This is a genomic window from Sphaerotilus mobilis, from assembly GCF_004216565.1.
In the GTDB taxonomy this organism is placed as follows: domain Bacteria; phylum Pseudomonadota; class Gammaproteobacteria; order Burkholderiales; family Burkholderiaceae_C; genus Sphaerotilus; species Sphaerotilus mobilis.
In genome coordinates this window covers 737121-850242 of the sequence record NZ_SGWV01000007.1, presented here as the reverse complement: position 1 = coordinate 850242, position 113122 = coordinate 737121, and the positions used below count along the sequence as shown (strand labels likewise).

Sequence of the window (113122 nt, the reverse complement as noted above, 5' to 3'; positions counted from 1 at the left end):
GGCTGCCTGAAGATGGTCCTTGACTGGAGACACGCCTCATGAGCCACCCGACCCTTCCGGCCGAGGCGCCGGTGCGCTTCATGCAGCTGCGTCACGATGACCTGCGTGCCGAAGCCGCGATCGAGCCCGAGCAGCCGTCCGGCGCCCCGGTCACCAAGGCCACACAGATCATCGCGATCTACGGCAAGGGCGGCATCGGCAAGAGCTTCACGCTGGCCAACCTCAGCTACATGATGGCCCAGCAGGGCAAGAAGGTCCTGCTGATCGGCTGCGATCCCAAGAGCGACACCACCAGCCTGCTGTTCGGCGGCAAGGCCTGCCCGACCATCATCGAGACCAGCTCGCGCAAGAAGCTGGCGGGCGAACCGGTCTCGATCGGTGATGTCTGCTTCAAGCGCGACGGCGTCTTCGCGATGGAGCTGGGCGGCCCCGAGGTCGGTCGCGGTTGCGGCGGGCGCGGGATCATCCACGGCTTCGAGACGCTGGAAAAGCTCGGCTTCCACGATTGGGGCTTCGACTACGTGCTGCTGGACTTCCTGGGCGACGTGGTCTGCGGCGGCTTCGGTCTGCCGATCGCCCGCGACATGTGCCAGAAGGTCATCGTCGTCGGCTCCAACGACCTGCAAAGCCTGTACGTCGCCAACAACGTCTGCAGCGCGGTCGAGTACTTCCGCCGGCTTGGCGGCAATGTCGGCGTGGCCGGCATGGTGATCAACAAGGACGACGGCACGGGCGAAGCCGCCGCCTTCGCCGCCAATGCCGGGATTCCCGTGCTGGCCGCGATTCCGGCCAACGACGACATCCGCCGCAAGAGCGCCAGCTACGAGATCGTCGGCCGGCCCGGCACCGCCTGGGCGCCGCTGTTCGAAACGCTCGCCAGCAACGTCGCCAGCGCCCCGCCGATGCGGCCAGTGCCGCAGACCCAGGATCAGCTGCTGAGCCTGTTCTCGGCCGAGGCCACCGGCCGCGACTTCGTGATGGAGCCGGCCACGACCTTCGACATGGTCGGTCGCCACGACGCCATCCGCCCCAGCCTCGAGGTCGTCTACGACGCCGCGTGATGAGCACCGACACAGCACCCCTTGCAGCGCCTGCCCTTGCGGCAGGTCCGCTTGAACCGGTGGACGGCCTCGGCTGCCACGCGGGCGCCGACACGCTGCGCGCCGCCGCGACCGCCGCCGGCAAGGGCGAACTGCTGGCCCAGTACGCAGCCGACTACCCGCGTGCTGCCGCCGGTCCGCATGACCAGCCGCAGAGCATGTGCCCGGCCTTCGGCGCGCTGCGGGTGGGCCTGCGCATGCGGCGCACCGAGACCATCCTGAGCGGCTCGGCCTGCTGCGTCTACGGCCTGACCTTCACCTCGCACTTCTACGGCGCGCGCCGCAGCGTGGGCTACGTGCCCTTCAACAGCGAGAGCCTGGTGACCGGCAAGCTGTTCGAGGACATCCGCGAGGCGGTGCATGCGCAGGCCGATCCGGCCAAGCTTGATGCGTTGGTGGTGATTAACCTGTGCGTGCCCAGCGCCAGCGGCGTGCCGCTGCAGCTGTTGCCCAAGGCGATCAACGGCGTGCGCATCATCGGCATCGATGTGCCGGGGTTTGGCGTGCCCACCCATGCAGAGGCCAAGGACGTGCTGGCCGGCGCGATGCTGCGTTATGCCCGTGCCGAGGCCGAGGCCGGCCCGGTGGCCGCGCCGCAAGGCTGGCGTGAACGCCAGGTGCCCGGACGCCGCAGCGTGACGCTGCTGGGCGAGCTGTTCCCGGCCGACCCGATGGTGATCGGCCAGTTGCTCGAACCGATGGGCCTGTCGGTCGGACCGACCGTGCCGACACGCGAATGGCGCGAGCTCTACACCGCGCTGGACGGCGCGGTGGTGGCCGCCATCCACCCCTTCTACACGGCCAGCGTGCGCGAGTTCCAGGCGGCCGGTCGTCCGGTCGTGGCCTCCGCCCCGGTGGGCCATGACGGCACCGACGCATGGCTGCAGGCCATCGGCGAAGCGGCCGAGGTGCCGCAGGCCCTCATCGATGCGGCCAAGCAGCGCGTGCTGCCGGCGATCCGCGCGGTGCTGGCCAAGTCGCCGATCCGCGGCCGCGTCACGCTCAGTGGCTATGAGGGCTCCGAGCTGCTGGTGGCCCGCCTGCTGATCGAGTCCGGCGCCGAGGTGCCCTATGTCGGCACCGCCTGCCCGCACACGCCCTGGTCCGAGCCGGACCGCGCCTGGCTGGCCGCACGCGGCGTGCAGGTGCAGTACCGCGCCACGCTCGAACAGGACATCGCCGCGATCGAGCGGCATCGGCCGGACCTCGCCATCGGCACCACGCCGGTGGTCCAGTACGCCAAGGAACGGGCACTGCCGGCGCTGTACTTCACCAACCTGATCTCGGCCCGGCCGCTGATGGGGCCGGCCGGTGCGGGCTCGCTCGCACAGGTCATCAACGCCGCCATCGGCAACCGCGCACGCTTCGAGCAGATGCGCGAGTTCTTTGGCGAGACCGGCCAGGGCGACCGCGCCGGGGTCTGGACCGACACGCCGGTGCTGCACCCCGAGTTCCGCGCCGAGACCCGTCGCCAGGTCATCCGCATCCAGAAGCGCCGCAAGGCCGAGGAGATGCTGTGATGGTCATCGACCACGACCGGGCCGGCGGCTACTGGGGCGCCGTCTACGTCTTCACCGCGATCAAGGGCCTGCAGGTCGTCATCGACGGACCGGTGGGTTGCGAGAACCTGCCGGTGACCTCGGTGCTGCACTACACCGACGCGCTGCCGCCGCACGAGCTGCCCATCGTCGTCACCGGACTGGCCGAGGAACAGCTGGGCCGCGAAGGCACCGAAGGCAGCATGAAGCGCGCCCATGCGGTGCTGGACCCGGACCTGCCGGCGGTGGTCGTGACCGGCTCGATCGCCGAGATGATCGGCGGCGGCGTGACGCCCGAGGGCACCACCATCGCCCGCTTCCTGCCGCGCACCATCGATGAGGACCAGTGGCAGTGCGCCAACCGCGCGATGCTGTGGCTGTGGACCGAACACGGCCCCGGCCGGCATGTCCCGAAGCGCCAGCCCTTTGCCGAACGGCCGGCCGGCGAGAAGCCGCGTGTCAACCTGATCGGCCCGAGCTACGGCGTCTTCAACGGCCCGAGCGACGTGCATGAGATCCGCCGTCTGGTCGAGGGCATCGGCGCCGAGGTCAACCTGGTCTTTCCGCTTGGCAGCCACCTGGTCGACGTGCCCAAGCTGGCCGATGCCGACGTCAACATCTGCCTGTACCGCGAGTTCGGCCGGCTGCTGTGCGAGGCGCTGGAGCGGCCCTATCTGCAGGCGCCCATCGGCCTGCACAGCACGACGGCCTTCCTGCGCCAGCTCGGCGAGCTGCTGCACCTGGACCCCGAACCCTTCATCGAGCGCGAGAAGCACACCACCATCAAGCCGGTGTGGGACCTGTGGCGCTCGGTCACGCAGGACTTCTTCGGCACCGCCAGCTTCGCCATCGTCGCCAGCGAGACCTACACCCGCGGCGTGCGGCATTTCCTCGAAGACGAGCTGGGCCTGCCTTGCCGCTTCGCGATCGCCCGCAAGCCCGGCGAGAAGACCGATCACGCCGCCGTGCGCGCGCTGGTCCACGGCAGCACGCCGCTGGTGCTCTACGGCAGTGTCAACGAGCGCATGTACCTGGCCGAGATGACGGGGCAGGGGCCGATGCGGCCGACCTACATCGCCGCCAGCTTCCCCGGCGCGCTGATTCGACGCGCCACCGGCACACCCTTCATGGGCTATGCCGGGGCGACCTATCTGGTGCAGGAGTTCTGCAACGCGCTGTTCGATGCGCTGTTCCACATCCTGCCGCTGGCCACCGACATGGACCGCGCCGCGCCGACGCCCGCGCGGGCCCTGCCGGAGCTGGTTTGGAGCGACGAGGCGAGGGAGCTGCTCGACGAGCTGCTGGAGGCCCAGCCGGTGCTGGTGCGCATCTCGGCGGCCCGGCGGCTGCGGGATCAGGCCGAGGCGAATGCACGGGCCGAAGGTGCCGCTGCCGTCGCGGTCACCCATCTGGAAGGCCGCACCCGCGAGATGGCGGCGGCGGTGCTGGGCACGCTGGCCTGAGGGCCCAACGAACACAAGGTTTGCCGGGGATCAGCCCTGGCGATCCCAGCCGCGCGGGAACTGCGCGGTGTCGGCCGCAAGGCCACTGATCGAGGAGAGATCGCTATGGCTGAGGAAAGGAAAGGCTCGTTGTCCGGGCTGACCGAGAACGAGGCCCGGGAATTCCACGGCATCTTCATGTCCAGCTTCATCGGCTTCACGGCGATTGCCGTCGTGGCCCATGTGCTGGTCTGGATGTGGCGTCCCTGGCTTTGAGTCTTTGAACACGCGCTGAAGGAACCGTCATGACCCAGCAGACCAACACCCTGTCCCCGTCGGGACTCACCTTGCACGACAGCGTCGCCAACGAGGCCTTGTTCCTCCTGAGCTTCGTGGTCGTGTTCTGTGTGGCCTGTGCCGCGCAGCTGTTGTTTGTCCGCTGGCGCAGCTGGTTCCCCGGCGCAGAGAGCGAGAAATCGCTGATCAAGGGTGTCCGGGCGGGTGTCTATACCTTCCTGTCGCACCTCAACTAGGAGAAGAGAGCATGTGGAGAATCTGGCTGCTGTTCGACCCGCGCCGTGCGCTGGTCGCTTTGTTCGCTTTCTTGTTCGTGCTGGCACTGGTGATTCACTTCGTGCTGCTCAGTACCAACAAGTTCAACTGGCTCGATGGACCGCAGACCGCGGTGAGCCAGAACTCGTCGATGCCGGCTGCTGCACCCAAGTAGGCACCGGTTCGGGCCGCACAGGCCCGTTCGCGGCGCGCCGGTCACGGTGGCAGACAGCCTTGGGCTGGATGACCTGTCGACCTGGCGCGCCCCTTTGTCCGAACGACAAGACGACGGACGCACGGAATTGATCCGGGGCGCCTCGCGGGGGTGGCAAGCATGTCCATGCTGAACTTCGAGAGAAAGTACCGCGTGCGCGGGGGCACCCTGCTCGGGGGCGACCTGTTCGACTTCTGGGTCGGACCGTTCTACGTGGGATTCTTTGGCGTCACCAGTGCGTTCTTCGCGCTGGTCGGCACGCTGTTGATCGTCTGGGGCGCGTCCCAAGGCGGAACCTGGAACCTGTGGCAGATCAGCATCGCGCCACCGGATCTGAAATACGGGCTGGGCCTGGCACCGCTGATGGAAGGCGGGCTGTGGCAGCTCATCACCGTCTGCGCCATCGGTGCCTTCGTGTCCTGGGCCCTGCGCGAGGTCGAGATCTGCCGCAAGCTCGGCATCGGCCTGCACGTGCCCTTTGCCTTCTCGGTGGCGATCCTGGCCTATGTCACGCTGGTGGTGATCCGCCCGCTGCTGATGGGCGCCTGGGGTCACGGCTTCCCCTACGGGATCATGAGCCACCTGGACTGGGTCTCGAACACGGGCTACCAGTACCTGCACTTCCACTACAACCCGGCGCACATGCTGGCGGTGAGCTTCTTCTTTGCCACCACCTTCGCGCTGAGCCTGCACGGCTCGCTGATCCTGTCGTCGACCAATCCGGCGCGCGGCGAGGTGGTCAAGACGGCCGAGCACGAGAACACCTTCTTCCGCGACACGATCGGCTATTCGATCGGCACCCTGGGCATCCACCGCCTGGGTCTGTTCCTGGCCCTCTCGGCGGGCTTCTGGAGCGCGGTCTGCATCGTCATCAGCGGGCCCTTCTGGACACGCGGCTGGCCCGAGTGGTGGAGCTGGTGGTTGAACCTTCCGGTCTGGAAGTGAGGCACGGTCATGGCTGAATATCAAAACCTCTTCACGAGCGTGCAGGTCACGGCGCCGTCCTACCCCGGCGTGTCGCTGGGTCGCGACGAACACGAGCGCATCCGCGACACCACGCACATCCATCTGCTGGGTCGCATCGGCGATGCGCAGATCGGCCCGATCTACCTCGGCTGGCTGGGCATCTGCTCGCTGCTGTGCGGCTTCATCGCGCTGGAGATCATCGGCCTGAACATGTGGGCCTCGGTCGGCTGGGACCCGGTGCAGTTCGTGCGTCAGCTGCCCTGGCTGGCGCTGGAGCCGCCGCCGCCTGGCTATGGCCTGAAGCTGCCGCCGCTCAACCAGGGTGGCTGGTGGCTGCTGGCGGGCTTCTTCCTGACCGCTGCCATCTTGCTGTGGTGGGCCCGCATGTACCGGCGTGCCCGCAAGCTCGGCATGGGCACACATGTGGCCTGGGCCTTTGCGGCGGCCATCTGGCTCTACCTGGTGCTGGGCTTCATCCGCCCGGTGCTGATGGGCAGCTGGGGCGAGGCGGTGCCGTTCGGGCTGTTCCCGCACCTGGACTGGACGGCGGCCTTCTCGCTGCGCTACGGCAACCTGTTCTACAACCCCTTCCACATGCTCAGCATCGCCTTCCTGTACGGGTCGACGCTGCTGTTCGCGATGCACGGGGCGACCATCCTGGCGGTCAGCCGCTACGGTGGCGAGCGTGAGATCGAGCAGATCACCGACCGCGGCACGGCCAGCGAGCGGGCGGCCCTGTTCTGGCGCTGGACCATGGGCTTCAACGCCACGATGGAGTCCATCCACCGCTGGGCCTGGTGGTTCGCCGTGTTGTGCCCGCTGTGCGGCGGCATCGGCATCCTGCTGACTGGCACCGTGGTCGACAACTGGTATCTGTGGGCCGTCAAGCATGGCGTCGCACCGGTCTACCCCGCCGTCTTCCCGGCGGTGGCCGACCCGGCGCTGATGGGTGGGGTGACGCCATGAGCGCCGCCATCGCCACGCTCGGCCGGCTGTTGATGCAAGGCCTTGCCGGCCCGGCCTGCCAGCAGGCCATGCTGGCCCACACGCCGCAGCCCGCCGAGGTGCTGCAGGCCTGGATGCTGGCCAGCGTGGCCAGCCTGGATGACCACGAGGGCTGGTCCCGGCACCCCGCCGCAGACCGTCCCGCCCACGCCGTTCACCTTCAGGGAGCGCACGCATGAAGCTGCTCAGCCTTGGCGTGTCCCTGATCGGGCTCACGCTGCTCGCCGGATGCGAGCGTCCGCCGGTCGACACGGTGCAGCGCGGCTACCGCGGCACCGGCATGGAACAGGTCTACAACCCGCGCACGCTGGCCCAGCAGGCCAGCTTGAACGCGGCACCCGAGGCCTTGCCGGCGGCGCCGACCGACGGCCCGAAGGCACGCGACGTGTTCCAGAACGTGAAGGTGCTGGGCGACGTCAGCGTCGCGCAGTTCACCCGCACGATGGCCGCGATGACCGCCTGGGTCGCACCGCAGCAGGGCTGCGTCTACTGCCACGACCCGCAGAACTTCGCCGACGACAAGCTCTACACCAAGGTCGTCGCGCGTCGCATGCTGCAGATGACGCAGACCATCAACGCCGACTGGAACAGCCACGTGGGTGCCACCGGGGTGACCTGCTACACCTGCCACCGTGGCCAGAACGTGCCCCAGGAGGTCTGGTTCAAGCCGCCGCCGCAGCCGCGTGCAAACGCCTTCGCCGGTGACCGCGCCGGGCAGAACGCGCCGGCCACCACGGTCGGTCTGACGTCCCTGCCGGTTGATCCCTACACGCCCTTCCTGCTCGATGCCGAGCCGATCCGGGTGCAGGGTGAGCAGGCCTTGCCGGGCGCCAACCGCCAGTCGACCAAGCAGGCCGAATGGACCTATGGGCTGATGGTGCACATGTCCAGCGCGCTGGGCGTGAACTGCACCCAGTGCCACAACACGCGTGCCTTCGGATCGTGGGAGAACAGCTCGCCGCCGCGCCTCACCGCCTGGCAGGGCATCCGCATGGCGCGCAGCCTCAACCGCGAGTTCATGGTGCCGCTGACCGACACCTTCCCGGCCCACCGCCACGGTCCCACCGGCGACGTCGCCAAGGTCAACTGCGCAACCTGCCACTTGGGTGCCCACAAGCCCCTGTACGGCGCGCCGATGGCCAAGGACTTCCCGGAGCTTCAGAGCAAGGGCGCGGCGACACCGGCGGCGCCGGCCGCATCGGTGTCGGCCACGGCAGTCCCGGTGAAGGCCGACGACACGAAGGTCGCGCTGCGCCAGCCCTGAGACGCGGAGATCAGCGCCAGCGGGCCGGTGAACAGCCGGCCACCTCAACGCCCTGTGCGGCCAGCTCGGCCGGCAGGGCGTTGCCCTTGATGAGCGCCGCAGCCAGCGCCGACGCGCCCGCTGCCGACTGGATGCCGTAGCCGCCCTGGCCGGCCAGCCAGAAGAAATCGGGCGCCGCGGGCTCATGCCCGATCACGAGTTCGCCATCAGGCGCGAAGGTGCGCAGACCGGCCCAGGTGCTGGCCGGGCGGCGGATCGCCAGCGTCGTCGCCTCGGTGATGCGGTGGATGCCGGTGGCGATGTCCAGCTCTTCCGGCCGAACGTCGTGCGGCACGGTGTCATCGGCATTGGCCGGCGAACCCAGCAGCCGGCCGGCATCGGGCTTGATGTACCAGCCCTCGTCGACCGCGACCACGGCCGGCCAGCCGCTGGCGTCGACGCCCTCGGGCGCGGCGAAGGTGAAGGCGCTGCGGCGGCGTGGCTGCAAGCCGATCGGCGCGACGCCGAACAGGCCGGCCACCTCGTCGGCCCAGGCACCGGCAGCGTCGACCACCAGGCCGGCCGAGAGCGTGCGGCCATCGCTGAAGCTGATCTGCCAGCCGTGCCCGTCGTGATGCGCTGACGCGGGCGCCGTGCCGGTGTGCAACTCGCCACCCTGACGCCGGAAGCCGCGCAGAAAGCCCTGGTGCAGCGCGTGCACGTCGATGTCCTCGGCGCCTCGTTCGTGCAGCGCGGCCAGCACCCGGTCACGCCGCAGGCAGGGCACCCGCGCGCAGGCGGCGTCGGCATCCAGCCATTCCAGCGGCGTGCCGCTGGCCAGCAGATCGTGCTGCAGCGCGTCCAGCAGGCCCTGCTGGCCCTGCAACGCCAGGTAGAGCACACCACGCGGGCGCAGCAACGGCGCGGCGTCGTCGGCCAGGAAGCCGGCCGGCGGCTGTTCGTAGAAGGCCCGGCTGGCGCGGGTCAGCGCGCGCACGCCGGGCGGGCCGTAGCTCTCCATGAACATCGCTGCCGACCGGCCGGTGGCGTGGTGGCCGGGCTGGGCTTCGCGTTCGATCAGCCAGACCCGGTGCGTGGCCGCCAGCCGCCAGGCCAGCGAGGCACCGGCGATGCCAGCGCCGATGATGAGCACGTCCACGGTCGTGCTCGGGCGTGACGGGCGTGACGGGTGGGACGGTGACGCGGTCGCTGGCATGGGGCCTCCTGACGGTGGCGGCGGATTCTAGGAAGGCCGCGCCAGCCTGACCTCTGGGTGACAGCCTGTCTCGCGGGGTTCAAGGCAAAGTCGCGGCTTTCAGGTGTCGGTGCCGGGCAGGCCCTTCGGGAGGGTGCGGGCGCCGATGACACGACGACGAGGGCATGACCATGGACATCCTGTTGACCCCGGAACTCGATGCGCTGCGCACGCGCATCCAGCGCTTCATCGCCGACGAGATCATCCCGATGGAGGCCGACCCGCGCAGCGGCCCGCATGGCCCCGAGCCGGCGCTGCGCGACGCGCTGGTCGACAAGGCCCGCCGCGCCGGCCTGCTGTCGCCGCATGCGGCGCATGAATACGGCGGGATGGGCCTGAGCCACGTGGGCCGCGCGGTCGCCTTCGAGGAGGCCGGCTACTCGATGCTGGGCCCGGTCGCGCTCAACGTCTTTGCGCCCGACGAGGGCAACATGCACCTGCTCGAAGCCGTCGCCACGCCGGCCCAGAAGGCGCAATGGCTGCGGCCGATGGCCGAGGGCCACATCCGATCCTGCTTCTGCATGACCGAACCTGCGCCCGGGGCCGGCTCCGACCCGTCGATGCTGCAGACCACCGCCCGGCCGGTGCGCGACGCCCACGGCGAGGGTTACGTCATCGACGGCCTGAAGTGGTTCATCACCGGTGCCGACGGTGCCCGGCTGGCCATCATCATGGCCATGGTTCCGGACGTGGGCGCGACCATGTTCCTGACCGACATGGCCACGCCCGGCATCACGCTCGAACGCAACATGGACACGCTCGACCGCTGCTTCCCCGGCGGCCACGGCGTTGTGCGTTTTGCCGGTCTGCGCCTGCCGGCATCGGCCATCCTGGGCGAGCTGGGTCAGGGCTTCCGCTACGCCCAGGTGCGCCTGTCGCCGGCCCGTCTGACCCACTGCATGCGCTGGCTGGGCGCGGCGCGTCGGGCCCACGACGTCGCGGTCGACTACGCCCGCAGCCGCATGGCCTTCGGCAAGCCGATCGGCCAGCATGAGGGTGTCGGCTTCATGCTGGCCGACAACGAGATGGACCTGCACATCGCCCGCCTGACCATCCACCACTGCGCGGCCGTGCTCGACCGCGGCGAGCTGGCGCTGCGCGAATCGAGCCGGGCCAAGGTCATCGTCTCCGAGGCGGTCTGGCGCGTGGCCGACCGCTGCGTGCAGGTGCTGGGCGGGCAGGGCGTCACCGGCGAGACGGTGGTCGCGCGCATCTTTTCCGACATGCGCGCCTTCCGCATCTACGACGGCCCGAGCGAGGTCCACCGCTGGAGCCTGGCCAAGCACATCGTCAAGGGACATTCCTGAACATCGTGAGCACCGCCATCGCCCCTCCCGATCCAGCCTTGCTGGCCGACTGGCTGCGCGCCCATGTGCGGCCCTTCCACGGCGCGGTCCGCATCGAGCCGCTGACCGGTGGTCAGTCCAACCCGACCTACCGTGTCGACGCCGGCGAGCACCGCTGGGTGCTGCGCCGCAAGCCACCGGGCGTGCTGCTGGCCTCGGCCCATGCGGTCGAACGCGAGCACCGCGTCATGGCCGCGCTGGCTGGCAGCGCCGTGCCGGTGCCGGCGATGCATGTGCTGTGCGAGGACGCCAGCGTGATCGGCTCGCCCTTCTACGTGATGGACTTCGTCGACGGCCGGGTCTTCGGCCGGCCCGACCTGCCCGGCCTGACGCCGGCCGAACGCGGCGCGATCTTCGACGAGATGAACCGCGTCGCCGCCGCGCTGCATGGCGTCGACGTGGTGGCCGCTGGCCTGTCCGACTACGGCAAGCCGCAGAACTACCTGGCCCGCCAGATCGAGCGCTGGATCCGCCAGTACCGCGCCAGCGAGACCGAGCGCCACGAGGCCATGGAGCAGCTGATCGCCTGGCTGCTGGCCCACCGGCCGGACGACGAGGCGACCGCGCTGGTGCATGGCGACTACCGCATCGACAACCTCATCTTTCATCCCACCGAGCCACGTGTGCTGGCCGTGCTGGACTGGGAGCTGTCGACGCTGGGCCATCCGCTGGTTGACTTCGCCTACCACGTGATGACCTGGCGGGTGACGCCCGAGGAGTTCCGCGGCCTGAAGGGCCACGACCTGGCCGCCCTTGGCATCCCCGATGAAGACGCCTACGTCGCGGCCTATGTGCGCCGCACCGGGCGCGATGCGGCTGCCGGCCTGCCGCACTTCGGCTACTACCTGGCCTTCAACATGTTCCGCATGGCGGCGATCCTGCAGGGCATCCTGGCGCGATCGCTGCAAGGCAGTGCGGCCAGCGCCGACGCCGAGCGCACGGGCCGGCAGGCGCGACCCATGGCCGAGGCCGGCTGGCGGCTGGCGCAGCAACTCACCGCAGCCTGAGACACTGCCGGCCCCGCAGAGCCGAGCGCGCCCATCCCGCATGCTGAAGATCCTCGACGTCACCTTCCCCTTCTTCGCGCTGGTCTTCGTGGGTTGGTTCGCCGCCCGCCGTCGCTGGATGCCGCTGGAGGTCATCCCGGGGCTGAACCAGTTCGTCCTCTATTTCGCGCTGCCTTGCCTCTTGCTGCGCTTTGCGGCGGACACGCCGATCGCCCGCCTGGTCGACCCGGGCGTCTTCGGCACCTGGCTGGCCTGTGCGCTGGTGATGGTCTCGCTGGCGATCGCGCTGGCCCGCCGACGTGACCGTGCGGGCGAGCGCCGCATCGGCTGGAACGATGCCGCCTTCGGCGCGCTGGTCGCCGCCTTTCCGAACTCGGGCTTCATGGGCGTGCCGCTGCTGGTCGACCTGCTCGGGCCTCAGGCGGCTGCCCCGGCCATCGTCGCGCTGTCGATGGACATGATCGTCACCTCGTCGCTGTGCATCGCGCTGTCGCGGCTGGACGCGGCCGGCTCGCAAGGCGCGGGCGCGGCTGCGGTGAAGGCGCTCCGGGGCGTGTTGGTCAACCCGCTGCCGTGGGCCATCGGCGCGGGCTGCCTGGTCTCGGCCAGCGGCGAAGCCCTGCCGCACCTGATCATGAAGCCCATCACGATGCTGGCCGACGCGGCCTCGCCGGCCGCGCTGTTCACGCTTGGCGCGGTGCTGGCCCGCTCGCAAGCCCGCGCCGAGGCCGCCGACGCGGTCGAGCACGAGGCGCACCTCGACACCGCCGACCCGAACGCCCACCCGCGCGGCGACGTGCCGCTGGTCGTCGCCCTCAAGCTGCTGGTCCACCCGCTGCTGGTCTGGCTCGCCTGCCAGGCCGTCATCGCCGCCGGCATCCCGCTGGACCCGATCGCCGCCGTGGTCCTGCCCTTGCTGGCCGCCTTGCCGAGCGCCAGCAACGTCCCCATGCTCGCCGAACGCTACGCCGCCGACGCCGGCCGCATTGCCCGCATCGTGATGCTCTCGACGGTGCTGGCTTTTGTGACGTTCACGGGGGTGGTGGTGATGGTGGTGGGGTGAACAGCGTCGCGCCAGGGCGACGCGCAACGACAGGGTGGGTTGGCACGGTGGTGTTTGAAAACACGTGGACGCTGGCCGTGTGTTCGGCGCGTTGACCGCGGTTTTGGATCGGCGCGCGCCGGCATGGGCGGTGTGTGATAACACGAAGGCCTTGGCCAACCGGTAGGTCGGACACCCCGTGTCCGACGGGGTGGTGCCGATGGGCCTCCGGACCGAATCGGCGACCAAGGCACCGGAGACGACCGCGGCCAAGCGCCGGGCGCGTCCAACGCGGTTTTGAATCGGCGCGCACCAACCGGTAGGTTGGACGCCCTGTGTCCGACGGGGTGGTGCCGATGGGCCTCCGGACCGAACCGGCGACCAAGGCACCGAAGACGACCGCGGCCAAGCGCCGGGTACGTTGAACGCGGTTTTGAATCGACGCGCACCAACCGGTAGGTCGGACACCCCGTGTCCGACGGGGTGGTGCCGATGGGCCTCCGGACCGAACCGGCGACCAAGGCACCGAAGACGACCGCGGTCAAGCGCCGGGTACGTTGAACGCGGTTTTGAATCGGCGCGCACCAACCGGTAGGTCGGACACCCCGTGTCCGACGGGGTGGTGCCGATGGGCCGCCGGACCGAATCGGTGACCAAGGCGCGGAAGACGACCGCGGCCAAGCGCCGGGTACGTTGAACGCGGTTTTGAATCGACGCGCACCAACCGGTAGGTCGGAAACCCCGTGTCCGACGGGGTGATGCCGATGGGCCTCCGGACCGAACCGACGACCAAGGCACCGAAGACGACCGCGGCCAAGCGCCGGGTTCGTTGAACGCGGTTTTGAATCGACGCGCACCAACCGGTAGGTCGGACACCCTGTGTCCGACGGGGTGGTGCCGATGGGCCTCCGGACCGAATCGGCGACCAAGGCGCCGGGTGCATCCAACGCGGTTTCGGATCCGCGCGCGCCGGCATCAGCCCGTCACGTCACCCTGAGAGGAATTGCTCAGACGATGCACGGAGCTTGGCCCCCAATCTTCCGGGCACTGGACCCACCCGTGCCGCACGGGGTTCTCGTGGATGTAGGCGCAATGCGCGGCGACATCACGCTCGTCGCGCAGGCGGCGTTCCCAATACCGTGCCTGCCACACCGTGACGTCGGACATGCCGGGCCTCTGGCGCACCGCCCGGGTGACGGCTCGCTTGATCAGCATCCAGCGGGTCGAGAAATCCGGGTCATCGACCGGAAGGCGCCAGATGCAATGCAGGTGTTCCGGCAGCACGCAGATGGCCTTCGTGACGAAGGGCCTGCGCCTGCGAACGTCGCGCATGACCTCACCGAGCAGGCGCACGTTGACCGGATCGACGAACCACGGTCGCCGATGCCACGTCACCAAGGTGAAGAAGAAGGTCGCGCCCTCGACATGCAACCGTCGATACCTCATGGTCCGATCTCCTTGCGAAGGTCACAGGATCGGCATGGACTGCGCACCGGTCCATCACCCGGAAGAGCGACCGAAGGCCGGCGAGCCCTTCACGCCGGTCGACGCTGATGGGGCGATGCGGTCGTTGTTCCGACATCCCGCATCCCCACCCCTCTCATGCGATCCTTCGCGCCCCGCACGACCGCCACGATGGAGCCGATCATGTTCATCCACAGCGCCATGTTCTGGCTGCGACCTGACCTCACGCCTGCCGAGCGGGCGCTGTTCGATGCCGAGGTCCGCCAGCTCGCCCGGCTTCCCTATCTCGAACAGGGCCATGTCGGCACGCCGGCGGCGACGCCGCAGCGGCCGCCGTTGACGGATCACTCGTTCGACTACGCCACCTCGCTGCACTTTCGAACGATGGCCGACCACGATCACTACCAGAATGCCTGCCCCTTGCACGCCCATTTCGTGGCCACCTGCAAGGGCTACTGGACCCGCGTTGTCGTGCACGACATCGCCCCGCTGGATTGAGGAGACCAACATGAGCCCCGCCGAACACAAGCTGTCCGCACCCACCGCCGTCCCCGGCGATTTCCGGCCCCAGGCCGATGCGCTGGTCGCCCAGATGAGCATCGAGGAACAGGCCCTGCTGCTGTCGGGTGACGGTTGGTGGCAGACCCACGGCATCGCGCGACTCGGCCTGGCGCCGATGGTGGTGTCCGACGGCCCGCACGGCCTGCGCAAGGTCGTGGGCGCCGGCCTGGACGGCAGCGTGCCGGCCACCTGCTTCCCGACCGCGCCGGGTCTGGCCGCGACCTGGAACACCGAGCTGGCGCGCGAGGTCGGCGCTGCGCTGGGCCGGGAGGCGCAGGCCAGCGGCGTGCACATCGTGCTCGGCCCGGGCATCAACATGAAGCGCTCGCCGCTGGGTGGGCGCAACTTCGAGTACTTCTCGGAAGACCCGGTGCTGGCCGGCCGCATGGCCGCGGCCTACATCCAGGGCGTGCAGGGCCAGGGCGTGGGCACCTCGCTCAAGCACTTCGCCGTCAACAACCAGGAGTTCGAGCGCATGTCGACCAGCTCGGACGTTGACGAGCGCACGCTGCACGAGATCTACCTGCAGGCCTTCGAGATCGCGATTGCCGATGCCGGCCCCGCCGCCAAGCCGTGGTCGGTCATGAGCGCCTACAACCTCGTCAACGGCGTGCAGGCCAGCGAACACCGCGAGCTGCTGACGACCATCCTGCGCGAGCGCTGGGGCTATGACGGCTTCGTCGTCTCCGACTGGGGCGGCATCCGTGACCGGGTCGCGGGCGTGATCGCCGGCAACAACCTCGAGATGCCCGGCAGCGGCGCGCACAACCGCCAGAAGATCATCGACGCGGTGCGCGACGGCGGGCTCGACCCGGCGGTGCTGCAGCGGGTCTGCGCCGAGCTGGTCGCGGTGATGCTGATGGCGCACGCCCAGCATCGCCCGGGCAGCACCTTCGACGTCGATGCGCACCACGCGCTGTCGCGGCGGGTCGGCGCCGAAGGCATCGTGCTGCTGAAGAACGAGGACCGGCTCTTGCCGCTGGCCGCCGGCACGCGCGTCGCGGTGATCGGCGACTTCGCCAAGGCGCCGCGTTACCAGGGCGCCGGCAGCTCGCAGGTCAACCCGACGCGGGTGGCCTATCCGCACGACGAGCTGGTGGCGCTGCTCGGCCCCGACCAGGTCCGCCATGCCCGTGGCTGCGACGAGGAAGGCGTGACGACCGACGCGCTGCTGGCCGAGGCGCTGGCGGTGGCCGGTGAGGCCGATGTCGTGCTGGTCTTCGCGGGCCTGCCCGACAGCTACGAGTCCGAAGGCTTCGACCGCCGCCACATCGATCTGCCGCCCGGCCAGGACCGTCTGATCGAGGCGCTGGCCGCCGCACATCCGAAGGTGGTGGTCGTGCTGCTCAATGGCTCGGCCGTGGCCATGCCCTGGGTCGACAGCGTCGGCGCCATCGTCGAAGGCTGGCTGGGTGGACAGGCCGGTGGCGGTGCGCTGGCCGATGTGCTGACCGGCCGGGTCAACCCCTCGGGCAAGCTCAGCGAGACCTTCCCGGTCAGCCTGCAGCAGACGCCCGCGTGGCCGTCTTTCCCCGGCCGCGACGGCACGGCCTGGTATGGCGAGGGCCTGTTCATCGGCTACCGCCACTACGACAAGCGCAGCCTGCAGCCGCTGTTCCCCTTCGGCCACGGCCTGAGCTACACCCGCTTCGACTACACCGCGATCCACGCCGAGGCGGGCCGTTTCGACGTCGACGGCGGCGGCGAACTGGTCATCGAGGCCACGCTGGAGAACACTGGCGAGCTCGCCGGCCAGGAGGTCGTGCAGCTCTATGTGCGCGAACGCGCGCCACACGTCGTGCGCCCGGAACGCGAGCTGCGCGCCTTCGCCAAGGTCAGCCTCGATGCGGGCGCGTCGACGACCGTGCGCTTCGCGCTTGGCCGGCGCGACTTCGCCCACTACGACATCGGCCTGCACGACTGGGCGGTGACGCCCGGCACCTTCGACATCCAGATCGGTGGCTCATCGCGCGAGCTTCCGCTGGTGGCCACCGTCGAGATCGTGTCCAGCCGCGCCCGTCGCCAGCCGCTGACTCGCCGCTCGATGGTGCAGGACTTCCTCGGGCGCCCCGGCGGGCAGGCCGCCTACGAGGAGATGCTGCGCGCGCTCGGCCTCGGCGGTCTGGTCGACCCGGTCGACGAGGCGGCGCTCGCCCGGCTCAGCCCCGAACAGCTCGCCGCCAAGCGCAAGGGCGACCGCGGCGCGCTGGCCTTTGGCAACGAGATGCCGCTCTACAAGATCCCGGCGATGTCGGGCGGCGTGTGCAGCGACGCGCGGATCGACGAACTGCTCAGGGCCTTCGCCGACTGAGCGCGTGGTCGTCGAGCTGGCGCTTGCGGCGCCAGCGCCAGCGCACCGCGACGGTCCGCAGCAGCAGCGTCACGCCCCAGATCATCAGGCCGGCAAACAGGATGTCGCTGAGGAAGTGGCCGCCCTGCAGCACCCGGCCGGCGCCGATCAGCAGGCCGGCGAGCAGGCCGGCGCGGGCCCAGGCGCGGCGCCGGTGCGGGGCGGCCAGCAGGCCGGCGACCATCACCGCATAGCCCTGTGCCGCATGGCCGCTGGGGAAGGAGCAGTTGCTGGCGCACAGCGCGCTGGGCTGCGCGATGGCGCGGAAGGCTTGTTCACCGCCCAGCGTGGCGACGGCTGCGGGGCGTGGCCGGCCCCAGTGTTCCTTGAAGCCCTCGTTGACCAGCAGCCAGACCCCCAGCACCAGCATCGCGACGATCCACGGTGCGCGGCCGCGCCAGCGCCGCCAGAAGGTCGAGGCCGGACGTCGACGCCACCACAGCACCAGGCTCGCCAGCAGGGCGAGGCGGCCCAGCGTCGGCACGCTCCAGTAGCTGGCCTGCACCAGCGGATGCTGGCCCCAGCCGTACAGCGGCGCGCCGGTGGACGGATCACCCGCCGCCCGCATCGCGGCGTTGCTGACCGCCAGGTCGATGCCGGGCCAGACCGAGAACACCACGCAGGCCAGCAGGGTCAGCAGCAGCCACTGCAGGGCGGGACGGCGGCGTCGGCGGCCGGAGGCCCTCGCCACGGTCAATGCCGATGCCGATGCCGATGCCGATGCCGATGCCGATGCCGATGCCGACGCGGGCGTCGAGGCGGATGTGAACGCGGTGGTCATCGTGCAGACCTCCAGGCGGGCAGGGATCCGGACGGGGTCGTCCCGAGGTTCGACGCCAGTTCGCCCGGGCCAGGCTCGGCGCGGACCTGGGCGCGCCAGAGCGCCAGCGTGACGGTCGAGTGGCGACCGGCCGGGGCGCTGCGGCGCGCCAGCAGCTCGGGTGTCTCCAGCCGCGCCAGCAGGGCCGCTGGCAGGTCGGCATCGGCCACGATCAGGACCGTGCCGCTGTGGGGCTGCAGGCCGGACCAGCCGACGCTCATCTCGTAGTGGCTGCGAGGCGGACCGCCTTCGGTCCAGGCGCGCCAGCGCAGCGGCAGGTCGCGCCAGGCGTGGCTGCCGATGGCGATGACGCTGCGCGAGGTGCTCAGCAGCGGCAGGTCCGGTTGCGCCTCCAGGGTCTGCACCAGGCTCGGACGCAGCTCGGCAAAGGCCTCCGGCCAACCCCTCATGCGGGCCCAGATGTCGAGCCGGCGTGGCAAGTTGGCCGCGTCCGGGTCAACCCGTTCCTGCCACCACTGGCTCAGCGTTTGAGCCAGTGGAATGGCGGTACCGACCGCTGTGTGCACGCCGATCAGGCCGATGAGCACGCCTTGAGCCAGCCTGTTGACCGGGCGATCCGCCCTTGTCCGTGTCCATGCCTGTGTCTGTGTCTGTGCCAGCGCCAGCGCCAACAGCAGGATCAGGCCCGGCACCAGCGGTGCGACCCAGTTGATCTGCGGCTCGCCCCGCAGCGCCTGCAGCATGCCCAGCACCAGCAGGGGCAGATGCAGGGCGAGCAGGCAACGCACCGGCGCCGGGATCGGCCCCGTCCGCGTGGACCCCAGGCGCCGCAGCGGGCCGGCCAGCAGCACCAGCAAGGGGCCGGCCATCAGCAGGGCGCCGATTGGCACCGACAGGCTGCGCCACAGGCTGGCGACCGTGGCCTGGACCCAGCCGGTGGACAAGCCCTCGCCGGGCTGCACGGCGGTGATCTCGGCGGTGTGATGCAGCGTCGGCCAGCCCATCGCGGCGTTCCAGGCCAGATGCGGCAGCAGCAGGGCCAAGGTCACGCCAGCGGCAGACAGCAGGCCACGGAGGGCGTCGGCGCGCGCTTGCGCCTGCAGTTCGGCAGCGATGTCGCGGTCGCGGTCGCTGAGACTGTCCATGTCACCGTCGCGATCGTGGTCCGCGCCGGTGCGATCCAGCCAGAGCCAGGCCAACGCGCCGAGGATCCAGGCGGCAAAGCTGTATTTGGACAGCAGGCCGATGCCGCAGACCAGGCCGAGCAACAGCCAGCCAACGCGTGCGGCATGGCCGGCCCGGTTGGCCTGCCGGACCTGCCAGAGCAGCCAGGTCGCCAGGGCCCAGCACAGCATCAGCGGCGCATCGGTGGTGGCGGCCAGTCCCAGCAGGGCGGCCAGCGGGCTGGCCATGAACAGCGCGGCCGCCATCACGCCGGCTTGGCGGTCAGGCCGCCCTGTGCCGGTGCCCAGACCGGCGTCACGGGCCATGCGTGCGGCCAGCAGGCCCAGCACCAGCGCGGTCAGTGGGTAGAGGATCAGCGCCAGCGCCTTGACGCCAAGCACGTCGTCGCCGAACACCGCCGTGCTGCCCGCCAGCAAGACCGCGATGACCGGCGGCTTGGAGTAGTAGCCCCAGGCCGGCGCGGTCGACCAGTGCCAGTACTGCGCCTCGTCGACATGCAGGCCGAGCCCGCCGTCGGCCAGGGCCAGCAGCAGGGTTGCCAGGCGCAGCGCGGCAAAGGCCAGCACGACCGCGACGATCGTCAGGCTGGCGGCACGGCCGGCGTGCTCAGGGGGCGGTTTCGGGTGCATCGTGTCCAGGCCGTTCGATCAGCAAGTAGCCCCGCGCACGGGCCAGCACCCGCAGCGCAGCGGCGGGGCTGCCGTCGCCCTCGTGGCGCAGCGAGGCCAGGCGGTCGACCCGGACCAGCGCCAGTTCGCCGGGCTGCGGCGCGCGGCGCGGCGTCGGTCTTTGCAGGTAGAGCGCGAAGCTCGGTTGGTGCAGGCCCCATTGCACGATGGGCCGGTCGGGGTGATGGGTGCGTGCCAGCTGGGCCAGGGTCTTCACCGGCGCCTGCAGCCGCTCGCCCCACCAGGGCAAGAGCTGCAGGGTCAGGCCCGCGGCCAGCACGGCCGTGGTGAGCAGATTCATGGCCGGGCGCAGCGCCGAACGGGCGTGAACCCGCCAGGCCAGCCAGCTTCCGCCGCCCAGCACGGCGCCCAGCAGGGCGGCGATGACCAGGCGCGGGATGCCCGCTTCGCCATCGAGTTGGCCGGGGCCCGCCAGCAACAGGGCATGCAGGGCATCGGCCGGCCGGGTCGATGCCGCGATGCCGGCCTGGGCGACGTCGCTGAGCCAAAGTGCCCCGAGAGGCAGCAGCGCCAGGCAGGCGACCAGCAGCCACTGGCTGAATCGGTCGACCCGGTCGATTCGGTCGATCCGGTCGACCCGTGGCAGTCGGGCGGCGGTGAGGCTGGCCGGCGACGCCAGCCAGCGCCCGCCCAGCATCGCCAGAGGCGTCAGGCCATAGAGCGCGTAGTGCGGCAACTTGGTGCCCGAGGCGCTGAAGAACACCAGCACGAAGCCAGCCCACAGCAGCAGCCAGCGGTCGGCCGGATCGCGCCACAGCGGGCGCAGCCGGGCCAGCAGCGGCAGCAACAGGGCCGACCACGGCAGCAGCAGCAGCGGCAGCAGCAGCAGGTAGTAGAACCAGGCACCGGCATGGCCTTCGAGCGTGCCGCCGTAGCGCTGCAGGTTGTGGCGCCACAAGAAGCCGTCGACAAAGGCCATGCCGTGGCGCTGCAGCGCGTAGCCATACCAGGGCGTGGCGACGGCCAGCAGCACGACCCAGGCCTTGCCGTCGAGCAGGACAGGACGCAGGCGTTGCCAGCAGCGGGCGGCCGCACCTTGGCGGCCGTCCTGCAGCGCCATCGACAGGCTCCACAGCACGGCGACGGCGCCTGGCACCAGCAAGGCCACCGGGCCCTTGGTCAGCAGGCCCAGCGCGATCCACAGGGCGCTCAGACGAAGGGCCCGCAAGCCGGCTGCGCGATGTGCCGGGTCGGCATCGGGCGCGAGGTCGCGCAGGGCATCGCGCAGCGACAGCGTGGCCAGCACCAGCCAGAGGTTGAGCAGCGCATCGGCGGTGGCGGCGCGGCCGATCAGCATCACGCCCAGGCTGGTCGACAGCACGGTGCCGACGGCCAGAGCGGCGATGTGCCCGTGCGACAGGCTCACGCGATGAGCCACAACCACGGCCCACAGCCAGGCGGCGAGCGCCGACGGCAGGCGCAGCGCAAACTCGTCCAGACCGAACAGCATCACGCTGACGGCCTGCAGCCAGTAGCTCAAGATGGGCTTGTCCCAGCGGTCTTCGCCGTTGAGCGTGGTGTGGCCCCAGTCGCCACTGGCCAGCAGCTCGCGCGTGGCCTCGGCGAAGGCGCCCTCGTCGACGTCGAACAGCGGCACGCCGCCCAGGCCGATCAGCTGCAGCACCAGCAGGGCCAGCGCCCAGAGCGTGAACCACAGCGGCATGGGCGACCCGCTGCTCATGCCTGCGGGCCGGCCCAGCCGCTCAGGTCCACCCCGTCATGTCCGTCGCCTGGCGCATCGGCCTTGAGGACATAGGGCGAGCCGTGCCGGGCACCGTAGTAGATGCGGATCAGCAGCTCGGCCAGCACGCCGGTGGTCAGGAACTGCAGCCCGCCGATCAGGCCGGAGAAGCCCAGCGCCAGCAGCGGTCGGGCCCCAACGTCCTGCCCCATCAGCTTGAGCACGGCTAGGTAGCCCAGCACGCCCAGGCTGACCAGGCACATCAGCAGACCGATGACGCCGAAGAAGTGGCCCGGCCGGGCGGCATAGCGCTGGAAGAAGCTCACTGCCAGCAGGTCGACGACCACCCGCAGCGTGCGCGACAGGCCGTACTTGGACGTGCCGACGGTGCGGGCGTGGTGACGCACCGGCTGCTCGCCCATGCGGTCCGGCGAGGTCACGGTCGACAGCCAGGCGGGGATGTAGCGGTGCATCTCGCCGTACAGCCGGACCTCGCGCAGCACCGGCGCGCGGAAGGCCTTGAGGCTGCAGCCCAGGTCGTGGAAGGGCAGCTGGGTGATGCGCCGGATCAGCCGGTTGGCGAGCTGCGAGGGCAGCCGGCGCAGCAAGAAGCCGTCTTGTCGTTCGACCCGCCAGCCGGCCACGATGTCGAGGTCGTCGCGCAGCAGCCGGGCGACCAGCGCGGGGATGTCGCGCGGGTCGTTCTGCAGGTCGCCGTCCATCGTCACGATGACGTCGCCGCGGGCCTGGTCGATGCCGGCCTGCATCGCGGCGGTCTGGCGGAAGTTGCGCGCCAGCCGGATGACATGGATGTGCGCGCCCACCGTGGCGGCGTGGCGCTGCAGCGCCGCGCCGGTGCCGTCGCGGCTGCCGTCGTCGACCACCCGCAGCTCCCAGGGATGTGGGTAGGCGGCCAGCGCCGACTGCACCGCGTCGATCAGCCGGGCGGCATTGCCGATCTCGTTGTACATCGGCACGACCACCGACAGGCGGTGGGGCGGCACCGGGCGCTCATCGGCGACGGGCAGGTCGTTCGCCACGTTCAGGGCAGGCAGGCTCAGGTCGGTCATGGGATCGCTTCGGGCAAGGGGGCTGGCTGGCCGTCCAGCAGCAGGGCCGGCCAGGCGGCCAGCAGGCTGATGGCGAGCCAGTAAAGGTGGACGATCAGCGCGGCGGCCACGCGGGTGTCGAGTGCGGCGAGCCGCCCTTGTGGGTGGCTCTGCAGGCCGGCCCAGACGCCGGCCTCGTAGGTGCCCAGGCCGCCGGGGGCCTGCAGCGGCAGCACAGCGGCCCATTCGCCACCCAGGGCGCCGCGCAACGTGGCGTCGACCGGCAGGTCAGCCAGGACGGCCAGCAAGGCGGCGACGACGGCCAGGCGCAGGCTCCAGTTCGCCCCGGCGCACAGCCAGGCGGTGCGTGTGGCCGGCGCCATCGGCCACAGCAGGATCAGCAGCAGCAGGCCGGCCAGCACCAGCGCCGACAGGCGCAGCGGCAAGGCCAGGCACAGGCCGCTGAGCAGGGCAAGCACGGCCACGTCCTGCAGCCGCATCCACAGCAGGCTGGCCGACGAGGTGCGCCAGGGCACGCCCCAGCGGCGCTGCAGCCACCAGCCATAGCCCAGCTCGCCGCTGCGCAGCGGCATCAGCAGCACGGCCGCGTTGTGCAACAGGCTCAGGCGCAGGCAGGACGACCAGTCGGCGCCGGTGCGTGCGGCCCATTCGGCATGCAGCCGGGTCGCCCGCAGGGCATGGCTGGCGAGGATGCCGGCGGCCGCAGCGATCCAGAGCCAGGCCGGCACCTGCACGACGCGCATCCACAGGTCGGCCCGGTCCAGCCCGCGCAGCGCCAGCGTCAGGCCGCCGAGGCCGACCAGCGTGGCGAGCAGCAGGCCGATCCAACGCCGTGCGCCCGCTGCGGGCACCGACCGCGTGGCCTTCACGCCAGGTCCGCAGCGGCGTCGTCGGCCCGCGTCGACGGCTGGGGCGCCGCACGTCGACCAGGCCCTTGCGCCGGTCGCTGCAGGCCTGACGGCAGCAGGCGGGTCAGCCGCCACAGCGCCACCCCGAGGCCGACGGCGGCCAGCAGCCTTTGACCGGGCATGGCCAGCGGATAGCCGGTCTGCAAGGCCCACAGCACGGCCGAGCTGACGAGCAGACCGAGGGCGATCAGCGTCTGACCCCACAGGCTCATCAACTGAGCCACCCAGCGTCCTTGGCTGGCGCACCACCAGCCGGCATGGCCGACCAGCACGCCCAGGGCCGCGCCGGCGCAGATGTCGGCCGGCCAGTGCGCCCCGACCGCCACGCGCGACAAGGCCACCGCGAAGGCCAGCGCCCAGACCGCCAGCCGCCAGGGGCGCGGCAGCCGAGCCTCCAGACTGATCAGCGTGGCGACCGTGAAGGCGGTGACGGCATGGCCCGAGGGCATGGCCTTGGACAGCAGCGGCGCGCCGACCACGACGATCTGGTCGATGCCCAGCGCAGCGGCCGGCCGGGCCGCCTGAATCAGTTGCTTGAAGCCATGTGTCAACGCGCCCCCGATCGGGAAGCAGGCCAGCAGGGCGGCCAGCCGGCGCGTGGCCGGCGCATGGCCCGGGGGAGTGGTCAGTGCAAACACGATCAGGGCGCACAGGCCCAGGCCCAGCACGCTCAGCGTCGACCAGGACGACGGCGCCCAGCGTCCGCTGGCATTGATGGCATGAAAGATGGACAGGTGCAGGACCTGTGCCGTCGTGCCGCCCAGCACCTGCAACAGCGCGAGGGCCGCCAGCACAGCGGCCAGCGCTTGCCCGACCGGGCGAGGCGCCAGCCAGAGCAAGCGGGGCCATCGATCCTTGGCCAGGGCGGGACGGTGCAAGTCGGTCATGCCGCGATGCTCGACCGCGTCGGTGACACAAGGGTGAAGCGGTCATGACGTGGCGGTGACGTGGTGCGCGCCACAGCGGGGTGGTGGCGTGGGGGCAGCGTCATGAGAGCGACACCGATGCGCCACGGGCTTGTCATCGGCGCTGTCGAGCATCGCGGCCATGAGCTCCATCCTTGTCACCGGCGCGGCCGGCTTCATCGGCGCCCACGTCGCCCGTGCGCTGGCGCTGCGGGGCCACCGGGTGACCGCCTGCGACAACTTCAACGCCTACTACGACCCGGCGCTCAAGCAGGCGCGGGTCCAGCAACTGTTGTGGCCGGCCGGCGTGAACGTGTCCCATGTCGACCTGACCGACCCGGCGCTGACGCAGCGTCTGGTGGATGCGAGCGGTGCCGAGGTCGTGCTGCACCTCGCGGCGCAGGCGGGTGTGCGCATGTCGGTCGATCGGCCGCTGGACTATGTGCAGGCCAACCTGCTGGGCTTTGGCTCGGTGCTGGAGGCCAGTCGGCGTGCCGGCATCGCGCACCTGCTGTATGCGAGTTCGTCGAGTGTCTACGGCCACCGCGAGGGTGAGGGCGAGCACGGCGCGAAGCCGTTTGCAGAGACCGACCGCATCGACCGCCCCGCCTCCTTCTATGCCGCCACCAAGATGGCCAACGAAGCCATGGCCTATGCGACCGCCCGCGTGCACGGGCTGCCGATGACCGCCTTGCGCTTCTTCACGGTCTACGGGCCCTGGGGCCGGCCGGACATGGCTTGCTGGCTGTTTGCCGAGCGCATCCGCGAGGGCCTGCCGATCCGTGTCTTCGGCAAGGGCCAGCTGGTGCGCGACTACACCTACGTGGCCGACACGGTCGAGGCGGTCTGCCGCCTGATCGAACGTGGCGCGCCGCCACCGGACGCACAGGGCGTGCCGGTCGAGACCTTCAACGTCGGCCACAGCGTGCCGACCACGGTCAATGAACTGGTCGCTGGCCTGGAAGCGGCCATCGGTCGGACGGCGCTCATCGAACACGCGCCGATGCAGGCGGGTGACGTGCCGCACACCGAGTCAGACCCGACCCGCCTGCGCGCGGCCATCGGCGTCTGGCCGCGCACGAGCCTGGCTCAGGGCCTGGCCGAATTCGCGTCATGGCTGGCCTGGTGGCAACAGCGCGGTGACGGCGCCGATGCCGCGATGCTGCAGATGCCGCGCCCCTTGCCGCTGGCGCAAGCGGCCTGAGCGGTGGGTGCTCACGACCGCGGCGTGGCCGGCGCTGGCCTGCCGCCAGGTTTCCATCGCCTGATCGCTGCCCAGTTCTGCTCGGCGCTGGCCGACAACGCGCTGCTGATCGTCACCATCGCGCTGCTGGTCGAGCAGGGTGCGCCGGCCTGGTGGGCGCCGATGCTCAAGTTCGGCTTCACCTTGTCCTACGTGCTGCTGGCGCCGGTCGTCGGTCCGCTGGCCGATGCCTGGCCCAAGGCCCGCCTGATGGCCTGGATGAATGCGGTCAAGGTGCTGGGCGTGTTGGCGCTGCTGGCAGGCTGGCCACCCCTGCTGGCGTTTGCCGTTGTCGGCTTCGGCGCAGCAGCCTATGCGCCGGCCAAATACGGTCTGGTCACCGAGATGGTCGGCGCCAACCGGCTGGTCGAGGCCAATGGCTGGATCGAGGTGTCGGTCGTCAGCGCCGCGCTGTTGGGTGCCGTGCTGGGCGGGGCGCTGGTCAGCCCATGGTGGACCGGTCAGGACGCCGCTGCCGCGCTGCAGCAGGTCTTGACCGCCTTGCCATCGGCACCCGCGAGCGCGCTGTCGCTGTCGCTGGTGGCCTTGCTGGCGGTCTATGCGCTGGCCTCGTGGCTGAACGTCGGCATCCCCGACAGCGGTGCGCGTTATCCCGCCAGCGGCATCCATCCGGTCGCACTGGTGCGCACCTTCGTCGCGGCCAACCGCACGCTCTGGCGTGATCCGGACGGCGGCCTGTCGCTGGCGGTCACCACCATCTTCTGGGGATTGGGTGCGACCTTGCAGTTCATCGTGCTGCGCTGGGCGGCGGACGTGCTGGCGTTGCCGCTGGACCGCGCCGCCTACCTGCAGGCTGCCGTCGCGGTCGGCGTGGTGATCGGCGCTTCGGCGGCTGGCCGCTGGGTCGGCCTGCACCAGGCCAAGCGCATGCTGGTTGCCGGGGTCGTGCTGGGCCTGACCATGCCGCTGGTGGCCGAGACCTCCTCGCTGCCGCTGGCCTTGCCGCTGCTCGTGGTCGTCGGTGCGGTCGGCGGGCTGATGGTGGTGCCGTTGAATGCGCTGCTGCAGCACCGCGGCTGTGTGTTGCTGAGCGCCGGCCGATCGATCGCCGTGCAGGGCTTCAACGAGAACGCCAGCGTGCTGGCGATGCTGGCGATCTATGCCGGCCTGCTCGCGCTGGACGTTGCCATCGTGCCGCTGATGTGGGGCTTCGGTCTGGCCATTGCGGTGGCGATCGCCGCCTTGATGCTGCTGGAGCGTCGGCGCGTGGCAAGAGCCTCGCAGGCCGCTGTCGTTCAGGCCACGGCCGAGCGGGCAGTCTGAGGCGCGGTGGCCGTCTCGCGTGCGGCGATGGTGCCGCGCAAGATGGCCTCGAAGCGCGCGACGATGGCATCCCAGCCCAGGCCCTCGGCACGTTGCCGGGCGTGACGGCCCATGGCACGGCAACGCGGCAGATCGCGCGCCAGGCTCAGCGCTTGAGCCACGAAGGCCCGTTCATCGCCGGGTGCGGCCAGCAGTCCTTCAACGCCGGGCTCGACCAGTTGGCCGGCGGCCGCGTGGTCATAGGCCGCGATGGCCAGGCCGCTGGCCATGGCCTCGGTGGTGACGTTGCCAAAGGTCTCGGTCAGGCTGGCGAACACGAACAGGTCGGCACTGGCGTAGTGACGCGCCAGGTCATCGCCACGCTGCTGGCCGGTGAACACGACATCCGGATGGCGGGCCTGCAACTCGCCACGTTGCGGGCCGTCGCCGACCACGACCAGGCGGGCGCCCGGCACCTGGGCGGCGATCGCCTCGAAGGCGGCGCTCAGCACCGCCAGGTTCTTCTCGGCGGCGACCCGGCCGACGTGCAGCACGACCACGTCGTCCGCACCGGCCCCCCATTGCGCGCGCAGCGCATCACTGCGTCGGGCCGGCTGGAAACGTTCGGTGTCGACCCCGCGCGTGACCACGTGCAGTTGCCGGTAGCCCTGGTCCGCCAGCGTGTGGCGCAAGGCCTCGGTCGGGGCCATGGTGGCGTCGCAGCGGTTGTGGAAATGGCGCAGCCAGGCGGTGATGGGACGGCGCAGGAAGCCGATGCCGTAGTGGTCGCTGTAGGCATCGAAGTTGGTGCGGAAGTCCGAGCTGACCGGCAGGCCCAACGAGCGCGCGGCGCGCAGGGCCGACTCGCCCAGCGGCCCTTCGGTGGCGATGTGCACGATGTCCGGCCGTTCGATGCGCCAGAGCCGGCGCAGCCGGCGCGCGGCCGGCAGGCCCATGCGCAGGTCACGGTAGCCGGGGATGGGCAGACCGGGCAGGCGGTGCAGCAGCAGGCCGTCGACGCTGACCGGTCGGTCACCGGTGGCCGTTTCGTCCGCCTGACAGGGGCGCAGCAGGTCCAGCACATGGCCGCGTGCGACCAGTCCCTCGACCACGCGGGCCAGGGTCACGGCCACGCCGTTGACCTCGGGCGGATAGGTCTCGGTGACACAGGCGATGCGCAGCGGTCGGTCGGATGTCATGGCGCGCATGCTGCGCGTGGCACACGACCGTTCGATGACAGGGCGTTCTGTCGCGGAACCGTCACCGGTCCTTCACGGTCGGTCGTCACCATCGTGACACGCGGGCCATCGTGGTGATGGCCTGCCCTTGCCGACCGCTGCGAGCCCCGGGCTCCGAGCGTTGAACCCTCAAGAGGATCACCGTGAACCGCTTCTTCGAAACCCTGGCCGTGCAGCGCTGGGACGACCACCGCTACTACCACCACTGCCGCATCAACCAGAGCCTGCACCTGCTGAGCGCCTGCAGCTTTCTGGTGGCCTACGTGCTCTTGTTCATCGACCCGGCCATGGCCGCGATCGTGGCCTGGTGCGTGTCGATGCTGAGCCGCCAGGCCGGCCACTTCTTCTTCGAGCCGCGCGGCTACGACGAGGTCAACCAGGCCACCGACGAGCACAAGGAAGCGATCAAGGTCGGCTACAACATCCGCCGCAAGATCGTGCTGATGGGCGCCTGGGTCGTGATCCCGGCCGTGCTGTGGTTTGCGCCCTCGGTCGGCGGCCTGATCGAGCCGGCGAGCGACCTCTCGGGCTGGGTCCATGACGTGGGCATCGCCTGGCTGGCGCTGGGTGTCTCGGGCCTGATCTTCCGCGTCGTGCAGCTGTGGCTGACGCAGGGCTTCATGGTCGGCGTGGCCTGGGCCACCAAGATCATCACGGACCCCTTCCACGACATCAAGATGTACCACCGCTCGCCGCTCTACCTGATGCGTGGCGAGCGACTGGACCCGATGACGCATGTGCGTGCCCATGTTGGTGACGAGGCGCACAAGAGCGTGGAAGCCGAGAAGGCCGAAGGCGCCGCTCACTGAGCGACACCTTCCCCGCATCGACGTTCAGCGACCCAGCCGCTGCGCCAGCATCTCGCGCAGCAGGCTGCGCTTGATGGCCTTGTTGCTGAGCGCGGCCGGCACGTCCCACCAGCCGTCGGCCTTCATCGCGCACGCGGCGGCGACGAAGCGGCGCTGCACCTCGTCGAAGTCAGCGTCGCTGTAGTTCAGGCTGAAGATCAGCCGGCCGCTGCCAACCCAGCTCAGTGCCAGGCCCTGCTCGCGCAGGTAGAACTGCAGCATCCAGTTGTAGCGCGCGGGCTGGTCGTAGAGCACCGTCCAGACCGTCGAGAGGTTGGCCACTTGCACCGGCACCCCTGCTTGCGCCAGCGCCGCATTGAGCCGCGATGCGCGGCCATTCCAGCGTTCCTCCAGGCCGTCGTAGAGCGCCCGCACCTCGGGCGTCTCCAGGCGGTCGAGGAAGGCCGCCATCGCGCCCAGCACGTAGGGATGGGCATTGAAGGTGCCGCGCGCGAAGCAGATGTCGGCCGGTCGATCCTCGCGGTAGCGCTTCATCAGCTCATGCTTGCCGCAGACCACACCAACTGGCAGGCCGCCGCCCAGCGTCTTGCCATAGGTGACCATGTCGGCGCGCACGCCGAAGTACTCTTGCGCGCCGCCAGGGGCCAGCCGGAAGCCCATGAAGACCTCGTCGAAGATCAGCACGACGCCGTTGGCGGTGCAGGTCTCGCGCAGGCGCTGGAGCCAGGCGGTGTAGGCGGCACGGTCGTAGCCGGCCTTGCGTGCGCTGTCGACCAGCGACGAGTCGCCCGGCGCGCCGCTGTTGGGATGCAGGGCCTGCAGCGGGTTGATCAGCACGCAGGCGATGTCCTTGCGGCTGCCGATGACCTTCAGCGCCTGCTCGCTCATGTCGGCCAGCGTGTAGGTCTCGCGCGGTGGCAGCGGGTTGCCGGGGCCGGGTTGCACGTCCTCCCACCAGCCGTGGTACGCCCCGGCAAAGCGCACCAGGTTGCGACGCCGCGTGTGGTAACGCGCCAGCCGCACGGCCTGCATGACGGCCTCGGTGCCGGACATGTGGAAGCTGACCTCGTCCTGGCCGGAGATCGCCTTCAGCCGGCGCATGTTGTCGATCAGCACGGGGTGGTAGGCGCCCAGCACCGGGCCCAGGGCCTCGGCCGTGCGCACGCCCTCGGCGATGGTCTGCTTGTAGGTGTCGTAGCCCAGCAGGTTGACGCCGTAGGAGCCGGTCAGGTCATAGAACTCGATGCCGTCGAGGTCGGTCACCTTGACGCCCTCGGAGGCCTGCAGGAAGCCGCCGAGCTTGAGGTTCTGGCGCAGCCAGGGGCTGAACTGGAAGGGCACCCGGTAGCTGCCGGTGAACTGCAGGTCGGCCAGCATCTCGCGCGCCTGCGCGGTGGCCTCGATGCTCTTGGGGTGACGCGTGTTGAGCGTGTCGCACAGGCGCGCAAAGCCGGCCTTGCGGCGTGCCACGACCTCGGCGTTGGCGCCGTCGCGGTCGAACCAGTTTGCCTCGTCATAGGCATAGCCGGGGATCAGCCCGGCGACCCGCTTGGCCATGCGCGAGTGGCCCGTCAGCGAGCGGTGCTTGGCACGCGACAGCGCCAGCCGTCGGTGCGCCTTGGGCACCAGCCAGGCCAGCGTGGCCAGCGCCACGGCGGAGAGCGCGAAGGAATCGTTCATGGGTCTGTTTCCGTGGCCTGTTCAGGCCGTGGGTTGAAGCAAGACCCGATGTCTAACCGTCGGAATTGACAACGTCATGAAAACGTCACTGCTCAAGACAATCCTGGCCCAGGAAGACCTCAACTTCTTGTTGACCAACCGGGTGCCGCGCATCGCGCTGACCCGCTTCATCGGCTGGTACAGCCAGATCCGCAGCCCCTTGCTGGCGCGGTGGTCGATCGCGGTCTGGCGCTGCTTCAGCGACCTCGACCTGAGCGAGTCGCCGCCGCAGCGTTATGGCTCGCTGCATGACTGCTTCACACGCCCGATCCGGCCCGAGACCCGGCCGATCGATGCCGACCCGGACGGCCTGTGCAGCCCGAGCGACGCCATCGTCGGCGCCTGCGGTGACGTGGCAGGCACGCAGGTCTTCCAGGCCAAGGGCTTTCCGTACACGCTGGCTGAGCTGTTCGGCCCGAGCCAGGACACCACGCCCTATCACGACGGCGTGTTCGTCACGCTGCGGCTGACCTCGGCGATGTACCACCGCTTCCATGCGCCGCAGGACCTGACGGTCGAGCATGTGACCTACCTCAGCGGCGACACTTGGAACGTCAACCCGATCGCGCTCCAGCGGGTCGAGAAGCTGTTCTGCCGCAACGAGCGGGCGGTGCTCAACACCCGGCTGGCGCGCACCGGCACGCCGATCGCCATCGTGCCGGTGGCGGCCATCCTGGTGGCCAGCCTGAGGCTGCACTTCCTCGATGTGCTGCTGCACCTGCGCTATCGCGGGCCCAACGAGATCGCGCTGCCAGGCCAGGCTCGCGCCCGCTTCCGCAAGGGCGAGGAGATGGGCTGGTTCCAGCACGGCTCGACCATCATCGTCTTCGCCCCCAAGGGCCATGAGCTGTGCGAGGGCATCGCCAACGGCGTGCGCATCAAGATGGGTCAGCCGCTGCTGAAGGCGTCGACGCCGGCCTGAGGTCACACGATCGACACGGCTTCGTCACGATTCCGACGCAGGCCCTGACCACCATCGCGGCCATGAAGACCGTCGATCTCGTCTACTTCAACTACGGCGGCGGCCACCGGGCTGCCGCGCTGGCGCTGGAGCAGGTGATCGCGCAGCAGCGCCGGCCCTGGGCGGTGCGGCGCGTCGACCTGGTCGAGCTGCTGGACCCGAACGAGCAGTTCCGCAAGCTGACCGGGTTGGCGCCCGAGGACCTCTACAACCAGCGCCTCGCGCGGGGCTGGACCTGGGGCATGACACCCGAGCTGAAGCTGCTGCAGGGCCTGATCCGCGCCAGCCACGAGCTGATCTGCCAGCGCCTGTCGCAGCACTGGCTGCGCAGCGAGCCGGACCTGGTCGTCTCGCTGGTGCCCAACTTCAACCGTGCCTTGTGCCTGTCCTTGCAGGCGAGCCTGCCCGGCGTGCCTTACCTGACGGTGATGACCGACATCGCCGACCTGCCGCCGCATTTCTGGATCGAGCCCGAACTGGCGCAGCAGCAGATCGTCTGCGGCAGCGAGCGCGCACTGGCCCAGGCCCGCGCGGCCGGCGTGGCCGATGAACGCCTGTCGCTGACCACCGGCATGATCCTGCGACCCGACTTCCATCAGGGCGAGGTGATGACCCGCGAGCGCCGTGCGGACGGCTTGCGCCAGCTGGGTCTGGACCCGTCGCGCCCGGTCGGCGTGGTGATGTTCGGCGGCGAGGGTTCCAGCCAGATCGGCCGCATCGCCAAGGCGCTTGACGACCAGCAGCTGATCCTGATGTGCGGCCGCAACGAACGACTGGCTCAACGCCTGAGCCAGTTGAAGCGCCAGGCGCCTCACGCGGTGGTCGGCTACACGGCCGACGTGGTGCGCTACCTGCAGCTCGGCAGCTGGTTCTGCGGCAAGCCCGGCCCCGGCAGCCTGAGCGAGGCCATCCATCTGGGCCTGCCGGTCATCACCTTCCGCCACAGCGGCACGATGCCGCAGGAGCGCTACAACACCGAGTGGGTCCGCGAGCATGGCTACGGCCATGTGATCCGCTCGGTCGGCCAACTCCCGGCGGCGGTGCAGGCCTTGCTGGCCGACCTGCCGGCGCTGCAGATGCGGGTGCGGGCCCACCAGAACCGGGCCGTCTTCGAGGTGGTCGACATCATGGCCGACGTGATGTTGCGCAGCGCCGCACAGGCCGCGCCGGGACTGGCGCAGCAGGGTCGTGCGTTGCGGCTGTCATGAGCGTTACATGGTCGATCGGCAGTGTGCGGGGCTTCCTCCACACCAGAAGATCGACATGCTCTCTCGCCACCCGCTCCATCGCCGCCTGGTCGCCAAGCCTGCGCTGACTGCGCTGTCCGCCTTCGTCCTGGCCGCCCTGTCGGCCTGTGGCGGCTCAGACGGGGACACCGCCGCCACGACCACCTACGCGCCGATCGAGATCAACATCGCGCACGTCAACGACCACCACTCGCAGCTCGAACCTTTCGCCAACACGCAGCTGACGCTCGACGGTGTGGCCACCCAGGTCGACCTGGGCGGCTTTGCGCGCCTGACCACCTTGTTCAAGGCCCAGGCCGGCACCCGCAACCTGCTCAAGCTGCATGCCGGTGATGCGGTCACCGGCACGCTCTACTACACCTTCTACAAGGGTGATGTCGACGCGAAGATGATGAACACCATCTGCTTCGACGCCTTCGAACTCGGCAATCACGAGTTCGACGACGGCGATCAGACCACCCGCAACTTCATCGACGCGCTCTACACGCCGCTGTGCCAGACACCGGTGCTCGGCGCCAATGTCGTACCCGCCGTCGGCACGCCGCTGAACCCGTCCGGCACGCCGGTGATCAAGCCCTACATCGTCAAGACCTACGACGGCGTGAAGGTCGGCATCATCGGCCTGGACATCGCCGGCAAGACCACCAACTCGTCGCGCCCGCTTTCAACCACGCAGTTCCTCGACGAGACGACCACCGCCCAGCGCTACATCGACGAGCTCAAGGCCCAGGGCGTGCGCCACATCGTGTTGATGACGCACCAGGGCTATGCCAACGACGTCGCGATGGCCGCGCAGCTGACCGATGTCGACGTCATCATCGGCGGCGACTCTCACACGCTGCTGGGCGATTTCACCGGCTTGGGACTGACCTCTTCGGGTGCCTATCCGACACGGGTCACCAACCGCGATGGCCAGACCGTCTGCATCGGCCAGGCCTGGGAGTACGCCAAGGTCTTCGGCCTGATGAACGTCGCCTTCGACAACCGTGGCGCCGTGGCCAGTTGTCGCGGCAACGCCTCGCTGGTGATCGGCGAGAACTTCAAGCGCAGCAACGGCACCACCTTCGTCGATGTGGATGCACCGACCAAGGCGGCGCTTCTGACGACCCTGGCCGTCGATCCGCGCATCAAGGTCACCACGCCCGATGCCGGTGCTGCGGCCATCCTCGCGACCTACACCAGCCAGGTCGCCGCCGAGAAGGCCAAGACCATCGGCACCGCCAGCGAGGCCCTGTGCCTGGTGCGTGTGCCCGGCGAGACGACCAACCGCTCGGCCGGCACCGTCGGCTGCGAGACCGCCAACACGCTGGCGCGCGGCAGCGATGCCGGTCAGGTCGTCGCCGAGGCCTTCCTGCGCGCCAGCCTGCGGGCCAGCTTCGCGCTGCAGAACGCCGGTGGCGTGCGCATCCCCGTGCCGGCTGGCACCCTGTCGATGAACACCGCGTTCACGCTGCTGCCCTTCACCAACGTGCTGGTCGAGATGGAGGTGACCGGTGCGCAGATGGTGGCCGCGCTTGAAGACGGCGTGGCCAATCACCTGGACAACCTGCAGTCGACCGGTTCGCACCCCTATGCCGCCGGGCTGCGCTGGGATCTGAACATGAGCCAGGCCCGCGGCAGTCGCTTCAGCAACGTGGAAGTGCGGGATCGTGTCACCGGCAACTGGTCGGCGATCGTGCCGACGCAGACCTATGTGCTCGTGACCAATGACTTCGTGGCCGCCGGTCAGGACGGCTATGCAACCCTGGGCACGATCTTCCGCACCGGTGCCTACGTCAACACCTTCCTGCTCTACACGCAGACCTTCGCCGACTACGTGATCGCCAGCACGCCCATCGCACGGCCGGCAGCGGGCAATTACTCGCACAAGTCGGTCGTCACCGCCGCTGGCGTGACGCTGCCCTGAACGGACGGCCGGGACGACCAGGTCCCGGCCGAACGACCACCCGATCCTTCCACCGGAGTCCGACATGTTCACCTTCCGTCCCACCTTGTTGGCCGTCGCGGCCACGCTGGCCGCCATGGCCCCCCTGTCCACCGCACAAGCCCAGACCGAGGTCACCGCCGTGCTGGCCGGCCATGCCCGCCTGCCGCACGACAGCACCGTGCGTGCGCCGCGCGAGGCGGGTGCGCTGTTCCAGACCGCCGGCAAGTTCGCGGCGGCCAACCGGCAGCGCACCGAGGTGCTCGGCAGCGTGCCCGGCATCACCTTCGTCGGCGACCCGAAGTTCCCGCGGCCCTCGGGCGGTGCCTTGCCGATCAAGGGCCAGTCGGTGCAGGGCTTCTCGGGCATCGTGTCGATGGGCGGTGACGAGTTCCTCGCGCTGACCGACAACGGCTTCGGCAGCAAGGTCAACTCGGCCGATGCGCTGCTGATGGTCCATCACGTCAAGGCGGACTGGGCGTCAGGCCTGGTCAAGCGCCTGCACACGACCTTTCTGCGCGACCCGCAGCGCAAGATCCCCTTCGTGATCCAGAACGAGGCCAGCCGCGAGCGTTTCCTGACCGGCGCGGACCTGGACATCGAGTCCATCCAGGTGGTCGGTGACGAGTGGTGGATCGGCGACGAGTTCGGTCCCTACGTGATCCGCTTCGACCGCAAGGGCGTGGCGCTGGGCCTGATCGAGACCACGGTCGGTGACAAGACCCATCGCAGCCCGGACCACTACCTGCAGGGCCGCCTGCCCAACTACCCGGCCGAGGCGAGCGGTTGGGACGCGCGCCGCTCGGGCGGTTTCGAGCCGATGGCGAAGTCGCCCGACGGCCGCACCGTCTACCCGATGTTCGAATGGCCGCTGTGGGACGCCGCCGCCAAGGCGCAGGAACAGAGCGAGGGCAAGCCCTACACCCGCATCCTCGAACTCGACGTGGCCAGCCGCAAGTACTCCGGCAAGGCGTTCAAGTACCGCTTCGAGGCCGCCGGCCACGTCGCCGCCGACTTCCAGCTGCTCGATGCGAGCACCGGCCTGGTGATCGAGCGCGACGACGCCACCGAAGGCGCTGGCCCGGGCTGTCCGGACGAGGCCCGCACCGACTGTTTCACCCGGCCGGCGCGCTTCAAGCGCATCTACAAGATCGACCTGGCGGCGGCCGATGCGGACGGCTTTGTGCGCAAGGTCGCCTACATCGACCTGACGAAGATCGCCAACCCGAAGCGCCTGGCCAAGGTCGGCCCCAATGAGGAGACCTTCGTGCTGCCGCACCTCGGCCCGGAAGGTCTGACGCTGGTTGATGCGCGCCACATCGTGGTCGTCAACGACAACAACTTCCCGTATTCGTCGGGCCGCCAGATCGGCAAGCCCGACGACAACGAGCTGACGCTGCTGGACATCGGCGCGCTGGTCGACGCGAAGTGACCGATGCCGTGAGTCGCGCCTGAGCGCGGCGCGTGGTTCGCCCGCCGCCTCAGCGGAAGAACCACGGCAGCACGCCGATCGCGATGCCCGGCACCAGCAGGATCGCGATCAGGCGCAGCACGTCGCTGACCAAGAAGGGCAGCACGCCCTTGTAGGTCTCGTGCATCGGCACCTCGCGGGCGAGGCTGTTGACGACATAGACGTTCAGGCCGACCGGCGGTGCCGTCAGGCCGATGCCCACGGTCATCAGCACCAGGATGCCGAACCAGATCGCCTTGGGCTCGGCGGCCAGGCCGTAGAGGTCCAGCGCCATGACGGCCGGGAAGATCACCGGGATGGTCAGCAACATCATCGACAGCTCGTCCATCACGCAGCCCAGCAGGACGTAGAGCAGCATGATGGCCGCGACGATGACGAGTGGCGCGACCGGCAGTGCACCGGCCCATTCGGCGATGCGGGCGGGCATCTGGGTCAGCGCCAGCGAGGCGTTCATCATGTCCGCACCGAGGAAGATCATGAAGACCATCGCGGTCGTCTCGGCTGTGCCGGTGAAGGCGGCGACGATGCCCGCGCGGCTCAGCTCGCGCCGGGCCAGTGCGGCCAGGAAGGTGGCAACCGCGCCGACAGCGGCGGCCTCGGTGGGCGAGAAGATGCCGCTGTAGATGCCGCCGAAGACGATCACGAAGATGGTCGCGATCGGCCACACGCCCAGCAGCGCCTTCCAGCGCGCCGGCCACGGCAGCGGCTCGCTGGGCGTGGCCAGTTCCGGCTTGAAGCGGCAGACGATGCCGATCACCACGAGGTAGCCGAGGGTGGCCAGCAGCCCCGGCACCATCGCGGCGGCGAACAGCTTGGCGATGTTCTGCTCGGTCAGGATGGCGTAGACCACCAGCGGCACCGATGGCGGGATCAGGATGCCCAGCGTGCCGCCGCACGCCAGCGCGGCCGTGGTGAGCCGGCCGTGGTAGCCATGCGCCTTCATCTCCGGATAGGCGACCTGGGTGATCGTGGCCGAGGTGGCGACGCTCGACCCGCAGACCGCGCCGAAGGCCGCCGCCGACAGCACCGCCGCCATCGCGAGTCCACCGCGGATGTGGCCGACAAAGGCCGCCGCCGCCTGGAACAGCGCCTTGGACAGCCCGCCCTGGGTCGCGAACTGGCCCATCAGCAGGAACAGCGGGATCACCGACAGGTCGTAGACCGACATGCGCGCCACCGCGCTGCCCTTGAGCATGTTGAGCAGGGCCATGTCGCTGGCCAGCGTGGCATAGCCGATCGCGCCGGGGATGAACATGGCCGCCGCGATGGGCACGCGCAGCCCCATCAGCAGCAGCATGCCGACGAACATCAGTATGCCGATCACGGTCGGGGTCATGGCCGGGCTCCGTCGATGCTGCCCATGCTGGCGTCTTGCCCGCGCAGCAGGCGCTGGGCCTGCCAGAGTGCGACGAGCGTGGTCAGGGCCAGGCCGGGGGCGAGCATCAGGTAGTTCCAGCCCATTGGCAGGCCCAGGATCATGGTGGTCTCGCCGGCCTCGCTGACGGCCACGGCACCCGCGGCGGTGCGCAGGCTCAGCAGCGCGCACATCAGGGCCAGCAAGATCGCGCCGATGCCGTCGAGCGCGCGCGTGGCCCGCTGCGGCAGGCGCTGGGTGAAGAAGTCCACGATGATGTTGGCGCCATGCAGCTGGCACCACGGCAGGCACAGCGAGATGGTCAGCGCGATGCCGAACTGGGTCAGCTCGACATCGCCCGGGATGGGCGCGGACCACAGCGCACGGCCGGCGATGCTCGCCACGACCATCAGCGCGACCAGGCTGGCCACGCCGCCGCCGGCCAGCGCGAAGAACCAGGCGATGCGCCTGAGCAGGTTGTGCATGGGGACGTACTCGTCAAAGGTGGGGACGGACGTGACGACGCGCCCAGGGCGGGCGCGTCGTGCACGTCAAGCGGCGGGCCGGTCCGGGCCGGCCCCGCCATCAGCAGCGGGTCACTTGGCGATCTTGTACTTGGCCAACAGGTCGCGGGCGTCCTGGACCATCTGCTTGCCGGGCATGCCCTTCTTGTCCATGTCGGCGACGAAGTCGTCGTAGAGCGGCGCCGAGACCTTGATCCAGTTGTCCAGCTCGGCGGCCGGGATCATCGTGAAGGTGTTGCCGCGGTCCTGCGCAGCCTTGCGGCCGGCCGCCTGGCTGCCGTCCCAGATCTTGCCAATGGCCTGCGAGTAGGCTGCGCCGCTGTTGGCGTCGATGACCTTCTTCAGGTCGGCGGGCAGGGCGTCGTAGCGGGCCTGGTTCATCGCGAAGACGAATACCGCGCTGTAGAGGGCCGGCCGGCTCGGATCGGTCTCGGAGTGGTACTTGACCATCTCATGCAGCTTCAGCGAGGGCATCACCTCCCAGGGCAGCAGGAAGCCGTCGATGGTGCCCTTGCCGACCGCGTCGACGATGGCCGGCAGCGGCATGCCCACGGGGCTGGCGCCCAGCGTCGACAGCAGCTTGTTGGTCTGGCGGGTCGGCGCGCGCATCTTCAGGCCCTTGAAGTCGGCCAGCGTGCGCACCGGCTTCTCGCGGGTGTGCACATAGCCTTCGTCGTGCAGCCAGATCGCCAGGATCTTGGTGCCCGGGAACTCCTTGAGGGCGTACTTCTGCAGGTAGTCCCAGGCGGCGCGGGCGCCGGCCTCGGCCGAGTTGGCCATGAAGGGCAGCTCGAAGACCTCCAGCGCCGGGAAGCGGCCGGCGGTGTAGCCCGGCAACGTGATGACCACGTCGGCCACGCCGTCCTTGACCTGGTCGACCAGCTGCGGCGGCGTGCCGCCCATGCTCATCGCCGGGAAGACCTGGCACTTCATCTTGCCGGCCGCTTCCTTGGCGATCTTGTCGCACCACGGCCCGATGACGTTGACCGAGGCCATGGCCTGCGGGTTCCAGATGTGGTGGAACTTGAGGGTGACTTCCTGGGCCAGGGCCGAACCACCCATGAGGAGGCCGGCGGCCAGGGCCAGGGTGCTGCGCTTGAAGGCTTGCGTGTCGAACATGCGGGGTTTCCTCGTCGTGTCGGGGGCAGGTCAACGCAGTGTCCTGCCGAAGACCGGGATTCTTCGGCCCGGCTGGCGAGCCGGTCACCCTGACTTACCCCAGGGACACCCCCGTGGTTCCGCGTGGCCCCGCTCAGGTCGCCATCTGCACGATCTCGCCGGCGTCGCTGGCCAGGACGATGCGGCGGTCGGCGTGAACCAACAGGGCCGGACGCAGGGCGGTGTCGACCTTGAACCGCGTGATCTCGTCGCCGCTGTGGCGATCCAGCACATGCACGACATGGCCCATGTCCAGCGCGTAGAGGTGCTGGTCGTCGCTGGCGAGTTCGGCCAGCACCGAGGCCCAGGCGCCCGATCGTCCGTCGTAGGCGGTGGTCCGGTGTCGCCAGCGCAGGGCGCCGGTGGCGACGTCGAGGGCGAAGATCCAGCCGGTCGGCGACCACAAGAAGGCGGTCTGGCCACTGACGTGGTGGGAGTTGATGAAGTTGCCCGCGTTGAACTTCCACAACACCCGTCCGCTGTCGATCGCGATGCCGTAGAGCAGCTCCTTGTAGCTGCCGGCCACGAGCACGTTTGCACCGACATGCAACTGGCGCAGGTACTGCCATTCGTCGGCCAGGTCGAGGGTCCAGATCGTGCGGCCGTCGTCGCGATCGACCGCGTAGAGGCGTCCGTTGCCGGGTCCGACCAGCACCCGATCGCCGACCACTGTCGGCGCATAGGACATCAAGGTGTCGGGCGTCGTGTCGACCCGCCAGAGCAGGTTGCCGTTTTGGGCGTCCAGGGCCTGCAAGGCGTGTCCATCACCCAGGTAGACACGGCCGCGGTCGAGGCAGGGCGTGCCGAACTGCAGGGTCGCCTGACGGCGCCAGTTCACCGCGCCGTCGGCCAGTTGCCAGGACGCCAGTGAACGCAGGCTGCCCACGAGGACCTGCCGCGTGTCGGCGCGCGGCCGGAAGACGGCGGGACCGGACAGGCCATGCGTGGTCTGCCAGACCGGCTCGGCCTGCCCGGGCCGCAGCAGGCCAACGCGGTCAGCGCCCGCATGAACGATGTCGGTCCCGGCTGCGCCGGGCGGCACCAGCCGTTGGTCGGCCACGTTCCAGCGCTGCACGGTCCTCGCCCCGGCAGCCCCTGCTTGGGCCGCCAGATGATCGGTGGCACCGCTGAGTGCTGCAGCGGCCAGGCCCCACAGGGCCTGGCGGCGGCTCAGGGTCACTGACACTTCGCGCCCTGCTTGATCCATTGCATCAGGATCAGCGTGTTGGGATGGTCGCGGTTCTCTGTCGGGCTGATGCCGGGAGGCATGCGGTTCTCGGCCAGGTGCTGCCACACGCCACTCTCGCCGGGCTTGCCAGGAATGATCACCTTGGTGGCCTTGTCGACGCCCTTGGCGACGGAGTCCGCGCCAAGCATGATGCCGTCGTAGCTTGTCAGGTCGAGCTCGTGGAAGCTCGGTGGTTCCTGGTTCGACATGTGGCATTGCGTGCAGGCCGGCGTGTTGGGGCCGAAGGCGTTCTCCTGCTTGAACAGCGGCATTACGCGAGACTGGAAGTTCTGGTCGTTTTTCGCGCCATTGGCGATCCAGTCGCGCACCAGCAGGTAGTTCGGCGTGTCGGTGGGGATGTTGAAGGCCGCACCCAGCGGCATCCGGTTGTTGCGCAGCCGGCGGATCAGCGTCTCGCGCTTCGGGTCCTTGCCCGGGGTGAAGAGCGCCTGTGCGGGCGCTTCGGTGCTGCCCTTGCGCAAGCCTTCGCAGGTCGACAGGTCCAGGCCGCGGTAGCTCTCGGACGGGTTGGTCGAGCTGTGGCAGGTCACGCAGGCAGCGCCTGGCCCGAAGGCATTGGGCGTGTGCATCAGCGTGCTGATGTAGCGCCAGGTGATCGGGATGTTCTTGTTGATGATGAGTTCCTGGACGATCGACGAGTCGCCGTCCTTCATCTCGATGCGACCTTCCTTGATCTCGTGCATCAGCTGGGCCGACAGCGAGGCATGTTTCTTCTCGTCGGCCTGGGCGGGCAGGGCTGCGACCAGCGTGAGCAAGGCGCCACCGAGTGCAAGGTTCAAGCGGCCGCTGCGAACCAGGGCCATCCAATGGTTTTTCATGAAATCTCCTCCGGGTTGGAAACCAAATTTTCCGGAGCAGGTCGCCACGCTGGATTAGGCGATTTAAGGAATCGTGGCGGCAGTCAAACGTCAGCCTTTCACAATGTGGGCGGCGCTTTCCCGTGCGGACTTGTCATGGCGCGTGTCGATCAGGAAATGGGCGGCCACGAGAATTGCGAAATGGCAAGAACGATCCTGAAACGTGCGCAAAACTCGGGTTCAACCTCAGGCTTGACCCTGGGGTGATCGATCCCTCGCGGGCATCGACGCGTGGCGCCAGTCAAGCGTGCGTCACGACAGATGCGGTCAAATCCTCGTGCGACGGGTCGACAGTGACCGCTGAGATTCAGGTGATATTCAGGAGAGTGACGTGAACAACTGGACGATGTGGATCGTGGGCGCCCTGTTGCTGGTCCTGATCGCGCTGGTGTTGGCCGCCAGGCGCCGCCCGGACACCTTCCGCATCGAGCGCAGCATCGTTGTCCCGGCCTCGGCTGCGCAGTTGCATGCGCTGGTCGACGATCTGCATCGGTGGGTCGACTGGTCACCTTGGGAAGGGCGCGATCCGGCGCTGGTGCGGCAATACGAAGGCGCGCCCAGGGGCGTCGGCGCGCGCTATGCATGGCAAGGCAACCGCCAGGTCGGCAAGGGGGCGATGGCGATCGTGGCGTCCGAGCCGCTTCGGCGCATCGAGCTGACGCTGGATTTCCTCGCGCCGTTCGAGGCCCACAACATCGCCGAGTTCACCTTCGAACCTGTCGAGGGTGGCACCCGTGTGGTTTGGGCCATGCACGGTCCGGCGAGCTTTGGCAGCAAGCTGATGGGGCTGGTCTTCAACATGGACCGGATGGTCGGCCGCGACTTCGAGCTCGGCTTGAAGCGGCTGGGCGAGCAGGCGCTGCGATCGGCGACTTGACCTCCCGGCGGCCGGTGGATCGGTCGCGTCCGGCGTCTTCGCTCAGTCCTGAAGTCCCGATGGGCCGGCCTCGGGCGAGATCCAGTGTCGCCAGATCGGCCCGGTGCTCATCAGCACCACCAGGTAGCGCACGATGTGGAAGGCGGTGACCAGCGGCACGCCCAGTTCCAGTGACCGGGCGGTGATGCACATCTCGGCGATGCCGCCGGGTGACGTGCCCAGCAGGACCGCAGCGGGGTCCAGGTCGGCGATCTGCGCGACGCACCAGGCAAAGCCGGCGGACAGTCCGATCATGCCCAGCGTGCCGAGCGCCACGGCACCCAGCCAGCGGGGTGCGGCATGCAGGAAATCGGGCGTGAAGCGGCTCCCCAGCGAGACACCGACGGCGAGCTGTGCGGCGGGTGCGAGCCAGCCGGGCAGGGCGCTGGGCTGCCAGCCTGCTGCACTGATCACCAGCGTGGCCAGCAGTGGCCCGAGCACCCAGGGATTGGGCTGATTCAAGCGGCGCATCAGCAGCGCAGCGGCAGCGGTCCCCGCCATGAGCTGCAGCAATCCGCCGAGGTCGATATGGCCGAGACGGCTCGCGCCCGTGGCGTCGTGGCCGTGGACCTCGGCGAACAGGTAGGCAAACGGAATGCCAACCACCACGATCATCACGCGCAATGAATGTGCGGCCGCCACGCGGTCGACCCGTGCGCCGACCTGTTCGGCGTACTGCGCCATTTCCGAGGCACCGCCGATGACCGACGAGAAGTAGGCGGTCGCGCGGTCGATCGATCCGGCCGGCTGGCTGGCCAGCAGCCAGCGGAAATACAGGTGGCCCAGCAGGACCGACCAGGCCGCGCCCAGCAGCGTCCACGGCGCCAGCGCGACCGTGCGGGCCGCCACCTCCGGCGTGAAGTACAAGCCCAGCGCCATGCCGATGGCCCACTGGCCGGCGTTGCGCAAGCGCTTCGACGACTGCACCGGCGCGCCGGCCAGGCTCAAGGCAGCGGTCAGCAACAGCGGGCCGATCATCCACGGCAGCGGCGTGTGCAGGGCCGAGCAGGCGGCACCGGCCAGCGTCGCCAGGGCGAGCGTCAGGGCCAGCCGGACGGGACGCGGCAAGGTCATCGCGGGAGGTGGGCGGGCGGACACGGGCAGGTCATGCGGGATGCCGTGCCTCGCCAAAGAAAAACCCCGCCGGGTGGCGGGGTCTGCAGGATCCTTGGCCGCTGCTGCGGCCGGGGATCACTTCTGGCCCAGGATCCAGGTGACCAGGGTCTTGGCCTCGGCTTCGCTGACGGCCGTGTTGGCCGGCATCGGCACGGGGCCCCAGACACCGGCGCCACCCTTGATGACCTTGGCGGCGAGCTTGTCCACGGCGTCCTTCTGGCCGGCGTACTTGGCGGCCACTTCCTTGAAGCCCGGGCCGACGACCTTCTTGTCGATGGCGTGGCAGGCCAGGCAGGCCTTCTTCTGGGCCAGGTCCTGGCTGGCGAAGGCCGGGCTGGCGATCAGCGTGGCGGCGGCGATGAGGGCGAACTGGAGCTTCATGTACGGCCTTTCAGTGGCGATGACGCGTGTCGTGCGACGTGCGTGGGAGGGTCGAACGGGTGGGGTAAATTGCGAATCGAGCGGATTCTAGTGATCCGCCTCGTCTTCGCTTGACACCTCCCTGACAGCCTCGGGCCGACTGGGAGGATCGATCGCTACAACGGCCTCGGGCCGCAAGAGGTGGACAGGCCATGGCCCTGGTGATGCTCGGATTGGTGCTGCTTGTCACGGGCTGGCTGGAGATCGGACCGGCGGCCGATTGGTCCTTGTGGGTGCGGCTGTTGCCCTTCGGACTCGCACTGCTCTGGTGGTGGTGGTCCGACGTCAGCGGACGCACCCGCCGGCTCCAGGACCAGAAGTACGAGGACCTGAAGAAGGAGCGCCGCCGCCGTCAGACCGAGGCCATCGGACTGAAGGACCGGCGGCGCAAGAAGCGTTGAGCGCGCCGTCTGGCCAGGCTCATTCGTAGCGGTCGAGCACGGCCCCGGCGCTGGCACTGGCCGCGTTGAACGCGAACTTGGCCAGCACACCCCGGGTGTAGCGCGGTGCGGGCGCGGTCCAGGCAGCGCGGCGGCGGGCGATTTCCTCATCGGGCACGTTGAGCTGCAGCAGCAGCTGGTGGGCATCGATGGTGATGGCGTCGCCTTCCTGCACGAGTGCGATCGTGCCGCCGGCGTAGGCCTCCGGGGCGACGTGGCCGACCACCATGCCCCAGGTGCCACCGCTGAAGCGGCCGTCGGTGATCAGGCCGACGCTCTCGCCCAGGCCTTGTCCAATCAGCGCACCGGTCGGGGCCAGCATCTCGGGCATGCCCGGGCCGCCCTTGGGGCCGAGGTAGCGCAGCACCATCACGTCACCGGCCTGGATCTTGCCGCCCATGATGGCGGCCAGCGCGGACTGTTCGTCGTCGAACACGCGCGCCGGGCCGGTCATCACCGGGTTCTTCAGGCCGGTGATCTTGGCCACGCAACCTTCGGGACTGAGGTTGCCCTTGAGGATGGCGAGGTGGCCCTCGGCATAGATCGGGTTCGAGACCGGCCGGATCACGTCCTGATCGGCGCGCAGCGGCGGCACGTCGGCCAGGTTCTCGGCCACGGTCTTGCCGGTGATGGTCATGCAGCCGCCGTGCAGCAGGCCGTGGTCCAGCAACGTCTTCATGACCGCCGGGATGCCACCGGCACGGTGCAGGTCGATGGCCAGGTAGCGCCCGCTGGGCTTGAGGTCACACAGCACCGGCACGCGACGGCGCACGCGCTCGAAGTCGTCGATGGTCCAGTTGACCTCGGCCGCATGGGCGATGGCCAGGAAATGCAGCACCGCATTGGTCGAACCGCCGGTGGCCATGATGACGGCGACCGCGTTCTCGATCGCTTCGCGGGTGACGATGTCGCGCGGCTTCAGGTCGGCCTTGACCGCCTCGACCAGCACGGCCGCCGCCAGCTTGACGTTGTCGACCACCTCGCCCTCGACGTTGGCCATGGTCGATGAATACGGCAGGCTCAGGCCCAGCGCCTCGAACGACGAGCTCATGGTGTTGGCCGTGTACATGCCACCGCAGGAGCCGCTGCCGGGGATGGCGCGGCGCTCGATCTGGCAGAAGTCTTCCTCGCTCATCTTGCCGGCGCTGAACTGGCCGACGGCCTCGAAGACGCTGACGATGTTGAGGTCCTTGTCCTTGTAGCGGCCCGGCATGATCGTGCCGCCATAGACGTAGAGGCTGGGCACATTGGCGCGCAGCATGCCCATCATGCCGCCGGGCATGTTCTTGTCGCAGCCGCCGATGACCAGCACGCCGTCCATCCATTGGCCGCCCACGCAGGTCTCGACGCAGTCGGCGATGACCTCGCGCGAGACCAGCGAGTACTTCATGCCCTCGGTGCCCATGGCCATGCCATCGGAGATGGTCGGCGTGCCGAAGACCTGCGGATTGGCGCCAGCCGCCTTCAGGCCCTCGACGGCCGCATCGGCCAGCTTCTGCAGTCCGGAGTTGCAGGGCGTGATCGTGGAGTGCCCGTTGGCCACGCCGATCATCGGCTTGCCGAAGTCGGTCTCCTGGTAGCCCATGCCGTAGTACATGGAGCGGTTGGGGGCGCGCGCGACGCCCTCGGTGATGTTCTTGGATCGGCGGTTGGCGCTGCTCATGTGGGGGCCTCGTGTGGAGTGGGTGGGGGACGCGGCCGACAAGGGCCGCGCGCGGCCCGAGGGTCGCGCATGTGGCACGCCATCGGCGTCCGGGTCGACCCTTATGATCGCGCCCCATGCTGGTCCATCCGCAGTTCAATCCCATCGCGCTCGACCTGGGTTTCTTCCAGATCCACTGGTACGGCCTGACCTATCTGGCGGCCTTCGGGCTGTTCTATCTCCTGGCCACGCGCCGCATCCGGCAAGCGCCCTATGCAGCCGGCAGCTGGACGCCCCGAGACGTCGAAGACCTGCTCTTCTTCGGTGTGGTCGGCGTCATCGTCGGTGGCCGGCTCGGCTACGTGCTGTTCTACAAGCCGATGTATTACCTGCAGAACCTGGCCGAGATCCCCGCGGTCTGGAAGGGCGGCATGGCCTTTCACGGCGGTCTGCTGGGCGTGATCGTGGCGATGCTGCTGTTTGCGAAGCTGCGCGGCCGGCGTGTCTTCGAGGTCACCGACCTGATCGCCCCTTGCGTGCCGACCGGGCTGGCCTGCGGGCGGCTGGGCAACTTCATCAACGGCGAGCTGTGGGGTCGCGCGGCCGACCCATCGCTGCCGTGGGCGATGGTGTTCCCGCAGAGCGAGAGCCTGCTGGCGCGCCATCCGTCGCAGCTCTACCAGTTCCTGCTCGAAGGCCTGACCCTGTTCGTGCTGCTGTGGTTCTACGCCCGCCGGCCGGCCACGCACCAGGACGCCCAGGGCCGACGTGTCTGGGGCCGCGTCAGTGGCTGGTTCCTGATCGGCTACGGCAGCTTCCGCTTCATCGCCGAAACCTTCCGCGAGCCCGACGCCTTCCTCGGCCTGCTGGCCCTGGGCATGAGCATGGGCCAGTGGCTGTGTGTGCCGATGGTGGCGGGCGGCGTGCTCGTGTTGTGGCTCGCCAAGCGCAGCACACGATGAGCCTCGGCGACGCCCGCGCCGTGCCGTGGCAGGCCGCTGCGCCGCTGCGTGTCCTGGGCATCGAGTCGTCTTGCGACGAGACCGGCATCGCGCTGGTCGAACTGCCCGACGGCGTCGCAGGCACGCAGCCAGCGGCCTTGTTGGCGCATGCCCTGCACAGCCAGATCGACATGCACCAGGCCTACGGTGGCGTGGTGCCCGAACTGGCCTCGCGAGACCACATCCGCCGGATCGTGCCGCTGCTGCGCCAGACGCTGGCCGAGGCCGGGCAGGCGCTCGATGCCGTCGACGTCATCGCCTACACGCGCGGCCCCGGCCTGGCCGGCGCCTTGCTGGTCGGTGCCGGCATGGCCTGTGCGCTCGGGCTGGCGCTGGGGCGGCCGGTGCTGGGCGTGCACCACTTGGAAGGCCACCTGCTGTCGCCCTTCCTGTCGGCCGATCCGCCGCAGTTTCCTTTCGTGGCGCTGCTGGTCTCCGGCGGCCACACCCAGCTCATGCGGGTCGACGGGGTCGGCGCCTACACGCTGATGGGCGAGACCATCGACGACGCGGCCGGCGAAGCCTTCGACAAGTCGGCCAAGATGCTGGGCCTGGGCTACCCCGGCGGTCCGGCGCTCGCCGCCCTGGCCACGCAGGGCGATCCGAAGGCGTTTGCGCTGCCGCGGCCCTTGCTGCGCGGCACCGAACTGGATTTCTCCTTCGCCGGCCTGAAGACCGCGGTCTGGACCCAGCAGAAGAAGCTCGAAGCCGCCGGCACCTTCGATGCCACGCGTCAGGCGGATCTGGCGGCCTCGACCCAGGCTGCCATCGTCGATGTGCTGGTGGCCAAGTCCATGCTGGCGCTGAAGGCGACCGGGCTGGACCGGCTGGTCGTCGCCGGCGGCGTTGGCGCCAACCGCGAACTGCGCCGCCAGCTGGACGCGCAATGCCAGCGTCGACGCGTGCGGGTCCACTACCCCGAGCTGCACCTGTGCACCGACAACGGCGCCATGATCGCCCTGGCCGGCGCGATGCGTCTGCGCAGCGGGCGCTCGCAGCCGACCACCGATTTCCACTTCGACGTGCTGCCGCGCTGGGACCTGGCCTCGGTCTGAACCTGCCCTGCCGCCGCGTCCACCTCACCCGAACCCACTGCCATGAAACCTGCCCTGCGTGCCGTCATCGAGGACCTGAGCGCCTCGCGCATCCGCGAGGTCGCCAATGCCGGCCTGGGCCGCAGCGATGTGCTGCCCTTCTGGTTCGGCGAGAGCGACGAGGTCACGCCGATCGCCGTGCGCGAAGCCGCCATCGCATCGATCGAGGGTGGAGAGACCTTCTACGCCCACAACCTCGGCCTGCCGCCACTGCGCGAGGCGCTGGCGCGTTATGTCAGCGGCCTGCACCAGCCGGTCGGCGCCGAGCGCATCGCGGTGACGTCCTCGGGCGTCAGCGCACTGATGGTGGCCCAGCAGGCCCTGGTCGATGCGGGTGACGAGGTGGTCGCGGTCGTGCCGGTCTGGCCCAACCTGACGGCACAGCCGGCCATCCTGGGCGCACGGGTGCGCTGCGTCAGCCTGCGGCCCGTGGCCGGGGCCTGGATGCTGGACCTCGACGAGCTGCTGGCCGCGATCACGCCGGCCACGCGTGTCCTGATCGTCAACTCACCGAACAACCCGACCGGCTGGACGCTGACCCGCGCCGAGCAGCAGGCCATCCTGGCGCACTGTCGGCGCACGGGCACCTGGGTCTTGTCCGACGAGGTCTACGAGCGCCTCTACTACGGCGATGCCGGCGAGGCCTGCGCGCCGAGCTTCCTCGACATCGCCGAGCCCGAGGACCGGGTGATCGTCGTGCACAGCTTCTCCAAGAGCTTCCTGATGACCGGCTGGCGGCTGGGCAACCTGGTCGCACCGGCCAGCGTGATCGAGCAACTGGGCAAGCTGATCGAGTTCAACACGTCCTGCGCGCCGGTCTTCGTGCAACGTGCCGGCATGGCCGCGCTGGCCGCCGCGCCGCAAGCGGTGCCGGCCCTGCAGGCCCACCTGCGACGCTGCCGCGACACGCTGGTCGGCGCCCTGCAGGCGCTGCCGGGCATCGAACTGGCCAGTCCGCCGGGCGCGATGTACGCCTTTTTCCGCGTGGCCGGGCAGGACGACTCGCTGGCCTTCGCCAAGCGCCTGGTGGTCGACCACGGCCTGGGCCTGGCGCCGGGCGTGGCCTTCGCAGACAGCGGCGAGGGCTGGCTGCGCTGGTGCTTCGCCTCGCGCACCCCGGATCGCCTGCTGCAGGGCGTGGAACGGCTGGCTGGGGCGCTGCGTCTATAATCGCGGGCTTCGCAGGTGGCGCGCGTCCGGGTTCCGGAGGCTCACGCGGCTTGCGGGATACGCACGGCGGGGGTCGGTTTCACCCCCTGACCGCAAGTGGCAACCCCGGAACCGACGCGACGGCACATGGCCGGACGGCGCGGTTTCGATCCTTCCAGGAAATCGACATGTCCGACATCAACAAGGCTGAGATCGTCGCCTCCAACGCCCGTGGCACCGGTGACACCGGATCGCCCGAGGTGCAGGTCGCGCTGCTGACCGCTCGCATCAACCACCTGACCCCCCACTTCAAGGCCAATGCCAAGGACCACCACGGTCGTCGCGGCCTGCTGAAGATGGTGAGCCGCCGCCGCAAGCTGCTCGACTACCTCAAGGCCAAGGACGCTGACCGCTACACCGCGCTGATCCAGAAGCTGGGCCTGCGCAAGTAACCACGCCATGCCGCCAAGAGCCTGTTGCCTGGACGACCTCCAGCACAGGCTCTTTGCGTTTGGCGGGTCCGATTTCCGGATCGGCCCGACGCCTGAGTCGCTCTTTTCTCCCGCCCCGCAACCCGTCAACCGGAGACCGGCAGCCGTGCGCGCTGCTGTGTCATTCCACCGAGACCGGTCATCCGCTGCAGGATGCGCCGCCGGCCTCGCTGGAATGGCATTGCGCCACGTCGTGACCGGCTCCAGGCGCCGCATCCCGCCCACCGGATGCCTGCACCAGGAGAACGCACCATGACCATGTTCAACAAAGTCACCAAGACCTTCCAGTGGGGTCAGCACACCGTCACGCTCGAGACCGGCGAGATCTCGCGCCAGGCCAGCGGTGCGGTCATCGTCGACATCGACGGCACCGTGGTGCTGGCGACCGTTGTCGGCGCCAAGAACCCGAAGCCGGGCCAGGACTTCTTCCCCCTGACCGTCGACTACATCGAGAAGGCCTACGCGGCCGGCAAGATCCCGGGCAGCTTCTTCAAGCGCGAGGCCAAGCCCTCTGAGCTGGAAGTGCTGACCAGCCGCCTGATCGACCGCCCGCTGCGTCCGCTGTTCCCGGAAGGCTTCTACAACGAGGTCCACGTCGTCATCCACACGCTGTCGCTGAACCCGGAAGCCTCGGCCGACATCGCCGCGCTGATCGGCTCCAGCGCCGCGCTGGCGATCTCCGGCATCCCGTTCAACGGCCCGGTCGGCGCTGCCCGCGTCGGCTATGTCAATGGCGAGTACGTGCTCAACCCGGGCCCGACCGAGCTGAAGAGCTCCAAGCTGGACCTGGTCGTCGCCGGCACCGAAGCCGCCGTGCTGATGGTCGAGTCTGAAGCCGACCAGCTGACCGAGGACATCATGCTGGGCGCCGTGGTCTACGGCCACGAGCAGGCCCGCGTGGCGATCGCCGCGATCAACGAACTCGTGCGCGACGCCGGCAAGCCGGCCTGGGACTGGCAGCCGCCGGCCCGCAACGAGCCGCTGATCGCCAAGGTCGCCGAGTTCGGTCTGGCCAAGATCGAGGCGGCTTACCAGATCCGCAACAAGCAGGCCCGCACCCAGGCTTGCCGCGCCGCCTACAGCGAGGTCAAGGCCGCGCTGACCGCCGACGGCATCGCCTTCGACAACGTCGACGTCGACAACCTGCTGTTCGAGCTGGAAGCCAAGACCGTGCGCGGCCAGATCCTGCAGGGCGAGCCCCGCATCGACGGCCGTGACACCCGCACCGTGCGCCCGATCGAGATCCGCACCGGCGTGCTGCCGCGCACCCACGGCTCGGCCCTGTTCACCCGGGGCGAGACCCAGGCGCTGGTGGTGGCCACGCTGGGCACTGACCAGGACTCGCAGCGCATCGACGCGCTGGCCGGCGAGTTCCACGACAAGTTCCTCTTCCACTACAACATGCCCCCCTTCGCCACCGGCGAAGTCGGCCGCATGGGCACGACCAAGCGTCGCGAGACCGGCCACGGCCGCCTGGCCAAGCGCGCCCTGGTGCCGCTGCTGCCGAACAAGGAAGACTTCGCCTACACGATCCGCGTGGTCTCGGAGATCACCGAGTCCAATGGCTCTTCGTCGATGGCTTCGGTCTGCGGCGGCTGCCTCGCGCTGATGGATGCTGGCGTGCCGATGAAGGCGCACGTCGCTGGCATCGCCATGGGCCTGATCAAGGACGGCAACCGCTTCGCCGTGCTGACCGATATCCTGGGTGACGAGGATCACCTCGGCGACATGGACTTCAAGGTGGCCGGCACGACCGCCGGCGTGACCGCCCTGCAGATGGACATCAAGATCCAGGGCATCACCAAGGAAATCATGCAGGTCGCGCTGGCGCAGGCCAAGGAAGCCCGTCTGCACATCCTCGGCAAGATGACCGAAGCCGTGTCCGGTGCCAGCACCGAGGTTTCGCAGTTCGCCCCGCGCCTCTACACCATGAAGATCAACCCGGAGAAGATCCGTGACGTGATCGGCAAGGGTGGCTCGGTGATCCGTGCCCTGACCGAAGAGACCGGCACCCAGATCGACATCGGCGAAGACGGCACGATCACGATCGCGTCGACCGATGCAGACAAGGCCGAACTGGCCAAGAAGCGCATCGCCGACATCACCGCCGAAGCCGAGATCGGCAAGGTCTACGAAGGCCCGGTCACCAAGATCCTGGACTTCGGTGCGCTGATCAACATCCTGCCGGGCAAGGACGGCCTGCTGCACATCAGCCAGATCGCGCACCAGCGCGTCGAGAAGGTCACCGACTTCCTGACCGAAGGCCAGATGGTCAAGGTCAAGGTCCTGGAGACCGACGAGAAGGGCCGCATCAAGCTGTCGATGAAGGCGCTGATCGAGCGTCCGGAAGGCATGGAAGAAGAGCGCTACGAGCGCGCCCCGCGTCGTGAATACGGCGATCGCGGCGACCGTGGTGACCGCGGCGGCGACCGTGGCCCGCGTCGCGAGCGCGGCGACCGTCCGGAGCGAGGCGAGCGCCCCGCCCGTGCCGATCAGCCGGCTGCTGAAGGTGGTTCGGCCGACGACGGTCGCGCCCAGGACCAACAGCAGCAACAGCAGTAAGACCAGCGCCGGCGTCGTCACCATGACCGACATGAACGCGATCGAGATCAGCCGTCCGGGCGAGCCCGAGGTGTTGCAGCCAACCCGGCGCGCACGCCCTGTGGCGGGTCCGGGCGAGGTCCTGATCCGCGTGTCGGCCAGTGGCGTCAACCGGCCCGACGTGCTGCAGCGCAAGGGCGTCTACCCGCCGCCGCCGGGGGCTTCGGACCTGCCAGGTCTGGAAGTCGCCGGAGTGATCGAGTCGGGTGACGCGGCCGGACTGGCTTCGGCGGGTCTGGCGATCGGCCTGCGTGTCTGTGCGCTCGTGGCGGGTGGCGGCTATGCCGAGTTCGTCAACGCACCGGTCGGCCAATGCCTGCCGGTGCCCGACGGTTGCACCGACGTGCAGGCCGCCGCACTGCCCGAGACCTTCTTCACCGTCTGGTCCAACGTCTTTGACCGTGCCCGTCTGCAGGCCGGCGAGACCTTGCTGATCCAGGGCGGCACCAGTGGCATCGGCGTCACCGCCATCCAGCTGGCCAAGGCCTTTGGTGCGACCGTGATCGCCACGGCCGGCAGCGATGACAAGTGCGCGGCCTGCGTCGCGCTCGGCGCCGACCACGCGATCAACTACCGCAGCGCCGACTTCGCCGCCGAGGCCCTGCGCCTGACCGGCGGCAAGGGCGTCGACGTGGTGCTCGACATGGTGGCCGGTGACTACGTCACCCGCGAGGTGAGCTGTCTGGCCGAAGACGGCCGGCTGGTGATCATCGCGGTGCAGGGCGGTGTCAAGGCCAGCTTCGACGCCAGTCTGGTGCTGCGCCGTCGCCTGGTCGTGACGGGCTCGACGCTGCGGCCACGCCCGGTTGCCTTCAAGGCGGCCATCGCATCGGCGCTGCGTGAGCGGGTCTGGCCGCTGTTGGCGACGGGCGCCATCAAGCCGGTGATCCACAGCACCTGGCCGGCCACGCAGGCCGCGCAGGCGCATGCCCTGATGGAATCAAACCAGCACATCGGCAAGATCGTGCTGACCTGGTGAGGCGCACCGCGTCTGACCTGAAGCAGTCCCTCATTCAACGAACACGAGACAACAGGAGCCCACGATGAGCGTCAAGCGCAAGCTGGTGGTTGGCAACTGGAAGATGCATGGCAGCCACGCCGCCAACGCCGAGTTGCTGCAGGGCGTGCTGTCGGCCCAGCCCTTTGGCTGCGACGTCGCCGTCTGCGTGCCCTTCCCGTATCTGTCCGAGGTGGCGGTGACGCTGGCCAAGGGCCCGCTGGCCTGGGGTGCCCAGGACGTGTCGGCCCATGAGCAGGGCGCCTACACCGGCGAGGTGTCGGCCGCGATGCTGGCCGAGTTCGGCTGCCGCTACGTGCTGGTCGGCCATTCCGAGCGTCGGGCCTATCACGGCGAGACCGATCAGATCGTGGCCGACAAGGCCAAGGCCGCGCTGGCGCGCGGGCTCACACCGGTCGTCTGTGTCGGCGAGACGCTGGCCCAGCGCGAGGCGGGCGAGACCGCCTCGGTGGTCAAGCGCCAACTCTCGGCGGTGGTGCATGCACTGACCCATTGCATCGGCGAGATCGTCGTTGCCTACGAGCCGGTCTGGGCCATTGGCACCGGCCGCACCGCCTCGCCCGAACAAGCGCAGGAAGTGCACGCGCTGCTGCGTGCCCAGCTCGCAGCGGCCACGCCGCAGGCCGCGCAGATGCGCCTGCTCTACGGCGGCAGCGTCAAGCCCGACAACGCCGCCATTCTGTTCGGCCAGCCCGACATCGACGGCGGCCTGATCGGTGGCGCGGCGCTGAAGGCAGCGGACTTCGTCGCCATCGCCCGCGCTGCGGGTTGATCGCCTCCTTCACATCGACACAAGAATCTTCCGGAACTCACGCCCCATGCAAGTCTTCATGAATCTGGTGCTGCTGGTGCAGCTGCTGTCGGCGGTCGTCATGATCGGCCTGGTCCTCGTCCAGCACGGCAAGGGTGCCGACATGGGCGCGTCCTTCGGTGGCGGCTCCTCGGGCAGCCTGTTCGGTGCGACGGGCAGCGCGAACTTCCTGTCGCGCTCCACGGCGGTCTGCGCCACGGTCTTCTTCCTGTCGACCCTGGGCATGGCTTACTTCGGCAATGTGCGCGGCACCAACACGCAAGGCAGCGTGCTGGACATCGGTGCGGCACCGGCGGCATCGGCTGTTCAAGCGGCTTCCGCACCGGCGCCAACGGGCGCCGAACTGATCCCCGGCGCGACGCCGGCCGCTGCTTCCAAGTAAGGCGCGTGCACCGACTTGTCGCGGGAGGGTGACGACAGGGTTTCGTCTGAGCATTTCCCTCGGGCAACACCTTGAGACAAACCCTAGTCGTGGATAGAATCGTAGGCTGTGCTGTTGAGCAAACCTCACGCGAAACAGTGCAGCAAATCAGCGTTTGATGGCAGGCCAGACCCAGCGGTCCGGCCAGGGTTCAAGGCCCGAAGAGACCGTCAGATTGCAGACATGCCGACGTGGTGAAATTGGTAGACACGCTATCTTGAGGGGGTAGTGGCGAAAGCTGTGCGAGTTCGAGTCTCGCCGTCGGCACCAGTTTTGAAGTAGTTGTTGTTGAGACGACCCGAGGGTTGGCTGCACATCCGGCAGTCGGCCTCGCGCCCTGACAGCGACGGCCTCTCGTCCTGCGGGCGGGGGGAGTCGAGCAGGGGAACAGTGGGCGCGCTGCGTGTGTGACTGAAGCGGGGACTTCCCCCTTGGTCACGACGGCGCGCCTTGTTTTTGGCGGATGCAAACCGGGTCCCGGCTCGGTGTGTGTGAGCCGGGGTCCGTCCCGGCGTGATTCGAGGCTGTGACCATGAACCTGGAAAACTACCTGCCCGTCATCCTCTTCATCCTGGTCGGTGTCGGGGTCGGGGTGGCACCCCAGGTCCTCGGCTTCCTGCTCGGTCCGCGTCGTCCTGATGCGGCGAAGAACTCCCCCTACGAGTGCGGCTTCGAGGCCTTCGAGGACGCGCGCATGAAGTTCGACGTGCGCTACTACCTCGTGGCCATCCTGTTCATCCTCTTTGACCTCGAGATCGCCTTCCTGTTCCCTTGGGCGGTCTCCTTGCGCGAGATCGGCGCGACCGGCTTCTGGGCCATGATGGTCTTCCTGGGCATCCTCGTCGTGGGCTTCATCTACGAGTGGAAAAAGGGTGCCCTGGACTGGGAATGACGCGCGCGATCACAAGGACTCATCATGGGCATTGAAGGCGTACTCAAGGAAGGCTTCGTCACCACCAGTGTCGACGCCCTGATCAACTGGTCGAAGACGGGCTCGCTGTGGCCCATGACCTTCGGCCTCGCGTGCTGTGCCGTCGAGATGATGCATGCGGGCGCCTCGCGCTACGACATCGACCGCTTCGGCATGTTGTTCCGGCCCAGTCCGCGCCAGAGCGACCTGATGATCGTGGCCGGCACCCTGTGCAACAAGATGGGGCCGGCGCTGCGCAAGGTCTACGACCAGATGGCCGAGCCGCGCTGGGTGCTGAGCATGGGCTCCTGCGCCAACGGCGGCGGCTATTACCACTACAGCTACTCGGTGGTGCGTGGCTGCGATCGCATCGTGCCGGTTGACGTCTACGTGCCCGGCTGTCCGCCGACGGCCGAGGCGTTGCTCTACGGCATCCTGCAGCTGCAGGCCAAGATCCGGCGCGAAAACACCATCGCGCGCTGAACGTCGCCACCGTCATGACGCAAAAACTCGACACCCTCCAGGCTGCGCTGCAGCGTGTGCTCGGCGACCGTGCCGCGCAACTCGTGCGTGAACGCGGCGAGCTGACGCTGACGATCAACCACCTCGTCTATGCCGACGTGGCACGCACGCTGCGTGACCATCCGGAGCTCGCCTTCGAGCAAATGATCGACCTCTGCGGCATGGACTACAGCGGCTACAAGGACGGCGCCTACGAAGGCCCGCGCTACGCCGCCGTGTCGCACCTGCTGTCGGTGACGCACAACTGGCGTCTGCGCATCTGCGTGTTCGCGGCCGACGACGACTTCCCCGTCCTCGCCTCGGTCACGCCGGTCTGGAGCGGCGCCAACTGGTTTGAGCGCGAGGCCTTCGACATGTACGGCATGGTCTTCGACGGCCATGCCGACCTGCGGCGCATCCTCACCGACTATGGCTTCATCGGCCACCCGATGCGCAAGGACTTCCCCGTCACCGGCCACGTCGAGATGCGCTATGACCCCGAGCAGAAGCGCGTCATCTACCAGCCGGTCACGATCGAGCCGCGCGAGATCACGCCGCGGATCATCCGCGAGGACAACTACGGCGGCTTGCACTGACGTGCCCGCCCAGGCCCGTCCCGTCCACCGTGCGCGAGTGAGCAACAGTCATGGCTGAAATCAAGAACTACACGCTGAACTTCGGTCCCCAGCACCCGGCGGCTCACGGCGTGCTGCGCCTCGTGCTGGAGCTGGACGGCGAGGTGATCCAGCGTGCCGATCCGCACATCGGCCTGCTGCATCGCGGCACCGAAAAGCTGGCCGAGCAGAAGACCTTCATCCAGTCGCTGCCCTACATGGACCGGCTCGACTACGTGTCGATGATGTGCAACGAGCACGCCTACTGCCTGGCCATCGAGAAGCTGCTGGGTGTCGACGTGCCCGAGCGTGCGCAGTACATCCGCGTGATGTTCAGCGAGATCACGCGCCTGCTGAATCACCTGCTGTGGCTGGGCTGCCATGGCATGGACTGCGGCGCGATGAACATGCTGATCTACTGCTTCCGCGAGCGGGAAGACCTGTTCGACATGTACGAGGCCGTTTCCGGTGCGCGCATGCATGCGGCCTATTTCCGGCCGGGCGGCGTCTACCGCGACCTGCCGGACACGATGCCGCAGTACAAGGTCAGCAAGATCCGCAATGCCAAGGCGATGGCGCGTCTGAACGAGAACCGTCAGGGCTCGCTGCTGGACTTCATCGACGACTTCACGCAGCGTTTCCCGACCATGGTCGACGAATACGAGACGCTGCTGACCGACAACCGGATCTGGAAGCAGCGCACCGTCGGCATCGGCGTGCTGACGCCCGAACGTGCGCTCAACCTGGGCCTGACCGGCGCCATGATCCGCGGCTCGGGCATCGCCTGGGACCTGCGCAAGACCCAGCCCTACGACGTCTATGGCCGCATGGACTTCGACGTGCCGGTGGGCGTCAACGGCGACACCTACGACCGCTATCTGGTGCGCGTCGAGGAAATGCGCCAGTCCAACCGCATCATCCAGCAGTGCTCGGCTTGGCTGCGCGCCAACCCGGGTCCGGTGATCACCGACAACCACAAGGTCGCTCCGCCCTCGCGCGTCGAGATGAAGACCTCGATGGAAGAACTGATCCACCACTTCAAGCTCTTCACCGAAGGCTTCCACGTGCCCGAGGGCCAGGCCTATGCCGCCGTCGAGCATCCGAAGGGCGAGTTCGGCATCTACCTCGTCAGCGACGGCGCCAACAAGCCGTACCGCCTGAAGATCCGTGCCCCTGGCTTCGCACATCTGGCCGCCCTCGACGAGATGTCGCGCGGCCACATGATTGCCGACGCGGTCGCGATCATCGGCACCATGGACATCGTTTTCGGCGAGATCGACCGATGAGCAAGCACCTCTTCTCCGACGCCACGCTGCAGCGCTTCGCGCGCGAAGTGGCCAAGTACCCGTCCGACCAGAAGCAGTCGGCCGTGATGGCCTGCCTGTCCATCGTGCAGCAGGAGCAAGGCTGGGTCTCGCCCGAGTCCGAGCGCGGCATCGCCGAGGTGCTGGGCATGGCGCCGATCGCGGTGCATGAGGTCACGACCTTCTACAACATGTACAACCAGCAGCCGGTGGGCAAGTTCAAGCTCAACGTCTGTACCAACCTGCCGTGCCAGCTGCGCAACGGCCAGGCCGCGCTGGAGCATCTGTGCGCCAAGCTCGGCATCGAGGCCGGTGGCACGACGCCCGACGGCCTGTTCACGGTCCAGCAATGTGAGTGCCTGGGTGCCTGCGCCGACGCGCCGGTCATGCTGGTCAACGACCGCAAGATGGTCAGCTACCTCAGCAACGACAAGCTCGATGCCGTGGTCGATGCCCTGAAGTCCAACGCCACCCTGGGTGCGTGACGCGATGACGCCTGAACAGATCACTGAACTCGACCGCGTGCTGGCGCCGTTCCAGGCGACCGGCGCCGAGACCTGCTTCCACGGTCGCCACGTCACGCCGCAGATCTATGCGGACCTTGACGGCAACAACTGGCACCTGGCCGACTACGAGGCCCGTGGCGGCTATCAGGCCCTGCGCAAGATCCTCGCGCAAGGCGAGGGCGTGGGCATGACGCCCGACCAGGTTATCGCCGAGGTCAAGGCATCGGGCCTGCGTGGCCGTGGCGGCGCGGGCTTCCCGACTGGCCTCAAGTGGAGCTTCATGCCGCGCGCGCTGCCGGTGCAGAAGTACCTGGTCTGCAACTCGGACGAGGGTGAACCGGGCACCTGCAAGGACCGCGACATCCTGCGCTTCAACCCGCACAGCGTCATCGAGGGCATGATCATCGCGGCCTACGCGATGGGCATCACGGTGGGCTACAACTACATCCACGGCGAGATATTCGAGGTCTACGACCGCTTCGAGGAAGCGCTGCGCGAAGCCCGTGCGGCCGGCTACCTGGGCAACAACATCCTGGGCAGCAGCCACACCTTCCAGCTGCACGCGCACCACGGTTTTGGCGCCTACATCTGCGGCGAGGAAACCGCGCTGCTGGAGTCGCTTGAAGGCAAGAAGGGCCAGCCGCGCTTCAAGCCGCCGTTCCCGGCCAGCTTCGGCCTCTACGGCAAGCCCACGACGATCAACAACACCGAGACCTTCGGTGCTGTGCCCTGGATCATCCGCAACGGCGGCGCGGCCTACCTCGCCTGCGGCAAGCCCAACAACGGCGGCACCAAGATCTTCTCGATGGTCGGCGACGTCGAACGTCCGGGCAATTACGAGATCCCGCTGGGCACCTCGTTCGCCCAGTTGCTGGAAATGGCCGGCGGTGTTCGCGGTGGCCGCAAGCTCAAGGCGGTGATTCCCGGCGGCTCGTCCGCCCCGGTGCTGCCCGCCCACATCATGATGGACATCACGATGGACTACGACGCCATCAGCAAGGCCGGCTCGATGCTGGGCTCGGGCGCCGTGATCGTGATGGACGAGACCCGCTGCATGGTCAAGAGCCTGCAGCGCCTGTCCTACTTTTATTCGCATGAATCGTGCGGCCAGTGCACCCCTTGCCGCGAAGGCACGGGCTGGCTGTGGCGCATGGTCGACCGGATCGAGAACGGCCACGGCCGTCCCGACGACCTCGCGCTGCTCGACAACGTCGCCGAGAACATCATGGGCCGCACCATCTGCGCGCTCGGTGATGCGGCTGCGATGCCGGTGCGCGGCATGCTCAAGCATTTCCGCGACGAGTTCGTGCACCACATCGAGCACAAGCGCTGCATCGTCCCGGCCTACGTCTGAAGCCCTGTTGAGATGCGGCGCTTCCACTTCCCCCATCCGACCCTGCGTGCCACCGGCATGCAGCGGGCGTCGTGAGCCGCGTCGCGGTTGAACACCATGATTGAAATCGAACTCGACGGCAAGAAGGTCTCGGTCCAGGAAGGCAGCATGGTGATGCATGCGGCCGAGGCGGCGGGCACCTTCATCCCGCACTTCTGCTATCACAAGAAGCTCTCGATCGCGGCCAACTGCCGCATGTGCCTGGTCGACGTCGAGAAGGCGCCCAAGCCCATGCCGGCCTGCGCCACGCCGGTCACGCAGGGCATGATCGTGCGGACCAAGAGCGACAAGGCCATCAAGGCCCAGCAGTCGGTCATGGAATTCCTGCTGATCAACCACCCGCTGGACTGCCCCATCTGCGACCAGGGCGGCGAGTGCCAGCTGCAGGACCTCGCGGTGGGCTACGGCAAGTCGGCCTCGCGCTATGAGGAAGAAAAGCGCGTCGTCTTCGCCAAGGACGTCGGCCCGCTGATCTCGATGGAAGAGATGAGCCGGTGCATCCACTGCACCCGCTGTGTGCGCTTCGGCCAGGAGATTGCCGGTCAGATGGAACTGGGCATGGCCCACCGCGGCGAGCATTCGGAGATCACGACCTTCCTGAGCGGCACGATCGATTCCGAGCTGTCGGGCAACATGATCGACATCTGCCCGGTCGGCGCGCTGACCAGCAAGCCCTTCCGTTACAGCGCTCGCACCTGGGAGCTGTCGCGCCGCAAGAGCGTCAGCCCGCATGACAGCACCGGCGCCAACCTGATCGTCCAGGTCAAGAACCACCAGGTCCTGCGCGTCGTGCCGCTCGAGAACGAGGCCGTCAATGAGTGCTGGATCGCCGACCGTGACCGCTTCAGCTATGAAGCCTTCAACAGCGACGCCCGCAACACCTCGCCGATGCTCAAGCAGGGCGGGCAGTGGAAGGCGGTCGATTGGCAGACCGCGCTCGAATATGTCGCCAACGGCCTGAAGCAGATCAGCCGCGACCATGGCGCCAGCGCCATCGGCGCATTGGCCTGTGCCACGTCGACCACCGAGGAACTGCACCTGTTGGCGCAACTGGTGCGGGGCCTGGGCAGCGACAACATCGACCACCGCCTGGGACGCAGCGACTTCCGCCAGGACGCCAACCGCGTGCAATGGCTGGGCACCCCGATCGCCAGCCTGTCGGCGCTCGACCGCGTGCTGGTCGTTGGCTCCTTCCTGCGCAAGGACCACCCGCTGTTCGCGCAGCGCATCCGCCAGGCTGCCCGTCACGGCGCGCTGGTGACGCGGGTGCACGGCGTGGCCGAGGACTGGCTGATGCCGGTGGCCGCCGAGGCCATCGCCGCGCCGTCTGAATGGGTGCGCTCGCTGGCCGAGATCGCCGCAGCGGTGGCGATGACCAAGGGCATCGCCGCGCCGTTTGATGTGGCCGCCGGCGACATCGCCAAGGCCATCGCACTGGGTCTGCTGGGCGGTCAGCGCAAGGCTGTGCTGCTGGGCAACGCAGCTGCGCGTCACCCGCAAGCCGCCGATCTGCAGGCGCTGGCGCAATGGATCGCCGAACACACCGGCGCGAGCGTGGGCTATCTGGGTGAGGGCGGCAATGCCGTCGGTGCCCAACTGGTCGGCGCCCTGCCGCGCAGCGGTGGCCTGGACGCTGGCGCGATGCTGGCCCAGCCGCGCAAGGCCTACCTGCTGTTCAACAGCGAGCCCGTGCTCGACGCCGCCAACCCGTCGCAGGCTGCCGCCGCGCTGGCCGGCGCCGAGATGGTGATCGCCTTCAGCCCCTTCAGCGCCAACGTCGAACATGCCGACGTCCTGCTGCCGATCGCGCCCTACACCGAAACCGGTGGCGCCTTCGTCAATGCCGAAGGCCGCGTGCAGAGCTTCCACGGCGTCGTGCGTCCGCTGGGCGAGACCCGCCCTGGCTGGAAGGTGCTGCGTGTGCTGGGCAATCTGCTGGGTCTGCCGGGCTTCACGCAGGAGACGGTCGAGGAAGTCCGCGCCCAGGCGCTGGGTGACGTCGCTGGCATTCCTGCCCGACTGGACAACCGCACCAGCGTGCTGGCCCAGCTGAACGCGCCGCTCCGTGGTCTGCAGCGCCTGGCCGACACGCCGATCTACGCCACCGACAGCGCAGTACGCCGCGCCGCGTCCTTGCAAAAGACCGCCGATGCGAACGCCGTGCCGGTGTCTCTTCCGGGCGCGCTGTGGACGGCGATGGGTCTGGGCGAAGGTGCCGCGACGGTGAGCGTCTCGCAAGGCGGCGCGGCTGTCACGTTGGCCGCCGTGCGCGATGACCGTCTGGCGGCAGACACCGTGCGCATCAGCACCGGCCTGGCCGCCACGGCCGCGCTGGGCGCCGCGTTTGGCCCGGTCACCGTCACAACCGTCTGAGCCTGGAACTGATCATGCTGGATACCCTGCAATCTTTCGGAAGCTCGACGCTGGGCGGTGCCTGGCCGGTAGTCTGGACGCTCATCAAGATCGTCTGCGTGCTGCTGCCGCTGATGGGCTGCGTGGCTTACCTGACGCTGTGGGAGCGCAAGGCCATCGGCTGGACCCAGGTCCGCCCGGGCCCGAACCGGGTCGGCCCCTGGGGCCTGCTGACCCCCATCGCCGATGCGGTGAAGCTCCTGTTCAAGGAGATCATTACCCCGACGGCGGCCAGCAAGGGCCTGTTCTACCTCGGCCCGATCATGACCATCATGCCGGCGCTCGCCGCCTGGGCGGTCGTGCCCTTCGGCCCCGAGATCGCGCTGGCCAACGTCAATGCCGGCCTGCTTTTCCTCATGGCGATCACCTCGCTGGAGGTCTACGGCGTGATCATCGCCGGCTGGGCCTCGAACTCGAAGTACGCCTTCCTGGGCGCGATGCGGGCCTCGTCGCAGATGATCAGCTACGAGATCGCGATGGGCTTTGCCTTCGTGGTCGTGCTGATGGTGACCGGTAGCTTGAACATGACCGACATCGTCATGGTCCAGACGCAGGGCATGTTCGCGTCGATGGGCGTGAACTTCCTGTCCTGGAACTGGCTGCCGCTGCTGCCGATCTTCGTCGTCTACTTTATCTCCGGCCTGGCCGAGACCAACCGCCATCCCTTCGACGTCGTCGAGGGTGAGGCCGAGATCGTCGCTGGCCACATGATCGAGTACTCGGGCATGTCGTTCGCGATGTTCTTCCTGGCCGAGTACGCCAACATGTGGCTGGTCGCGATCCTGACCGTCATCATGTTCCTGGGCGGCTGGGACGCCCCGTTCGCGGCGCTGGCATTCATCCCCGGCTGGATCTGGCTGGGCATCAAGACCTTCTGCGTCGTCACCATGTTCCTGTGGGTGCGCGCCACCTTCCCGCGCTACCGCTATGACCAGATCATGCGTCTGGGCTGGAAGATCTTCATCCCGGTCACCCTCGTCTGGCTGATCGTCGTGGGCCTGTGGATGCAGTCGCCCTGGAACATCTGGCCATGAGCCGCGTGAGCCCCGACCAGGAAACCACCATGTCTGCCGCAGCCCCCGTCAAGGACTTCTCCCTCAAGGACTTCCTTTCCAGCTTCATGCTGCTGGAACTGCTGAAGGGGATGAAGCTCACCGGCCGTCACTTCTTCCAGCGCACGGTCACCGTGCAGTTCCCGGAAGAGAAGACGCCGCAGTCGCCGCGCTTTCGCGGCCTGCATGCCCTGCGCCGCTATGAGAACGGCGAAGAGCGCTGCATCGCCTGCAAGCTCTGCGAGGCGGTCTGTCCGGCCATGGCCATCACGATCGAGTCGGACGTGCGTGAGGACGGCAGTCGTCGCACCACGCGCTACGACATCGACCTGACCAAGTGCATCTTCTGCGGCTTCTGCGAAGAGAGCTGCCCGGTGGACTCGATCGTCGAGACCCACATCTTCGAATACCACGGCGAAAAACGCGGCGACCTGTACTTCACCAAGGACATGTTGCTGGCCGTTGGTGATCGCTACGAAAAAGACATCGCAGCCAACAAGGAGGCGGACGCCAAGTACCGCTGAAGCGCCGAGCAGGCGGCGATGCGGGTCGTGATCCCACGACCCGGTTGCGCCTGCGCCGGTCCGATGCGACGTACCCCGAGACGACATGGAAACCACCACCGCGCTCTTCTACGTCTTTGCCGCAATCCTGTTGTTTGCGGCCTTCCGGGTCATCACCGCCCGCAGCCCCGTTCATGCGGCGCTGTATCTGGTGCTGGCATTCTTCAACGCCAGTTGCGTCTGGATGCTGTTGCAGGCTGAGTTCCTGGCGATCTCGCTGGTGCTGGTCTACGTCGGTGCCGTGATGGTGCTGTTCCTGTTCGTCGTGATGATGCTGGACATCAACATCGACGCGCTGCGACAGGGTTTCTGGAATCACTTCCCGGTGGCCGGCATGGTGGGCGTGGTCATCGCCCTTGAGATGGCGGTCGTGCTGATGCGCGGCTTCAACCTGCCCACGGCCAAGCCGATGGAAGGGGCCAGCGCGACGATGCCCAACACCAAGCTGCTGGGCATCGAGATCTACACCCACTACCTGTACCCGCTGGAGATCGCCGCCGTGCTGCTGCTGGTGGCCATCATCGCGGCCATCGCCCTGACCCTGCGCCGTCGCAAGGATGTCAAGGGACAGGACCCGAGCCAGCAGGTCCGGGCCCGCAAGGCCGACCGCCTGCGCATCGTGAAGATGGACGCCGTGCGCGAACTGCCCTCGGCCCCGGCGGCGCCTGCTGCTGACGCCGCTGCCGCTGCGGCCCCGAAAGGACAAGCGTGATGACCATCGGCCTTGGACACTACCTGACGCTGGGCGCGATCCTGTTCGCGCTGTCGGTGATCGGCATCTTCCTGAACCGCAAGAACCTGATCGTGCTGCTGATGGCCATCGAGCTGATGCTTCTGGCCGTCAACCTGAACTTCATCGCCTTCTCGCACTATCTGGGCGACATGGCCGGCCAGGTGTTTGTGTTCTTCATCCTGACCGTCGCGGCCGCCGAGTCGGCCATCGGTCTGGCCATCCTGGTGGTGCTGTTCCGCAACCGCTCGACGATCAATGTCGATGAACTCGACACGCTGAAGGGCTGAGGCCAGAGGGAAGAACACAAATGACCGAGCTCTCTCCAACCACCCTGCTGGCCGTGCCGCTGGCACCGCTGGCCGGCGCGGTGATCGCCGGCTTCTTTGGCAAGACCGTGGGCCGCCGTGGCTCGCACGTCGTGACCATCCTGGGCGTGCTGATCGCCTTCATCCTGTCGGCGATGACGCTGCAACAGGTCATGGACGGCGCACGTTTCAACCAGACCATCTATGAGTGGATGGTGCTCGGCGGCTTGAAGATGGAGGTCGGCTTCCTGGTCGACGGCCTGACCGCGATGATGATGGTGGTCGTCACCTTCGTGTCGCTGATGGTGCACATCTACACCATCGGCTACATGGAAGAGGATCCGGGCTACCAGCGCTTCTTCGCCTACATCTCGCTGTTCACCTTCTCGATGCTGATGCTCGTGATGAGCAACAACTTCCTGCAGCTGTTCTTTGGCTGGGAAGCGGTCGGTCTGGTGTCCTACCTGCTGATCGGCTTCTGGTTCAAGAAGCCGACCGCGATCTTCGCCAACATGAAGGCCTTCCTGGTGAACCGGGTCGGCGACTTCGGCTTCATCCTGGGCATCGGCCTGATCGTTGCCTACGCCGGCACGCTGAACTACAGCGAGACCTTCGCGCAGGCCGAGGCCTATGCCAAGCTGCCCTTCCCGGGCACCGACTGGATGCTCATCACGGTCACCTGCATCTGCCTGTTCATCGGTGCGATGGGCAAGAGCGCGCAGTTCCCGCTGCACGTCTGGCTGCCCGATTCGATGGAAGGTCCGACGCCGATCTCCGCGCTGATCCACGCCGCCACCATGGTGACGGCCGGCATCTTCATGGTCGCGCGCATGAGCCCGCTGTTCGAGCTGTCGGACACCGCGCTCAGCTTCATCCTGATCATCGGTGCCATCACCGCGCTGTTCATGGGCTTCCTGGGCATCATCCAGAACGACATCAAGCGCGTGGTTGCCTATTCGACGCTGTCGCAGCTCGGCTACATGACCATGGCGCTCGGTGCGTCGGCCTACTCGGTCGCCGTCTTCCACCTGATGACGCACGCCTTCTTCAAGGCCCTGCTGTTCCTGGGCGCTGGCTCCGTGATCATCGGCATGCACCACGACCAGGACATCCGCAACATGGGCGGCCTGTGGAAGCGCATGCCCATCACCTGGATCACCTCGCTGTTGGGGTCGCTCGCGCTGATCGGCACCCCGTTCTTTGCAGGCTTCTACTCGAAGGATTCGATCATCGAGGCGCTGCACGCCAGCAACCTGGCCGCCGCGCACTGGGCCTACTGGGCTGCGGTGATCGGCGTGTTTGTGACCGCCTTCTATTCCTTCCGGATGTACTTCCTGGTCTTCCACGGCAAGGAGAACTTCCACCACAAGCCCTTCCCGCCCGAGGACGACCACGCCCACGCGGACGACCATGCGGATGACCACGGCCATGCCCATGCCCATGCCCATGCCCATGCGCACGTGCCGCACGAGTCGCCCTGGGTCGTCACGCTGCCGCTGGTGCTGCTGGCCATCCCGTCGGTCATCGTCGGCTACCTGACCATCGGCCCGCTGGTGCATGGCGACTTCTTCAAGGACGCCATCGTCGTCAACGCCGCCCTGCATCCGACCATGCAGACGCTGTCGGAGGAATTCCACGGTGCGGCCGCCATGGCCATGCATGCCGTCTCGACGCTGCCGTTCTGGCTCGCCCTGGCTGGCGTCGTGACGTCCTACGTGTTCTACATGCTGGTGCCGGCCATCCCGGCCACGCTGGGCCGCGTGCTGGCGCCGGTGGTCACGCTGATGCAGAACAAGTACTACCTCGATGCCTTCAACGAGCATGTGCTGGCCGCTGGCGCGCGCCTGCTCGGGCGCGGCCTGTGGAAGGGTGGCGACGTCGCCATCATCGACGGCGCGGTCATCAACGGCTCGGCTCGCCTGATCGGCTGGATCTCATCGCTGGTCCGGCTGTTCCAGACCGGCTACATCTACCACTACGCACTGGTCATGCTTGTCGGCGTCTTCGCGCTGATGAGCTGGTTCGTGTTCCAGGCGCGCTGAGCCGGGGAAACGAAGAACATGGCTTATCTCTCTCTCGCCATCTGGCTGCCGATCGCCTTCGGCGCCGTGCTGCTGGCCCTTGGACGTGACGACCACGCCGGCGTGGTGCGCTGGATCGCCCTGGTCGGCGCGCTCGTCAGCTTCCTGGTCACGATCCCGCTGATCACCGGCTTCGACGTCACCAGCGCCGCCATGCAGTTCCAGGAACTGCAGCCGTGGATCGCCCGCTTCAACGTCAACTACCACCTCGGGGTCGACGGCATCTCGGTCTGGTTCGTGTTGCTGACTGCCTTCATCACCGTGATCGTCGTGATCGCGGCCTGGGAGGTCATCACCGAGCGCGTGCATCAGTACATGGGCGCCTTCCTGATCCTGTCGGGCCTGATGGTGGGCGTGTTCAGCGCGGTCGACGGCCTGCTGTTCTATGTCTTCTTCGAGGCCACGCTGATCCCGATGTACATCATCATCGGCGTCTGGGGCGGCCCGCGGCGCGTCTATGCGGCCTTCAAGTTCTTCCTGTACACGCTGGCCGGCTCGCTGTTGATGCTGATCGCGCTGATCTACCTGTACTACAAGTCGGGTGGCAGCTTCGACATCCTGGCCTGGCACAAGCTGCCGCTGGGCGCGACTGCCCAAGCCCTGTTGTTCGGTGCCTTCTTCGCCGCCTTCTCGGTCAAGGTGCCGATGTGGCCGGTGCACACCTGGCTGCCTGACGCCCACGTCGAAGCGCCCACCGGCGGCTCGGTCGTGCTGGCCGCGATCATGCTGAAGCTCGGCGCCTACGGCTTCCTGCGCTTCTCGATGCCGATCGCGCCGGATGCTGCACACACCTACGGTCCGATCATCATTGGCCTGTCTCTGATCGCGGTGATCTACATCGGCCTGGTCGCGCTGGTGCAGAACGACATGAAGAAGCTCGTCGCCTATTCGTCGATCGCGCACATGGGCTTCGTCACGCTCGGCTTCTTCATCTTCAGCGAGCTGGGCATCTCGGGCGGCCTGGTGCAGATGATCTCGCACGGCTTCGTCTCCGGCGCGATGTTCCTGTCCATCGGCGTTCTCTACGACCGGGTCCACTCGCGCGAGATCGCCAGCTACGGCGGCGTGGTCAACACCATGCCGAAGTTCGCGGCCTTCGCGGTCTTCTTCGGCATGGCCAACTGTGGCCTGCCGGGCACCGCCGGCTTCATCGGCGAGTGGATGGTGATCCTGGGTGCCGTCAAGTACAACTTCTGGATCGGTCTGCTGGCCGCGACTGCGCTGATCTTCGGCGCCGCGTACACGCTGTGGATGATCAAGCGGGTCTACTTCGGCGATGTCACCAACGACAACGTCCGAGAACTCACCGACATCAATGCACGCGAGTTCCTGATGCTGGCCGTGCTCGCCGTGGCCACGCTCGCCATGGGTCTGTACCCCAAGCCTTTCACTGACGTGATGCACAGCTCGGTCACCGAACTGATCCGCCACGTCGGCGTCTCGAAACTCTGACCCACGGAAACGTTCGCACCATGACCTCGATGAACTGGAACGCGATCCTTCCGGAGATCGTGCTGCTGGTGATGGCCTGCATCGTCGCGCTGGCCGACCTCTTCGTCACCGACCCGCAGCGCCGGCCCACCTACCGCCTGACTCTGTTGACGCTGGCCGTCTACGGCGCCTTGCACCTGGTCTATTTCCAGAACCCGACGCCCGAGTTCGCCGCTGGCGGCATGATCGTCTCGGACCCGATGGGGCATCTGCTGACCTTCTTCGCCACCGTCGCGGTGGCCGTCACGCTGGTCTATGCGCAGCCCTATGTGGCCAGCCGCGAGATGCTCAAGGGCGAGCTGTTCACGCTCAGCCTGTTCTCGCTGCTGGGCATCGCGATCATGGTGTCGGGTGCCAACCTGCTGATGATCTACCTCGGCCTGGAGCTGATGAGCCTGTCGCTCTACGCGCTGGTGGCGCTGCGACGTGACCATGCGCAGGCCACCGAGGCGGCGATGAAGTACTTCGTGTTGGGCGCGCTGGCCTCGGGCTTCCTGCTCTACGGCATGTCGATGATGTACGGCGCGACCGGCAGCCTCGAACTGGCCGGCGTGTTCGAGGCCATCAACAAGGGCGAGCCCAACAAGCAGGTGCTGGTCTTTGGCATCGTCTTCATCGTCTCCGGTCTGGCCTTCAAGCTCGGCGCCGTGCCCTTCCACATGTGGGTGCCCGACGTCTACCACGGCGCCCCCACGGCGGCGACGCTGCTGATCGCGGGCGCGCCCAAGATCGCGGCCTTCGGCATGGCCATGCGCCTGCTGGTCGATGGCCTGATCGGTCTGGCCGTGGACTGGCAGCAGATGCTGGTGGTGCTGTCGGTCTGTTCGCTGGTGGTCGGCAACCTGGCCGCCATCGCCCAGACCAACTTGAAGCGCATGCTGGCGTACTCGACCATCGCGCAGATGGGCTTTGTGCTGCTGGGTCTCGTGCCGGGCGTCATCAACGGCAACACCGTGTCGGCCGCCAACGCCTACAGCTCGGCGATGTTCTACATCCTGACCTATGTGGTCACGACGCTGGGCACCTTCGGCCTGATCATGCTGATGGCCCGCCAAGGCTTCGAGGCCGACCAGATCGACGACCTCGCCGGCCTGAATCAGCGCAATCCGCTGATGGCGGCCGTGATGGGCGTGTTCATGTTCTCGCTGGCCGGCATCCCGCCGACGGTGGGCTTCTACGCCAAGCTGTCGGTGCTGCAGGCACTGGTCTCGACCAACGACAGCGGCTACATCGGCCTGGCGATCTTCTCGGTGATGATGTCGCTGATCGGCGCCTTCTACTACCTGCGGGTGGTCAAGGTCATGTACTTCGACGAGGCGACCGACACCAGCGCCATCCAGGCCCCGGGCCAGGCCCGTGCGGTGCTGTCGCTCAACGGCGCGGCCGTGCTGGTCCTGGGCGTGTTGCCCGGTGGCCTGATGGCGATGTGCGCCTATGCCATCAAGGCGCTGGCGACCTGATCGACGTCCCGACCTGCCGAACACGGCCCCGCGCAGCCATCGGCTCGCGGGGCCGTCGTCCATCCAGGGGCTCGCCATGGGCCCGCCGCACTGACAGGATCACCGCATGACCCCACATCCGACGCCGCCTGCCCTGCCCACGCTGGCCGATCTGCCCAGCGGGGACGCTCACCTGATCGAGAAGCCGCTGAGCAGCGAGCAGGTCTTCCGCGGCCGGCTGCTCGATGTCCGTCTGGACCATGTCAGCCTGCCCGACGGCGGCCGGGCGACGCGTGAGTACATCGTGCACAACGGCGCGGTGATGGTGATCCCGCTGCTTGACGACGGCCGGCTGCTGCTCGAACGCCAGTACCGCTACCCGCTGCAGCGGGCCATGATCGAGTTCCCTGCCGGCAAGCTCGAGGTGGGCGAGGCCGGCATCCGCTGTGCCGTGCGCGAGCTGCGTGAGGAGACCGGCTACGAGGCCGCCGAGTGGGCCCATGCCGGCCAGCTGCACAACGCCATCGCCTATGCGACCGAGCACATCCAGGTCTGGCTGGCGCGTGGCCTGACCGCTGGCGAGCGCTCGCTCGACGAGGGCGAGTTCCTCGACGTCTTTGCCGCCACCGCAGAAGAACTGGCCGCCTGGTGCCGCGACGGCGCCGTCACCGATGCCAAGACGCTGGTCGGCCTGCTGTGGATCCAGCAATGGCGGGCCGGTCTGTGGGACTTGGCCTGGAAGACCGAGGCCGAACACGTCGCCGCCGGATAATTTCCCGCCATGAAGGTTCTCAATCTGCAATGCGTCGCCGGGCATGGCTTCGAAGGCTGGTTCGGCTCCGAAGCCGACATCGCCGACCAGCAGGCCCGTGGTCTGCTGACCTGCCCGGTCTGCAGCAGCCATGAGATCCACCGCCTGCCCTCCGCGCCGCGACTGAACCTGTCGGGTGCTCGTGAGCCGCGCGGCCGGGCTGTCGACGCTGCCCGGCCCTCAACCGCACCGACGGGCCAGCCAGGCGCTGCGCTTGTTGCGGCCTCGGCGACCGATGCACCGGCGCCGCCGCTGACGCCCGAAGCCGCCGCCCATGCCGCCGTGATGCAAGCGGCCTATCTGCACGCCGTGCGCGAGCTGATGACCCGCACCGAAGATGTCGGCCCGCGCTTCGCGGAAGAGGCTCGCCGCATCCACTACGGTGAGACCGAGGAACGCCAGATCCGCGGCAAGACCACCCCCGACGAGGCCGAGGCCTTGCGCGAGGAAGGCATCGAGTTCTTCTCGGTGGCTCTGCCCGACGGGATGGACGGGCCGGTCCAGTGAGCGCCGGCCTGGGATGCCCGGGCCGTCCTTGCGCGTGAGACGGCGCGGGACCCGATCAGGCCGACCCGGCACGCGGCGCCTGTTGCGGCAGCAGCAAGCCCTCATGGCGCGCCACGGCCTCCAGCGCTGCCTCGAAGTCTGAGCGGGCGCGGGCGGAGATCTGGCCCAGGTAGCGATGCAGGTCGGCGTCGTCCGGGCTGCGGTGGGCGCAGTCGGCGCTGTAGGCCTCGAAATGCGACAGCTGGACCAGCAACTCGGCGACATGGCGCGGGCATTCGCAGGCGATGGTCGACGACAGGCCGGCGAAGTCCGCCAGCGCGGCGTCGTCCCAACGCCGGGGCGACACCGGCTCGGCCGACCCGTTGAACGCGAAGGCCTCCGGCGCGTCGGTCGACGTCATCCGCGCCAGCGGGTCCAGCCACTGCGCCAGCACCGCGTCGGGCTGCGGCTCGCGCAGCAAGCGGACACCGGCATCGCTCAAGGCCGTGCAGGTGGCCTCGCTGCCGTAGCGGTAGAGCACGGCCTTGGGCAGCTTCGCCCAGGCGGTCGATCCCGGCGACGCGTCGATCAAGGACTCAAGCCCCTCGATCGCGAGGCTGGGGGCGTGGATCAACAGGGCGTCGATGCCGGCCGATGGCCCGTCGTACAGGCGTGCCCGCACCACGTCCAGGCTGTCGCAGCGTTCAACCTGCGCCACCGCGCGGGACAGTCGACGCAGCAGGGCCGGGCGCTCCAGCCGTGCGGCCAGCGTCGGTCCGATCACTGCAACGCGCCAGGGCCGCAGGCCGGGCGACGTCGCCAAGGCCGACGGCTCAGCCTGTCGGCTGGCCAGGGCTTGCGCATGGGTGGCGGCGACCTGCTGCAACTGGGCCATGTCCAGCCCCGCCAGGCGACCGATCGCATGACCCAGGTCGGTGAGCTGCCGGATGAGCGCCAGACGCCGCACGTCATCGGCGTCATAGAGCCTTTGACCGCTGGGCGACAGGACCGGCTGCGTCAGGCCGTACCGACGCTCCCAGACGCGCAAGGTGGCGACCGGCATGCGCAACATGCGCGCAACCGCGCCGCTGCGGTGCAAGGTGGCGTCGACCGCAGCTGCCGGGGTCGGGTCCGGGGCGAGTGCTGGGGCGTTTGCCGTGGCGTGTGCGGTGGCTGGCGGGGGGCTGGAGCGGTTCGTCTGGCGCATGGGCGACTTGCAGTGAATCGAGGTTGACGCGGAAAAGCCGACTCAATTGTCAGACTGACCTGTGATTGACGCCGACTTGGCGATGAAAAACCTATGCTGCGCACCATGACATCCAGACCTCTGCGCAGCATGGCCGTGATCGGTGCCGGCATGGCCGGTGCCACCTGTGCCCACGCCTTGGCCATGGCCGGCCACACGGTGCAGGTGTTCGACAAGGCACGCGGCCCGGGAGGCCGGATGGCCACCCGCCGCATGACGTGGAAGGACCTCGATGGCCGGGCCTGGACCACCCGGCTGGACCATGGCGCACTGGGCATCACGGCGCGCAGCAGGGCTTTTGGCGCATGGGTCGACATGGGCGTGTCGGGCGGCTGGCTGACCCGCTGGTCGCCACGGCTCGCCCACGGCAGCCGGCCGCTGGACGACGTCCGCCCGATCCACCTGCCGGTGCCGGACCTGCCGGCCGTCTGCCGCCAGTTGCTCGAAGGCTCGGAGATCACCTGGGAGTCGGCGGTCGAGGCGCTGCATCACACGCCCGAGGGCTGGCAGTTGCAGGTCGGCGGTGAGCGTCTCGGGGCCTTGTTCGATGCCGTGCTGATCGCCATGCCGCCGGCCCAGGCGGCGACCTTGCTGGCGCCGCATCGGCCGGACTGGGCGGGCACGGCGGCGCGGACCCCCATGCAGGCCTGCTGGACCCTGATGGGCGTGGAGGCGCTCGGCGCGCAAGCGATCGATGCATCTGGCGGCGGTGCGTCGTGGTCTGGGGAGTGGGATCTGGCGCGGCCGGTCGACGGTCCGCTGGCCTGGGTGCTGCGGCAAGACGCCCGTCCCGGCCGCCCGCAGGTGGCTGGTCAGGCGCACTGGGTGGCGCATGCCCGCACCGACTGGAGCCTGCAGCATCTGGAACAGTCGCCGCAGTGGGTCGCCGCGCAGATGCAGGCCGCGCTCGCCAGCGCCTTGGGACGTCCGGTCGACTGGCTGCACACGACGGTGCACCGTTGGCGCTATGGCCTGCCGCCGGTCGCCGGGGCGACGCCGGCCTGCTGGTGGGACCGCGCGCAGGGTTTGGGCGTCTGTGGCGATTTCCTTGGCACCGCCATGCTGGCGCGGGCCGATGACGCCGGGGGGGATGCGGGAGGTGAAGGGCTGGACAGCGTCGGCGTCGAAGCCGCCTGGTTGTCAGGCCGGGCGCTGGCCCATGCGCTGATGACGCCGTGCCAGGTTCAGCAGACAGCGCTGGTCGAGGCCCTGTCGTGAGCGGACGCGCCAGCGGCTTCCGGGGCAACAAGGCCGCCTTGCCCAGCAAGCCCTGCATGTCCTGCGGTCGGGCCATGAGCTGGCGCCACCGCTGGGCGAAGAACTGGGACGAGGTGAAGTACTGCTCCGACGCCTGCCGGCGTCAAAAGGCCCTTGGGCGCTGACCATGGCTGACACGCGCCGCCTGGTCATCGTGCTGGGCGACCAGCTCGACCTCGAAGCTGCAGCCTTCGATGGCTTCGACCCGGCCGTCGACACGGTTTGGATGGCCGAGGTCGCCGAGGAGTCCACCCACGTCTGGTCCGGCCAGCCACGCATCGCCGTGTTTCTGGCCGCGATGCGGCACTTTGCGATCGCCCTGCAGGACGCCGGTCGGGCGCTGGTCTACACCCGGCTCGACGCGCCCGGCAATGTGGGCAGTCTGGCGGCTCAATTGGCGCAGGACCTCGCCCGGATCCGGCCGTCCGAACTGGTGATGACCGCACCGGGCGACTGGCGGGTGCTGCAGGCGATCCAGGCCGTGGCGGCCGAGGCCGGTTTGCCGCTGGACGTGCGCGAGGACCGCCACTTCTTCACCAGCGTGCGCGATTTCGCGGCCCACGCCCGAGGGCGCAAGGCCTTGCGCATGGAGCACTTCTACCGCGAGCAGCGGCGGCGCTTCCAGGTCCTGATGCAGGACGACGAGCCGGCAGGCGGCCAGTGGAACTACGACGCCGACAACCGCGCCGCCTTCGGCCCGGACGGCCCCGGCTTTCTGCCGCCGCGGTCGACCTTCGAGCCCGATGCGGTGACCCGCGAGGTGCTTGACCTCGTCGCCCGGCGTTTTGCCGACCACCCGGGCCGGCTCGACAGCTTCGCCTGGCCGGTGACCCGCGACCAGGCCTTGTTGGCGCTGCAAGCCTTCATCACCGATCGCCTGCCGCTGTTCGGCCGCTATCAAGATGCGCTGTGGCCGGGCGACCCGTGGCTCTACCACTCGCACCTGTCGGCCGCGCTCAACCTGAAGCTCCTGAACCCGCGCGAAGTGGTGGCCGCAGCCGAGGCGGCTTGGCGCGCCGGCCATGTGCCGCTGGCCAGTGCCGAAGGTTTCATCCGGCAGATCCTGGGCTGGCGCGAGTACGTGCGCGGCATCTACTGGACCCGCATGCCGGGCTATGCCGACGCCAACGCGCTGGACGCGCAAGAAGATCTGCCCGCCTGGTTCTGGACCGGCGCCACCGACCTGGCCTGCCTGCGCGACGCGCTGACGCAGACGCTGGCGCACGGCTACGCCCACCACATCCAGCGCCTGATGGTGACCGGCCTGTATGCGTTGATGCTGGGCGTGCAGCCGCGCCAGGTCCATGCTTGGTATCTGGCGGTCTATGTCGATGCGGTCGAATGGGTCGAACTGCCCAACACGCTGGGCATGAGCCAGTACGCCGACGGCGGCCTGATGGGCAGCAAGCCCTATGTCGCCACCGGCCGCTACCTCGAACGCATGGGGCCGCATTGCCAGGGCTGTCGCTACGACCCGGCCCAGCGCAGCGGCGAGCGGGCCTGTCCCTACACGACGCTCTACTGGGACTTCCTGATGCGCCACGAAGCCCGGCTGGCCGCCCACCCGCGCATGGCCTTGCAGGTGAAGAACCTTGCTCGCCTGGACGACGCCGACCGCCAGGCCGTGCGCGTGCGCGCCGACGCGATCCGTCGGGGCGAGGTCGGGGCACTGCATGGCTGAACCGGGCGCGGGCACGGGCTCGGGTGCCGGCACGCCCACGGCGGTCGTCTGGTTCAAGCGCGACCTGCGTCTGCGCGACCACGCCCCGCTGGCCGAGGCGGCGCGCATCGGCCGGGCGCTGGGTCTGGTGGTGATCGAGCCGGCGTGGCTGGCCAGTCCCGAATGCGACCCGCGCCATGTCGCCTTCCTGCTGGCCTGCGTGGCGCGCCTGCGCGACGACCTGGCCGCACGGGGCCTGCCGCTGCGGGTCTGCGTGGGCGACATGCTGGCGGCGCTGTCGTCGCTGCGAGAGGACATCGGCGTCACGCACCTGCTCAGCCATGAAGAAACCGGCCCTGGCTGGACCTACACACGCGACCTCGCCGTGGCCGACTGGTGCCGCCACGTCGGCGTGCGCTGGCAAGAATGGCCGCAGACCGGCGTGGTCCGGCGCCTGCGTTCGCGCCTGGGCTGGGCCGGTCGCTGGACCGCGCGGATGAACGCGGCCGAGGTGCCTCAGCCTGTTGCCTTCCAGGGCGCGTTGCCGCTGGAGGCCCGACCCCTGCCGACCTTGCGGGATCTGGGGCTGCCGACACCCGTCGCTGCGCTGCCGAGCGCAGGCGAGCCGGCCGCCTGGGCCGTGCTGGCGGACTTTCTCGGCGGCCGTGGCCGCGACTACCGCAGCGCGCTGTCCAGCCCCTTGACCGCCGCCGAGGGCTGCAGCCGCCTGAGCGAACACCTGGCCTTCGGCACGGTCTCGATGCGCTGCGTGCACCAGGCCACCGAGGCGCGCATCGCCGGCACGGCCGACCGCGCGCTGGCCTGGGGCCTGCGCGGCTTTGCCAGCCGGCTGCGCTGGCACTGCCACTTCATGCAGAAGCTTGAAGACCAGCCGGATCTGGAGTTCCGCAACCTCGCCCGCTCGATCGACGGCCTGCGGCCCGGCGACGGCGTGCACCCCGGCCCGGTCGACGCCGAGCGGCTGCAGGCCTGGTGCGAGGGCCGCACCGGCTACCCCATGGTCGACGCCTGCATGCGCCAGCTGCGTGCGACCGGCTGGCTCAACTTCCGGATGCGGGCGATGCTGGTCAGCTTCGCGGCCTACCACCTGGGCCTGCACTGGCGCGAGCCGGGTCTGTTCCTGGCCCGCCAGTTCCTGGACTTCGAGCCCGGCATCCACTGGAGCCAGATGCAGATGCAGTCGGGCACCACCGGCATCAACACATTGAGGGTCTACTCGCCCGCCAAGCAGGCGCGTGACCACGATCCACACGGCCTGTACGTGCGCCGCTGGGTGCCTGAGCTCGGAACCCCCGCCTACCCAGCGCCGCTGGTCGACGAGCGCTCGGCGCTGGCCGCCGCCAAGGCCAGCTTGTATGGCGTGCGTCAGACCCCCGGTGCGCGGGTCGAGGCCGACGCCATCCAGCAGCAACACGGCTCGCGCAAGAGCGGCCTGCCACCCAGCGGCAACCCGACCCCGAGGCGACGCCGCAGCCCCGCCGCAGCCGACGGTCAAGGGCAGTTGTTCTAGGTCTGCGGCAACTTGTCGGCCCGGAGCGATTCACCTAGCCTCGGCCGCATGACCTTCCCCGCGTCGATGACCGTGCCCGTCCCGGCACGGACCGTGGTCAGTCTGGGCACGGCGCAGACGCTGGCCTGGGCGTCGACCTACTACCTGCCCGCCATCCTCGCCACGCCGATCGCGCAGGAGCTGGGAACCTCCGTGCCGACGGTGTTCGCCGCCTTCAGCCTGGCGCTGATCCTGGCCGCCGCAGTCGGGCCGCTGGCCGGTGCTGCCATCGACCGGCTTGGCGGCCGGCCGGTGCTGATGGGCACCAGCGTCGTGTTCGCCCTGGGTCTGGCGGCGCTCGGGCTGGCACAGGGGCCGGTCAGCCTGTTCGCGGCCTGGTTGCTGATTGGGCTGGGCATGGGCAGCGGGCTCTATGACGCGGCCTTTGCGGCGCTGGTGCGCCTGCAGGGCCAGGGGGCACGCGCCAGCATCACCGGCGTCACCTTGTTCGCCGGCTTTGCCAGCACCGTCGGCTGGCCGCTGTCGACATGGCTGGCGGCCGAACACGGCTGGCGCTCGGCCTGTTTCACCTGGGCGGCGTTGCACCTGCTGATCGGCCTGCCCCTCAACGCCCTGCTGCCGAAGGTCGTGCCCGCGCTGCAGCCGGCGGCGGTGTTGCCGGCGGTGCTGCCAGCGGTGCTGTCAGCAGATGACACCGCGCTCGACAAGACCCAGACCGAGAACCAGACCGAGACCCAGACCCGTGAGCCGCCGCCATCGCCCGAGGCGTCAGCAGCGTCTTGGTGGCCGATGCTGATCCTGTCCTTTGTCTTCTCGGCGACCTGGTTCATCTCGACCGCCATGGCCTCGCATCTGCCCCGGCTGATGCAGGCCGCCGGCACCACGGCGGCCGGCGCCGTGTGGGTGGGCAGCCTGATCGGTCCGGCCCAGGTGGCCGGACGCCTGCTGGAGTTCGGCTGGCTGCGCCGGGTCCACCCGCTGCTGTCGGCCCGGCTGGCGGCGGCGATGCACCCGCTCGGGGTGGGCGTGCTGATGGTCGGTGGTCCGGTCTTCGCGCCGCTGTTCGGCCTGCTGCATGGCGCCGGCAACGGCGTGCTGACGATCGCCAAGGGCACCCTGCCACTGGCCTTGTTCGGCAGCGGCCACTACGGTGCCCGGCAAGGCTGGCTGATGTTGCCTGCCCGGATCGCCCAGGCGCTCGCGCCCTATCTGTTCGGCCTGGTGCTGGACCACCTGCAGGCCAACGCGCTGTGGGTCACCGCCGCCGTTGGCCTGAGTGCCTGGGCGGCCTTGCTGGCGCTGCGCGCGGCCCCGCCCGTTCGCTGAGCGGGGCGACCGGACGGGTCACTGCAGCGTGTCATCCCCGCCCGGCGAGGCCGCTGCCGCGACGCCGCCCAGCGCGGCCTGCCAGGTCCGCATCGGGATGTGGTGGGTCAGGCGGTGCAGGGCGCAGTCCAGCAGCGCCGCGTCCAGCTCATGGCCGATGCCTTCGGCGATGTCGAGCGTGGCGTCACTGCCTTCGAGCTGGGCCAGGTGCTGCATCGCCTCCTTGGCATGACGCACGGGGATGACCGGGTCGGCGCCGCCGTGGAAGAAGTGCAGGGTGGTCAGCTTCGGTGCCTGGGCTGGCAGGCTGGCGTAGCGGCCGCTGAAGGCCAGCACGCGGCCGGCCAGGCCGTCGCGGGCGGCGACCGCCTCCAGCGACAGGATGGTGCCTTGCGAGAAACCGACCAGCGCGGTGGCCGCCTCGCCGACGCCCAGGCGTTCCTGGTGCGCGCGGATGTCGGCGACCAGACGCGGCAGCACGGCGGCGACGCGCGCTGGCCGTTGCGCCTCGACATCACCGCGGATCGAGAACCACTGCCGTGCCGAGCCGTCGTGCGGCATGCCGTCGAAGGGCTCGTAGCCCTGCAGCGAGATCACCGCCGCCTGCGGGAAGTGGGCCCGCAGCACGCGGCCCAGCGGCAGCAGATTGGCGGCGTTGGCACCGACACCGTGCAGCAGCAGCATCAGCTGGCGCGGGGCGCCCGCAGCGGGCAGCAGTTCGATGTTGGCGGTGTGCAGGTCAGTGGTCATGGCGTTCGGCGCCTCGGGCGCAGGTTCGGGACGGGGCCGATTTTGAGCCCCGTCCGGTCTGGCACCGTTGCCCCGGCTTGAACGCTGTGTGGTGTGGCGCTCAGCCCGGCAAGGCCGCCGCGATGTCGGCGGCGAAGGCGTCGACCGACTCCGGCGTGGTGTCCCAGGCGCACATGAAGCGGCAGCCGCCACCGGCGATGAACTCATAGAAGCGCCAACCTTTGGCCCGCAAGGCCGTGACCGCCGGGGGCGGCAGCCGGGCAAACACCGCATTGGCCCGCGGCTCGTGCAGCACCTGCACGCCGGCCAGGTCGCGGATGGCCGCATGCAGGCGCTGCGCCATGGCGTTGGCATGCCGCGCGTTGGCCAGCCAGGTGTCGTTCTCCAGCAGCCCCAGCCAGGGCGCGGAGATGAATCGCATCTTCGAGGCCAACTGGCCGGCCTGCTTGACGCGCCAGGCGAAGTCCACGCTCAGGGCCCGGTCGAAGAACACCACCGCCTCGCCGACCGGCAGGCCGTTCTTGGTGCCACCGAAGCACAGCACATCGACACCGGCCCGCCAGGTGATGTCGCTCGGCTGGCAGCCCAGCGTCGCCACCGCATTGGCAAATCGTGCGCCGTCCATGTGGACCTTGAGGTGCCGGCGCTTGGCGATGGCCGCGATCGCACGCACCTCTTCGACCGTGTAGACCGTGCCCAGCTCGGTGGCCTGGGTCAGGCTGACGACCTTGGGCTTGGGGTAGTGGATGTCGCTGCGCTTGGTCACCATCGCCTCGACCGCGTCGGGCGTGAGCTTGCCCAGCCGCCCGGCCGCGCTGTCGGCCTCGGCCACCAGCAGCTTGGATCCGTTGGAGAAAAACTCCGGCCCGCCGCATTCGTCGGTCTCGATGTGCGCCACCGAGGTGCAGATCACCGAGTGGTAACTCTGGCACAGCGAGGCCAGCGCCAGCGAGTTGGCCGCCGTGCCGTTGAAGACGAAGTAGATGTCGCAGTCGGTCTGGAACAGCTCGCGCAGCGCCTCCGACACGCGCTGCGTCCAGCCGTCGTCGCCATAGGCCGGCTCATGGCCGCTGGCGGTGGCCTCCTGGAACCAGCGTGCTGCGTTTGGGCACATGCCGGCGTAGTTGTCGCTGGCGAATTGCTGCTGGCGGGGCGGGGTGGCGGGATGGGTCATGGGTGGCTTTCGTCGGTGCGTGTCGGAGCGGCGCTCGCCGTGTGCCGGATGGGTGAAAACGCGTTGAACGTGCCGGTTGGTCCGTCACCGCCGCATGGGGTGTATGGGCCTCGGCGGTGGTCCGGAGGCCCATCGGCACCAGCCCGTCGGACACAGGGTGTCCGACCTACCGAAGGCGTTGCCGGAGGGTGGCTGTGCATGGAGCGCTAGTCGTGCGACAACACGTGGCGCGCGAGTTGCCGTCGAGCAAACCGGTAGGTCGGACACCCCGTGTCCGACGGGCTGGTGCCGATGGGCAACGACCCCAGCAACCTTCTTGAACGCGCCGGTCGGCACAGGGTCATCTTGCCCAAGGATGTGCTCTATCCCCCAAGCGCATATTCCGCCACCGGCACGCAGCTGCAGAACAGGTTGCGGTCGCCGTGCACGTTGTCGACGCGGCCGACCGGGGACCAGTACTTGGCGCGGCGCAGGCCGGCGGTCGGGTAGGCGGCGATCTCGCGGCTGTAGGGGTGGGGCCAGTCCTCGACCAGCAGGCTGGCCGCCGTGTGCGGTGCGTTCTTGAGCGGGTTGTCCTCGCGCGGCCAGAGGCCCCGTTCGACCTGCCGGATCTCCTCGCGGATGGCGATCATGGCGTCGCAGAAACGGTCCAGCTCGGCGCGCGGCTCGCTCTCGGTTGGCTCGACCATCAGCGTGCCAGCGACCGGGAAGCTCAGCGTCGGGGCGTGGAAGCCGTGGTCGATCAGGCGCTTGGCGACGTCCTCGGCGCTGACGCCGCTGCTGTCCTTGAGCGGGCGCAGATCGAGGATGCACTCGTGTGCCACGCCGCCGCCCTTGACGCCGGCGATGCTGCCGCTGAAGTGGATGTCGTAGTGATCGGCCAGCCGCGCGGCCACGTAGTTGGCGCTCAGGATGGCCGTCTCGGTGGCGGCCTGCAGGCCGGCCGCGCCCATCATGCGCACATACATCCAGCTGATCGGCAGCACCGCCGCGTTGCCCAGCGGTGCGGCGCTGACGGCGCCAATGTTGTGTTCGGTGCCGGCCAGGCCACCGCTGCGGTGCGCGGGCAGGAAGGGCACCAGGTCCTCGACCACACAGACCGGGCCGACGCCGGGGCCGCCGCCGCCGTGCGGGATGCAGAAGGTCTTGTGCAGGTTGAGGTGGCTGACGTCGCCGCCGAACTGGCCCGGCGCAGCCACACCCACCAGCGCGTTCATGTTGGCGCCGTCGACATAGACCCGCCCGCCGTGTTCATGCACCAGCGCGCAGATCTCGCCAACATGGCTGTCGAACACGCCGTAGGTCGACGGGTAGGTGATCATGATCGCGGCCAGGCGCTCGCGGTGCTGGGCGCACTTGGCGCGCAGGTCGGCCAGGTCGATGTTGCCTTCTGCATCGCACTTCGTGACGACCACCTGCATGCCGGCCATCTGGGCCGACGCGGGGTTGGTGCCGTGAGCCGACTCGGGGATCAGGCAGATGTCGCGGTGGGTGTCGCCCCGGCTGGCGTGCCAGGCCTGGATCACCAGCAGGCCGGCGTATTCGCCTTGTGAGCCGGCATTGGGCTGCAAGCTGATGCCGGCATAGCCGGTGGCTTGCGACAGCCAGGCGCACAGCTGCGCATCGAGCTGGGCATAGCCGGCCAGCTGGTCGGCCGGTGCGTAGGGATGGATGTTGGCGAACTCGGGCCAGGTGATCGGGATCATCTCGGCCGTCGCGTTGAGCTTCATCGTGCAGGAGCCCAGCGGAATCATGCTGCGGTCGAGCGCGAGGTCCTTGTCCGACAGGCTGCGGATGTAGCGCAGCATCTCGGTCTCGCTGTGGTGGGTGTTGAAGACCGGGTGAGTCAGGAAGGCGCTGCTGCGGCGCAAGGCGGCGGGGATGCGAAGCTCGATGCCTTCACGCTCGATCGCGTCGACGCTGGGCAGCGTCTGGCCCGGTGCGGCGAACACGCCCCACAGCAGCGCGAGGTCGTCGCGCGTGGTGGTCTCGTCCAGCGCGATGCACAGGTAGTCGCCCCAATAGGTGCGCAGATTGGCGCCGGCCGCGACGGCCTTGGCGGCGAACTCGGCGGTCCGCGCCCCGGTGTGCAGGCACAGGGTGTCGAAGGCGCTCGGGTGGCTCAGCGCGTGACCCAGTTGTTCCAGCCCGCGCGCCAGGATGGCGGTCAGCGCGGCCACGCGCGTGGCGATGCGCGTCAGGCCCAGCGGGCCGTGATAGACCGCATACATGCTGGCCACGACGGCCGGCAGGACCTGGGCGGTGCAGATGTTGGAGGTCGCCTTCTCGCGCCGGATGTGCTGCTCGCGCGTCTGCAGCGCCAGCCGGTAGGCCGGGTCGCCGTGGCTGTCGATGCTGACGCCGACCAGCCGGCCCGGCATCGAGCGCTTGAACTCATCGCGGCAGGCCATGTAGGCAGCATGCGGGCCACCCGCGCCCATCGGCATGCCCAGGCGCTGGGTGTTGCCGACGACGATGTCGGCGCCCCATTCACCCGGCGGCACCAGCAGCGTCAGCGCCAGGATGTCGGCCGCGACGATGAAGGCGGCCGAGCGGGCATGCACCTGTTCGACATCGGCGCGCAGGTCGTCGATGCGACCGCTGGTGCTGGGGTACTGGCCCAGCACGGCGAAGTAGTCGTCGCCGGCCAGTGCAGCGTCCCACTCGGCGGCCGAGTTGGCCAGCTTGACGACCAGGCCCAGCGGCCGGGCGCGGGTCTGGATCACCTCGATGGTCTGCGGGTGGCAGTCACCGGCGACGACGAAGGTGTTGCCCTTGGCCTTGGCGCTGCGGCGCGCCAGCGTCATGGCTTCGGCGGCGGCGGTGGCCTCGTCGAGCATCGAGGCGTTGGCGATCGCCATGCCCGTCAGGTCGCAGACCATGGTCTGGAAGTTGACCAGCGCCTCCAGCCGACCCTGGCTGATCTCGGCCTGATAGGGCGTGTAGGCGGTGTACCAGGCTGGGTTCTCGAGGATGTTGCGCAGGATGACGCCGGGCGTGTGGGTGCCGTGGTAGCCCTGTCCGATGAAGCTGCGCAGCACGCGGTTGCGGCCGGCCAGGGCCTTCAACTCGGCCAGCGCAGCGGCCTCGCTGACGGCAGGGGGCAGGTCCATCGGGGCGGCGCGGCGGATGCCGGCGGGCACGATGGCGTCGATCAGGGCGGCCCGGCTGGCGCTGCCGATGACCGACAGCATGTGCTGCTCGTCGGTGGCATCGGGGCCGATATGGCGGGCGGTGAATTCGGTGGCGTTCTCGAGCGCGGTCAGGCTGACCGGGGCGGTGCGGGGATGCTGGGCGGGCATGGTGGCGGCGATGTGAGGAAGACGGCCGGACCGCGGCCGTGAGGCGCAGCGGTCCGGGCGGGGCGACGCGAGCCGGGGCTCAGAGCGTCTTGAGCAACTCGTCGTAGCCGGTCTGGTCGAGCAGGCCGGCGAGTTCGGCCGGGTTGCTCAGCTTGACCTTGAAGAACCAGCCTGAGGCCAGCGGGTCGCTGTTGGCCAGCGACGGGTCGTCACGCAGCGCCTCGTTGACGGCGACGACCTCGCCGCTGACCGGCGCGTACAGGTCGGCGGCGGCCTTGACCGACTCGACGACACCGGCGACCTCGCCCTTGGCGAAGGTCGCGCCGACGGCGGGCAGGTCGACGAAGACCACGTCACCGAGCGCGTCCTGCGCGTGCACGGTGATGCCGACCACGGCCGCGCTGGCGTCGGCGGCGTCGATCCATTCATGGTCGGAAGTGAACTGGAGAGGCATGAAGGGGCTCCTGAAGAACGGCTGCCTGATGAGGCGTGGATGGTGAGATGCGGCAAAGACGCGCGGGTGGCGAGCCGAGCGACGGCCCGCCCGGGCGTCGCTCAACCCCGGAAGTATCGGTGCGGCGCGAAGGGCAGTGGCACGACCTTCATCGGCAGGCGCTTGCCACGCACCTCGGCCAGCAGCGTGCTGCCGGGCGCGGCATGGTTGCTGGCCACGTAGGCCATGGCGATGGGCTGGTTGACGCTCGGCCCGGTCGTGCCGCTGGTGACGGTGCCGAGCTTGTGACCTTGGGCGTCGTGCAGCGTCGCGCCCTCACGCACCGGCACCCGTTCCAGGCCGACCAGGCCGACACGCTTGTGGGTCGCGCCCTGTGTCAGCTGGCCCTCGATGACCGAGGCGCCGGGGTAGCCGCCGGCCCGCGCGCCGCCGGGGCGTCGCACCTTCTGGATCGCCCAGCCCAGGCCGGCCTCGATCGGCGAGGTGGCGGCGTGGATGTCATGGCCATACAGGCACAGACCGGCTTCGAGCCGCAGGGTGTCGCGCGCGCCCAGGCCGCCAGGCTGGACCTCCTCTTGTGCCAGCAGCGTGCGGGCCAGGGCGACGGCATGGGTGGCGGGCACCGAGATCTCGAAGCCGTCCTCGCCGGTGTAGCCCGAACGGGTGACGTAGCAGTCGGCACCGGCCAGCGCGTAGTGGCCACCGCTCATGAAGGTCAGCGCTGCCACGCCGGCATTGATGCGCGCCAGTGCCTGAACCGCCTTCGGGCCCTGCAGCGCCAGCAGCGCGCGCTCGGGCATCGGGATGACCTGGCAGCGGTGGCCGATGTGGGTCAGCAGGTGGCGCGTGTCGGCGTCCTTGCAGCCGGCGTTGACCACCAGGAACAGGTCGTCGGCACGGCGCGTGACCATCAGGTCGTCGAGCAGGCCACCGGTCGGGTTGGTGAAGTAGGCGTAGCGCTGGCGGCCGATGCCGAGGTCGACCACATCGACCGGCACCAGGCTCTCGAGGGCACGGGCGGCGTCCTCGCCGACCAGGCGCAGCTGACCCATGTGCGAGACATCGAACAGCGCGGCCGATTCGCGGCACTGGCGGTGCTCGGCCAGGATGCCGGCGGGGTAGTTGACCGGCATCGCATAGCCGGCAAACGGCACCATGCGGGCGCCGAGTTCGAGGTGAAGGTCGTGCAGCGGGGTCTGCAGCAGGGCAGACGTGTGGACAGCGGTGTGGGCGGCGGTGTCAGCGGACATCTTGGGCTCCGAGGGCGATGGATGGGGCGCCATCCGGGGCCCGGCGACCGTCGGTCGTCGGGCTTGCCCTCGCTGTCCGCTTTACCTGAGAGATTGACGGCCCGGCGGTTGTGCCGCCCAGGCCGCTTGCCCCTTCGGTGGACCGCCTGCCGGCCGGGGCCGCGACGGTCTCTCTCCAGTGAGGTGACGTCTGTTGCGCAGACGTGTGCCAGTCCTTTTGCCTGAGCGTTCGAGGCCGGCTTGCTCGGCCGGTCTCTGCGCCTTCGGCGGCCCTGTTTGCGGTCAGGTCGATCGGCGAAAAACGCCGTGTTGATCGGACCTGCAGCCCAGTGGCTCTCTCCTGGCGACGGCCAGTGTAGCCGAGCGTCCCGACCGTGGGCCGGTCATGTCGGGGTCACTCCCAGGGTGGTGCGTCGGCGCTGACCGAGGTCTTCGCAGGGGCTGCTGGCGTGGTCATCGGCATGGTCGTCGGCGTGGCTGTGGCGCTTGCCTCGAACAGCCCCGGCTTCTGCTCGCCGCCGAGCGCGTCCAAGAGGTCCGGGATCAGCCGGATCAGCTCGCCGGTGGCAATGGCCGCATCGGCGTCGAAGCCGTCGTCGCCATCGCGGCCGGCGCTCGGGGTGTTTTCCTGCACGCCGTCGAGGAACTCGATCTTCTTGAGCACCATCTGCTCGGTCAGCACAAAGGACACGCGGCCGTTCCAGGTCAGCGCCAGGCGGGTCGGGCGCTTGCCCTGTTCGATGTGGCTGCGGACCTCCTCGGTGTCGAGCGGGTGGCGGGCATAGCGCACCACCGACTTGGACACGTCCGGCGCCTTCAGCTCGCAGTCACGGTCGATCGTGAAGACCGCCGGCGGCTCGATCGCGGCCTCCGGCATCTCGCCTTCGCCCGGTCGGGTGGCGCCGGCCAGCAGCCAGCCGGCCATCGCGGTGGCCGGTGCCAGCGCGGTGTGGATGGGCTCGATCGAGAAGCCCGCCAGCCCCTTGGTCAGCAAGGTGATGACCTCGTCGGCGCGGGCCGTGCTGGCCGCGTCGATCATCAGCAGGCCCTCCTGCGGTGCGATCCAGACCGGCAGGCCCAGCTGCTTGGTGAAGGCCTGCGGCAGCAGCTCCAGCTGGGCCTGGTCCTTCATGTCCTTGCGCTGCTTCTTGCCGGGCTTGCGGCCGGTGTCGGCCTCGATGCGCTCGGCCATCTCGTCGATGCGGCGCTTGACCACCGAGCCCGGCAGCACCTTCTGCTCGACCATCAGGCGCAGCAGCCAGTGGCCGCCGATGGACTCCACCAGCGAGCCATGGGCCCGGCCACGCGGGGCCACCCAGCCTGCCGAGATCGGCTGCGTCGCGCCGCAGGGGATGAAGGTGGCGGCGTCGGCGGCCTCCACCAGCGCATCGAGGTCAGGTTGCCAGGTCTCGGCCAGGCGGTAGATCAGCAGGTTCTTGAACATCGGCAGGGAGGGTCGGGAAACGTGGATAAAGGTCAGGGTACGTCGGGAACGACAGCGCCACTGTGCGCCGAGCGCACGCGGCGGTCATGCATCGGGACCGGGTGAGCGACTCAGCGCAGCGCCGGCAGTCCGCGCAGCACCGGCTCGATGCCGCTGGCGAAGGCGGCATGGGCATCGGCATCGAAGTGGATGCCGTCGACCGGGTTGACCGCCCACAGCGCGGCACCGTTCAGGTAGGTGCAACCATGCGCATGGGCGACATGGGCGACATGCCCGGCCAGCCGGTGCGACTTCTCTGCACCGCCGGCAAACAGCTCGCCCAGGCCACCGACTTCGAGGATGGGCGTGGGCGACACCAGCACGATGGCCGGCGCGCGACCGTCCGGGCCCGAGGCGCTGCCCTGGATCATGCGCACCAGCTGCGCCATGCCCTGGGCGATCTCGAAGGGCGACAGCCGGAAGCGCGCCTTCAGGTCGTTGGTGCCCAGCATCAGCAGCACCGCGTCGATCGGTCGGTGCGAGGCCAGGCAGGGCCGCAGGTAGGCGGCGCCCGACATCGACACCGTGATGCCCTCGATCGGGTCCTCCAGCACTGTGGTGCGGCCGGGCAGGCCCTCCTCGATCACCCGGATCGTGGGCGACAGCGCCGTCGCCAGGCGACCGGTCCAGCGCTGCCCCAGCGGCAGCCGCGCGCCGGTGACCGGGTCGCTGCCCCAGGTGTTGGAGTCGCCGTAGCAGAGCAGGGTCTTCATCGTCGGGTCCTGTTCCCGGGGCTGGTGGACACATTTGCAGGGTGGCCGGGACCCCGGAAAGGTGGGCGATTCTGGGTGAGCCGCCAATCGACGGTCAAGTTGGGCTGGCCTGCCCGTGACGTCCGCACACCGGTTGCTGACCTAGACAACTGGGGCCTTGATCACGCCTTGATCCCCGGATCGGGAGACCGGCCGCTTGCCAATACTGACGCCTCGTGTTGTCTGCCGCTTTGTCGTCTGCCGCCTTGTCGCCTGTCTTCATCGGCCGCCATCGCCGGCCGGACCACGCGTGACGGGGACATCTTCGAGATCCACCAGCCCAGGAAACCTGACCATGAAGCCCACCACCTCCATCGCGATCGCCATTCTGGCGGTCGCCGCGCACAGCGCCGCCCTGGCCAATGACCCGAAGGCCACCATCGCCGACCTCGATGCCCGACTGGCCAAGATCGGGGCCCCGCGCCTCGAAGGCAGCGTCGACGTGGCCGGCAAGACCGTGCCGGCGATCTACTTCGGTGAGCGCAAGATCAACAACAACTATGACGTGGTGGACAGCATCCGCAAGGCGCACAACGCCACGGCGACGGTGTTCGTGAAGGACGGCGAGGAGTTCGTGCGTGTCAGCACCAACGTCCTGACGCCCGAAGGCAAGCGCGGCATCGGCACCCTGCTGGCCCGCAATCAGGCCTACGCCGCAGTCATCAAGGGCACCCAGTACTGCGGTCCGATCGATGTGCTGGGAACGGCCTTCGACGCTTGCTACAACCCGATCAAGGACGCGGGCGGAAAGATCATCGGCGTGACCTACATCGGCCACAAGAAGTAAGGACAGGCCAGCGCGTCGCGCATGCATGTCTGTTCCCACCCAGCCTGGAGTTCCCATCTTGAGTCACATGAATCCGGTCAGGCGGCTGTTTGGCCAGTTGCCGCTCGGACGTCAATTGCAAGCCGCGTTTGCCGCCGTCTTGGCGCTGATGCTGCTCGTCGGCGTGATCGCGGTGTCCAGCCTCGACCAGCTCGAAGCGGCCTCCAGCCGGCTGTCGGGCCGCTGGCTGTCCGGCGTCGGGCATCTCAGCGGTGCGCGCGCCGCGTTGGTCGATGTCCGCGAGCTTGAGCTCAAGCACAGCCGCACCGACGATCGCAGCTACCACGCCGAGTACGAGGAAAAGATGGCGGAGGCCGGCAAGTCCGTCCAGACGCACCTCGCTGGCTATCGGGGCCTGATCGCCTCCGACGAGGACGTCGCCAGCCTCGACGCGCTGGAGAAGGCCTGGAACGACTACCGCAAGTTCCAGGGCAAGGTGGTCGAACTCGGCCGCGCCGGCCAGCAGCAGGATGCCGCCGACATCAGCGACGGTGCGTCGAGCATGGCCTTCGACGAATCCATGGGCGCTCTCGCTGCCTTGACCGACTTCAACTTCAGCAGCGGCGAGCAGGCCAGCGTGGCGGCGACCGCGGTGATGGCGCGATCGCGTCAGGTCCTGTTCGGCCTGATCGGCGTCGCGCTGCTGCTGGGCATCGGGCTGGCTTGGGGATTGAGCCGGCATGTGCTCGGACAACTCGGCGGCGAACCTGCCTTGGCGGTCAACGTGGCCACGGCCGTGGCCGCTGGCGACCTGCGCACGCCGGTGCCGGTGCGCGCCGGGGATGAGCACAGCCTGATGCGTCGCTTGCGGGACATGCAGGCCTCGCTGGTCCATGCCGTGTCTGACGTGCGCCAGGGTTCCGAGAGCGTGGCCACCGCCAGCGCCCAGATCGCGCAGGGCAACCAGGACTTGTCAGAGCGGACCGAACAACAAGCCAGTGCGCTGCAAGAAACGGCGGCGACGATGGACATGCTCGGCGCCACCGTTCGGGCCAATGCGGACAACGCGCGTCAGGCCAACCAGCTGGCCCTGGGTGCTAGCGCCGTCGCCACGCAGGGCGGCGACGTGGTCGCGCGGGTGGTCGACACCATGCAGGACATCAACCAGAGCAGCAAGAAGATCGCCGACATCATCTCGGTGATCGACGGCATCGCCTTCCAGACCAACATCCTGGCGCTCAACGCAGCGGTCGAGGCAGCCCGGGCCGGCGAACAGGGCCGGGGCTTTGCGGTGGTCGCCTCGGAGGTCCGCAACCTGGCCCAGCGCAGTGCCGGCGCCGCCCGCGAGATCAAGTCCCTGATTCATGCCAGCGTCGAGCGCGTCGAGCACGGCACCTCCCTGGTCGATCAGGCCGGCCGGACCATGACGGAGATCGTCGACGCGATCCGGCGGGTCAGCGACATCGTGGCGGAGATCAGCTCGGCCAGCACCGAACAAAGCGACAGCGTCGCCCAGGTCGGCGCGGCCATCCAGCAGATGGACCAGGCCACGCAACAGAACGCCGCGCTGGTCGAGCAGACCGCCGCCGCTGCGGAGAGCATGCGTCAGCAGGTCGGCCAGTTGCTCGATGCGGTCGCGGTCTTCCGCACCGATGCGGCGTCCGAGGCGATGTCCGTGGCGGGCCGCTGACGGCTCAGACGCCGCGCGCCCGATCGGCCTTGAACTGCGCCCGGAAGGCCTCGAAGCGGCCCTCGTCGAGGGCCGCGCGGACCTCGCGCATCAGGTTCAGGTAGTAGTGCAGGTTGTGGATGCTGGCGAGCATCGGACCCAGCATCTCGCCGCAACGGTCGAGGTGGTGCAGGTAGGCGCGGCTGAAGCCGCCGGTGGTCTTGCCTGAGGCGTCGGTGCTGCCGGCGCAGGCGTGGCAGGCGCAGGTCTCGTCGATCGGGCGCTCGTCGGTCTTGTGGCGGGCGTTGCGGATCTTCAGGTCGCCGTAGCGGGTGAAGAGGTGGCCGTTGCGGGCGTTGCGGGTGGGCATGACGCAGTCGAACATGTCGACCCCGCAGGCCACGCCGTCGACCAGGTCTTCGGGCGTGCCCACGCCCATCAGGTAGCGCGGCTTGTGGGCCGGCAGGCGGTGTGGCGTGTGGCCCATGATGCGCAGCATCTCGTCCTTGGGCTCGCCGACGCTGACCCCGCCGATGGCGTAGCCGGGCAGGTCAAGGTCGACCAGCGCGGCCAGCGAGGCCTCGCGCAGGCTCTCGAACATGCCGCCCTGCACGATGCCGAACAGCGCGTTCGGGTTGGCCAGCCGGGCGAACTCGGCCTGTGAGCGGCCGGCCCAGCGCAGGCTCAGTTCCATCGACTCGCGCGCTTCCTTCTCGGTCGTGATGTGACCGACGCCCTTGGCGCCCTGCCAGTAGGGCGTGCACTCGTCGAACTGCATGACGATGTCGCTGTTGAGCACCGTCTGGATCTGCATGCTCACCTCGGGCGTGAGGAAGAGCTTGTCGCCGTTGACCGGCGAGGCGAAGCGCACGCCTTCCTCGCTGATCTTGCGCATGTCGCCCAGCGACCAGACCTGGAAGCCGCCGGAGTCGGTCAGGATGGGCCGCTCCCAGGTCTCGAAGCGGTGCAGGCCGCCGAACTGGGCCATGACGTCCAGGCCGGGGCGCATCCACAGGTGGAAGGTGTTGCCCAGGATGATCTGGGCGCCCATGGCTTCCAGGTCGCGTGGCATCACGCCCTTGACGGTGCCGTAGGTGCCCACGGGCATGAAGATCGGCGTCTCGACGACGCCGTGGTTGAGCGTGAGACGGCCGCGTCGGGCGTGGCCTTCGGTGCCCAGGAGTTCGAAGTTCAGCATGGGCGGGATTGTCTCAGCCCGCCCGGCTTCAGGAACGACGGCTCGGGCGCGTCGCCGTCCAGACCTCGATCTCGCCCCGGCCGATGCCGAGGTCCCGCAGCTCGTGCGCATCCATCGCCAGCAGCACGGCCCGGTCGGCCCGGCGGCGCGCGGCCTCCGCGCGCACGCTGCGCAGTGCCGCGAACAGCGCCAGGCCGGCGGCCTGCAGGTGACGGGCGGCGCGGCGGAACTGGCGCTGGCTGTCTTCACTGGGCAGGGCAACAGGCAGCGTGGACAGGCCCAGTGCAAAGGTGGCGGCGGTGGCGGGGGTCATCGTGGGCTCCGGTGGTGGTCGTGTCGTCTGGTGTCGGGAGCCTCGATGGTGGGGGTGCACGGGTCTGCGGAGAAGTTGAATGATCTGACGCCTACCATCAGCAATCCTGACGACCGGACCCATGACTGATGCCGGAGCCCACATGCGCCACCTCAACCTCGACCAGCTGCGCACGCTGGTGACGATCGCCGACCTGGGCACCTTCGCCGCCGCCTCGCAGGCGTTGCACCTCGCGCCGCCGACGGTCAGCCTGCACATCCGCGAACTCGAACAGCGCCTGGGCGCCAGCCTGCTGGAACGCAGCTCGCGCGGTGCCGTGCCGACGGCGGCTGGCACCTTGCTGGTCGAACGCGGTCGTCAGTTGCTGAAGGACGCCGACGACGCCGAGGAACAGGTGCGCCGCAGCGCCCACGGCCTGGCCGGCAAGGTCAGCCTGGCGACCTCGACCGGCGTGCTGGTCTATTTGCTGCCGCACGTGCTGGCGCGGCTGGCCGAACGGGCGCCGGAGATCGATGTGGAGGTCAGCATCCTGGGTTCGATCGAGACGGTGGCCCGGCTGCGCGCCGGCACGCTGGACCTGGGCATCGTCGCGCTGCCCCAGCCGTCCGAGCCCGATCTGGTGCTGGGCCCCTGGCGACGTGACCTGATGCTGGCCTTCATCCCGCCGGGCTGGGAGGCGCCGGAGGTGGTCACGCCCGACTGGATGGCGGCCCGGCCGATGGTGGCCAACGGCTCCTCGACGCTGACGCAGAAGCTGATCCTGGGCTGGTTCGCCCGCGCCGGCCTGCAGCCGCGCACCCGCATCGAGCTGAACTACAACGAGGCGATCAAGAGCCTGGTCTCCGCCGGCTACGGCGCGGCCGTGCTGCCGGCCGAATGGGTGCCCGAGGGCGCCCCGGCGCTGGGTCCGGACGGCATGCCGCTGGCGCACAGCCCGTCGAACATGCCGATGCAGCTGCGCCCGCTGGATCCGCCCCTGCCGCGCGAACTGGCGTTGGCGCACCGCCCGGAAGGCCGGCTCGATGCGGCCACCCGGCAGGTGCTGGAGACGCTGCGCGGCTTCGCCTCGTCCATGTGATCGCGCCATGAAAAACGGGGCCCGCAGGCCCCGTCGACGCGCGAGATGCCGCGTGCCGGATCAGTCGGCGTAGCGCGAGAACACCAGCGTCGCGTTGGTGCCGCCGAAGCCGAAGCTGTTGGACAGCACCGTGTTCATCGGCGCATCGCGGCGCTGGCGCAGGATGGGCATGCCGTCGGCTGCCGGGTCCAGGTTCTCGATGTGGGCCGAGGCGGCGGCGAAGTTGTCGCGCAGCATCAGCAGCGAGTAGATGGCTTCCTGCACGCCGGCCGCGCCCAGCGAGTGGCCGGTCAGCGACTTGGTCGAGCTGATCGCGGGGATCTGGTCGCCGAAGACCTGACGGACCGCACCCAGCTCGGCCAGATCGCCCACCGGCGTCGAGGTGCCGTGGGCGTTGATGTAGTCGACCGGCGTCTTCACATTCGCGAGCGCCTGCTGCATGCAGCGCACCGCGCCTTCGCCGGACGGCGCGACCATGTCGTGGCCGTCCGAGGTGGCGCCGAAGCCGACCAGTTCGGCCAGGATGTTGGCGCCACGGGCCTGGGCGTGTTCGAGCGACTCCAGCACCAGCATGCCGCCGCCACCGGCGATGACGAAGCCGTCGCGGCTGGCGTCGAAGGCGCGCGAGGCGGTCGACGGCGTGTCGTTGTAGGCGCTGGACATGGCACCCATGGCGTCGAACAGCAGCGACAGCTCCCAGCTTTCCTCTTCACCGCCACCGGCGAAGACGACGTCCTGGTTGCCCCAGGCGATCAGCTGGCCGGCGTGGCCGATGCAGTGCGCGCTGGTCGAGCAGGCCGAGGTGATCGAGTAGTTGACGCCCTTGATGCCAAAGGGCGTGGCCAGGCAGGCCGAGACCGTGCTGCCCATGGTCTTGGTGACCATGAAGGGGCCGACCCGCTTGATGCCCTTGGCGCGCAAGGTGTCGGCGGCCCAGACCTGGTTGAGGCTGGAGGCGCCGCCCGAGCCGGCGACCAGGCCGGTGCGCGGGTTGGACACCTGTTCCGGCGTCAGCCCGGCGTGGGCGATGGCCTGCTGCATGGCCACGTAGGAATAGCCCGCCGCGTCGCCCATGAAGCGCAGGGTGCGGCGGTCGATCGTGGCTTCGAGGTTCAGCGTCGGTCGACCGCTGACCTGCGAGCGCATGCCCTTCTCGGCATAGGCGGGGTTGAAGGTGAGGCCCGAACGGCCTTCGCGCAGGCTGGCGGCGACCTCGTCGGCGTTGTTGCCGATGCTCGAGACGATGCCGTATCCGGTGACGACGACGCGGCGCATCAGAAATCTTCCGTCGAGGTGAACAGGCCGACCTTCAGGTCGGTGGCGGTGTAGATCTCGCGGCCGTCGGCATACATGTGGCCGTCGGCGATGCCCATCACCAGCTTGCGTTCGATGACGCGCTTGAGATCAAGGCGGTAGGTGACCTTCTTGACGGTCGGCAGCACCTGGCCGAAGAACTTGACCTCACCGGCGCCAAGCGCACGGCCGCGGCCGGGGTTGCCGCGCCAGCCGAGCCAGAAGCCGACCAGCTGCCACAGGGCATCAAGGCCCAGGCAGCCCGGCATGACCGGGTCGCCTTCGAAGTGGCAGCCGAAGAACCAGAGGTCGGGAACGATGTCGAGTTCGGCCTCGATCGTGCCCTTGCCGAACTCGCCGCCGGTGTCGTCGATGCGGACGATGCGATCCATCATGAGCATGTTGGGCAGCGGCAGGCGGGCGTTGCCCGGGCCGAACAGCTCGCCTCGACCGCAGGCCAGCAGCTCGTCGCGGCTGTAGCTGTGGCGTCCCTGGTCACGTTGGCTCAGGGCGGGGACGGCGGGCATGCCTGTGGACGGCATTTGGGGTGCATTCATGGTGGTCGACACGTCGATGGGGCTGGCGGGTCCCGGGTGGACGGGCCAGCTCCTGGGCTTCAAGGAACGGGGGGAGGGCGCTGGACCCCGTCCGCGACTGTAGCGCGGCAGGTCCACGATTCTCGGTCGTCAGCGGGGCGTCTTGTCGTCTTGTCGCTGCGCAGGCGGCGGGGAAGTTACCCCAGTTGACGTGGGTCGTGTGCCGCCCATGCCGGCGCACGGATCTTCGCGGTCCTGGCGGGGCGTCTCCAGCCGCAGGTCATAGGGGGCGATGCCGGCGTCGCCCGGCGGGTCGTCGCCACCGGCTTCGACCAGACCGACGACCACCGCCCGGGTGGCCAGCGGCGCGGCCAGCCAGCGCGGCACGCCGAGGTCACGCCGCACATGGCCATTGCCGGCCAGCAGCACGACGGCGCCGTCCAGCGCCGGTCCGGCGGCCTGCTGCACGGCGCGCGCCATGGCCTGGTCCCGGGCGACCTGGGCGGCGGCCATGCGACGGGCCAGGGCCGCGTCGACCATGCCGCAGTGCGAGGCTTCGATCAGCTGGGCCTGGGCGGACAGCAGGGGCTCGGGCACGGCGGCGTCGAAGCCCTGCGCGGCCAGACCTTCGCGGATGACGCGCCGGGCCGCGTCGCGCGAGACGTTGACGGCGACCAGTGGCAGGCCGTGTGTCACCGCGCGTTCGATGTAGGGCCGGTAGTAGGCCCAGTCCCAGCCCGACATCGGGCCGTCGAGCGCGGCGATCGCCTGGGCCGTGGCTGGGGCGGCGTCTTGCGGCCGGCCGCTGGCGCGGGCCTCGGCGAGCAGGCGGTCGATCTCGCTCTGGCGTTCGCGGTCGATCTGTTCCATCAGCAGCGCCGGACGCTCGCCGCGCGCCAGCAAGGCATCCAGCGCCCGCAGCCGCAGCGCGTGCTGGGCGGCGTTGTCATGCACCTCGCCGATCAGCCAGATGCGGCTGCGGGCCGGGTCCAGGTCGAGCATCGGCACGGCGACCGGTGTGGCACAGCCGCTGGCCAAGGCGGCGATCAGGAGCAAGGCGTGGAGGCGGTGACGGGCAGGCATGGCGGCAACGATAACGGCGCTCTGCAAGGCCTTGGATCCGGCTTGCTTGCAAATGCGAATCGTTCTCATTAAAATGAGCGCATGTTGAACGTTGTCCTTCCCACTGACCCACCGGCCGAGCCGAAGGCTGACGCCCCGGACACGTCCGGCGGCGCGTGCCAGCTGCCGCTGCGGCTGCGCAGCGTCGACCTTCTGCAAGGCACCGACGAGGTGCTGATCGAACACGAGGGCGCCTGCTACCGCCTGCGTCGCACGGCGCTCGGTCGGCTGATCCTGACCAAGTGAGGTCGGCGGCGTGACCGGGCGGTCTGACCGCCTCGCTCGCCCCGGCACCGTTCTTTTCCCTGCTCTCGGACACGCGGCCCAGCCATCGCCAGGTCAAGCGTCGTCGGTCTCGCCAGACCGTCGACCCCGCCACCGGATTTCAAACCCGTTGTGGAAACCTGACCCATGGCTGCACCCATCCGCCCGCCCCTCCGAACGCCTCTCCGAACGCACGTTCGAACGCCCCTGATCCCCCTCGGCGCCATGGCCTGTGGCCTGGGCCTGCTCGCCGCGCCCGCCTGGGCCGCCGACGACGGCACCACCGGCGAAGCCGTGACGCTGCCACGCGTGACTGTCACCGCGCCCGACCTGCCCGAACAGGGCCGCGACGGCCTGCAGGTCAAGCGCACCCGCATCGGCAAGTCCGAGCAGGACCTGCGTGACGTGCCGCAGTCGATCAGCATCGTGACCGAGCGCCTGATCGATGACCGCAACCTCGACACGCTCAAGCAGGCGCTGACACAGACCGCCGGCATCACCTTCCTCGCGGCCGAAGGCGGCGAAGAAGACATCCGCCTGCGCGGCTTCTCGCTGCAGGCCACCGGCGACATCTTCATCGACGGCATGCGCGACCCGGCCTTCTACGACCGCGACGCCTTCAACTGGGACCGCCTGGAACTGCTGCGCGGTTCGGCCTCGATGCTGTTCGGGCGTGGTTCGACTGGCGGTGCGGCCAACCAGGTCACCAAGCAGGCCTATCTGATGGACGGCAGCCAGGTCGACCTGACGCTGGGCAGCCACGCCTACCGCCGGATCGTCGGCGACGTCAACGTCGTGACCGGCGAGGACGCCGCTCTGCGCCTGAACGCCATGGCCACGACGGCCGACAGCGATGGCGCCGGCAACCGGCTCGACAAACGCGGGCTGGCCGGCAACTTCCGCTGGGGCATCGGCCACAAGGACGAGTTCGGCGTGTCGCTCTACCGGCTGGAGAACCGCAATGGCATGAACTACGGCCTGCCGTGGATCAGCCCGAGCGCGACCTCGGCGGCGACCGAGCGGACCATGATCAGCACGCTCGACCCGAACGCCTATTACGGCATGGCGAGCGACCGCAACCACGGCACCGCGACCACGGCGACGTTCGATCACCGCCACCGCTTCGACGCCAACACCGCCCTGAAGACCAGCGTGCGGCGGGGTGTCTACACACGCGACCAACGCGCCAGCACGGTCCGCCTGTGCCAGCAGACCACCAACGCCACCACCGGCGTCGTCACCAACCCGGGTTGTCCGACGGTGGTCCCCACGCTGGACACCTTCAGCGACGCGACCGTCTTCACGCGCGGCACCCAGCTCAAGATCCAGGACCTCGACACCCTGCATGCCCAGAGCGACTTCACGACCCGCTTCGAGGCGCTGGGCCTGACGCATGAATGGGTCAGCGGCATCGACCTGGCCCGCGAGGAGAAGGTCGTCTACGCCGCCAGCACGCCCGCCGGCATCGACCTGAGCAAGCCCCGCACGACCGCCGGCACACCCGATGACGGCGCGTGGATCGACGAGGACGCCCGCGTGCTGCGCCGCGCCAGCGGCTTCGTCAACCACAACATCGGCGTCTACGCGCAGGACCTCGTCACCGTGGCCGACGGCTGGAAGCTGCTGGCCGGTCTGCGTCACGACCGCATGAAGGGCGACCACGAACAGATCGCCGCGACCGGCGTGGTGACGCGCTACCAGCAAGCCATTGGCGAGTTCAGCCAGCGCCTGGGCGCGATCTGGCAGCCAAGTGCGCGTCACAGCCTGCACGCGTCCTGGGGCAGTTCGTTCAACACCTCGGGCGACTCGTATTCCTACAACGCGCTGAGCGCCAACACCGCGCCCGAGCAGAGCATCAACACCGAGATCGGCGCGCGCATCGACAGCGAGGACCGGATGTTCACCACCCGCATCGCGCTGTTCCGCTCGGTCAAGTTGAACGAACGCAACACCGACCCCGACACCGCCGCCACGGCCTTGCTGCTGTCGGGCAAGCGCCATGCCGCCGGCCTGGACATGGACATCAACGGCCGCCTGACGAAGGACTGGGACGTCTACCTGTCCTACATGTGGATCCCCGATGCCAAGGTCGACGTGGCCGCGCCGACGGCCACCACCTTCGGCAACCGCGCCGGTGACCGCCCCGGCCTGACCCCGAAGCACAGCGGCGCGGTCTGGAGCAGCTGGCAGCTCACGCGCGACTGGCGCGTGGGCACCGGCGTGAACTTCCGCAGCAAGAGCACGCCGGCCGACCAGCAGGCCGCCAGCGCCATCACCTCGCCGGGCTACGGCACGCTGGAGCTGATGACCGAGGTCGCCATCGAGCCCGACACCTTCATCGTCAAGGCCAACCTCGCCAACGTCACCAACAAGCTCTACGGCGCCAGCCTCTACCGCGGCCACGTCGTGCCGGGCGCCGGCCGGACGCTGCAGGTCACCGGCACCGTGAAGTTCTGATCCACGCACCTGCCCTTGAACCGGTCACCACCATGCTGCTCCATATTCCCCAGGTCCTCACCGATGACGAACTGGACCAGGCCCGCGCGCTGCTGGTCGATGCGCCCTGGGTCGACGGCCAGGTCACGGCCGGCGTGCAGTCCGCCCAGGTCAAGAACAACCTGCAACTGCCGCAGGCTCATCCTTTGAGCCATGCCCTGCAGAAGCTCGTGCTGGCCGGCCTGAACCGCCATGCGACCTTCTTCTCGGCGGCCCTGCCCAAGAAGATCTTCCCGCCGCTGTTCAACCGCTACGGCGGGGTGGCCAACGCCTTCGGCAACCACGTCGACAACGCGGTGCGCTTCATCACCAGCGGACCGCAGGCCGGCCAGCGGGTGCGCACCGACCTGAGCAGCACGCTGTTCCTGGCCGATCCGGCCGACTACGACGGCGGCGAGCTGGTGATCGAGGACACCTTCGGCAGTCAGCGCGTCAAGTTGCCAGCCGGCGACCTGGTGCTCTACCCCGGCACCAGCGTCCACCGGGTCGAGCCGGTGACCCGCGGCGCGCGCCTCGCCAGCTTCTTCTGGATCGAGAGCATGGTGCGCAGCGACGAGCAACGCCGCCTGCTCTTCGACATGGACCGCCACCTGATGCACCTGCGCCAAAGCGTCGGCGAGACCGATGCCGGCGTGATCGGCCTGACCGGGACCTATCACAACCTGCTGCGCGGATGGGCCGACACATGAGAACCCGCACCTGGACCGACGCTTGGCCGGGCGCCTGGCCTGACGTGCTCGGCCCGGCACCCCAACGTGCGCTGATCGGTGCCGCGCTGGCCGCTCACCTCGCCGGTGGCTGGGCGCTGTGGCAGGCGCGTGACGAGCCATCGGCGCCCGCGTCGCTCGCCCTGCTGCAGGTCGACTGGATCGAGCCATTGCCGGCGAGGGCTGCGCCCTCTCGGCCCGATCCTCAAACCCGTCCTGAACCCCGTCCTGAACCCCGTGCCCAGACCCCGCCGACACGGCCCGCCGTCGCCCCGAACCGCCCGGTCCAGGCGCCCCCGCCCGTGCTGGCAGCGGCATCGCCCGAGCCTGCAGCGCTGCCACTGGCCCCGGTCGCACCGGTGTCGGTGCGGGTTGCCGTGCCGGAAGCGGTTGCTGCAACTGCCGTGCCTTCAACAGCCGAGGCTTCAACCGAGGCTGCACCAGCGCCTTCACCAGCGCCTTCAACAGCACCGGCCGCAGCGCCCGCCACGTCAACCCACGCGACCACCGCCGCAGCCCCAGCGCCACCGGCAGCGCCCCGCCCGGTCACGCTGAGCGCGACCGACTGGGTCCGCCCGCCCGTCTATGCCTACCCGCGTGAGGCCGTGCGGCGGCGCGAGCAAGGCGTGGTGGCGCTGCGCATCCTGTTCGACACGCAGGGCGTGCCGCGCCGCGTCAGCCTGCTGCGCAGTTCCGGCTCGGCCACGCTGGACGAGGAGGCGCTGGCCAAGGCCCGCGCCGCGCGGGCCCGCCCGCGGCTGCAGGACGGCGTGCCGGTCGAGTTCCTCGCCGACACCGAGGCCGAGTTCAAGGTCTGACCCAAGACCCAAGACCCAAGACCCGATCCCCGATCCCCGATCCCCGATCCCCAAGCACCATTCCTGGAGGGCCCATGACCCCGACGACGATGATCGACAACACCCAGGCGGCCGTGGCCGCCACCCCCGGCCTCGAACCCGGATTCGCCCACTTCATCGGCCAGTCCGACGCCGTTGGCAAGGCCCTGCTGGCCGTGCTGCTGCTCATGTCGGTGGCCTCGTGGGCGCTGATCCTGCTCAAGGGCACCCGCCAGGTGCTGCAACGCCGACGCAGTCAGCGCTTTCTCGACTTCTTCTGGAACGCCCGCTCGCTCGATGCGGTGCAGGACGAGCTGCAGGTCCATGGCGTGCGCGAGCCCTTCGGCCACCTTGCCGCCCATGCCCTGCAGGCGCGTGACCACCATGCGCGCCACGGTGCGGCTCGGCTGGAAGAGGCGGGCTCGGCGCAGGACTTCATCACCCGCACGATCCGCAAGGTGCTCGACGAGGAGGGCACGCGGCTGGAGAACGGCCTGACGCTGCTCGCCACCATCGGCGCAACCGCCCCCTTCGTCGGCCTGTTCGGCACGGTCTGGGGCGTCTACCACGCGCTGCTGGCGATCGGCATGACGGGCGCCGGCTCGCTCGACCAGGTCGCCGGGCCGGTCGGCGAGGCGTTGATCATGACCGGGCTGGGGCTGGCGGTGGCGATCCCGGCGGTCATGGCCTACAACGCCTTCAGCCGCAGCAACCGCGTGCTCAACGGCCGGCTCGATGCCTATGCCTTCGAGCTGCTGACCTTCCTGTCGACCGGCGCGACGCTGCTGCGCGCCGGGCCCGCACCGCGCCCGGGAACTGCGCCGCGCCCGGGGGCTGCGCTGGCTGCGGTCACCGCCGTGGCGGCCTGAGACCGGAGCGCGCCATGGCCTTCGCCACCTTCGACCGCCGCCAGGCCCACGCCCCCGTCGCCGAGATCAACATGGTCCCGCTGATCGACGTGCTGCTGGTCCTGCTGGTGATCTTCATCGTCGCGGCGCCCTTGCTCACGCACAGCGTCAATCTGCGTCTGCCGCAGGCCAGCAGCCAGCCGCAGGACCCGGCGGCCGTCAGCATCGACGTCGCCATCGACGCACAAGGCCAGCGCCACTGGAACGGCGAGCCCGTCAGCCGCACCGAGGCGCAGGCCCGGATGCTGGCCGCCGGATCGCTGGCCACGCCGCCAGCGATCCGCCTGAGCGCCGACCGCGACGTCGCCTACCGACATGTCGCCGAGACGCTTGCCGATGCCGCATCGGCCGGACTGACGCGCATCGGCTTCGTCAGCCAGCCCCAAGGCTCGTCGCTATAGTGCCGTGTGCGCGGGCGTATCGATCCGCCAGTGGAGTGGGTCGATGGTGGAGGGTCACAGGGTTGCAGGCAGCGGGCAGGTGCGCGAGGGATCGCGATGAAGGCCTTGCTGGTCGATGACCACGCGCTGTTTCGAGAAGGTTTCTCGATGCTGATGGCGCAGCGCTTCCCCACGGTCGACCTGATCGCCGCCGCCGACATCGGCGAGGCCAGGCTGGCGCTGGCGTCACACCCCGACATCGAGCTGATCCTGCTGGACCTCGGCCTGCCCGACAGCCAGGGCCTGTCCAGCTTGCAGCGTCTGCTGGTGCAGGCGGGCGAGGTGCCCCTGGTGGTGATGTCGGCCGACGAGCGGCCCGAGACCATCCTCGCGGCGATCGACCAAGGCGCCGCCGGCTTCGTGCCCAAGTCGGCCCGGCTGTCCGAGATCGAGGGCGCCTTGCGCATCGTGCTCGACGGCGGCACCTACCTGCCGCCGGGCATCTACCGCGACCTTGCGCCGGCCCAGGGCGCGGGCCTGGACGCGCAGCAGCTGCGCGAGGCGCGGCTGGAGGCGCTGGCCCTGTCGCCGCGCCAGATCGATGTGCTGCGGCTGCTGGTGCTGGGGCGCTCGACCAAGCTGATCTCGCGCGAGCTTGAACTGGCCGAGTCGACCGTCAAGACCCACCTGCTGGCGCTGTTCCGCAAGCTCGACGTGAGCTCGCGCACCCAGGCCATCGTGGCGGCCGCGCGCATGGGCATCACCTTCGACGAGCGCTGAGGTCCGGCGCCGGCCGGGCGGCATCGGGCCGGTTCGGTGGCGGGTTCCGGACCTGCATCAACATGCCCAGCAGGGCTTCGGCCCGGAACGGCTTGTGCAGCACCGGCAGGCCCTGGGCCTGCAGCCGCGCCAGCTCGGTGCCATCGGTGTCGCCGGTGATGACCAGCACGGGCACCGGGCCGGCATGGCTGCGCAAGGCATCGATCACGTCCATCGCGCTGGCACCGATCAGGCGCTGGTCGGTGACGACGATGTCGATGCCGCTGTGGCCACGCGGGCGCAGCGCCAGCCACTGTCGGAAGCTCGCCAGGCCGGCATGGGCCTGGACCTGCGCGCCCCAGGCCGCCAACCGGGCGGTGACGGCCGAGCGCACCTGCTCGTCGTCATCGACCAGCACGATGCGCCAGTGCCGCAGCGGCTCGCCCGGCCGCGGTGGCGTGACCGGCATCGGCGGCGGGGCGACCGCCTCGTCCAGCGTGATGGTGAAGGCGCTGCCGCGGCCGGGTTCGGAGCGCAGGCTCAGCGGATGAGCCAGCAGCGCGAGCGAGCGGCGCACGATCGCCAGCCCCAGGCCCAGGCCGACGTGGCCGTCGCCGGGGCTGCTGGCGCTCGCATGGCCGCCCTGCACGAACTCCTCGAAGATGCGTTCCTGCTGGTCGGCCGGGATGCCCGGGCCGCTGTCCATCACCCGCAGCTCGACCCGGCCGGCCCGGCGCCGTGCGGCCACCAGCACGCCGCCGCGTTCGGTGTAGCGCAGCGCATTGCCAACCAGGTTGCGCAGGACCTGATCGAGCAGCACCGCGTCGCTGCGCACCGCCAGCCGGGTCGGCCGCAGGCGCAGGCGCAGCTGGCGGCGGGCGGCCGTGTCGTCGGCATGGGGCGCGATCGCGTCGAACAGGCGCTGCAGCTCGACCGTGCCGATGCGCGGCTGGACCGATCCGGCCTCCAGCCGCGACAGGTCCAGCAGGCCCTTGAGCAGCGTCTCCATCGACGCCACCGCGTCGTGCACCCGGTCGATCATGCGGCGCTGGGTCGGCGCCTGTATGTGCTCGCGCAACAGGTCGACCAGCAGGCCGATGGTCACCACCGGCTGGCGCAGGTCGTGGCTGGCGGCGGCCAGGAAACGTGTCTTGCTCTGGTGCGCCAGTTCGAGGGCGCGGGTGCGCTCGGTCACGCGTTCTTCCAGCAGCGCGTTGACCTGCTCGACCTGTTCGAGGCCGCGCACCAGCCGCTGCACGAGGGTGGAGGCGAACACCGCGAAGACCAGCGGCAGCGTCAGCGGCATCCAGTAGCGCGCCATCACCGACAGCGTGCCGCGCCAGGCGAGGTAGTCGTGCATGGCCGAGCCGACCAGCAGCAGCATCAGCAGCAGCGAGGCCAGCGTCTGCCAGCGCCGGCTGGTGCCCTGTTGCCAGGCGTGTTGGGCGACCAGGGCGAGTGGCGGCATCACGGCCAGCAGCACCAGCGGATAGGTCCAGGTGCGCAGCAGATCGGTCCAGCCGAGCACGCTGGCCGGCGCGCCCAGCACCATCAGCGGCAGGCAAAACGCCAGCAGTACCCAGCGCCAGGGATGCTGCGGCCGTTTGGCCAGTGCCAGCGAGAGCAGGCCGAGCAGCAGGGCCGTGAAGACCTGGGAGACATACATCAGGCCGTCGAACCAGACGCCCTGCTGGCTCGAAAAGAGCAGGGCGTAGGCGCTGCCGCGCAGCGAGATCAGCAGCCACAGCAGGCCGAAGCCGGCGCTCAGCGGGTCCTGATGGCGGCGTTGCCAGCCATACAGCAGCAGGAACAGGCCCAGCGCGCCGCCGCCGCCGTTGAGCAGCAGCGGCAGGCTCTGTTCGAGCAGGATCTCGCGCCGGTGGCCCGGCACCAGCTCGGTCATCGGGCCGATCAGCACCAGCGACAGGCCGCCGCGCGTGCTGTGGCGCACGCGGATCTGCAGGTCGTTGTGACCGTCGCGCAGCAGGTCCGGCGGCAGGGCGACCAGCAACGGCGCGCCCCGGCTCAGGGACGGGCGCCCGTCATCGCCCGCATCTCCTGGGCCGACGCCGTCCGGCCCGGTCCTGACGAGCGGCAAGGTGGCGGTGAGCAGGCGGCCGTTGACGCGGATCTCGTGCAGGTCGGCCAGCCGGTCGATGCGCAGCGCCCAGGCCTGTTGCGGCACACCGTCCAGGTTCATCTGCAAGCGGTAGAGGCCCTGACCGCGCGGTGACAGCCGACGGCTCCCCCAGGTGTCGGGCAGTGCCACGACCTCGGGTTCGGCCAACGGGCGGCTTTCGCTCGTGAAGACCGCCTGCGTCAGCCGCAGCGCGGGCGTGGACGGACCGTCTTGCGCCCGCGCCGATCCGGGCAAGGCGCCGCTCAGCAACAGGCCCAGCAGCAGGCTCAGCAGCAGGTGCAGCGGCGGGTGCAGCAAGAACAGCAGGAAGGGGCGGGCAAGCATCGGCGGCGGATGATCGCAGAGCGGTCCGCCAGCCTGCCCGCCGCTCAGCCCGCGCTCACTTCGGGTCGAGCTTGAGGATCCAGCCCACCAGCTTGCGGGCGTCGTCCTTGCCGATCGCGACCGCGTTGGGCGGCATCGCCAGGCCGGAGGCCTTGCCCTTCCAGTGGCTGTCATAGGGGTTGGAGCCCAGCAGCACGGCCTTGGTCAGCGCATCTTCGGCACCCTTCTGGCCCTTGTACTTCAGGGCCACATCGCGCCAGGCCGGGCCGATCGGCGGCAGGCCTTCCGGGCCCTTGGCACCCCGTTCGACGGCGTGGCAGGTGGGGCAGCCGGCCTTGGCGGCGAGCTGGTGCGCGCCGTCATCGTTCAGGCCGGCGGCCGTCGTCGCGGTGGTGGCCAGCAAGAGGGCACCGGTGGCCGCAAATCGGGTGGCCATGCGGGCAGCAAGGTGAGGGGTCGGGGTCATGGATCAGCTCCGTCGTTCAGGGGAATGACGTCAGCTTGGCCCCAGTCCACGCGCCCCGTTTGCGCGGCGTCAAGCGCGACCGGCGTTTTGTCAGCGTGGAACACCTGGACCCCCGCCCTGTGGTGCCGCTGCTGCAGTGCAACACCCGTTTGGAGCGCAGCCATGTGGCGGCTTGGGACAGCGGCCTCGGGGCGCTGCCTCGGGACGCTGCCTCAGCCCTGCCGGTCCAGCAGCATCGCGTCGCCGTAGCTGAAGAAGCGGTAGCGCTGCGCGATCGCGTGGTCGTAGAGCGCGTGCATGCGCGCATGGCCGGCAAAGGCGCTGACCAGCATCAGCAGCGTGCTGCGCGGCAGGTGGAAGTTGGTGACCAGCCGGTCGACCACGCGGAAGGGGAAGCCCGGCGTGATGAAGATGTCCGTCTCGCGCGCGCCAGCCTGCAGCGGCAGGCCTTGTGCGGCGCTGTCTCGGGCGGCCGATTCGAGCGCCCGCAGCGTCGTCGTGCCGACCGCAACAACGCGGCCGCCGCGCGCCCGTGTGGCCTCGATGGCGGCGACGGTCGCCGCTGGCACCTCGAACCACTCGCTGTGCATGCGGTGTTCGGCGATGCGCTCGACCCGCACCGGCTGGAAGGTGCCCGCCCCGACATGCAGCGTCACGCTGGCCCGCTCGATACCACGCTCGGCCAGGGCGGCCAGCACGGCCTCGTCGAAGTGCAAGGCGGCGGTCGGCGCCGCCACCGCACCGGGCGTGCGCGCGAACACGGTCTGGTAGCGGCGCGCGTCCTCGGCATCGTCGGCATGGGTGATGTAGGGCGGCAGGGGGATGTGGCCGCAGCGCTCCAGCAGCGCGAACACGTCCGACGGGAAGCGCAGGTGGAACAGCCCGTTCTCCGGCCCGCAGCGGCCCAGCACCTCGGCGCGGAAGGTCTCGCCCGCATCGCTGCGGAAGACCACGCCCTGACCCGGCTTGGGCGACTTGCTGGCGCGCAGGTGGGCCCAGACCTCGTGCGTGCCCGACGGCCCGACCGGCAGCACGCGCTCGACCAGCGCCTCGACCGAACCGCCCGAATCTTTGGCGCCGTGCAGCCGGGCGCGGATCACCTGGGTGTCGTTGAAGACCAGCAGATCACCCGCCGACAGCAGCCCCGGCAGCTCGCGGAAGATGCGGTCGACCGGCGTCGCGCCCCGGCCGTCCAGCAGCCGCGAGGCGCTGCGCTCGGCGGCGGGATGCTGCGCGATCAGCTCGGGCGGCAGCGCGAAATCGAAGTCGGAAACGGTCAGGTCGCTGGACGGGGGCAGGGTCGGATCGGTCACGGCGTTCGCTTGCGGAAGAAGAGATCGGGCGGCAGAATATAACAAACGTTATAACCGAACCAGACACCCGGAAACGGTCGTGACGTTGGCCCCCACCACCTTGTCAGGAGTCCCGCCATGCATGCACTCAAGCTCACCCAGATCGGCAACTCGGTCGGCGTCATCCTGCCCAAGGAGATGCTGGCGCGGCTCAAGCTGGAGAAGGGCGACACGGTCTATGTCACCGAAGCACCCGATGGCGTCCGCCTGACGCCGCACGATCCCGTCTTCGAAGCCCAGATGAAGGCCGCCCGCGAGGTCATGAAGACCCGCAGGGCTGTGCTTCACGAGCTGGCCAAGTAAGCCATGACCGCCGCCAACCAAGGCTGGGTCTGGCTGGACCCGCACGTGCTGCGCGCCGTTCACGACGAGCAGCTGGCTGAACACGGCGGCGCTGCGGGCGAGCGCGATCCCGGACTGTTCGAGTCCGCGCTGGCCCGCCCGCAGCATCTGGCCGTCTATGGTGAACCCGACGTGGCCGACTTTGCCGCAGCCTACGGCTATGGCATCGCGCGCAACCACCCTTTCATCGACGGCAATAAGCGCACGGCCTTCGTCGCGGTCGAACTGTTCCTGTTCCTCAATGGCGAACAGCTGATCGCCGACGATGCGGCTTGCGTCATCACCATGCTCAAGCTGGCCGCTGGTGACCTGGCCGAGGCGGAGTTCGCGGCTTGGCTACGCGACAACTGCGAGCACCGTGCCGCCTGAGTCCTCCGCCCCCGCACCGGCCGCCGCCAAGCCTCTCAGCGCCCCGCAGCGTGCGCTGCACAAGCTCGGCCTGACGCGCGACATCGACCTCGCGCTGCACCTGCCCTTGCGCTACGAGGACGAGACCCGCCTGACGCCGCTGCTGTCGGCGCACGAGGGCGACACGGTCCACCTCGAAGGCCTGGTCAGCGAGTCACGCATCGAGCTGCGACCGCGTCGCCAGCTGATCGTCAAGCTCAAGCTGATCGATGCGGATGGCGAGGCCGGCCTGCAGGGCCTGATCCTGCGCTTCGTCAACTTCTACCCCTCGCACCAGAAGACGCTGGCCGTGGGCGCCAGGGTGCGGGTGCGCGGCGAGCTGCGGCACGGCTTCTTCGGCCGCGAGATCGTGCACCCGAGCTTTCGCGCCGTGACGCCCGGCGAGCCGATGGCGCAGGCGCTGACCCCCGTCTACCCGACCTCGGCGCAACTGCCGCAGGCCTATTTGCGCAAGGCCGTGGCGGCCGGCCTGTCCCGCGCCCGGCTCGACGAGATCCTGCCGCCCGACGTCCTGCCGCGTGGTGTGCCGACGCTGCGCGAGGCCTTGCAACTGCTCCACCACCCCACGCCCGGCATCGGCCTGCGGGCGCTGGAGGAACGTGAACACCCGGCCTGGCTGCGCATCAAGTTCGAGGAACTGCTGGCCCAGCAGCTCTCGCAGCTCCAGTCGCAGCGCGAACGGGCGCGGCTGCGCGCGCCGGCCCTGACATCGGCCAAGGGCGGTCTGGTCGACCAGCTGCTGGCCGTGCTGCCCTTTCAGCTCACCGGCGCGCAACGCCGCGTCGCCGAGGAAATCGCCACCGACCTCGCCCGCCCGCAGCCCATGCACCGGCTGCTGCAGGGCGACGTCGGCTCCGGCAAGACCGTGGTCGCCGCGCTGGCCGCCGCCGTGGCGATGGATGCCGGCTGGCAATGCGCGCTGATGGCGCCCACCGAGATCCTGGCCGAGCAGCACTTCCGCAAGCTGGTCCAGTGGCTGCAGCCGCTGGGCATCGAGACCGCCTGGCTGACCGGCAGCCGCAAGGGCAAGGCCCGCGCCGCCATGGTCGACCAGGTCGCCAGCGGCGCGGCCAAGCTCGTCGTCGGCACCCATGCGGTGATCCAGGACGACGTGGTCTTCGCCCGCCTCGGCCTGGCCGTCATCGACGAACAGCACCGCTTCGGCGTCGCCCAGCGTCTGGAACTGCGCCGCAAGCTGGCCCAGGAAGCCACCCGCGGCAGCAGCCAGCCTCTGGAGCCGCACCTGCTGATGATGAGCGCCACGCCCATCCCCCGCACCCTGGCCATGACCTACTTCGCCGACCTCGACGTGTCGACGCTCGACGAACTGCCGCCCGGCCGCACGCCCATCGTCACCCGCGTCTTCGCGGCCGACCGGCGCGAGCAGGTCATCGACCGTGTGCGCGACGAGGTCGCCAAGGGCAGCCAGGTCTATTGGGTCGTCCCGCTGATCGAGGAAAGCGAGGCCCTCGACCTGCGCAACGCCACCGAAACCCACGAACAGCTCTGCGCCGCCCTGCCCGGCATCGGCGTGGGCCTGCTGCACGGCCGCATGAAGTCGCCCGACAAGGCCACCGTCATGGCCGACTTCACCGCCAACCGCCTGCAGGTGCTGGTCGCCACCACCGTCATCGAGGTCGGCGTGGACGTGCCCAACGCCAGCGTCATGGTGATCGAACACGCCGAACGCTTCGGCCTCGCCCAACTCCACCAACTCCGCGGCCGCGTCGGCCGAGGCGCACTCGCCAGCGTCTGCGTGCTGCTCTACACCGGCCCCCTCTCCCAAACCGGCCGCGAACGCCTGCGCGCCATGGCCGACACCACCGACGGCTTCGAAATCGCCCGCCGCGACCTCGAAATCCGCGGCCCCGGCGAGTTCATGGGCGCCCGCCAAAGCGGCGACGCCCTCCTGCGCTTCGCCGACCTCGCCCAGGACGGCGACCTGCTGGCCCAAGCCCGAGAGGTGGCGCCTTGGTTGCTGGATGAGCAACCGGCGATTGCGCAGGCGCAGATCAGGAGGTGGTTGGGGGGGAGGATGGAGTTTTTGAAGGCGTGAAGCGGTCGTCGCCGAGGCGAATCGCGTCCGGACATGAATAATATTTATGATGACGAAAGTTGGTTCATTCTCTAATCTGATTAATCCAGTCGTTAGGCGGTTTCAATGAGTATCCGCTTCTCCGCAGGGAAGTCCTTAAGGCCTACATTTCTCGATATATCAATGATGGCCGCTGCCATTCCTCGCAATTTCTGCCTGACCCCTTGAAACTCAAGCCAGGTCATTCCTGGCGGGGGATTAATAGAATATATTCCATCCCAAGATCGAACTTTGTTAATGGCCCCCTCCAAGGCGGCGCATTCGCCACTCTCGTAATCGTCAAGTAGCTCCTGGCGTGCGCTCATCAAAGTTCTACCTGATTCTTTTCCAAGGAGAGTGCACAGGCTCCTGATCTCCCTCAACGTCAAGAGAAGCAATTTTGCATCGAAAGGTATTTCGTTGCCCTTGCTAATAATTTTTGATTCAATAAGTTGAATTCTCTCGCCGGAATTAAATGGCAGGTCGTATGAATCAACAACTCGAAGTGCAAGGGTGGATCGCAGTACGTATTCAGCGAATAAGTCATCTGTTACGCAGGATTTCTCCTTGAACTCCCAAAGTAAGTATGTGTATGCCGGGGCTTCCTCAAAGAAGTGCGGCATTCCAACGCCTTCGGGTATATAACAAGACTTGCTGACCTGCATTCCAATATTTGAATAGTCGATCAAAAGCTGCTTTCGTCGCACTTGTGTCTCAGGCGGGATTGAGTTGAACAATGGCTTCCCGTCAAGTAGCTCGATATATTTTCTTGAGACCAGTTTATGGTAGGCCTCCCAGGCCGGCCATTCGATTTGATTTGTGATCAACAATCTAAAAATCAACCACAGCTCACTGTCCGATTGATTTTTTCCAACAAGAATGTTACGAAGTTCCTCGGTAAAGGTTGCCATATCGTATGAATTCGGTTCCACGCGAATTCCATATTTTCCGCGCAATGGAATAAAAACGTTGAATCTTGCAAGGGATTTATCGTAAGACATTTTCGTCAATGAGGATATCAGATCTTGGTGAGTATTACGGGTGTCTAGTGTGCTGCAGGCAATTATTTATTGCCCCAAAGAAACCCGGTGAAATTATCTGAGTCAACAAGCCTTAGTCGTTGCTTTTCCGTATATTCTGTGCTGCGTTGCTGAAACCATATCCTTCTGCGTTCGAACGGAGACCAGCTGCTGTGCTGAATTACTACGTCAATGCTTGAGCCGGAAATCCAGAAGCCTTCGTCGTCAGCTTTGATTGTTCCAAACGCGCAGGAGACACTGTCCCCGTTCTGAAGCAGTTCGACAGCGGGCTTCATGACGAAGCAAGATGGCCATCTACGCTTGTTTCCGAAAGTTGCGTCTTTTCCTAAAGAGCTCACAAGTGACGAGTGTTGGGCGGAGACTTCAATTGAAACAATATCACGATACATTCGACCTATTGACGTCAATCCTATTCCATCTCCTCACAAGTGCGCAACTACCGAATCTACTTTTTGGATGGCTTTCACGATTCAGGACGTTCACTTCGCTCTGGGGCGTCTACACCTCTGCCGCCGCGCCATGCCTGCCCCATCGGCCAGTCTTTGAGACAATCGCTGCATGAAACGAGCAAGACTCGGCCTCGGTCTGTCGACCAAACGCACGTGCCGCCGTGAGTTCCTTTGCGAGACCTGATTAGTCGTGATCTTCAGCCTCCCATCGAATCTGCCGTTAGCGTGCTGGCGACGAGGTCGCGGCGTGGCCGATGAGGCCGTCCAGAAGCTGTCACAGATCGAAGCGTCGGTTGAATCAGTAGGCGAAGGCGCCCAGGTAGGCGTGGGCGTGCTTGCGGAACTTGAAGGCCTTGTAGGCGCCGTTGATGAGCGTCTTGAGATTGCCCAGCACGGTATTGACCCAGGTGAACTGCGGCAACTCGCGTGGCTTGCGCCGGCCCACCACGACGTAGGAATGCGCGCAGCCTGCGTCGACCACGCCCGCAAAACACGGCAGCCCGTCGCTGCGCATATCGCTGCCTGGCGTCAGGTTGATTCGCGCCCAAACGGTGATCGCGGCGCTGGAGAAGGTCGACACCGGCGTGACCTTCACGCGCATCGGATGTCCCTTCGAGTTCGTCGATACCGCTGCCACGACGGGCACCTTGTTGGGCGAACCGCGACCGCCCACGCCGGGGCGCTCGCCGCCGAGATTGGCGTCATCCATTTGAATCTGCCCGTACAGAGGCTCTTCGGCGTCGACCTTGGCCATGGCCAGCATCACCATGTGATGAATCAGCCAGGCGGTGTGGTAACTCGTGCCGAGTTGGCGCATCAGGGCCAAGGCAGAGAGGCCCGTCTTGGCTTGACTGAGCAGAAAGATCGCCAGAAACCACGTCCGCAGCGGCAGCTTGGTGCTGTCCATCAGGGGGCCGGCGGTCAAAGAGGGTTGGTGCCGACAGCCTCGGCACTGGAACAACTTGCGGGCGCCGTGACTGACCACGTAATGCTCGGCCGCGCCACAACTCGGGCAGCGAAAGCCGTCGGGCCAACGGTTCGAGACGAGCGCTTGCGCACACTGGTCTTTGCTTCCATAGCGCAACAGGAAGTCGGTCAGCGACACGCTCTTCTGGAACTGGATCTGGTTCATGGCCATCGTCGCGTCTCCTGCTTGGGTAACGTTCACGATAGGGGCCGGGTGGCTCAGGTGATAAGCCTGGCTGAGGCTGGTGACGAATCAGGTGGGCTCACGGACATCGATGCAAACGTAAGCGGCCTGATCCTTATCGGTAGGCGCTCGGCCATCGATCCCGAGACAAATTCTCGACGGAGACAGTTGGTCCAAGATCTCAACATCGAAATACATTCGTTCGACTATCTCCTTCAGTCTCTAAAAGGCCGCTTGGTATCCTTCAAGAAGATTCCCGAGCAGAAGGAGAGCGAATGAAGCACAACCCTGCGGTCCACCGGACGCTGCGCGATAAAGCCGCGCAGCGCCAGCGACCTCCACGTTGGACCGCATGAACCACGCTCCAGATCCACCTACTCTGTTTATGGACACCCAGGCGCTCATTTACGCCCTGGAGAAGGGGGACGATACATGGCTTCGCTTCCTGGAGTCCCGCCTGAATGCTGGGTTCCGGCTTGTCCTCTCCGAACAGATCCTGCACGAGTTCGCCAAGACAGGTGTGCTTCAAGACGCTCTTGAACTGACAAAGCGAGCTGTCGCCCTCGAGCCGCTGTGGCTTCGCTCATTCGCAGATCTTGAAGCTGAGGAACTCTGCCTGTTCTACGCGTCGGCGCCGAGTAAACAGATTCGGAAAGTAGAGCCAGTCTTTGTTAGGACCTTTCGCGAAGTCTCACAACTCAACGAGAAGTACGGGCTTACTGCGGAGGAGTTCGTCGAATTCGCATTTGACCCAAAGGCCAAGGACGGACTTGCTGAGCTGGCCAAACGGCACGCAGAAGCGCTCAACTACCTTTCTCGCGCGGTTGCGGACGGTAGACTGACCGAGGAGGTCACTGCCAAGGTTCGCCGAACCAAGGTCAGCTCGCTACTCTCTCGCGGAAGTGACTTGGTTGCACCTTTGGATGGTGCGAACCTAGACACTGCCGCAAAGTTCTGTGTCAAAAACCATAAGTGGCTGATGCGTGAATGCCCAGCCTATGCGACAGAGCACTACTTGGCCAACTACCGTACATCGAACCCAGACAGAAATGCCCGCGTCTCTGATTCCATGGATCTTCTTTTGGCGACTGCGGCGTTCCCATATGTCTCGACCTTCATCACGAACGACGGCTTCCTTCATGGCGCACTTACCCACGTTCAGAAGCACCTGCCGCACATCTCTACCGAACTCTTGCGGCGCCCCCCAAATGCGGCCTAACCGCTTTACAAGCACTCGCCCGCGCTCCGCCACTTCCGTGGCATGCATTTGATCTCCTGACGACCTCTTCAAGATGTGCGCATTGAGTCAACATCACGATCAGGAGCAGACTGCCCATCTACAAACAGCCTTGTGCGCCGCGACATGGCGCTGACCCAGATGCGAACCGCTCAGCAGGCGTCAATCATGAAAACTGAGCGCTACACGCTGTTTACTGCTGTTGCCCAGTTTCAAACGCCGGCGCGTATAGCCTCGGTTTCTTGTCGCTGCATGTCGCTCAGGTCGCTGTAGGTTTTGGTTTGCCCGCCAAGGAATTGCAGCCCAGTTTTGTGCGTACCCCGGAATTTAAGTGGACAGCCTCTGGTGGTTGCAATTTGTATGAGTTTGGCTTCAGGGCGAAGCCCGCAACACACGTCGCTTGACGATCGCCATGCACATCCGCCCAGCCGCCCCCCAAGACGCCCCAGAAATCAGCCAACTGATCTCCAGCGTCGCGCACTTCTTTACCTTGGATCCGAGTGGCAAAGGTGCGGAGCGCTTCATGGTGAGCATCGGGGCCGAGGCTATCGGCGGCTACATCCGCAGTCCTGACTTCTATTACGTTGT

Annotated in this window: 104 protein-coding genes, 1 tRNA gene, 1 pseudogene and 2 riboswitches (2 of these 108 only partly in view); of the genes and pseudogenes, 70 read left to right on the top strand and 36 right to left on the bottom strand. The window is 68.6% G+C overall.

The window, feature by feature from the left end; genetic code table 11:
• The 11 genes from bchC to pufC all read left to right on the top strand — a co-directional run.
• On the top strand, positions 1-42 hold the final stretch of the coding sequence (bchC, locus tag EV685_RS04105) for a chlorophyll synthesis pathway protein BchC (RefSeq protein ID WP_130480667.1). The gene continues 912 nt to the left of window position 1, outside the view; only the last 42 of its 954 coding nucleotides appear in the window; its start codon lies off the left edge, out of view; it ends in the stop codon at positions 40-42.
• Positions 39-1061 (top strand): chlorophyllide a reductase iron protein subunit X, encoded by a 1023-nt coding sequence (locus EV685_RS04100; RefSeq protein ID WP_207224755.1) that lies wholly within the window; start codon positions 39-41, stop codon positions 1059-1061. Before bchC ends, EV685_RS04100 begins: the two co-directional genes overlap by 4 nt.
• A complete protein-coding gene (gene bchY, locus EV685_RS04095; protein WP_130480666.1) occupies positions 1061-2620 on the top strand; it encodes a chlorophyllide a reductase subunit Y in 1560 nt (519 codons plus the stop codon). The genes EV685_RS04100 and bchY overlap by 1 nt, the downstream gene beginning before the upstream one ends.
• Complete coding sequence (gene bchZ / locus EV685_RS04090) at positions 2620-4101, top strand: chlorophyllide a reductase subunit Z (RefSeq protein WP_420820801.1); 1482 nt, start codon at positions 2620-2622, stop codon at positions 4099-4101. Before bchY ends, bchZ begins: the two co-directional genes overlap by 1 nt.
• 105 nt (positions 4102-4206) lie before the next feature.
• A complete protein-coding gene (gene pufB / locus EV685_RS04085; RefSeq protein ID WP_130480664.1) occupies positions 4207-4356 on the top strand; it encodes a light-harvesting antenna LH1, beta subunit in 150 nt (49 codons plus the stop codon).
• Positions 4357-4385: 29 nt separating this feature from the next.
• Positions 4386-4613 carry a hypothetical protein gene (locus EV685_RS04080; protein ID WP_242615408.1) on the top strand — a complete coding sequence of 76 codons (228 nt, stop codon included), beginning with the start codon at positions 4386-4388 and terminating at the stop codon, positions 4611-4613.
• A gap of 11 nt (positions 4614-4624) precedes the next feature.
• On the top strand, positions 4625-4807 hold the full coding sequence (pufA, locus tag EV685_RS04075; RefSeq protein ID WP_130480663.1) for a light-harvesting antenna LH1, alpha subunit: 183 nt from the start codon (positions 4625-4627) through the stop codon (positions 4805-4807).
• A 159-nt stretch (positions 4808-4966) separates the two neighbouring features.
• The gene (gene pufL / locus EV685_RS04070; protein ID WP_130480662.1) at positions 4967-5791 is read left to right on the top strand and encodes a photosynthetic reaction center subunit L; all 825 of its coding nucleotides are present in this window, start codon (positions 4967-4969) and stop codon (positions 5789-5791) included.
• Positions 5792-5800: 9 nt separating this feature from the next.
• Positions 5801-6778 (top strand): photosynthetic reaction center subunit M, encoded by a 978-nt coding sequence (gene pufM / locus EV685_RS04065; RefSeq protein ID WP_130480661.1) that lies wholly within the window; start codon positions 5801-5803, stop codon positions 6776-6778.
• Positions 6775-6996 carry a hypothetical protein gene (locus EV685_RS04060; protein ID WP_130480660.1) on the top strand — a complete coding sequence of 74 codons (222 nt, stop codon included), beginning with the start codon at positions 6775-6777 and terminating at the stop codon, positions 6994-6996. The genes pufM and EV685_RS04060 overlap by 4 nt, the downstream gene beginning before the upstream one ends.
• Positions 6993-8081 carry a photosynthetic reaction center cytochrome PufC gene (pufC, locus tag EV685_RS04055; RefSeq protein ID WP_130480659.1) on the top strand — a complete coding sequence of 363 codons (1089 nt, stop codon included), beginning with the start codon at positions 6993-6995 and terminating at the stop codon, positions 8079-8081. Before EV685_RS04060 ends, pufC begins: the two co-directional genes overlap by 4 nt.
• A 10-nt stretch (positions 8082-8091) precedes the next feature.
• Here pufC and EV685_RS04050 read toward each other — a convergent pair whose 3' ends face one another.
• The gene (locus tag EV685_RS04050) at positions 8092-9276 is read right to left on the bottom strand and encodes an NAD(P)/FAD-dependent oxidoreductase (protein ID WP_130480658.1); all 1185 of its coding nucleotides are present in this window, start codon (positions 9274-9276) and stop codon (positions 8092-8094) included.
• 170 nt (positions 9277-9446) lie between these two features.
• Here EV685_RS04050 and EV685_RS04045 point away from each other — a divergent pair, with 170 nt between their 5' ends.
• From EV685_RS04045 to EV685_RS04035, 3 genes are read left to right on the top strand one after another with little or no spacing between them, the layout of a single operon-like run.
• The gene (locus EV685_RS04045; protein WP_130480657.1) at positions 9447-10622 is read left to right on the top strand and encodes an acyl-CoA dehydrogenase family protein; all 1176 of its coding nucleotides are present in this window, start codon (positions 9447-9449) and stop codon (positions 10620-10622) included.
• Positions 10623-10627: 5 nt separating this feature from the next.
• On the top strand, positions 10628-11668 hold the full coding sequence (locus tag EV685_RS04040) for a phosphotransferase family protein (RefSeq protein WP_242615407.1): 1041 nt from the start codon (positions 10628-10630) through the stop codon (positions 11666-11668).
• Positions 11669-11708: 40 nt separating this feature from the next.
• Positions 11709-12731: an AEC family transporter gene (locus EV685_RS04035; protein WP_130480655.1), complete on the top strand. Its 1023-nt coding sequence runs from the start codon at positions 11709-11711 to the stop codon at positions 12729-12731.
• 954 nt (positions 12732-13685) lie between these two features.
• Here the strand turns inward: EV685_RS04035 and EV685_RS04030 are convergent.
• Entirely contained in the window at positions 13686-14156 is a 471-nt protein-coding gene (locus EV685_RS04030; protein WP_130480654.1) for an REP-associated tyrosine transposase, read from the bottom strand.
• Positions 14157-14312: 156 nt separating this feature from the next.
• Here EV685_RS04030 and EV685_RS04025 point away from each other — a divergent pair, with 156 nt between their 5' ends.
• Positions 14313-14672 carry a Dabb family protein gene (locus EV685_RS04025; protein WP_207224754.1) on the top strand — a complete coding sequence of 120 codons (360 nt, stop codon included), beginning with the start codon at positions 14313-14315 and terminating at the stop codon, positions 14670-14672.
• 10 nt (positions 14673-14682) lie between these two features.
• Entirely contained in the window at positions 14683-17046 is a 2364-nt protein-coding gene (locus tag EV685_RS04020; RefSeq protein WP_207224753.1) for a beta-glucosidase family protein, read from the top strand.
• Here the strand turns inward: EV685_RS04020 and EV685_RS04015 are convergent.
• Genes EV685_RS04015 through EV685_RS03985 form a run of 6 tightly spaced genes read right to left on the bottom strand, consistent with a single transcriptional unit; the run spans position 17027 to position 24286 of the window.
• Positions 17027-17866, bottom strand: a complete 840-nt coding sequence (locus EV685_RS04015) for a phosphatase PAP2 family protein (RefSeq protein WP_165396705.1) — start codon at positions 17864-17866, stop codon at positions 17027-17029. The two genes, EV685_RS04020 and EV685_RS04015, sit on opposite strands and share 20 nt — an antisense overlap.
• Complete coding sequence (locus tag EV685_RS04005) at positions 17863-19680, bottom strand: ArnT family glycosyltransferase (RefSeq protein WP_130480651.1); 1818 nt, start codon at positions 19678-19680, stop codon at positions 17863-17865. The genes EV685_RS04015 and EV685_RS04005 overlap by 4 nt, the downstream gene beginning before the upstream one ends.
• Positions 19658-21421 carry an ArnT family glycosyltransferase gene (locus tag EV685_RS04000; RefSeq protein WP_130480650.1) on the bottom strand — a complete coding sequence of 588 codons (1764 nt, stop codon included), beginning with the start codon at positions 21419-21421 and terminating at the stop codon, positions 19658-19660. The genes EV685_RS04005 and EV685_RS04000 overlap by 23 nt, the downstream gene beginning before the upstream one ends.
• Entirely contained in the window at positions 21418-22491 is a 1074-nt protein-coding gene (locus EV685_RS03995; protein WP_130480649.1) for a glycosyltransferase family 2 protein, read from the bottom strand. The genes EV685_RS04000 and EV685_RS03995 overlap by 4 nt, the downstream gene beginning before the upstream one ends.
• Positions 22488-23360: a lysylphosphatidylglycerol synthase domain-containing protein gene (locus EV685_RS03990; RefSeq protein ID WP_130480648.1), complete on the bottom strand. Its 873-nt coding sequence runs from the start codon at positions 23358-23360 to the stop codon at positions 22488-22490. The genes EV685_RS03995 and EV685_RS03990 overlap by 4 nt, the downstream gene beginning before the upstream one ends.
• Positions 23357-24286, bottom strand: a complete 930-nt coding sequence (locus tag EV685_RS03985) for a phosphatase PAP2 family protein (RefSeq protein WP_130480647.1) — start codon at positions 24284-24286, stop codon at positions 23357-23359. Before EV685_RS03985 ends, EV685_RS03990 begins: the two co-directional genes overlap by 4 nt.
• A 160-nt stretch (positions 24287-24446) precedes the next feature.
• On the opposite strand from EV685_RS03985, the gene EV685_RS03980 reads away from it, so the two are divergent.
• Positions 24447-25508 (top strand): NAD-dependent epimerase/dehydratase family protein, encoded by a 1062-nt coding sequence (locus EV685_RS03980; protein WP_130480646.1) that lies wholly within the window; start codon positions 24447-24449, stop codon positions 25506-25508.
• 3 nt (positions 25509-25511) lie between these two features.
• Positions 25512-26831, top strand: a complete 1320-nt coding sequence (lplT, locus tag EV685_RS03975) for a lysophospholipid transporter LplT (protein ID WP_242615406.1) — start codon at positions 25512-25514, stop codon at positions 26829-26831.
• On the opposite strand, the gene EV685_RS03970 is transcribed toward lplT, so the two are convergent.
• Positions 26804-28009 carry a glycosyltransferase family 4 protein gene (locus EV685_RS03970; protein WP_242615405.1) on the bottom strand — a complete coding sequence of 402 codons (1206 nt, stop codon included), beginning with the start codon at positions 28007-28009 and terminating at the stop codon, positions 26804-26806. The genes lplT and EV685_RS03970 overlap by 28 nt on opposite strands.
• A 182-nt stretch (positions 28010-28191) precedes the next feature.
• Here EV685_RS03970 and EV685_RS03965 point away from each other — a divergent pair, with 182 nt between their 5' ends.
• Complete coding sequence (locus EV685_RS03965; protein ID WP_130480644.1) at positions 28192-28857, top strand: hypothetical protein; 666 nt, start codon at positions 28192-28194, stop codon at positions 28855-28857.
• Between the two features lie 24 nt (positions 28858-28881).
• On the opposite strand, the gene EV685_RS03960 is transcribed toward EV685_RS03965, so the two are convergent.
• Entirely contained in the window at positions 28882-30537 is a 1656-nt protein-coding gene (locus EV685_RS03960) for an aminotransferase class III-fold pyridoxal phosphate-dependent enzyme (protein ID WP_130480643.1), read from the bottom strand.
• Between the two features lie 76 nt (positions 30538-30613).
• Here EV685_RS03960 and asd point away from each other — a divergent pair, with 76 nt between their 5' ends.
• From asd to EV685_RS03940, 4 genes are all read left to right on the top strand, one after another.
• A complete protein-coding gene (asd, locus tag EV685_RS03955; protein WP_130480642.1) occupies positions 30614-31498 on the top strand; it encodes an archaetidylserine decarboxylase in 885 nt (294 codons plus the stop codon).
• A 62-nt stretch (positions 31499-31560) separates the two neighbouring features.
• Positions 31561-32745, top strand: coding sequence for a glycosyltransferase family protein (locus tag EV685_RS03950; protein ID WP_130480641.1), 1185 nt, complete (start codon positions 31561-31563; stop codon positions 32743-32745).
• Positions 32746-32800: 55 nt separating this feature from the next.
• The gene (locus EV685_RS03945; protein ID WP_130480640.1) at positions 32801-34690 is read left to right on the top strand and encodes a bifunctional metallophosphatase/5'-nucleotidase; all 1890 of its coding nucleotides are present in this window, start codon (positions 32801-32803) and stop codon (positions 34688-34690) included.
• Between the two features lie 64 nt (positions 34691-34754).
• On the top strand, positions 34755-36140 hold the full coding sequence (locus EV685_RS03940; RefSeq protein WP_130480639.1) for an esterase-like activity of phytase family protein: 1386 nt from the start codon (positions 34755-34757) through the stop codon (positions 36138-36140).
• A gap of 49 nt (positions 36141-36189) precedes the next feature.
• On the opposite strand, the gene EV685_RS03935 is transcribed toward EV685_RS03940, so the two are convergent.
• The 5 genes from EV685_RS03935 to EV685_RS03915 all read right to left on the bottom strand — a co-directional run bounded on the left by EV685_RS03935 (position 36190) and on the right by EV685_RS03915 (position 41282).
• A complete protein-coding gene (locus EV685_RS03935) occupies positions 36190-37515 on the bottom strand; it encodes a TRAP transporter large permease (RefSeq protein WP_130480638.1) in 1326 nt (441 codons plus the stop codon).
• Positions 37512-38018, bottom strand: coding sequence for a TRAP transporter small permease (locus EV685_RS03930; RefSeq protein WP_130480637.1), 507 nt, complete (start codon positions 38016-38018; stop codon positions 37512-37514). Before EV685_RS03930 ends, EV685_RS03935 begins: the two co-directional genes overlap by 4 nt.
• Positions 38019-38129: 111 nt before the next feature.
• A complete protein-coding gene (locus EV685_RS03925) occupies positions 38130-39176 on the bottom strand; it encodes a TRAP transporter substrate-binding protein (RefSeq protein ID WP_130480636.1) in 1047 nt (348 codons plus the stop codon).
• Between the two features lie 133 nt (positions 39177-39309).
• A complete protein-coding gene (locus EV685_RS03920) occupies positions 39310-40395 on the bottom strand; it encodes an outer membrane protein assembly factor BamB family protein (RefSeq protein ID WP_165396704.1) in 1086 nt (361 codons plus the stop codon).
• On the bottom strand, positions 40392-41282 hold the full coding sequence (locus EV685_RS03915) for a hypothetical protein (RefSeq protein WP_130480634.1): 891 nt from the start codon (positions 41280-41282) through the stop codon (positions 40392-40394). Before EV685_RS03915 ends, EV685_RS03920 begins: the two co-directional genes overlap by 4 nt.
• 370 nt (positions 41283-41652) lie before the next feature.
• On the opposite strand from EV685_RS03915, the gene EV685_RS03910 reads away from it, so the two are divergent.
• Positions 41653-42198: an SRPBCC family protein gene (locus EV685_RS03910; protein ID WP_338054429.1), complete on the top strand. Its 546-nt coding sequence runs from the start codon at positions 41653-41655 to the stop codon at positions 42196-42198.
• Positions 42199-42240: 42 nt separating this feature from the next.
• Here EV685_RS03910 and EV685_RS03905 read toward each other — a convergent pair whose 3' ends face one another.
• Positions 42241-43311: an AbrB family transcriptional regulator gene (locus EV685_RS03905; RefSeq protein WP_130480633.1), complete on the bottom strand. Its 1071-nt coding sequence runs from the start codon at positions 43309-43311 to the stop codon at positions 42241-42243.
• Between the two features lie 117 nt (positions 43312-43428).
• Entirely contained in the window at positions 43429-43734 is a 306-nt protein-coding gene (locus tag EV685_RS03900; RefSeq protein WP_130480632.1) for a c-type cytochrome, read from the bottom strand.
• 191 nt (positions 43735-43925) lie between these two features.
• Between EV685_RS03900 and EV685_RS03895 the strand changes: the two genes are divergently transcribed.
• Positions 43926-44174 carry a TIGR04438 family Trp-rich protein gene (locus tag EV685_RS03895; RefSeq protein WP_130480631.1) on the top strand — a complete coding sequence of 83 codons (249 nt, stop codon included), beginning with the start codon at positions 43926-43928 and terminating at the stop codon, positions 44172-44174.
• A gap of 19 nt (positions 44175-44193) precedes the next feature.
• Here the strand turns inward: EV685_RS03895 and ilvD are convergent, their stop codons facing one another.
• A complete protein-coding gene (gene ilvD / locus EV685_RS03890) occupies positions 44194-45876 on the bottom strand; it encodes a dihydroxy-acid dehydratase (RefSeq protein ID WP_130480630.1) in 1683 nt (560 codons plus the stop codon).
• A gap of 116 nt (positions 45877-45992) precedes the next feature.
• On the opposite strand from ilvD, the gene lgt reads away from it, so the two are divergent.
• The 25 genes from lgt (at position 45993) to EV685_RS03765 (ending at position 71063) form a co-directional block, all read left to right on the top strand.
• Positions 45993-46817, top strand: a complete 825-nt coding sequence (gene lgt, locus EV685_RS03885) for a prolipoprotein diacylglyceryl transferase (protein ID WP_130480629.1) — start codon at positions 45993-45995, stop codon at positions 46815-46817.
• Positions 46814-47911 carry a tRNA (adenosine(37)-N6)-threonylcarbamoyltransferase complex transferase subunit TsaD gene (gene tsaD / locus EV685_RS03880; RefSeq protein ID WP_130480628.1) on the top strand — a complete coding sequence of 366 codons (1098 nt, stop codon included), beginning with the start codon at positions 46814-46816 and terminating at the stop codon, positions 47909-47911. Before lgt ends, tsaD begins: the two co-directional genes overlap by 4 nt.
• 42 nt (positions 47912-47953) lie before the next feature.
• Positions 47954-49120: a pyridoxal phosphate-dependent aminotransferase gene (locus EV685_RS03875; protein WP_130480627.1), complete on the top strand. Its 1167-nt coding sequence runs from the start codon at positions 47954-47956 to the stop codon at positions 49118-49120.
• A 167-nt stretch (positions 49121-49287) separates the two neighbouring features.
• The gene (gene rpsO / locus EV685_RS03870) at positions 49288-49551 is read left to right on the top strand and encodes a 30S ribosomal protein S15 (RefSeq protein ID WP_420820800.1); all 264 of its coding nucleotides are present in this window, start codon (positions 49288-49290) and stop codon (positions 49549-49551) included.
• Positions 49552-49842: 291 nt separating this feature from the next.
• Positions 49843-52152: a polyribonucleotide nucleotidyltransferase gene (gene pnp / locus EV685_RS03865; protein WP_130480626.1), complete on the top strand. Its 2310-nt coding sequence runs from the start codon at positions 49843-49845 to the stop codon at positions 52150-52152.
• Between the two features lie 31 nt (positions 52153-52183).
• The gene (locus tag EV685_RS03860; RefSeq protein WP_130480973.1) at positions 52184-53170 is read left to right on the top strand and encodes an NAD(P)H-quinone oxidoreductase; all 987 of its coding nucleotides are present in this window, start codon (positions 52184-52186) and stop codon (positions 53168-53170) included.
• Between the two features lie 64 nt (positions 53171-53234).
• Positions 53235-53981: a triose-phosphate isomerase gene (tpiA, locus tag EV685_RS03855; RefSeq protein ID WP_130480625.1), complete on the top strand. Its 747-nt coding sequence runs from the start codon at positions 53235-53237 to the stop codon at positions 53979-53981.
• A 46-nt stretch (positions 53982-54027) separates the two neighbouring features.
• Positions 54028-54402, top strand: coding sequence for a preprotein translocase subunit SecG (gene secG, locus EV685_RS03850; RefSeq protein ID WP_130480624.1), 375 nt, complete (start codon positions 54028-54030; stop codon positions 54400-54402).
• 224 nt (positions 54403-54626) lie between these two features.
• Positions 54627-54711: transfer RNA gene (locus EV685_RS03845), tRNA-Leu, on the top strand.
• A gap of 262 nt (positions 54712-54973) precedes the next feature.
• Positions 54974-55333 (top strand): NADH-quinone oxidoreductase subunit A, encoded by a 360-nt coding sequence (locus EV685_RS03840; RefSeq protein ID WP_130480623.1) that lies wholly within the window; start codon positions 54974-54976, stop codon positions 55331-55333.
• A 24-nt stretch (positions 55334-55357) separates the two neighbouring features.
• Positions 55358-55834 carry a NuoB/complex I 20 kDa subunit family protein gene (locus tag EV685_RS03835; RefSeq protein ID WP_130480622.1) on the top strand — a complete coding sequence of 159 codons (477 nt, stop codon included), beginning with the start codon at positions 55358-55360 and terminating at the stop codon, positions 55832-55834.
• Positions 55835-55848: 14 nt separating this feature from the next.
• Complete coding sequence (locus tag EV685_RS03830; RefSeq protein ID WP_130480621.1) at positions 55849-56448, top strand: NADH-quinone oxidoreductase subunit C; 600 nt, start codon at positions 55849-55851, stop codon at positions 56446-56448.
• A gap of 50 nt (positions 56449-56498) precedes the next feature.
• Positions 56499-57752, top strand: a complete 1254-nt coding sequence (locus tag EV685_RS03825) for an NADH-quinone oxidoreductase subunit D (RefSeq protein WP_130480620.1) — start codon at positions 56499-56501, stop codon at positions 57750-57752.
• Positions 57749-58255: an NADH-quinone oxidoreductase subunit NuoE family protein gene (locus EV685_RS03820; protein ID WP_130480619.1), complete on the top strand. Its 507-nt coding sequence runs from the start codon at positions 57749-57751 to the stop codon at positions 58253-58255. The genes EV685_RS03825 and EV685_RS03820 overlap by 4 nt, the downstream gene beginning before the upstream one ends.
• A gap of 4 nt (positions 58256-58259) precedes the next feature.
• Entirely contained in the window at positions 58260-59630 is a 1371-nt protein-coding gene (gene nuoF / locus EV685_RS03815) for an NADH-quinone oxidoreductase subunit NuoF (protein WP_130480618.1), read from the top strand.
• 96 nt (positions 59631-59726) lie between these two features.
• Positions 59727-62042: an NADH-quinone oxidoreductase subunit NuoG gene (nuoG, locus tag EV685_RS03810; protein WP_130480617.1), complete on the top strand. Its 2316-nt coding sequence runs from the start codon at positions 59727-59729 to the stop codon at positions 62040-62042.
• A 14-nt stretch (positions 62043-62056) separates the two neighbouring features.
• Entirely contained in the window at positions 62057-63115 is a 1059-nt protein-coding gene (nuoH, locus tag EV685_RS03805; RefSeq protein ID WP_130480616.1) for an NADH-quinone oxidoreductase subunit NuoH, read from the top strand.
• A 29-nt stretch (positions 63116-63144) separates the two neighbouring features.
• Complete coding sequence (gene nuoI / locus EV685_RS03800; RefSeq protein ID WP_130480615.1) at positions 63145-63657, top strand: NADH-quinone oxidoreductase subunit NuoI; 513 nt, start codon at positions 63145-63147, stop codon at positions 63655-63657.
• A gap of 85 nt (positions 63658-63742) precedes the next feature.
• Positions 63743-64408 carry an NADH-quinone oxidoreductase subunit J gene (locus EV685_RS03795; protein WP_130480614.1) on the top strand — a complete coding sequence of 222 codons (666 nt, stop codon included), beginning with the start codon at positions 63743-63745 and terminating at the stop codon, positions 64406-64408.
• Positions 64408-64716, top strand: coding sequence for an NADH-quinone oxidoreductase subunit NuoK (gene nuoK / locus EV685_RS03790; RefSeq protein ID WP_130480613.1), 309 nt, complete (start codon positions 64408-64410; stop codon positions 64714-64716). The genes EV685_RS03795 and nuoK overlap by 1 nt, the downstream gene beginning before the upstream one ends.
• A gap of 20 nt (positions 64717-64736) precedes the next feature.
• Positions 64737-66776: an NADH-quinone oxidoreductase subunit L gene (gene nuoL, locus EV685_RS03785; protein ID WP_130480612.1), complete on the top strand. Its 2040-nt coding sequence runs from the start codon at positions 64737-64739 to the stop codon at positions 66774-66776.
• Positions 66777-66794: 18 nt separating this feature from the next.
• Positions 66795-68267 carry an NADH-quinone oxidoreductase subunit M gene (locus EV685_RS03780; protein WP_130480611.1) on the top strand — a complete coding sequence of 491 codons (1473 nt, stop codon included), beginning with the start codon at positions 66795-66797 and terminating at the stop codon, positions 68265-68267.
• A gap of 20 nt (positions 68268-68287) precedes the next feature.
• Positions 68288-69766 (top strand): NADH-quinone oxidoreductase subunit NuoN, encoded by a 1479-nt coding sequence (gene nuoN / locus EV685_RS03775; protein WP_130480610.1) that lies wholly within the window; start codon positions 68288-68290, stop codon positions 69764-69766.
• Between the two features lie 106 nt (positions 69767-69872).
• Entirely contained in the window at positions 69873-70517 is a 645-nt protein-coding gene (locus EV685_RS03770; protein WP_130480609.1) for an NUDIX domain-containing protein, read from the top strand.
• 9 nt (positions 70518-70526) lie between these two features.
• Positions 70527-71063 (top strand): DUF1178 family protein, encoded by a 537-nt coding sequence (locus EV685_RS03765; protein ID WP_130480608.1) that lies wholly within the window; start codon positions 70527-70529, stop codon positions 71061-71063.
• Between the two features lie 55 nt (positions 71064-71118).
• Here EV685_RS03765 and EV685_RS03760 read toward each other — a convergent pair whose 3' ends face one another.
• Positions 71119-72249, bottom strand: coding sequence for a MerR family transcriptional regulator (locus tag EV685_RS03760; protein WP_130480607.1), 1131 nt, complete (start codon positions 72247-72249; stop codon positions 71119-71121).
• 105 nt (positions 72250-72354) lie between these two features.
• Between EV685_RS03760 and EV685_RS03755 the strand changes: the two genes are divergently transcribed.
• The 5 genes from EV685_RS03755 to EV685_RS03735 are packed head-to-tail and all read left to right on the top strand — an operon-like array spanning position 72355 to position 78062.
• The gene (locus EV685_RS03755; protein WP_165396703.1) at positions 72355-73506 is read left to right on the top strand and encodes an NAD(P)/FAD-dependent oxidoreductase; all 1152 of its coding nucleotides are present in this window, start codon (positions 72355-72357) and stop codon (positions 73504-73506) included.
• Complete coding sequence (locus tag EV685_RS03750) at positions 73503-73670, top strand: DUF2256 domain-containing protein (RefSeq protein WP_130480605.1); 168 nt, start codon at positions 73503-73505, stop codon at positions 73668-73670. Before EV685_RS03755 ends, EV685_RS03750 begins: the two co-directional genes overlap by 4 nt.
• A 2-nt stretch (positions 73671-73672) precedes the next feature.
• A complete protein-coding gene (locus tag EV685_RS03745) occupies positions 73673-75226 on the top strand; it encodes a cryptochrome/photolyase family protein (RefSeq protein WP_130480604.1) in 1554 nt (517 codons plus the stop codon).
• Entirely contained in the window at positions 75219-76736 is a 1518-nt protein-coding gene (locus EV685_RS03740) for an FAD-binding domain-containing protein (protein WP_130480603.1), read from the top strand. The genes EV685_RS03745 and EV685_RS03740 overlap by 8 nt, the downstream gene beginning before the upstream one ends.
• A gap of 48 nt (positions 76737-76784) precedes the next feature.
• Positions 76785-78062 carry an MFS transporter gene (locus EV685_RS03735; RefSeq protein WP_242615404.1) on the top strand — a complete coding sequence of 426 codons (1278 nt, stop codon included), beginning with the start codon at positions 76785-76787 and terminating at the stop codon, positions 78060-78062.
• Between the two features lie 18 nt (positions 78063-78080).
• Here EV685_RS03735 and ypfH read toward each other — a convergent pair whose 3' ends face one another.
• The 7 genes from ypfH to EV685_RS03700 form a co-directional block, all read right to left on the bottom strand.
• On the bottom strand, positions 78081-78812 hold the full coding sequence (gene ypfH / locus EV685_RS03730; protein ID WP_130480602.1) for an esterase: 732 nt from the start codon (positions 78810-78812) through the stop codon (positions 78081-78083).
• Between the two features lie 100 nt (positions 78813-78912).
• Entirely contained in the window at positions 78913-79986 is a 1074-nt protein-coding gene (locus tag EV685_RS03725; RefSeq protein WP_130480601.1) for a threonine aldolase family protein, read from the bottom strand.
• Positions 79987-80348: 362 nt separating this feature from the next.
• Positions 80349-83288, bottom strand: coding sequence for an aminomethyl-transferring glycine dehydrogenase (gcvP, locus tag EV685_RS03720; protein ID WP_130480600.1), 2940 nt, complete (start codon positions 83286-83288; stop codon positions 80349-80351).
• Positions 83289-83367: 79 nt separating this feature from the next.
• Entirely contained in the window at positions 83368-83742 is a 375-nt protein-coding gene (gcvH, locus tag EV685_RS03715; RefSeq protein ID WP_130480599.1) for a glycine cleavage system protein GcvH, read from the bottom strand.
• Between the two features lie 101 nt (positions 83743-83843).
• Complete coding sequence (gene gcvT, locus EV685_RS03710) at positions 83844-84992, bottom strand: glycine cleavage system aminomethyltransferase GcvT (RefSeq protein WP_130480598.1); 1149 nt, start codon at positions 84990-84992, stop codon at positions 83844-83846.
• Between the two features lie 62 nt (positions 84993-85054).
• Positions 85055-85181: riboswitch (glycine riboswitch) on the bottom strand.
• Between the two features lie 10 nt (positions 85182-85191).
• Positions 85192-85345, bottom strand: a riboswitch (glycine riboswitch).
• A gap of 41 nt (positions 85346-85386) precedes the next feature.
• Positions 85387-86436 (bottom strand): recombination-associated protein RdgC, encoded by a 1050-nt coding sequence (locus EV685_RS03705; RefSeq protein WP_130480597.1) that lies wholly within the window; start codon positions 86434-86436, stop codon positions 85387-85389.
• A 110-nt stretch (positions 86437-86546) separates the two neighbouring features.
• Complete coding sequence (locus tag EV685_RS03700) at positions 86547-87188, bottom strand: SGNH/GDSL hydrolase family protein (protein ID WP_130480596.1); 642 nt, start codon at positions 87186-87188, stop codon at positions 86547-86549.
• A 334-nt stretch (positions 87189-87522) separates the two neighbouring features.
• Between EV685_RS03700 and EV685_RS03695 the strand changes: the two genes are divergently transcribed.
• Both EV685_RS03695 and EV685_RS21155 read left to right on the top strand, forming a co-directional pair.
• Entirely contained in the window at positions 87523-88014 is a 492-nt protein-coding gene (locus EV685_RS03695) for a Cache 3/Cache 2 fusion domain-containing protein (RefSeq protein WP_130480595.1), read from the top strand.
• 67 nt (positions 88015-88081) lie between these two features.
• Positions 88082-89683 (top strand): methyl-accepting chemotaxis protein, encoded by a 1602-nt coding sequence (locus EV685_RS21155; protein ID WP_275938338.1) that lies wholly within the window; start codon positions 88082-88084, stop codon positions 89681-89683.
• A gap of 4 nt (positions 89684-89687) precedes the next feature.
• On the opposite strand, the gene tgt is transcribed toward EV685_RS21155, so the two are convergent.
• Both tgt and EV685_RS20550 read right to left on the bottom strand, forming a co-directional pair.
• Positions 89688-90860, bottom strand: coding sequence for a tRNA guanosine(34) transglycosylase Tgt (gene tgt, locus EV685_RS03685; RefSeq protein WP_130480594.1), 1173 nt, complete (start codon positions 90858-90860; stop codon positions 89688-89690).
• 28 nt (positions 90861-90888) lie between these two features.
• Positions 90889-91173: a YjiS-like domain-containing protein gene (locus EV685_RS20550; protein WP_165396702.1), complete on the bottom strand. Its 285-nt coding sequence runs from the start codon at positions 91171-91173 to the stop codon at positions 90889-90891.
• A gap of 121 nt (positions 91174-91294) precedes the next feature.
• On the opposite strand from EV685_RS20550, the gene EV685_RS03675 reads away from it, so the two are divergent.
• On the top strand, positions 91295-92251 hold the full coding sequence (locus tag EV685_RS03675) for a LysR family transcriptional regulator (RefSeq protein WP_338054428.1): 957 nt from the start codon (positions 91295-91297) through the stop codon (positions 92249-92251).
• A gap of 60 nt (positions 92252-92311) precedes the next feature.
• Here the strand turns inward: EV685_RS03675 and fabB are convergent, their stop codons facing one another.
• From fabB to EV685_RS03660, 3 genes are all read right to left on the bottom strand, one after another.
• Positions 92312-93526, bottom strand: a complete 1215-nt coding sequence (fabB, locus tag EV685_RS03670) for a beta-ketoacyl-ACP synthase I (protein WP_130480591.1) — start codon at positions 93524-93526, stop codon at positions 92312-92314.
• Positions 93526-94071 carry a 3-hydroxyacyl-[acyl-carrier-protein] dehydratase FabA gene (gene fabA, locus EV685_RS03665; protein ID WP_207224770.1) on the bottom strand — a complete coding sequence of 182 codons (546 nt, stop codon included), beginning with the start codon at positions 94069-94071 and terminating at the stop codon, positions 93526-93528. The genes fabB and fabA overlap by 1 nt, the downstream gene beginning before the upstream one ends.
• A 159-nt stretch (positions 94072-94230) precedes the next feature.
• Positions 94231-95163, bottom strand: a complete 933-nt coding sequence (locus EV685_RS03660) for a ChaN family lipoprotein (RefSeq protein WP_130480590.1) — start codon at positions 95161-95163, stop codon at positions 94231-94233.
• Between the two features lie 84 nt (positions 95164-95247).
• Between EV685_RS03660 and hemP the strand changes: the two genes are divergently transcribed.
• The 7 genes from hemP to EV685_RS03625 all read left to right on the top strand — a co-directional run bounded on the left by hemP (position 95248) and on the right by EV685_RS03625 (position 101573).
• Positions 95248-95448 carry a hemin uptake protein HemP gene (gene hemP, locus EV685_RS03655; protein WP_242615403.1) on the top strand — a complete coding sequence of 67 codons (201 nt, stop codon included), beginning with the start codon at positions 95248-95250 and terminating at the stop codon, positions 95446-95448.
• Between the two features lie 243 nt (positions 95449-95691).
• Complete coding sequence (locus EV685_RS03650; RefSeq protein ID WP_242615402.1) at positions 95692-97923, top strand: TonB-dependent receptor; 2232 nt, start codon at positions 95692-95694, stop codon at positions 97921-97923.
• Between the two features lie 32 nt (positions 97924-97955).
• Positions 97956-98651 (top strand): Fe2+-dependent dioxygenase, encoded by a 696-nt coding sequence (locus tag EV685_RS03645; protein WP_130480587.1) that lies wholly within the window; start codon positions 97956-97958, stop codon positions 98649-98651.
• Positions 98648-99487 (top strand): TonB family protein, encoded by an 840-nt coding sequence (locus EV685_RS03640; protein WP_130480586.1) that lies wholly within the window; start codon positions 98648-98650, stop codon positions 99485-99487. The genes EV685_RS03645 and EV685_RS03640 overlap by 4 nt, the downstream gene beginning before the upstream one ends.
• Positions 99488-99561: 74 nt before the next feature.
• The gene (locus EV685_RS03635; protein ID WP_130480585.1) at positions 99562-100374 is read left to right on the top strand and encodes a MotA/TolQ/ExbB proton channel family protein; all 813 of its coding nucleotides are present in this window, start codon (positions 99562-99564) and stop codon (positions 100372-100374) included.
• A gap of 14 nt (positions 100375-100388) precedes the next feature.
• Entirely contained in the window at positions 100389-100814 is a 426-nt protein-coding gene (locus tag EV685_RS03630) for an ExbD/TolR family protein (RefSeq protein WP_130480584.1), read from the top strand.
• A gap of 96 nt (positions 100815-100910) precedes the next feature.
• The gene (locus EV685_RS03625; RefSeq protein WP_130480583.1) at positions 100911-101573 is read left to right on the top strand and encodes a LuxR C-terminal-related transcriptional regulator; all 663 of its coding nucleotides are present in this window, start codon (positions 100911-100913) and stop codon (positions 101571-101573) included.
• Here the strand turns inward: EV685_RS03625 and EV685_RS03620 are convergent.
• From EV685_RS03620 to queA, 3 genes are all read right to left on the bottom strand, one after another.
• Complete coding sequence (locus EV685_RS03620) at positions 101554-104016, bottom strand: ATP-binding response regulator (RefSeq protein ID WP_130480582.1); 2463 nt, start codon at positions 104014-104016, stop codon at positions 101554-101556. The genes EV685_RS03625 and EV685_RS03620 overlap by 20 nt on opposite strands.
• A gap of 55 nt (positions 104017-104071) precedes the next feature.
• Positions 104072-104482 carry a c-type cytochrome gene (locus tag EV685_RS03615; RefSeq protein WP_242615401.1) on the bottom strand — a complete coding sequence of 137 codons (411 nt, stop codon included), beginning with the start codon at positions 104480-104482 and terminating at the stop codon, positions 104072-104074.
• 212 nt (positions 104483-104694) lie between these two features.
• The gene (gene queA / locus EV685_RS03610) at positions 104695-105795 is read right to left on the bottom strand and encodes a tRNA preQ1(34) S-adenosylmethionine ribosyltransferase-isomerase QueA (protein ID WP_242615400.1); all 1101 of its coding nucleotides are present in this window, start codon (positions 105793-105795) and stop codon (positions 104695-104697) included.
• Positions 105796-105912: 117 nt separating this feature from the next.
• Between queA and EV685_RS03605 the strand changes: the two genes are divergently transcribed.
• The 3 genes from EV685_RS03605 to recG are packed head-to-tail and all read left to right on the top strand — an operon-like array spanning position 105913 to position 108640.
• Complete coding sequence (locus EV685_RS03605) at positions 105913-106137, top strand: AbrB/MazE/SpoVT family DNA-binding domain-containing protein (RefSeq protein WP_130480581.1); 225 nt, start codon at positions 105913-105915, stop codon at positions 106135-106137.
• A gap of 3 nt (positions 106138-106140) precedes the next feature.
• Positions 106141-106545, top strand: a complete 405-nt coding sequence (locus EV685_RS03600; protein WP_130480580.1) for a type II toxin-antitoxin system death-on-curing family toxin — start codon at positions 106141-106143, stop codon at positions 106543-106545.
• The gene (gene recG, locus EV685_RS03595; protein WP_130480579.1) at positions 106442-108640 is read left to right on the top strand and encodes an ATP-dependent DNA helicase RecG; all 2199 of its coding nucleotides are present in this window, start codon (positions 106442-106444) and stop codon (positions 108638-108640) included. The genes EV685_RS03600 and recG overlap by 104 nt, the downstream gene beginning before the upstream one ends.
• 92 nt (positions 108641-108732) lie before the next feature.
• Here recG and EV685_RS03590 read toward each other — a convergent pair whose 3' ends face one another.
• Together EV685_RS03590 and EV685_RS03585 are read right to left on the bottom strand one after the other, a co-directional pair.
• On the bottom strand, positions 108733-109659 hold the full coding sequence (locus EV685_RS03590; protein WP_130480578.1) for a hypothetical protein: 927 nt from the start codon (positions 109657-109659) through the stop codon (positions 108733-108735).
• A 789-nt stretch (positions 109660-110448) separates the two neighbouring features.
• A pseudogene (locus EV685_RS03585) lies at positions 110449-111285 on the bottom strand (IS1595 family transposase); the annotation flags it as partial.
• Between the two features lie 364 nt (positions 111286-111649).
• Here EV685_RS03585 and EV685_RS03580 point away from each other — a divergent pair.
• Positions 111650-112516: a hypothetical protein gene (locus EV685_RS03580; protein WP_130480576.1), complete on the top strand. Its 867-nt coding sequence runs from the start codon at positions 111650-111652 to the stop codon at positions 112514-112516.
• A 418-nt stretch (positions 112517-112934) separates the two neighbouring features.
• On the top strand, positions 112935-113122 hold the 5' portion of the coding sequence (locus EV685_RS03575; protein ID WP_242615398.1) for a GNAT family N-acetyltransferase. The gene runs 289 nt beyond the window's last position; 188 of the gene's 477 nt are visible here — the first part of the coding sequence; the start codon lies at positions 112935-112937; its stop codon lies off the right edge, out of view.

Bases quoted from the DNA above. Each gene is read 5' to 3' on its own strand.
- EV685_RS03770 (WP_130480609.1), top strand. From the start codon at position 69,873: ATGACCCCACATCCGACGCCGCCTGCCCTGCCCACGCTGGCCGATCTG.
- EV685_RS03635 (WP_130480585.1), top strand. From the start codon at position 99,562: ATGACCCCGACGACGATGATCGACAACACCCAGGCGGCCGTGGCCGCC.
- EV685_RS03700 (WP_130480596.1), bottom strand. From the start codon at position 87,188: ATGAAGACCCTGCTCTGCTACGGCGACTCCAACACCTGGGGCAGCGAC.
- EV685_RS03930 (WP_130480637.1), bottom strand. From the start codon at position 38,018: ATGCACAACCTGCTCAGGCGCATCGCCTGGTTCTTCGCGCTGGCCGGC.
- EV685_RS03995 (WP_130480649.1), bottom strand. From the start codon at position 22,491: ATGACCGACCTGAGCCTGCCTGCCCTGAACGTGGCGAACGACCTGCCC.
- recG (WP_130480579.1), top strand. From the start codon at position 106,442: ATGCGGCTTGCGTCATCACCATGCTCAAGCTGGCCGCTGGTGACCTGG.
- nuoI (WP_130480615.1), top strand. From the start codon at position 63,145: ATGTCTGCCGCAGCCCCCGTCAAGGACTTCTCCCTCAAGGACTTCCTT.
- EV685_RS04060 (WP_130480660.1), top strand. From the start codon at position 6,775: ATGAGCGCCGCCATCGCCACGCTCGGCCGGCTGTTGATGCAAGGCCTT.
- EV685_RS03860 (WP_130480973.1), top strand. From the start codon at position 52,184: ATGAACGCGATCGAGATCAGCCGTCCGGGCGAGCCCGAGGTGTTGCAG.
- EV685_RS03725 (WP_130480601.1), bottom strand. From the start codon at position 79,986: ATGACCCATCCCGCCACCCCGCCCCGCCAGCAGCAATTCGCCAGCGAC.
- EV685_RS03900 (WP_130480632.1), bottom strand. From the start codon at position 43,734: ATGAAGCTCCAGTTCGCCCTCATCGCCGCCGCCACGCTGATCGCCAGC.
- EV685_RS03660 (WP_130480590.1), bottom strand. From the start codon at position 95,163: ATGCCTGCCCGTCACCGCCTCCACGCCTTGCTCCTGATCGCCGCCTTG.
- tsaD (WP_130480628.1), top strand. From the start codon at position 46,814: ATGAGCCTCGGCGACGCCCGCGCCGTGCCGTGGCAGGCCGCTGCGCCG.
- EV685_RS03925 (WP_130480636.1), bottom strand. From the start codon at position 39,176: ATGTTCGACACGCAAGCCTTCAAGCGCAGCACCCTGGCCCTGGCCGCC.
- EV685_RS03675 (WP_338054428.1), top strand. From the start codon at position 91,295: ATGACTGATGCCGGAGCCCACATGCGCCACCTCAACCTCGACCAGCTG.
- nuoL (WP_130480612.1), top strand. From the start codon at position 64,737: ATGACCGAGCTCTCTCCAACCACCCTGCTGGCCGTGCCGCTGGCACCG.
- ilvD (WP_130480630.1), bottom strand. From the start codon at position 45,876: ATGAGCAGCGCCAACCGCCGATCCAAGAACATCACCGAGGGCGTCGCG.
- pufL (WP_130480662.1), top strand. From the start codon at position 4,967: ATGTCCATGCTGAACTTCGAGAGAAAGTACCGCGTGCGCGGGGGCACC.
- EV685_RS04025 (WP_207224754.1), top strand. From the start codon at position 14,313: ATGCGATCCTTCGCGCCCCGCACGACCGCCACGATGGAGCCGATCATG.
- fabB (WP_130480591.1), bottom strand. From the start codon at position 93,526: ATGCGCCGCGTCGTCGTCACCGGATACGGCATCGTCTCGAGCATCGGC.
- EV685_RS04000 (WP_130480650.1), bottom strand. From the start codon at position 21,421: ATGAGCAGCGGGTCGCCCATGCCGCTGTGGTTCACGCTCTGGGCGCTG.
- EV685_RS03695 (WP_130480595.1), top strand. From the start codon at position 87,523: ATGAAGCCCACCACCTCCATCGCGATCGCCATTCTGGCGGTCGCCGCG.
- EV685_RS03945 (WP_130480640.1), top strand. From the start codon at position 32,801: ATGCTCTCTCGCCACCCGCTCCATCGCCGCCTGGTCGCCAAGCCTGCG.
- EV685_RS03825 (WP_130480620.1), top strand. From the start codon at position 56,499: ATGGCTGAAATCAAGAACTACACGCTGAACTTCGGTCCCCAGCACCCG.
- lgt (WP_130480629.1), top strand. From the start codon at position 45,993: ATGCTGGTCCATCCGCAGTTCAATCCCATCGCGCTCGACCTGGGTTTC.
- EV685_RS03705 (WP_130480597.1), bottom strand. From the start codon at position 86,436: ATGTTCAAGAACCTGCTGATCTACCGCCTGGCCGAGACCTGGCAACCT.
- EV685_RS03755 (WP_165396703.1), top strand. From the start codon at position 72,355: ATGACATCCAGACCTCTGCGCAGCATGGCCGTGATCGGTGCCGGCATG.
- EV685_RS03650 (WP_242615402.1), top strand. From the start codon at position 95,692: ATGGCCTGTGGCCTGGGCCTGCTCGCCGCGCCCGCCTGGGCCGCCGAC.
- EV685_RS03935 (WP_130480638.1), bottom strand. From the start codon at position 37,515: ATGACCCCGACCGTGATCGGCATACTGATGTTCGTCGGCATGCTGCTG.
- EV685_RS03960 (WP_130480643.1), bottom strand. From the start codon at position 30,537: ATGAACGATTCCTTCGCGCTCTCCGCCGTGGCGCTGGCCACGCTGGCC.
- EV685_RS04005 (WP_130480651.1), bottom strand. From the start codon at position 19,680: ATGCACCCGAAACCGCCCCCTGAGCACGCCGGCCGTGCCGCCAGCCTG.
- EV685_RS03645 (WP_130480587.1), top strand. From the start codon at position 97,956: ATGCTGCTCCATATTCCCCAGGTCCTCACCGATGACGAACTGGACCAG.
- ypfH (WP_130480602.1), bottom strand. From the start codon at position 78,812: ATGACCACTGACCTGCACACCGCCAACATCGAACTGCTGCCCGCTGCG.
- EV685_RS03835 (WP_130480622.1), top strand. From the start codon at position 55,358: ATGGGCATTGAAGGCGTACTCAAGGAAGGCTTCGTCACCACCAGTGTC.
- EV685_RS03615 (WP_242615401.1), bottom strand. From the start codon at position 104,482: ATGACCCCGACCCCTCACCTTGCTGCCCGCATGGCCACCCGATTTGCG.
- EV685_RS03745 (WP_130480604.1), top strand. From the start codon at position 73,673: ATGGCTGACACGCGCCGCCTGGTCATCGTGCTGGGCGACCAGCTCGAC.
- fabA (WP_207224770.1), bottom strand. From the start codon at position 94,071: ATGCCCGCCGTCCCCGCCCTGAGCCAACGTGACCAGGGACGCCACAGC.
- EV685_RS03580 (WP_130480576.1), top strand. From the start codon at position 111,650: ATGAACCACGCTCCAGATCCACCTACTCTGTTTATGGACACCCAGGCG.
- EV685_RS03980 (WP_130480646.1), top strand. From the start codon at position 24,447: ATGAGCTCCATCCTTGTCACCGGCGCGGCCGGCTTCATCGGCGCCCAC.
- tgt (WP_130480594.1), bottom strand. From the start codon at position 90,860: ATGCTGAACTTCGAACTCCTGGGCACCGAAGGCCACGCCCGACGCGGC.
- asd (WP_130480642.1), top strand. From the start codon at position 30,614: ATGAAAACGTCACTGCTCAAGACAATCCTGGCCCAGGAAGACCTCAAC.
- pufC (WP_130480659.1), top strand. From the start codon at position 6,993: ATGAAGCTGCTCAGCCTTGGCGTGTCCCTGATCGGGCTCACGCTGCTC.
- EV685_RS04030 (WP_130480654.1), bottom strand. From the start codon at position 14,156: ATGAGGTATCGACGGTTGCATGTCGAGGGCGCGACCTTCTTCTTCACC.
- pufB (WP_130480664.1), top strand. From the start codon at position 4,207: ATGGCTGAGGAAAGGAAAGGCTCGTTGTCCGGGCTGACCGAGAACGAG.
- nuoK (WP_130480613.1), top strand. From the start codon at position 64,408: ATGACCATCGGCCTTGGACACTACCTGACGCTGGGCGCGATCCTGTTC.
- EV685_RS03950 (WP_130480641.1), top strand. From the start codon at position 31,561: ATGAAGACCGTCGATCTCGTCTACTTCAACTACGGCGGCGGCCACCGG.
- gcvP (WP_130480600.1), bottom strand. From the start codon at position 83,288: ATGCCCGCCCAGCATCCCCGCACCGCCCCGGTCAGCCTGACCGCGCTC.
- EV685_RS03590 (WP_130480578.1), bottom strand. From the start codon at position 109,659: ATGTCTTACGATAAATCCCTTGCAAGATTCAACGTTTTTATTCCATTG.
- EV685_RS03875 (WP_130480627.1), top strand. From the start codon at position 47,954: ATGAAACCTGCCCTGCGTGCCGTCATCGAGGACCTGAGCGCCTCGCGC.
- nuoN (WP_130480610.1), top strand. From the start codon at position 68,288: ATGACCTCGATGAACTGGAACGCGATCCTTCCGGAGATCGTGCTGCTG.
- nuoG (WP_130480617.1), top strand. From the start codon at position 59,727: ATGATTGAAATCGAACTCGACGGCAAGAAGGTCTCGGTCCAGGAAGGC.
- gcvH (WP_130480599.1), bottom strand. From the start codon at position 83,742: ATGCCTCTCCAGTTCACTTCCGACCATGAATGGATCGACGCCGCCGAC.
- EV685_RS03765 (WP_130480608.1), top strand. From the start codon at position 70,527: ATGAAGGTTCTCAATCTGCAATGCGTCGCCGGGCATGGCTTCGAAGGC.
- EV685_RS04035 (WP_130480655.1), top strand. From the start codon at position 11,709: ATGCTGAAGATCCTCGACGTCACCTTCCCCTTCTTCGCGCTGGTCTTC.
- EV685_RS03970 (WP_242615405.1), bottom strand. From the start codon at position 28,009: ATGACATCCGACCGACCGCTGCGCATCGCCTGTGTCACCGAGACCTAT.
- nuoF (WP_130480618.1), top strand. From the start codon at position 58,260: ATGACGCCTGAACAGATCACTGAACTCGACCGCGTGCTGGCGCCGTTC.
- EV685_RS03620 (WP_130480582.1), bottom strand. From the start codon at position 104,016: ATGCTTGCCCGCCCCTTCCTGCTGTTCTTGCTGCACCCGCCGCTGCAC.
- EV685_RS21155 (WP_275938338.1), top strand. From the start codon at position 88,082: ATGAATCCGGTCAGGCGGCTGTTTGGCCAGTTGCCGCTCGGACGTCAA.
- EV685_RS03630 (WP_130480584.1), top strand. From the start codon at position 100,389: ATGGCCTTCGCCACCTTCGACCGCCGCCAGGCCCACGCCCCCGTCGCC.
- EV685_RS03795 (WP_130480614.1), top strand. From the start codon at position 63,743: ATGGAAACCACCACCGCGCTCTTCTACGTCTTTGCCGCAATCCTGTTG.
- bchZ (WP_420820801.1), top strand. From the start codon at position 2,620: ATGGTCATCGACCACGACCGGGCCGGCGGCTACTGGGGCGCCGTCTAC.
- EV685_RS03740 (WP_130480603.1), top strand. From the start codon at position 75,219: ATGGCTGAACCGGGCGCGGGCACGGGCTCGGGTGCCGGCACGCCCACG.
- EV685_RS03735 (WP_242615404.1), top strand. From the start codon at position 76,785: ATGACCTTCCCCGCGTCGATGACCGTGCCCGTCCCGGCACGGACCGTG.
- rpsO (WP_420820800.1), top strand. From the start codon at position 49,288: ATGTCCGACATCAACAAGGCTGAGATCGTCGCCTCCAACGCCCGTGGC.
- EV685_RS04100 (WP_207224755.1), top strand. From the start codon at position 39: ATGAGCCACCCGACCCTTCCGGCCGAGGCGCCGGTGCGCTTCATGCAG.
- nuoH (WP_130480616.1), top strand. From the start codon at position 62,057: ATGCTGGATACCCTGCAATCTTTCGGAAGCTCGACGCTGGGCGGTGCC.
- EV685_RS03780 (WP_130480611.1), top strand. From the start codon at position 66,795: ATGGCTTATCTCTCTCTCGCCATCTGGCTGCCGATCGCCTTCGGCGCC.
- EV685_RS03915 (WP_130480634.1), bottom strand. From the start codon at position 41,282: ATGAAAAACCATTGGATGGCCCTGGTTCGCAGCGGCCGCTTGAACCTT.
- EV685_RS04050 (WP_130480658.1), bottom strand. From the start codon at position 9,276: ATGCCAGCGACCGCGTCACCGTCCCACCCGTCACGCCCGTCACGCCCG.
- EV685_RS04015 (WP_165396705.1), bottom strand. From the start codon at position 17,866: ATGACCACCGCGTTCACATCCGCCTCGACGCCCGCGTCGGCATCGGCA.
- EV685_RS04080 (WP_242615408.1), top strand. From the start codon at position 4,386: ATGACCCAGCAGACCAACACCCTGTCCCCGTCGGGACTCACCTTGCAC.
- EV685_RS03895 (WP_130480631.1), top strand. From the start codon at position 43,926: ATGGCCCTGGTGATGCTCGGATTGGTGCTGCTTGTCACGGGCTGGCTG.
- pufM (WP_130480661.1), top strand. From the start codon at position 5,801: ATGGCTGAATATCAAAACCTCTTCACGAGCGTGCAGGTCACGGCGCCG.
- pnp (WP_130480626.1), top strand. From the start codon at position 49,843: ATGACCATGTTCAACAAAGTCACCAAGACCTTCCAGTGGGGTCAGCAC.
- gcvT (WP_130480598.1), bottom strand. From the start codon at position 84,992: ATGTCCGCTGACACCGCCGCCCACACCGCTGTCCACACGTCTGCCCTG.
- EV685_RS04045 (WP_130480657.1), top strand. From the start codon at position 9,447: ATGGACATCCTGTTGACCCCGGAACTCGATGCGCTGCGCACGCGCATC.
- EV685_RS03760 (WP_130480607.1), bottom strand. From the start codon at position 72,249: ATGCGCCAGACGAACCGCTCCAGCCCCCCGCCAGCCACCGCACACGCC.
- EV685_RS03905 (WP_130480633.1), bottom strand. From the start codon at position 43,311: ATGACCTTGCCGCGTCCCGTCCGGCTGGCCCTGACGCTCGCCCTGGCG.
- EV685_RS03625 (WP_130480583.1), top strand. From the start codon at position 100,911: ATGAAGGCCTTGCTGGTCGATGACCACGCGCTGTTTCGAGAAGGTTTC.
- EV685_RS03830 (WP_130480621.1), top strand. From the start codon at position 55,849: ATGACGCAAAAACTCGACACCCTCCAGGCTGCGCTGCAGCGTGTGCTC.
- EV685_RS04020 (WP_207224753.1), top strand. From the start codon at position 14,683: ATGAGCCCCGCCGAACACAAGCTGTCCGCACCCACCGCCGTCCCCGGC.
- tpiA (WP_130480625.1), top strand. From the start codon at position 53,235: ATGAGCGTCAAGCGCAAGCTGGTGGTTGGCAACTGGAAGATGCATGGC.
- secG (WP_130480624.1), top strand. From the start codon at position 54,028: ATGCAAGTCTTCATGAATCTGGTGCTGCTGGTGCAGCTGCTGTCGGCG.
- pufA (WP_130480663.1), top strand. From the start codon at position 4,625: ATGTGGAGAATCTGGCTGCTGTTCGACCCGCGCCGTGCGCTGGTCGCT.
- EV685_RS03640 (WP_130480586.1), top strand. From the start codon at position 98,648: ATGAGAACCCGCACCTGGACCGACGCTTGGCCGGGCGCCTGGCCTGAC.
- EV685_RS03940 (WP_130480639.1), top strand. From the start codon at position 34,755: ATGTTCACCTTCCGTCCCACCTTGTTGGCCGTCGCGGCCACGCTGGCC.
- EV685_RS03600 (WP_130480580.1), top strand. From the start codon at position 106,141: ATGACCGCCGCCAACCAAGGCTGGGTCTGGCTGGACCCGCACGTGCTG.
- bchY (WP_130480666.1), top strand. From the start codon at position 1,061: ATGAGCACCGACACAGCACCCCTTGCAGCGCCTGCCCTTGCGGCAGGT.
- EV685_RS03985 (WP_130480647.1), bottom strand. From the start codon at position 24,286: ATGACCGACTTGCACCGTCCCGCCCTGGCCAAGGATCGATGGCCCCGC.
- EV685_RS03840 (WP_130480623.1), top strand. From the start codon at position 54,974: ATGAACCTGGAAAACTACCTGCCCGTCATCCTCTTCATCCTGGTCGGT.
- EV685_RS20550 (WP_165396702.1), bottom strand. From the start codon at position 91,173: ATGACCCCCGCCACCGCCGCCACCTTTGCACTGGGCCTGTCCACGCTG.
- EV685_RS03605 (WP_130480581.1), top strand. From the start codon at position 105,913: ATGCATGCACTCAAGCTCACCCAGATCGGCAACTCGGTCGGCGTCATC.
- EV685_RS03820 (WP_130480619.1), top strand. From the start codon at position 57,749: ATGAGCAAGCACCTCTTCTCCGACGCCACGCTGCAGCGCTTCGCGCGC.